The sequence below is a fragment of the Mesorhizobium sp. M1169 genome (assembly GCF_040318345.1).
Classification (GTDB): domain Bacteria; phylum Pseudomonadota; class Alphaproteobacteria; order Rhizobiales; family Rhizobiaceae; genus Mesorhizobium.
The window spans coordinates 112093-226861 of record NZ_JAMYME010000002.1 but is presented as its reverse complement, the minus strand read 5'-3'; the positions used below and the strand labels follow the sequence as shown (position 1 = coordinate 226861).

99 protein-coding genes, 1 tRNA gene and 1 pseudogene (2 of these 101 running past the window's edge) are annotated in these 114769 nt (G+C 63.0%); 52 read left to right on the top strand and 49 right to left on the bottom strand.

Features of this window, described 5'->3' with window-relative positions; genetic code table 11:
* Both NKH41_RS02895 and NKH41_RS02890 read right to left on the bottom strand, forming a co-directional pair.
* Positions 1-852 carry the 5' portion of an SGNH/GDSL hydrolase family protein gene (locus NKH41_RS02895; protein ID WP_352932051.1) on the bottom strand. The gene continues 396 nt to the left of window position 1, outside the view, so only the first 852 of its 1248 coding nucleotides appear in the window; its start codon is at positions 850-852; the stop codon falls past the left edge of the window.
* 26 nt (positions 853-878) lie between these two features.
* The gene (locus NKH41_RS02890) at positions 879-2105 is read right to left on the bottom strand and encodes a lytic murein transglycosylase (protein WP_352564889.1); all 1227 of its coding nucleotides are present in this window, start codon (positions 2103-2105) and stop codon (positions 879-881) included.
* Positions 2106-2312: 207 nt separating this feature from the next.
* Between NKH41_RS02890 and galU the strand changes: the two genes are divergently transcribed.
* The gene (gene galU / locus NKH41_RS02885) at positions 2313-3218 is read left to right on the top strand and encodes a UTP--glucose-1-phosphate uridylyltransferase GalU (RefSeq protein ID WP_352469528.1); all 906 of its coding nucleotides are present in this window, start codon (positions 2313-2315) and stop codon (positions 3216-3218) included.
* Between the two features lie 132 nt (positions 3219-3350).
* Here galU and NKH41_RS02880 read toward each other — a convergent pair whose 3' ends face one another.
* Entirely contained in the window at positions 3351-5090 is a 1740-nt protein-coding gene (locus NKH41_RS02880) for an outer membrane beta-barrel protein (protein WP_502895623.1), read from the bottom strand.
* A 177-nt stretch (positions 5091-5267) separates the two neighbouring features.
* On the opposite strand from NKH41_RS02880, the gene NKH41_RS02875 reads away from it, so the two are divergent.
* Complete coding sequence (locus tag NKH41_RS02875) at positions 5268-6269, top strand: KpsF/GutQ family sugar-phosphate isomerase (protein ID WP_352777220.1); 1002 nt, start codon at positions 5268-5270, stop codon at positions 6267-6269.
* Positions 6270-6276: 7 nt separating this feature from the next.
* Here the strand turns inward: NKH41_RS02875 and NKH41_RS02870 are convergent, their stop codons facing one another.
* The 13 genes from NKH41_RS02870 to NKH41_RS02810 form a co-directional block, all read right to left on the bottom strand.
* Positions 6277-6741, bottom strand: coding sequence for an NfeD family protein (locus tag NKH41_RS02870; protein WP_352454064.1), 465 nt, complete (start codon positions 6739-6741; stop codon positions 6277-6279).
* Positions 6742-6751: 10 nt separating this feature from the next.
* A complete protein-coding gene (locus tag NKH41_RS02865; RefSeq protein WP_352539357.1) occupies positions 6752-7702 on the bottom strand; it encodes an SPFH domain-containing protein in 951 nt (316 codons plus the stop codon).
* A gap of 131 nt (positions 7703-7833) precedes the next feature.
* The gene (hemH, locus tag NKH41_RS02860) at positions 7834-8898 is read right to left on the bottom strand and encodes a ferrochelatase (protein ID WP_352767130.1); all 1065 of its coding nucleotides are present in this window, start codon (positions 8896-8898) and stop codon (positions 7834-7836) included.
* 150 nt (positions 8899-9048) lie between these two features.
* Complete coding sequence (locus tag NKH41_RS02855; protein ID WP_352767132.1) at positions 9049-11076, bottom strand: 5'-nucleotidase C-terminal domain-containing protein; 2028 nt, start codon at positions 11074-11076, stop codon at positions 9049-9051.
* 190 nt (positions 11077-11266) lie between these two features.
* Positions 11267-11641, bottom strand: coding sequence for an outer membrane lipoprotein Omp10 (gene omp10 / locus NKH41_RS02850; RefSeq protein ID WP_023720183.1), 375 nt, complete (start codon positions 11639-11641; stop codon positions 11267-11269).
* A 187-nt stretch (positions 11642-11828) separates the two neighbouring features.
* Complete coding sequence (locus NKH41_RS02845; RefSeq protein WP_352742062.1) at positions 11829-13274, bottom strand: homospermidine synthase; 1446 nt, start codon at positions 13272-13274, stop codon at positions 11829-11831.
* Positions 13275-13396: 122 nt separating this feature from the next.
* A complete protein-coding gene (locus NKH41_RS02840) occupies positions 13397-14635 on the bottom strand; it encodes a hypothetical protein (protein WP_352767134.1) in 1239 nt (412 codons plus the stop codon).
* Positions 14619-15575 (bottom strand): heme-dependent oxidative N-demethylase family protein, encoded by a 957-nt coding sequence (locus tag NKH41_RS02835; RefSeq protein ID WP_352469535.1) that lies wholly within the window; start codon positions 15573-15575, stop codon positions 14619-14621. The genes NKH41_RS02840 and NKH41_RS02835 overlap by 17 nt, the downstream gene beginning before the upstream one ends.
* Entirely contained in the window at positions 15572-15859 is a 288-nt protein-coding gene (locus NKH41_RS02830; protein ID WP_352469536.1) for a YciI family protein, read from the bottom strand. Before NKH41_RS02830 ends, NKH41_RS02835 begins: the two co-directional genes overlap by 4 nt.
* Before the next feature lie 17 nt (positions 15860-15876).
* Positions 15877-16539, bottom strand: coding sequence for an aminotransferase class IV family protein (locus NKH41_RS02825; RefSeq protein ID WP_352469537.1), 663 nt, complete (start codon positions 16537-16539; stop codon positions 15877-15879).
* Positions 16488-17639, bottom strand: a complete 1152-nt coding sequence (locus tag NKH41_RS02820; RefSeq protein ID WP_352767136.1) for an aminodeoxychorismate synthase component I — start codon at positions 17637-17639, stop codon at positions 16488-16490. The genes NKH41_RS02825 and NKH41_RS02820 overlap by 52 nt, the downstream gene beginning before the upstream one ends.
* A 157-nt stretch (positions 17640-17796) precedes the next feature.
* Positions 17797-18585, bottom strand: a complete 789-nt coding sequence (locus NKH41_RS02815; RefSeq protein WP_352767138.1) for a helix-hairpin-helix domain-containing protein — start codon at positions 18583-18585, stop codon at positions 17797-17799.
* Positions 18586-18975: 390 nt separating this feature from the next.
* Positions 18976-20811, bottom strand: a complete 1836-nt coding sequence (locus NKH41_RS02810) for a M3 family oligoendopeptidase (protein ID WP_352682529.1) — start codon at positions 20809-20811, stop codon at positions 18976-18978.
* Between the two features lie 152 nt (positions 20812-20963).
* On the opposite strand from NKH41_RS02810, the gene NKH41_RS02805 reads away from it, so the two are divergent.
* From NKH41_RS02805 to NKH41_RS02795, 3 genes are all read left to right on the top strand, one after another.
* On the top strand, positions 20964-22541 hold the full coding sequence (locus tag NKH41_RS02805; RefSeq protein ID WP_352767139.1) for a sigma-54-dependent transcriptional regulator: 1578 nt from the start codon (positions 20964-20966) through the stop codon (positions 22539-22541).
* Positions 22542-22900: 359 nt separating this feature from the next.
* Positions 22901-24754: a peptidoglycan L,D-endopeptidase MepK gene (mepK, locus tag NKH41_RS02800; protein WP_352767141.1), complete on the top strand. Its 1854-nt coding sequence runs from the start codon at positions 22901-22903 to the stop codon at positions 24752-24754.
* Positions 24755-24835: 81 nt separating this feature from the next.
* Positions 24836-24909, top strand: a tRNA-Gln gene (locus NKH41_RS02795).
* 43 nt (positions 24910-24952) lie between these two features.
* Here NKH41_RS02795 and NKH41_RS02790 read toward each other — a convergent pair.
* Complete coding sequence (locus tag NKH41_RS02790; RefSeq protein WP_352767143.1) at positions 24953-25591, bottom strand: 2-dehydro-3-deoxy-phosphogluconate aldolase; 639 nt, start codon at positions 25589-25591, stop codon at positions 24953-24955.
* Between the two features lie 169 nt (positions 25592-25760).
* On the opposite strand from NKH41_RS02790, the gene trhO reads away from it, so the two are divergent.
* Positions 25761-26681 (top strand): oxygen-dependent tRNA uridine(34) hydroxylase TrhO, encoded by a 921-nt coding sequence (trhO, locus tag NKH41_RS02785; RefSeq protein ID WP_502895624.1) that lies wholly within the window; start codon positions 25761-25763, stop codon positions 26679-26681.
* A gap of 22 nt (positions 26682-26703) precedes the next feature.
* Here trhO and NKH41_RS02780 read toward each other — a convergent pair whose 3' ends face one another.
* The gene (locus NKH41_RS02780; protein WP_352767146.1) at positions 26704-27063 is read right to left on the bottom strand and encodes a YybH family protein; all 360 of its coding nucleotides are present in this window, start codon (positions 27061-27063) and stop codon (positions 26704-26706) included.
* Positions 27064-27245: 182 nt separating this feature from the next.
* Between NKH41_RS02780 and NKH41_RS02775 the strand changes: the two genes are divergently transcribed.
* Both NKH41_RS02775 and NKH41_RS02770 read left to right on the top strand, forming a co-directional pair.
* Positions 27246-27992 (top strand): tellurite resistance TerB family protein, encoded by a 747-nt coding sequence (locus NKH41_RS02775; protein ID WP_352767148.1) that lies wholly within the window; start codon positions 27246-27248, stop codon positions 27990-27992.
* Positions 27993-28213: 221 nt separating this feature from the next.
* Positions 28214-28969 carry an SDR family oxidoreductase gene (locus NKH41_RS02770; RefSeq protein WP_352478254.1) on the top strand — a complete coding sequence of 252 codons (756 nt, stop codon included), beginning with the start codon at positions 28214-28216 and terminating at the stop codon, positions 28967-28969.
* A gap of 23 nt (positions 28970-28992) precedes the next feature.
* On the opposite strand, the gene NKH41_RS02765 is transcribed toward NKH41_RS02770, so the two are convergent.
* Both NKH41_RS02765 and NKH41_RS02760 read right to left on the bottom strand, forming a co-directional pair.
* Complete coding sequence (locus NKH41_RS02765) at positions 28993-29373, bottom strand: YciI family protein (RefSeq protein ID WP_254816974.1); 381 nt, start codon at positions 29371-29373, stop codon at positions 28993-28995.
* A 22-nt stretch (positions 29374-29395) separates the two neighbouring features.
* The gene (locus NKH41_RS02760; RefSeq protein ID WP_352767149.1) at positions 29396-30580 is read right to left on the bottom strand and encodes a pyridoxal phosphate-dependent aminotransferase; all 1185 of its coding nucleotides are present in this window, start codon (positions 30578-30580) and stop codon (positions 29396-29398) included.
* Between the two features lie 83 nt (positions 30581-30663).
* Here NKH41_RS02760 and NKH41_RS02755 point away from each other — a divergent pair, with 83 nt between their 5' ends.
* From NKH41_RS02755 to denD, 4 genes are all read left to right on the top strand, one after another.
* Complete coding sequence (locus tag NKH41_RS02755) at positions 30664-31350, top strand: GNAT family N-acetyltransferase (RefSeq protein ID WP_352539340.1); 687 nt, start codon at positions 30664-30666, stop codon at positions 31348-31350.
* Between the two features lie 113 nt (positions 31351-31463).
* On the top strand, positions 31464-32447 hold the full coding sequence (locus NKH41_RS02750; RefSeq protein WP_352767151.1) for a cation diffusion facilitator family transporter: 984 nt from the start codon (positions 31464-31466) through the stop codon (positions 32445-32447).
* A 62-nt stretch (positions 32448-32509) separates the two neighbouring features.
* The gene (locus NKH41_RS02745; RefSeq protein ID WP_352539338.1) at positions 32510-32716 is read left to right on the top strand and encodes a hypothetical protein; all 207 of its coding nucleotides are present in this window, start codon (positions 32510-32512) and stop codon (positions 32714-32716) included.
* A gap of 1 nt (position 32717) precedes the next feature.
* Positions 32718-33695 carry a D-erythronate dehydrogenase gene (gene denD, locus NKH41_RS02740; RefSeq protein ID WP_352932041.1) on the top strand — a complete coding sequence of 326 codons (978 nt, stop codon included), beginning with the start codon at positions 32718-32720 and terminating at the stop codon, positions 33693-33695.
* Positions 33696-33720: 25 nt separating this feature from the next.
* Here the strand turns inward: denD and NKH41_RS02735 are convergent, their stop codons facing one another.
* From NKH41_RS02735 to NKH41_RS02720, 4 genes are all read right to left on the bottom strand, one after another.
* Entirely contained in the window at positions 33721-34866 is a 1146-nt protein-coding gene (locus tag NKH41_RS02735; protein WP_352767307.1) for a nickel/cobalt transporter, read from the bottom strand.
* Positions 34863-35531: a DUF1007 family protein gene (locus tag NKH41_RS02730; protein ID WP_352469555.1), complete on the bottom strand. Its 669-nt coding sequence runs from the start codon at positions 35529-35531 to the stop codon at positions 34863-34865. The genes NKH41_RS02735 and NKH41_RS02730 overlap by 4 nt, the downstream gene beginning before the upstream one ends.
* A gap of 86 nt (positions 35532-35617) precedes the next feature.
* Positions 35618-36517 carry a LysR family transcriptional regulator gene (locus NKH41_RS02725; RefSeq protein ID WP_352469556.1) on the bottom strand — a complete coding sequence of 300 codons (900 nt, stop codon included), beginning with the start codon at positions 36515-36517 and terminating at the stop codon, positions 35618-35620.
* Between the two features lies 1 nt (position 36518).
* Positions 36519-37718 carry an amidase gene (locus NKH41_RS02720; RefSeq protein WP_352767153.1) on the bottom strand — a complete coding sequence of 400 codons (1200 nt, stop codon included), beginning with the start codon at positions 37716-37718 and terminating at the stop codon, positions 36519-36521.
* Between the two features lie 563 nt (positions 37719-38281).
* On the opposite strand from NKH41_RS02720, the gene odc2 reads away from it, so the two are divergent.
* Together odc2 and NKH41_RS02710 are read left to right on the top strand one after the other, a co-directional pair.
* Complete coding sequence (odc2, locus tag NKH41_RS02715; protein ID WP_352767156.1) at positions 38282-39415, top strand: ornithine/lysine decarboxylase; 1134 nt, start codon at positions 38282-38284, stop codon at positions 39413-39415.
* A 208-nt stretch (positions 39416-39623) separates the two neighbouring features.
* On the top strand, positions 39624-40226 hold the full coding sequence (locus NKH41_RS02710) for a GNAT family N-acetyltransferase (protein WP_352767309.1): 603 nt from the start codon (positions 39624-39626) through the stop codon (positions 40224-40226).
* Between the two features lie 208 nt (positions 40227-40434).
* On the opposite strand, the gene NKH41_RS02705 is transcribed toward NKH41_RS02710, so the two are convergent.
* Positions 40435-40719, bottom strand: a complete 285-nt coding sequence (locus tag NKH41_RS02705; RefSeq protein ID WP_352448193.1) for an SCP2 sterol-binding domain-containing protein — start codon at positions 40717-40719, stop codon at positions 40435-40437.
* Between the two features lie 200 nt (positions 40720-40919).
* Between NKH41_RS02705 and NKH41_RS02700 the strand changes: the two are divergent.
* A pseudogene (locus tag NKH41_RS02700) lies at positions 40920-41117 on the top strand (chloride channel protein); the annotation flags it as partial.
* Between the two features lie 57 nt (positions 41118-41174).
* Here NKH41_RS02700 and NKH41_RS02695 read toward each other — a convergent pair.
* Positions 41175-41981: a nucleoside recognition domain-containing protein gene (locus tag NKH41_RS02695; protein ID WP_502906013.1), complete on the bottom strand. Its 807-nt coding sequence runs from the start codon at positions 41979-41981 to the stop codon at positions 41175-41177.
* 322 nt (positions 41982-42303) lie between these two features.
* Here NKH41_RS02695 and NKH41_RS02690 point away from each other — a divergent pair, with 322 nt between their 5' ends.
* Entirely contained in the window at positions 42304-42756 is a 453-nt protein-coding gene (locus NKH41_RS02690; RefSeq protein WP_352682548.1) for an Lrp/AsnC family transcriptional regulator, read from the top strand.
* Positions 42757-42841: 85 nt separating this feature from the next.
* Here the strand turns inward: NKH41_RS02690 and NKH41_RS02685 are convergent, their stop codons facing one another.
* The 6 genes from NKH41_RS02685 to NKH41_RS02660 all read right to left on the bottom strand — a co-directional run bounded on the left by NKH41_RS02685 (position 42842) and on the right by NKH41_RS02660 (position 49740).
* On the bottom strand, positions 42842-43087 hold the full coding sequence (locus tag NKH41_RS02685) for a MoaD/ThiS family protein (protein ID WP_023675441.1): 246 nt from the start codon (positions 43085-43087) through the stop codon (positions 42842-42844).
* Positions 43087-45351: a xanthine dehydrogenase family protein molybdopterin-binding subunit gene (locus NKH41_RS02680; protein ID WP_352767312.1), complete on the bottom strand. Its 2265-nt coding sequence runs from the start codon at positions 45349-45351 to the stop codon at positions 43087-43089. Before NKH41_RS02680 ends, NKH41_RS02685 begins: the two co-directional genes overlap by 1 nt.
* A gap of 2 nt (positions 45352-45353) precedes the next feature.
* Complete coding sequence (locus tag NKH41_RS02675; protein WP_352539334.1) at positions 45354-45830, bottom strand: (2Fe-2S)-binding protein; 477 nt, start codon at positions 45828-45830, stop codon at positions 45354-45356.
* Entirely contained in the window at positions 45830-46690 is an 861-nt protein-coding gene (locus tag NKH41_RS02670; protein ID WP_352742808.1) for an FAD binding domain-containing protein, read from the bottom strand. Before NKH41_RS02670 ends, NKH41_RS02675 begins: the two co-directional genes overlap by 1 nt.
* A 137-nt stretch (positions 46691-46827) precedes the next feature.
* The gene (locus NKH41_RS02665) at positions 46828-48471 is read right to left on the bottom strand and encodes an MFS transporter (protein ID WP_352469562.1); all 1644 of its coding nucleotides are present in this window, start codon (positions 48469-48471) and stop codon (positions 46828-46830) included.
* Positions 48472-48708: 237 nt separating this feature from the next.
* Positions 48709-49740, bottom strand: a complete 1032-nt coding sequence (locus tag NKH41_RS02660) for a histone deacetylase family protein (RefSeq protein WP_352539331.1) — start codon at positions 49738-49740, stop codon at positions 48709-48711.
* A 141-nt stretch (positions 49741-49881) separates the two neighbouring features.
* Here NKH41_RS02660 and NKH41_RS02655 point away from each other — a divergent pair, with 141 nt between their 5' ends.
* The 15 genes from NKH41_RS02655 to amaB all read left to right on the top strand — a co-directional run bounded on the left by NKH41_RS02655 (position 49882) and on the right by amaB (position 72551).
* Positions 49882-51549, top strand: a complete 1668-nt coding sequence (locus NKH41_RS02655; protein ID WP_352767159.1) for an amidohydrolase — start codon at positions 49882-49884, stop codon at positions 51547-51549.
* A gap of 139 nt (positions 51550-51688) precedes the next feature.
* The gene (locus NKH41_RS02650; protein WP_352767160.1) at positions 51689-52783 is read left to right on the top strand and encodes an ABC transporter ATP-binding protein; all 1095 of its coding nucleotides are present in this window, start codon (positions 51689-51691) and stop codon (positions 52781-52783) included.
* Entirely contained in the window at positions 52783-53703 is a 921-nt protein-coding gene (locus tag NKH41_RS02645; RefSeq protein ID WP_352767162.1) for an ABC transporter permease, read from the top strand. Before NKH41_RS02650 ends, NKH41_RS02645 begins: the two co-directional genes overlap by 1 nt.
* Complete coding sequence (locus NKH41_RS02640; protein WP_352469567.1) at positions 53696-54496, top strand: ABC transporter permease; 801 nt, start codon at positions 53696-53698, stop codon at positions 54494-54496. The genes NKH41_RS02645 and NKH41_RS02640 overlap by 8 nt, the downstream gene beginning before the upstream one ends.
* Before the next feature lie 23 nt (positions 54497-54519).
* Positions 54520-55554: an ABC transporter substrate-binding protein gene (locus tag NKH41_RS02635; protein WP_352539328.1), complete on the top strand. Its 1035-nt coding sequence runs from the start codon at positions 54520-54522 to the stop codon at positions 55552-55554.
* Between the two features lie 149 nt (positions 55555-55703).
* Entirely contained in the window at positions 55704-56885 is a 1182-nt protein-coding gene (locus NKH41_RS02630) for a serine hydrolase domain-containing protein (protein WP_352767164.1), read from the top strand.
* 119 nt (positions 56886-57004) lie between these two features.
* Positions 57005-59317, top strand: coding sequence for a Tex family protein (locus tag NKH41_RS02625; protein ID WP_352777051.1), 2313 nt, complete (start codon positions 57005-57007; stop codon positions 59315-59317).
* 236 nt (positions 59318-59553) lie between these two features.
* The gene (locus NKH41_RS02620) at positions 59554-60759 is read left to right on the top strand and encodes an acyl-CoA dehydrogenase (protein WP_352767165.1); all 1206 of its coding nucleotides are present in this window, start codon (positions 59554-59556) and stop codon (positions 60757-60759) included.
* 443 nt (positions 60760-61202) lie between these two features.
* Positions 61203-64574, top strand: a complete 3372-nt coding sequence (locus NKH41_RS02615; protein ID WP_352932035.1) for a transglutaminase family protein — start codon at positions 61203-61205, stop codon at positions 64572-64574.
* A 6-nt stretch (positions 64575-64580) separates the two neighbouring features.
* Entirely contained in the window at positions 64581-66992 is a 2412-nt protein-coding gene (locus NKH41_RS02610) for a circularly permuted type 2 ATP-grasp protein (RefSeq protein WP_352767167.1), read from the top strand.
* 7 nt (positions 66993-66999) lie between these two features.
* Positions 67000-67884 carry a transglutaminase family protein gene (locus tag NKH41_RS02605; RefSeq protein WP_352448166.1) on the top strand — a complete coding sequence of 295 codons (885 nt, stop codon included), beginning with the start codon at positions 67000-67002 and terminating at the stop codon, positions 67882-67884.
* 118 nt (positions 67885-68002) lie between these two features.
* Positions 68003-69121 (top strand): DNA topoisomerase IB, encoded by a 1119-nt coding sequence (locus NKH41_RS02600; RefSeq protein ID WP_352767169.1) that lies wholly within the window; start codon positions 68003-68005, stop codon positions 69119-69121.
* 86 nt (positions 69122-69207) lie between these two features.
* Positions 69208-69582 (top strand): YciI family protein, encoded by a 375-nt coding sequence (locus tag NKH41_RS02595; RefSeq protein ID WP_254817007.1) that lies wholly within the window; start codon positions 69208-69210, stop codon positions 69580-69582.
* On the top strand, positions 69579-70853 hold the full coding sequence (locus NKH41_RS02590) for an RNA polymerase sigma factor (RefSeq protein WP_352448164.1): 1275 nt from the start codon (positions 69579-69581) through the stop codon (positions 70851-70853). The genes NKH41_RS02595 and NKH41_RS02590 overlap by 4 nt, the downstream gene beginning before the upstream one ends.
* 183 nt (positions 70854-71036) lie before the next feature.
* Positions 71037-72551 (top strand): L-piperidine-6-carboxylate dehydrogenase, encoded by a 1515-nt coding sequence (amaB, locus tag NKH41_RS02585; protein WP_352568310.1) that lies wholly within the window; start codon positions 71037-71039, stop codon positions 72549-72551.
* A gap of 59 nt (positions 72552-72610) precedes the next feature.
* On the opposite strand, the gene NKH41_RS02580 is transcribed toward amaB, so the two are convergent.
* Positions 72611-73483 (bottom strand): hypothetical protein, encoded by an 873-nt coding sequence (locus tag NKH41_RS02580; protein WP_352767314.1) that lies wholly within the window; start codon positions 73481-73483, stop codon positions 72611-72613.
* A 718-nt stretch (positions 73484-74201) separates the two neighbouring features.
* Between NKH41_RS02580 and NKH41_RS02575 the strand changes: the two genes are divergently transcribed.
* A complete protein-coding gene (locus NKH41_RS02575) occupies positions 74202-75014 on the top strand; it encodes a nucleotidyltransferase family protein (RefSeq protein WP_352539322.1) in 813 nt (270 codons plus the stop codon).
* Positions 75007-75759, top strand: coding sequence for a metallophosphoesterase family protein (locus NKH41_RS02570; RefSeq protein WP_352469581.1), 753 nt, complete (start codon positions 75007-75009; stop codon positions 75757-75759). The genes NKH41_RS02575 and NKH41_RS02570 overlap by 8 nt, the downstream gene beginning before the upstream one ends.
* A gap of 320 nt (positions 75760-76079) precedes the next feature.
* On the opposite strand, the gene NKH41_RS02565 is transcribed toward NKH41_RS02570, so the two are convergent.
* Both NKH41_RS02565 and NKH41_RS02560 read right to left on the bottom strand, forming a co-directional pair.
* Positions 76080-77693 (bottom strand): DHA2 family efflux MFS transporter permease subunit, encoded by a 1614-nt coding sequence (locus NKH41_RS02565; RefSeq protein ID WP_352767171.1) that lies wholly within the window; start codon positions 77691-77693, stop codon positions 76080-76082.
* Complete coding sequence (locus tag NKH41_RS02560; protein ID WP_352767173.1) at positions 77690-78823, bottom strand: HlyD family secretion protein; 1134 nt, start codon at positions 78821-78823, stop codon at positions 77690-77692. The genes NKH41_RS02565 and NKH41_RS02560 overlap by 4 nt, the downstream gene beginning before the upstream one ends.
* A 310-nt stretch (positions 78824-79133) precedes the next feature.
* On the opposite strand from NKH41_RS02560, the gene NKH41_RS02555 reads away from it, so the two are divergent.
* Positions 79134-79565 (top strand): hypothetical protein, encoded by a 432-nt coding sequence (locus NKH41_RS02555; RefSeq protein WP_023675469.1) that lies wholly within the window; start codon positions 79134-79136, stop codon positions 79563-79565.
* 286 nt (positions 79566-79851) lie between these two features.
* On the opposite strand, the gene NKH41_RS02550 is transcribed toward NKH41_RS02555, so the two are convergent.
* The 3 genes from NKH41_RS02550 to NKH41_RS02540 all read right to left on the bottom strand — a co-directional run bounded on the left by NKH41_RS02550 (position 79852) and on the right by NKH41_RS02540 (position 82356).
* Complete coding sequence (locus NKH41_RS02550; RefSeq protein ID WP_352501918.1) at positions 79852-81042, bottom strand: NADH-quinone oxidoreductase subunit D; 1191 nt, start codon at positions 81040-81042, stop codon at positions 79852-79854.
* A 66-nt stretch (positions 81043-81108) separates the two neighbouring features.
* Complete coding sequence (locus tag NKH41_RS02545) at positions 81109-81534, bottom strand: hypothetical protein (protein WP_023675471.1); 426 nt, start codon at positions 81532-81534, stop codon at positions 81109-81111.
* A 147-nt stretch (positions 81535-81681) separates the two neighbouring features.
* Positions 81682-82356: a DUF2161 domain-containing phosphodiesterase gene (locus NKH41_RS02540; RefSeq protein WP_352448155.1), complete on the bottom strand. Its 675-nt coding sequence runs from the start codon at positions 82354-82356 to the stop codon at positions 81682-81684.
* 341 nt (positions 82357-82697) lie between these two features.
* On the opposite strand from NKH41_RS02540, the gene NKH41_RS02535 reads away from it, so the two are divergent.
* The 7 genes from NKH41_RS02535 to apnL all read left to right on the top strand — a co-directional run bounded on the left by NKH41_RS02535 (position 82698) and on the right by apnL (position 91043).
* Positions 82698-83525, top strand: a complete 828-nt coding sequence (locus NKH41_RS02535) for a phosphogluconate dehydrogenase C-terminal domain-containing protein (RefSeq protein ID WP_352448154.1) — start codon at positions 82698-82700, stop codon at positions 83523-83525.
* A gap of 268 nt (positions 83526-83793) precedes the next feature.
* Positions 83794-84735: a D-ribose ABC transporter substrate-binding protein gene (locus NKH41_RS02530; protein WP_023675475.1), complete on the top strand. Its 942-nt coding sequence runs from the start codon at positions 83794-83796 to the stop codon at positions 84733-84735.
* 112 nt (positions 84736-84847) lie between these two features.
* On the top strand, positions 84848-85501 hold the full coding sequence (locus tag NKH41_RS02525; RefSeq protein ID WP_352448153.1) for a DUF2291 family protein: 654 nt from the start codon (positions 84848-84850) through the stop codon (positions 85499-85501).
* Positions 85498-87042 (top strand): sugar ABC transporter ATP-binding protein, encoded by a 1545-nt coding sequence (locus tag NKH41_RS02520; RefSeq protein ID WP_352777041.1) that lies wholly within the window; start codon positions 85498-85500, stop codon positions 87040-87042. The genes NKH41_RS02525 and NKH41_RS02520 overlap by 4 nt, the downstream gene beginning before the upstream one ends.
* Positions 87039-88103 carry an ABC transporter permease gene (locus NKH41_RS02515; RefSeq protein WP_352767177.1) on the top strand — a complete coding sequence of 355 codons (1065 nt, stop codon included), beginning with the start codon at positions 87039-87041 and terminating at the stop codon, positions 88101-88103. Before NKH41_RS02520 ends, NKH41_RS02515 begins: the two co-directional genes overlap by 4 nt.
* A 1-nt stretch (position 88104) precedes the next feature.
* A complete protein-coding gene (locus tag NKH41_RS02510; RefSeq protein WP_352767178.1) occupies positions 88105-89139 on the top strand; it encodes a Gfo/Idh/MocA family protein in 1035 nt (344 codons plus the stop codon).
* Positions 89136-91043: a D-apionate lactonase gene (gene apnL, locus NKH41_RS02505; protein WP_352767180.1), complete on the top strand. Its 1908-nt coding sequence runs from the start codon at positions 89136-89138 to the stop codon at positions 91041-91043. The genes NKH41_RS02510 and apnL overlap by 4 nt, the downstream gene beginning before the upstream one ends.
* A 76-nt stretch (positions 91044-91119) precedes the next feature.
* Here apnL and NKH41_RS02500 read toward each other — a convergent pair whose 3' ends face one another.
* Entirely contained in the window at positions 91120-92088 is a 969-nt protein-coding gene (locus NKH41_RS02500) for a GlxA family transcriptional regulator (RefSeq protein WP_352767182.1), read from the bottom strand.
* Between the two features lie 304 nt (positions 92089-92392).
* A complete protein-coding gene (locus NKH41_RS02495; protein WP_292663135.1) occupies positions 92393-93106 on the bottom strand; it encodes a transcriptional regulator NanR in 714 nt (237 codons plus the stop codon).
* Positions 93107-93287: 181 nt separating this feature from the next.
* On the opposite strand from NKH41_RS02495, the gene oiaX reads away from it, so the two are divergent.
* Together oiaX and NKH41_RS02485 are read left to right on the top strand one after the other, a co-directional pair.
* The gene (oiaX, locus tag NKH41_RS02490) at positions 93288-94550 is read left to right on the top strand and encodes a 3-oxo-isoapionate-4-phosphate decarboxylase OiaX (RefSeq protein ID WP_352767184.1); all 1263 of its coding nucleotides are present in this window, start codon (positions 93288-93290) and stop codon (positions 94548-94550) included.
* Between the two features lie 4 nt (positions 94551-94554).
* The gene (locus NKH41_RS02485; protein WP_352767186.1) at positions 94555-95889 is read left to right on the top strand and encodes a four-carbon acid sugar kinase family protein; all 1335 of its coding nucleotides are present in this window, start codon (positions 94555-94557) and stop codon (positions 95887-95889) included.
* 109 nt (positions 95890-95998) lie between these two features.
* On the opposite strand, the gene NKH41_RS02480 is transcribed toward NKH41_RS02485, so the two are convergent.
* Complete coding sequence (locus tag NKH41_RS02480; protein WP_352682601.1) at positions 95999-96496, bottom strand: hypothetical protein; 498 nt, start codon at positions 96494-96496, stop codon at positions 95999-96001.
* A gap of 278 nt (positions 96497-96774) precedes the next feature.
* Here NKH41_RS02480 and NKH41_RS02475 point away from each other — a divergent pair, with 278 nt between their 5' ends.
* The 3 genes from NKH41_RS02475 to NKH41_RS02465 all read left to right on the top strand — a co-directional run bounded on the left by NKH41_RS02475 (position 96775) and on the right by NKH41_RS02465 (position 100554).
* Positions 96775-98292 (top strand): S10 family peptidase, encoded by a 1518-nt coding sequence (locus NKH41_RS02475; protein WP_352469598.1) that lies wholly within the window; start codon positions 96775-96777, stop codon positions 98290-98292.
* Positions 98293-98440: 148 nt separating this feature from the next.
* On the top strand, positions 98441-99883 hold the full coding sequence (locus NKH41_RS02470; protein WP_352932027.1) for a sensor histidine kinase: 1443 nt from the start codon (positions 98441-98443) through the stop codon (positions 99881-99883).
* The gene (locus tag NKH41_RS02465) at positions 99880-100554 is read left to right on the top strand and encodes a LuxR C-terminal-related transcriptional regulator (protein WP_352448141.1); all 675 of its coding nucleotides are present in this window, start codon (positions 99880-99882) and stop codon (positions 100552-100554) included. The genes NKH41_RS02470 and NKH41_RS02465 overlap by 4 nt, the downstream gene beginning before the upstream one ends.
* A gap of 39 nt (positions 100555-100593) precedes the next feature.
* Here the strand turns inward: NKH41_RS02465 and NKH41_RS02460 are convergent, their stop codons facing one another.
* On the bottom strand, positions 100594-101052 hold the full coding sequence (locus tag NKH41_RS02460; RefSeq protein WP_352767188.1) for a hypothetical protein: 459 nt from the start codon (positions 101050-101052) through the stop codon (positions 100594-100596).
* Positions 101053-101946: 894 nt separating this feature from the next.
* Between NKH41_RS02460 and NKH41_RS02455 the strand changes: the two genes are divergently transcribed.
* The 5 genes from NKH41_RS02455 (at position 101947) to NKH41_RS02435 (ending at position 107384) form a co-directional block, all read left to right on the top strand.
* Complete coding sequence (locus NKH41_RS02455; protein ID WP_352767190.1) at positions 101947-102951, top strand: LacI family DNA-binding transcriptional regulator; 1005 nt, start codon at positions 101947-101949, stop codon at positions 102949-102951.
* A 73-nt stretch (positions 102952-103024) separates the two neighbouring features.
* Complete coding sequence (locus NKH41_RS02450) at positions 103025-104380, top strand: ABC transporter substrate-binding protein (RefSeq protein ID WP_023675491.1); 1356 nt, start codon at positions 103025-103027, stop codon at positions 104378-104380.
* A gap of 12 nt (positions 104381-104392) precedes the next feature.
* A complete protein-coding gene (locus NKH41_RS02445; protein WP_352767192.1) occupies positions 104393-105328 on the top strand; it encodes a carbohydrate ABC transporter permease in 936 nt (311 codons plus the stop codon).
* Positions 105321-106163 carry a carbohydrate ABC transporter permease gene (locus NKH41_RS02440; RefSeq protein ID WP_352767194.1) on the top strand — a complete coding sequence of 281 codons (843 nt, stop codon included), beginning with the start codon at positions 105321-105323 and terminating at the stop codon, positions 106161-106163. The genes NKH41_RS02445 and NKH41_RS02440 overlap by 8 nt, the downstream gene beginning before the upstream one ends.
* Before the next feature lie 24 nt (positions 106164-106187).
* Positions 106188-107384 carry a glycoside hydrolase family 172 protein gene (locus NKH41_RS02435; RefSeq protein WP_352767196.1) on the top strand — a complete coding sequence of 399 codons (1197 nt, stop codon included), beginning with the start codon at positions 106188-106190 and terminating at the stop codon, positions 107382-107384.
* Between the two features lie 76 nt (positions 107385-107460).
* Here NKH41_RS02435 and NKH41_RS02430 read toward each other — a convergent pair whose 3' ends face one another.
* Positions 107461-107832: a VOC family protein gene (locus NKH41_RS02430; RefSeq protein ID WP_352615424.1), complete on the bottom strand. Its 372-nt coding sequence runs from the start codon at positions 107830-107832 to the stop codon at positions 107461-107463.
* 745 nt (positions 107833-108577) lie between these two features.
* Between NKH41_RS02430 and NKH41_RS02425 the strand changes: the two genes are divergently transcribed.
* The gene (locus NKH41_RS02425; RefSeq protein WP_352448133.1) at positions 108578-109018 is read left to right on the top strand and encodes a DUF2267 domain-containing protein; all 441 of its coding nucleotides are present in this window, start codon (positions 108578-108580) and stop codon (positions 109016-109018) included.
* 12 nt (positions 109019-109030) lie between these two features.
* Here the strand turns inward: NKH41_RS02425 and NKH41_RS02420 are convergent, their stop codons facing one another.
* From NKH41_RS02420 to NKH41_RS02395, 6 genes are all read right to left on the bottom strand, one after another.
* A complete protein-coding gene (locus tag NKH41_RS02420) occupies positions 109031-110026 on the bottom strand; it encodes a LacI family DNA-binding transcriptional regulator (protein ID WP_352767199.1) in 996 nt (331 codons plus the stop codon).
* 68 nt (positions 110027-110094) lie between these two features.
* Positions 110095-111429, bottom strand: a complete 1335-nt coding sequence (locus tag NKH41_RS02415) for a sulfatase family protein (RefSeq protein WP_352767201.1) — start codon at positions 111427-111429, stop codon at positions 110095-110097.
* A 22-nt stretch (positions 111430-111451) separates the two neighbouring features.
* On the bottom strand, positions 111452-112267 hold the full coding sequence (locus NKH41_RS02410) for a carbohydrate ABC transporter permease (protein WP_352539303.1): 816 nt from the start codon (positions 112265-112267) through the stop codon (positions 111452-111454).
* 7 nt (positions 112268-112274) lie between these two features.
* Positions 112275-113228, bottom strand: coding sequence for a carbohydrate ABC transporter permease (locus tag NKH41_RS02405; protein WP_023675501.1), 954 nt, complete (start codon positions 113226-113228; stop codon positions 112275-112277).
* A gap of 4 nt (positions 113229-113232) precedes the next feature.
* Positions 113233-114480: an ABC transporter substrate-binding protein gene (locus NKH41_RS02400; RefSeq protein WP_352767203.1), complete on the bottom strand. Its 1248-nt coding sequence runs from the start codon at positions 114478-114480 to the stop codon at positions 113233-113235.
* A gap of 198 nt (positions 114481-114678) precedes the next feature.
* On the bottom strand, positions 114679-114769 hold the end of the coding sequence (locus NKH41_RS02395; RefSeq protein ID WP_352767204.1) for an SDR family NAD(P)-dependent oxidoreductase. Its footprint extends 722 nt past the window's final position; only the last 91 of its 813 coding nucleotides appear in the window; its start codon lies beyond the right edge, outside the window — the gene reads right to left on this strand; it ends in the stop codon at positions 114679-114681.

Genomic DNA, 114769 nt, shown 5'->3' with positions numbered 1-114769 from the left:
GTCGTCGGAGCGCAGGCGCACCGATTGGCCGTTGATGTCCGGTCCGCTGGTGATGAAGGCGCCGTTCTCGTCGACGAACCCGTCCCAGACGTCGACGAATTCGCCGCCGTGGCTTTCGGCGGACGAGCGGAAGATGTCGTTGAAGGCCAGCATGTCGGAGGTCATTTTCGAGACCCGGAAGGCCGGCATGCCGACCCACAGATACGGCACCTTGGTTGCGGCGATGGCCTTGCCGAACGCATCGGTCCGGCGCTCGTATTCCTTGGTCCAGTTTTCGGATCGCGGCTGCTCGCGTACATCGCCGACGCGCATCTGCTGCCGGTCGTTGGATCCGAGCATGACGACGACGGCTGCCGGTTTTTCGGCAGCGATCAGCGACTTGACCTGTTCTGGCCAGTTGTAGACATCGTCACGCACGAAGCCGGACGATCCGTTGGCACGGACGACGATCCTGACGCCAGTGTTTTCGGCAAAGGCGGCGTCGAGCCCCTCAGCCAGCCCAGACGCCATGAAATCGCCGACCACCAGAACGACGCGTGCATCCGGCGCCTTCTCGACTACTGGGGTTGTCGGCTCGGCCGGCGGCGGCCGGCTAACTGACCGGGGCTTTCTCAGCTTGGGCCTGGGCTTTGTTCTCTGGAATTCTCTCTGGAATTCGGGCGGCGGCTGCTCAAACCGCTCGCTTCTGCGCGGAAACAACAGGTCGCGCAGCGACCAGCCACGACTTTCCGGCTCCTGCGCCATGGCCGCGGTATGAAAGGCACTGGCGCCGCCGACCGCCAGAACGGCGATCGCCAGAACGAGGATCGGCACGCGACGAACGATTAACCGGATGCGCGCAGCCGAAACCAATCACCCTCTCCATCCCGCAACCGGCTCTAGTTCTGCCTGAGCCATTTGAGCACTTCCTTGCTCGGATACCCGTCCTGGGTCAAGCCAGCCTTTGCTTGGAAGGCCATGATGGCGGTTTTCGATCCGTCACCGATCTTGCCGTCGAACTTGCCGTCGTAATAGCCGTGCTCGGAAAGTCGCTTCTGAAGCTCCTGCCTTTCCTCGAAGGAGAGCTTGGTAAACGGTCGCTTCCAGTCCTGCACAAGCCCGCCATAGCCGGCAATTTCGTCGGCAAGAAGGCCCACGGCGAGCGCATATTTGTCGGCATTGTTGTAACGCTTGATGACCGAGAAATTCTTGATCATCAGGAAAGCCGGCCCGCCGCTGCCGCCGGGCAGCTTCAACGTCGCTTTGTCCGCACCGTTCTTGAACGGCTTGCCGTTGGCACGGCTGACCCCCAGCGCCTGCCATTGCGACAGCGACTTCGAGCCTCCGGGCAGCTTCTTGCCGTCCGGAAGGCTGACCTCATAACCCCAGGTCTTGCCTGCCTGCCAGCCGTTCTTCCTCAGCAAATTGGCGGCTGTCGCCAGTGCGTCGGGAATCGAATTCCAGATGTCGCGCTTGCCGTTGCCGTCCATATCGACCGCATAGGACTGGTAGCTGGTGGGGATGAACTGGGTATGGCCCATCGCGCCGGCCCATGAGCCGCTGAGATGGCTTTCGTCGATGTCGCCGGTCTGCAGGATCTTCAGCGCCGCGATCAGCTGGGTGCGGGCAAATTTCGCTCGCTTCGGATCGGCATAACCAAGCGTCGCCAGCGAGCGCACGACATTGCGCATGATATCATCGCGCTTGAGGGTTTCGCCGTAGTTCGATTCCATAGACCAGATGGCCAGCAGGATGTAGCGGTCGACGCCGTATCTTGCCTCGATCCTGTCCAGCCAAGGCTTCCATTTCCTTGCCATCTGCTGGCCGACGGCGACCGACTGGTCATGGACGCGGTTGTCGAAATAATCCCAGGCGGGTGCGGTGAATTCGGGTTGAGTACGGGCCTTTTCCAGTACCACCGGGTCAGCATCGTTGATGCCCTTGAATGCCTGGTCGTAGACGGAGCCGGAAACGCCGCTCGCCACGGCGGTAGCACGGAAGCTGGCGACCCATTGGCGGAAGCCGGCATCGGCAAAAGCCGGCCCGCTGGGCATGAGCAAAGCAAGCGAGAGGCTGGCGGCCGTCAGGACGCTGGTGAAGCGCCTTGCGGCGTTGCGAACGGACATCTTTTCCTCCTTCTTCATCTCAGGAAGACTATTCATCGCCGAACCCGGTTAGCATTTGGTTTACCATAGGTGCCGTGCGGGGTGAAAAGATGCGTCAATGCTTTACCAGCTGAGATTTAGGACCCGCCGTTCAGTAATCCTCGATTTCGGCATGAAAATGTCTCGAATCGGGATTGCCGAACAGGCATGCAAATGGATAATTGGCACATGAAGAGAGTTCGCAAGGCAGTGTTCCCGGTTGCCGGTCTCGGCACGCGCTTTCTCCCTGCTACCAAGGCCATTCCCAAGGAAATGCTGACGGTCGTCGACAGGCCGGTCATCCAGTATGTGGTCGATGAGGCGCGCGATGCCGGGATCGAGCATTTCATCTTCGTGACCGGCCGCAACAAGGCGGTCATCGAGGATCACTTCGATGTCCAGTTCGAGCTCTACGACACGCTTGCGCAGCGCGGCAAGGACGACCAGCTCGCCCGCCTGCAGCGGCTGCAACCGGCGCCGGGGCAGACCAGCTTCACCCGCCAGCAGGTACCGCTCGGCCTTGGCCACGCCGTCTGGTGCGCGCGCGAGCTCGTCGGCGACGAGCCCTTTGCGCTGCTATTGCCCGACATGATCATGCAGTCGGAAAAAAGCTGCATGAAGGACATGGTCGAGCTTTACGCCGAGACCGGCAACAACATCGTCGCCGTGCAGGAATGCGATCCGGCCGAGGCGCACAAATACGGCATTGTCGGCCGCGGCGAGGACGCGCATCACGGTTTCCGCATCACCGGCATGGTGGAAAAGCCGAAGACCGGCACGGAGCCGTCGAACCTCTACATCAACGGGCGCTATATCCTGCAGCCGGAGATATTCAAGATACTCGAAGGTCAGGAAAAAGGCGCCGGCAACGAGATCCAGCTCACCGATGCAATGCTGAAGCTGCAGAAGCAACAGCCCTTCTACGGCTACCACTACCGCGGGCGGACGTTCGACTGCGGCTCGCCCGAAGGCTTCGTCGAGGCCAACGTTGCCTTCGCACTGTGGCGCAGAGACATGAATGCGAGCATGGCCGGTGTCATTCGCACGCTTCTCGACGAACTCGCGCCGTCAGAACGCCGCGGCATAGCCTTGTAGTTTCAACACCGGTTGCCGCGCTGATCGGCTAAAGCGCGCCGCGTTCGACCGGCCTCATGCGACGCGCTTTAGGTTCTTGTTTTAGGCAAGTCGTTATCGCAAAACCGCTGCACACTTTTGCGCGACATGCATTTAGCGCTGCAACTTCAAGCCGACGAAGATACTGTTGGCCGTGTAGTCGCGCCCAATCAGGTTGCTGGTCAGTTTTTCAGTCCTGGCGCGGGTGGTGAGCCCGGTGTAGCGGTTCAGCCACCACGTCAGCCCAGCCTCGGCGCTCAGCGTCAAATCATGATCGTCGGAGCCGGTATAGTCGCGCCATTCGAGGCCGAGAGCGGCATTTCCGGTCAGGTTGGCGCGGATCTGCCGCTCGCCGGTGAGGCTGCCGGAATAGAGCATGTCGCCGCTTTCGCCCGCATTCGTCGTGTTCTCGGCGGTCGTCTGTGCGGTGAGCCCGATCGTGGTGCCGCGTTCCGGCGACCATTTGAGATCGGCATTGACCGTCGCGCCCGAAATAGCCGGCAGGGCATCGTCGTCGATAGCTTCGCGCAGCCAGCCGACCGAGAACTCGCCGGTAAGCTTCTCGCGGAGATCGAGCTCGACGCCGGCCCGTGCGCCAAGCCTGGTCGAGGAGCGCTGGAAGCCGTTTGGATCGACGCGCAAATCATAAGCGCGCCGGCCGATCTCGATTTCGGTGAACGGGGTGATGGCAGGCGAGATCTCGTAACCGGTACGCAAAATGGCCGTGTAGAGCGTCGAGTCGCGGCCCTTCTGCGACAGCGATCCGCCCGACGAAAGCTTGGCGTCGCCAAAGATGTCGTGCTCGATCGCGCCGGTCAGCGCGAAGCGCATCTTGCCGGCATCCTTCTCGACGGCGAGACTGCCGTTCATGGTCTGGCGCACCGGCTGGCCAACGGCGCCGACGACCGCGTCCGGCGCCGAGGCCGATTCGGGCACGGCCTCATAGCCCAGCTTGGCGATGGCGCGCAGATCATCGTCGAGATCGATGTTGAGTGTGCCGTCGACGCGGCCTTGCGCCTCGTGAATGTCATAGCCGGACAAGGTTTCGCGGAAGATGCCATAGCCCTCAACCGTCGCCGAATTCTCCCTCCAGTCGGAGACGGCGTTGAAGCGCAGTGTCGTTTCCGACAGCAAGGCCGGCTTGCCGAGGCTGCTCGAATCGGCGTTTGTCGAAGACGTCAGGCCTTGCTCGAGCGTCGGCCGGATTACGAAAGAGCCGAGCTTGATGCCGGTGGCGGCGAACGGGTCGTCCTCGTTCTTTTTGTTCTGGCCTTCGATGGCTTCGGTGCGCTCGGCACCGGGGTCGAGCCTGAGCCTCTCGGCGGAATCGATGGTGACGGCACGGCGGTTGACCGTATCCTGCTCGTCTATAGCGGCGGTATCGGTGTCATCGGTCGCCGCCGCGGCTGCAGTCGCGGCTCTCTTGCGCTTCTGGCTGTCAGCGGTCTCGTCTTCGGCGTTGGCCGCATTGGCGGCGCGTGGCGTCGCGCTTGGCCGCCGTCGGGGTGGCGGAGCAGGGTTGTCGGGAAATGGGTCGCCGCTGGCCGCTGGTTGATCGAAAGTGCCGCCGGTTGTGGCCGCCTCGCCCGTGCCGTCGTCAGGCAACGCCCCTTGGCTGGCCGGGCGATAGGTAGGCAGCGGCGTATTGTCGTTGGCGGTTGCAGCAGCCTGCGCGGCTTGGGTTCCGGCTATGCTCGATTGCCTGATCTTGTACTGCTGTTCGTCCAGGATTGTCGATTCCGAAACCTCGCCGCGCAGCTCGGTTTCCTGGGCGCAAAGCAGTGCCGGCCGCGACAACGCAAAGACACTGGTTGCCAGCAGCAAAGCGCAGACCGCCTTGCCCTTTCGTCCCATTTTGTTTTGAGGCTGAAACCCGGACATCGGCACCACTGCTTGCGCGGCGCACGCGCGCCATACTTACGAAACCGTAAATGGGGATGGTTAACGGAGCGTTGAGGCATGGCCCATCAGGAGGTTCGGCACGGCAATTCCGTTGGACAGGCGCGCGCCGAAGCGCTAATCGCATCGTCCATGAACGTGAAATCCCCAGACAGGAAGCGGCATGACGGGCAGGCCGCGATTGCCTCGGCGCTGAGAACCGTGGCGACGGAGCAGGCCGGCGTCGCGGCACTGGCAGACGCTCTCGAAAACGGGCTGGCCGAGCCGTTCGCACGAGCCGTCGGCATGGTGTCGCAGATCGATGGCCGCGTCATCGTCACCGGGGTTGGCAAAAGCGGCCATATCGGCTCGAAGATCGCCGCAACGCTCGCCTCGACCGGCACGCCGGCCTTTTTCGTCCACCCTGCCGAAGCCAATCACGGCGACCTTGGCATGATCGCCAGAAACGACGCCATAATCGCGCTTTCGTGGTCGGGCGAAAGCCTTGAGCTCAAGGGCATCATCGCCTATTCGAGGCGCTTCTCGATCCCGCTGGTCGCGGTCACCGCGGGTGAAAAATCGGCTCTGGCGCGCGCGGCCGACGTTGTGCTTCTGCTGCCGCGAGCACCGGAAGCCTGCCCGCACGGGCTTGCGCCGACGACCTCGACACTATTGCAAATGGTGATGGGCGATGCGCTGGCCATCGCGCTGCTCGAGGCACGCGGCTTCACCCCGGACCATTTCCGCACGTTCCATCCCGGCGGCCAGCTCGGAGCCAACCTGACGCAGATCCGCGAGATCATGCATGTCGGCGACAGGCTGCCGCTGGTGTCGTCAGGTACCGGCATGCGCGAGGCAATCCTCGAATTGTCGCGCAAGGGGTTTGGCTGCGTGGCCGTGACTGCCGCGGACGGCAAGCTGATCGGCATCATCACCGATGGCGACATCAGGCGCCATATCGGCAGCGATCTCCTGGCAATGAGCGTCGATCAGGTGATGACCAGAGAGCCGAAAATGGCTTCGCCCGACACGCTTGTTGCGACGGCGCTGCAGACAATCAACGACTCGGCTATCACCAGCCTGATGGTGGTCGAAGGCAGGCGGCCGATCGGGCTCGTCCATCTGCACGACCTGCTGCGCATCGGTGCTGCCTAGCGGGCTTCTAGACCGCCTCGACCGTCAGTTCCAGGTCGGTATCAGCGGCGCCCGTCACGCGCACTTGCGTGCCGGCCGGCAGGTCAGGGCCGGAGACGCGCCACAACGTGTCGCCCAGCTTTATGCGGCCGCGCCCGTCCTTGATCGGCTCGGCAAGGGTCGCCGTCCGGCCGACCATCTGTGCGCCGCGACGGTTGAGCAGGGGCTGGTCGGTTTCATCATGGCGCCCGCCCACCAGCCGCTTGCCGACATAGGCCGAGACCAGCGACAGAGCGAGGAAGGCGAGGACCTGGACTTGCCAGGTCCAGAAACCGGCATCCCAGATGAGCAGTGAGACGACGCCGATCAACAGCGCGGCAATGCCGATCCACAGCATGAAAATGCCCGGCGCGATGACCTCCATTACCAGCAGGACGAAGCCGAGGACCATCCAGCTCCACGGGCCGAGTTCGGAAACAATGCGGTCGAGCATGGCTGTGGCCTCAGGTTTCGCTCGGACGAACGACCGGCGGGCGGGCGGCCTGTCGTGCGGCACCGGCGGTGCCTTCGCTTCGGAAAACTTCCTTGGCGATTTCGCCAATACCGCCGAGCGTGCCGATCAGCGATGAGGCCTCCATCGGCATCAGCACGAGCTTGCTGTTTGTCGCTGAGCCGATCCTGGTCAGCGCTTCGGTGTATTTCAGCGCGACGAAGTAGTTGAGCGCCTGCACGTCGCCTTTGGAAATCGCCTCCGACACCACCTGCGTGGCGCGTGCTTCAGCCTCGGCCGAGCGCTCGCGCGCCTCGGCATCGCGGAAGGCGGCTTCCTTGCGCCCTTCGGCCTCCAGGATCTGCGATTGCTTGAGGCCTTCGGCGGCGAGGATCTGCGCGCGCTTATTGCGCTCGGCCATCATCTGTCGGCCCATCGATTCGACGAGATTGGCCGGCGGGTTGATGTCCTTGATCTCGACACGAGTGATCTTGATGCCCCAGGGATGCGCCGCCTCGTCAACGACGCGCAGCAGGCGCTCGTTGATGGCGTCGCGGTTCGACAAAAGTTCGTCGAGGTCCATCGAGCCCATCACGGTGCGGATGTTGGTCATCGTGAGATTGAGAATCGCATTCTGCAGGCCGGAGACCTGGTAGGCGGCCTGCGCCGCGTTGAGCACCTGATAGAAGGCGATGCCATCGACGGCAACGGTGGCATTGTCGCGGGTGATGATCTCCTGCGTCGGAACGTCGAGCACCTGCTCCATCATGTTCATCTTGGCGCCGACACGGTCGACGAAAGGCACGATCAGGTTGAGGCCTGGGTTCAATGTCTTGGTGTAACGGCCAAAACGTTCGACGGTATAATTATAGCCTTGCGGAATTGTTCGGATGCCCTTGATAAGCACCAGCACGACAAGGGCGACAAGAACAAGAAGCGCGATATCAAAACCACTGAAACCCATTTGGCTCTCCCCTCAAAGGCCGGCCATGTTGGATATTCCACGCGACCGATTCCCATCAAACACTTAAGTGTGTTTCAGCAATGTTACAATCAGGTGATCACGGATTGCGGGTGCATAGACGGGTGATCTGTTCAGGCCCAGCCGGACAGCTCGCGCCGCACCATCGCCTCGATTACCGCCATGCCCTCGGCGCTGTCGTTGAGGCAAGGGATGTGTGCGAACTTTTCGCCGCCGGCATGATGGAAGGTCTCGGACGCTTCCCTGCCGATCTCGTCCAGCGTCTCGATGCAGTCGACGGAAAATCCTGGATTGACGATGGCGACCGATTTCACGCCTTCGCGCCCTAGTCTTTCGACCGTCTTGTCGGTGTAGGGCTGCAGCCACTCCTGCGCGCCGAAGCGCGACTGGAAGGTGGTAATCAGCTTGTTTTCATCCCAGCCGAGCTTTTCGCGCAGCAGTCGGGTCGTCTCGAGGCAATGGGCCTGGTAGGGGTCGCCCTTGTCGGAATAGGGTTTCGGAATGCCGTGATAGGAAGCGATGACAATTTCCGGTTCGAAGTCGAGGCTAGCCAGATGCTTTTCAATCGAACGGGCGAGCGCCTCGATATAGGCCGGCTCGTTGTAATAGGGTGGCACGCTGCGAATGGCCGGGGCGCGGCGCATCTTCATCAGCGCGCGAAACAGCTGGTCGTTGGCAGTCGCAGTCGTCGTCGCCGAATATTGCGGATAGAGCGGGAAAGACAGGATGCGGTCGCAGCCTTGCTCGACCAGTCTCTCGGCCACGCTCTCGGTCGAAGGGTTGCCGTAGCGCATCGCCCAGTCGACGACGACATTGGGTAGCTCGCCGAGCGCGAGCCCGAGCTTCTCGGCCTGGGCGCGGGTGTAGGTTCGCAGCGGCGACTCGTTGCGCTCCCGGTTCCATATCCTGGCATAGTTGGCCCCTGATTTCTTCGGCCGGGTGGTGAGGACCACGCCGTAGAGGATCGGATACCAGATCGCCTTGTTGAGCTCGATGACGCGCGGATCGGACAGGAACTCCCGGAGGTAGCGCCACATCGGCTTGAACCCGGTGCCGTCCGGGGTGCCGAGATTGATCAGCATGACACCGACCTTGCCGGTCCTGACCAGAGGGCGCCCTGCCGACGGCGAGGCGGCAGTCTGCTCGGCTTTGATTTCAGCAGGGTTGGCAAGCGTCATGAGGTTCTCCAACACCGCGAACCAACGGTGCCGCGGCGAAAGTAGCGATGCCGCGCCGGTTTTCAAATGCTGCGTCTGGCCGCACCTTATCCCAGAAATGCAACACCCGCCCGGTCTGCCGGGCGGGTGCATTGCGTTCCTGCGGCCGGATTACTTCGAGGCCGCCGGGATCGTCAAGGTTGCGCCGACCGGAAGGCGGCGTGGCTCGTAGGCATTGTTGGCATCGGAGATTATTTTCCATTTGGTGCCGTCGCCATAAGCCTTCACCGCGAGATCCCAATAGGTATCGCCGGCGACGATTACATGGCTGCTTTCGGCCGGTGCCGGCTCAGCCGGAGCAGGGGTCACCGGAGCCGGTGTGGCCGGAGCCGCAGGTGCCGCCGGCTGGGCCGGCTCGGCGGGTGCGGGTGCCGGCGCTGTTTCAGCCGGGACGGCCGGCGGCGTCTTGGAAATGTCGCCGGAGCCGGCCGGCATTTCGGGCATTGCCGGCTCAACTGGCTTTGCCGGCGCAGCCTCAGCAGGTTTTGGCGGTTCGGCAGGGTTGGCAGGTTCTGCGGCCGGGGCCACGGTCGCGGCGATCTCGGTGATGCGGCCGTCGAGCTTCGGCGTATAGGGCCGGTGCGCGCCTAGGTAGTCGGCGACGACCTGTTCCAGCCCCGGGCCGTAATCATAGGCGTTCTTGGCCTTCTCGGCGAACACCTTGTAGCCGTCGCCGCCCTGGCGGACATAGTTGTTGGTGGCGACCAGGTAATCCTTGTCCGGCTTAATCGGCGTCCAGGCGCCGCCTTCCATGACCTCGACCGATTTGACGCGTCCGTTAGGCGGCGCCGATTTGTCGAACGCATATTTCAGGCCGGCAACCTGCGGGAAGCGCCCGGCGCCGTCCTCGACCTGGCTGAGGCCGCTTTCGAGGCCGGCAACCAAATCCTTGCCGGAGATCTGGAAGGTCGCCAGCGTGTTCTGAAACGGCAGGACGGTGAGAACCTCGCCCATGGTGACGGTGCCCTGGTCGATGGAGGCGCGCAAGCCGCCGCCATTCGAGATGACGATCTCGACACCTTGGCCCTTGACCCGGTCGAGGACGGCGTCGGAGACCAGATTGCCCATCTCGCATTCGCGGGCGCGGCAGTTTTCGCGACTGCCGTCGATCGCCTTGGTGGTCTCGGCGACTTCCTTGTTCTTCAAGGCCTCGATCGGCGCGCCGAGTTCCTTGATGCGGGCAAGCACGGCGGGGTCGGGCGTGATCGATTTGTCGAGATGGATGGGATCCCCGCTTGCCTCCTTGACGACGCCGTTGTCGTCGAACACGACCTTGAACTCGCCGAGATATTTCGAATAGGACGCCGCCTGCACGACCGGCACTTTGTAACCGTCCGGATTGTCGACCATCGTCGGATACGGGCCTTCCGCCTTGGGGTCGGTGTTGGACAGCAGCGAATGGCTGTGGCCGCCGACCACCACGTCGATGCCCGGGATCTTGGCGATCACGTCGCGCTCGCGCTTGTAGCCGATATGGGTGACCGCGATGATCTTGTTGACGCCCTCTCGCTTCAGTTTCTCGACCTCAGCGGTGATCGACTTGACGTCATCTTCAATGGCAATGTTCGGGCCAGGGGTGGCAAGCTCCGGCGTGTCGTTGGTGACCGCTCCGACGATCCCGATCTTCTGGCCGCCGACCTCGACCACGATCGACGGCTTGACGCGGTCGCCGAGCTTGGATTGCGCATTGGCCTTCACATTGGCGCCGAGCACCGGAAACTGGATCATGTCGAGAAACGGCGCCAGCGCCGACTCGCCATCGTCGAACTCATGGTTGCCGAGAGCCTCGGCATCGAATTTCATCTGGTTGAGGAATTCGCCTTCGGTCTTGCCTTTGTAGGTCGTGTAGAAGAGCGAGCCCTGGAAATTGTCGCCGGCGCTGAGCAGCAGCACGTTCTGGCCCTCCAGCTTCTTGCGCTCCTGCGCAATCGCGGTGACCAGGCGGGCGGCACCGCCGACGCATTCGCCCTTGGTCTCCTCCTCGGCCGAGCAGGTCGATTCGTACTTGTTGTTGCTCTCGATGCGGCTGTGCCAGTCGTTGATGTGCAGGATGTTGAGCGTGTAGTCGGCAAAGGATACCCCTGCCGACAGGCCAAGCGCCGATGCCGACAGCGCGGCGATGGCAGCAATCTTCTTCATTCTCGTCTCCCGGATAACTTGACCAGAGGCGTTTAACGCTCTTGTTTGACTGGGATGTAACAGCCCTCTTGGGCTATGTTCACATCGCGTTTCAGTCGATGCAAGCGGAAATCGGCATCAGCTTTGCCGGCGCAAGAAGACGGCGGCTTGAAGCCGCCGCCCTTGTGCAAAGTAAATTCGGAATCGGATTTCAGGTGCGCCTGGTCAGCACAAAATTCTGCCCGCTCGCGCTGGTGCAATTGAGCTGGCTGGTGGAGACCATCAGGCAGTTGAAGCTGATCGGCGTCTGGCGGATCAGCGAAGTGCCATGAATCTCGACCGAGGTGCCGCCGGTCATGGTGTAGCTGCCATCGGCAAGCTTCTGGCCGGTGTCGGTTGCGACGGTCGCGAAGCTGCCGCCCTTGAAGGTGGACAAGCCCGTGCCCTGCGCGTCGATCCAGGAGCCTTCAACCCCCTTGGCCGTGATCACCGGCGGCTCGCCTGGGCCGGTTGTCGTGCAGGCCGCCAACGCGACCGTAGCGGCCGCGGCAATGCCAGCCGAAAGCAGTCTTTGCGCAATCGTCATCTTCAAGATCCTCTCCTCTCGCATCGGCCCGAAAATCGATCCGATTTTCGGAAAGCACGATGCGCACATTCAAAGTGCTAGAGCGTACTTTGTGCGTCCAAATGGACGCACGTGGCTCTAGGCCGCCCCTCTTCAATCGCCCGATTTCCGGGCGATTGCAAGCTGGCCGAGTGTCGAGGCAACGCTGCTATCGAACGAGGATGTTGCGGAATTGCCACGGGTCTTTGGTATCGAGATCCTCGGGAAACAGACCAGGCCGATTGTCGAGCGGTGTCCAGTCGGTATAATAGCTCCTGACCGGCCCGAGATAGGGGCCCTGCACGTCGAGGCAGCGCTTGTAATCCATCTCGTCGGCCTCGACGATGCCGGCCTCGGGATTTTCCAGCGCCCAGACCATGCCGGCCAGCACCGCCGACGTGACCTGCATGCCCGTAGCATTCTGATAGGGCGCCAGCTTGCGCGCCTCGGCCAGCGACAGCTGCGAGCCGTACCAGTAGGCGTTCTTGGCGTGGCCGTAGAGCAGCACGCCGAGTTCGTCGACGCCATCGACCAGTTCATTTTCGTCGAGCACGTGATGCACGGGCTGAGCCTTGCCGGCGACACCGAACATCTCGTGCAGCGACAGCACTGCGTCGTTGCAGGGATGATAGGCGTAATGGCAGGTCGGCCGGTATTGCACCTTGCCCTTCTTGCCGCGCAAGGTGAAAAAATCGGCGATCGAGATCGCTTCGTTGTGTGTCACCAGGAAACCGTATTGCGGGCCGGGCGTCGGACACCATGTGCGCACGCGTGTATTGGCGCCGGGCTGCTCCAGATAGATCGCGGCCTTCGAACCGTTCTTGTGGCTTTTGGCGTTCTTCGGCATCCACGCCTCATGCGTGCCCCAGCCGAGCTCGGCCGGCTGCAGCCCTTCCGAAATGAAGCCTTCGACCGACCAGGTGTTCCAGAACACGTTCATCGGCTTGGGCTTCTTGGTGCGCTGGGTGTCGCGCTCGGCGATATGGATGCCCTTGACGCCGGCCTTCTTCATCAGCCTGGCCCAGCCTTCGCGATCGTGCTGCGCGGGTTCCGAGAAGTCGAGGCCAAGATCTGTGGCGAGGTTGACCAGTGCCTGCTTGACGAACCACGAGACCATGCCGGGATTGGCGCCGCAGCACGAGATCGCCGTGGTACCGCCCGGGTTCTTCGCGATTTCAGTACGCACGGTCTCGCGCAGCGCATAGTTGGTGCGTGAGGCGTTGTCGGCCTTCTCGTCGAAATAAAAGCCGAGCCAGGGTTCGACCACCGTGTCGATATAGAGGACGCCAAGCTTGCGGCAGAGCTTCATCAGCTCAAGCGAGGAAGTGTCGACCGAAAGGTTGACGCAAAAGCCCTGGCCGCCGCCATTGGTCAAAAGTGGTGTCAGCAGCTTCTTGTAGTTGTTTTTGGTCACCGCATCCTGCATGAAAGTGATGCCGCGCTCGTCGAGCAATTTACGGTCGGTGTCGCGCGGGTCGATGACCGTCATGCGCGACTTGTCGAATTTGAAATGGCGCTCGATCAGCGGCAGCGTTCCCCGTCCGATCGAGCCGAAGCCGATCATCACTACAGGGCCGGTGATCTCACCGTAAACGGGCCAGTTTTCATTCGCCATTTATCGATTACTCCCTCAAAAAACGCTTCGGAACAGCGGCTTGGCCGCGGCGCGACAAACCATAGATCATTGTCACAATAAAGCGAAAAGCGGACGGCCGGCCTCACGCCGCGCCATCCCGGCTACGGCTCGACCAGTCTTGCGAATGCAGGCTTGAAGAGGTCACGTGCCTCGGAGACCGGCAGTTCCAGCAGATCGTCGGCGCAGGCCTGGATGGCATGCGGCAGGGTCTGGAGCCCGAAAACCAGAACCTGCTTGTCGCCCTCACGCCAGAGGCTGACCGCTAGATATTCGCCGATGAGATCGTCCATGCCGCATTCGGCTTCGTGATCGATATCGGTCTGATCGATCGGTTTCTTGCGCCGCTGGTTGACGAAGGAGGCCAGGGAAGGACCGGGCTTGCCATCCACCGTATCCGAGAAAATGTCCTGAGGGCCAAGCAGGACGCCGCGCCGCACATCCATGATGTAGGCGTCCGAATAGTTGGTCGGATGCGCTCCGCCGCAGAAGATGCTGCCGGACTCCCGCCAGCTCATCAGCCGCGGAGTCAGCGACGTCACTTCGAATGTGCTGTCCTCATAGCCGCCGAGCGTGCCGCCGTTCATACCGTCAATTGGCCCGCCTTCGTTGAAACCGGCATATTGCGCCGCCACGCAGCCCAGTGCGCCGATGTTTGCGCGCCAGTGCCTCTCTTGCAGCAGAGCATTCGCGGCCTCGATCGGAACGTCGCCGGACAGTTCGACAATGCGCGGCGTGGCAAACCTGGTGCGGGGGTCGACGACATAGCGGTAGGTTGCGTCCGGCCAACCAGTCGTCTTGCCGTTATCGAGCTGAGTGTCCATCCGCAGATAGTCATAAGGGGACGTTTCCATAGTGAGCGGCGTGTCATTGGCGAAGAACTTCATGAAGCTGAAATCGTAGAGATCGAGCGGGGTGCCGGGCTCGTTCCCGGTCACTTGCCGACTTGCGACCCGTTCCAATCTGAGCGGCAGCGCCTTCTTTCCGTTCCAGCTGCCTTCAAGGGTCTTGCCGTTACTGGATGAGGCCAGGCGCCACACGGCGGCAATCGGCGCGGCCTTTCCGTCATCGCAATTGTCGGCGCCGCATGCCTCCTCCTCGGCCAGTTCGAACTTGCTGCCCCTTTGAGACCGGGCCTGCAGCGGGATGTCAACGCCCTTCGAGCGGTAGAAATAGCGGCCGGCCAGCGGGCCGCCGGGCGCCGCGGGGTCGCCGGTGAATTCGACGACGATATCGGCCTTTCCAAGCTTGCCGGCATAAGTCACCGGCTCCGCCTCGGCTGCTGTCGACAGTACCAGGATCGCGGCCATGAACGTGACCGGCCTGCTAAGATGCTGGATCATTGTTCCCCCCAGCGATCATTTTCAGTGTTCCCACCAGCCGGTCACGGTCGGCGGTCATCCCCTTGTAGTCGAGTTGTGCCTCGTCCAGCGCCAGAAGTTGTTCGGCCAAGGACGCCGCGAGCGCCGCGCGGTCGGGGTGGCGTTCCAGCACGGCGAGCGGGTCGAGATGGATGCGGATGGTGAAGAGTACGTCGCCCGAAACGGGGAGCTTTCTCAGCGTCTGCCGCTCGACGCGGATAAAGGCATGGGCGTCGATGTCGCCATCCGGGAATCTCGACGGGCGACTGCTGGCGCGGTCGATGCGTTCGAGGTTGGAGAGCGGATGGTAGAGCGCGTCGCCCGCCTGGATCGACCAGTTGTAGCGCTCGACGGCTTGGCCCTGGAGGCCGTCGAACATGCGGTTGATGAGATCGGCCGGGCGTGTGCCCGGGCCGAAACCCGGTACCGGCGCGTGGATCTGCTGCAGCGGCTTGCCGAATTTTTCGATCAGCGACCATGACGACGGGAAGCAGAGCGAGCCGGCCGCCAGACGCCAGCCGCTCTCGTCGCGACGCATCAGGATCAAATCCTCCTGGACGAGCAACGAGGCCGCGACAAGCGGCGCATCGCTGAAAGAAGCTGAGGTGCCTGAGCCCTCGAGATTGTCGATGCCGCCGATCACCTCGATCGCATTGTCGGTACGCCTGTGGGTCTCAGGAAAGTTCGCCGCCAGATGCGCACCGAGCAGATCGAGCACTTCGCGCTGAGCGTCGCGCGTTGTTTGCTCCTCGACAAAAACCTTGCCGGGAATTTCCGCATAAAGCCGGCGTTTCTCGGCAAGATAGGGCAGCAGATATTCGTCGACCTCGATCCAGCTATCGAGATTGAGCGGCTTCAGCCCGATGGTGAACAGTTTCGACGAGCCGTCATAGGGTGTGTGGGTCGGCGGGCGGAAGCTCATGCCTCTTTGTAGGCTTCCAGTGCGGCGGCGGCCATTCTCGCCGTGAATTCGGTGATTTCGTAATCGGCGGCACCTGCCTTGGCGAAGGGATCGTCCGCCAGTCTGGCTTCGAGCACTTCGCGTGGACCACGCGCGATGATGATGCCGCCGGTCCTTGGCCGCTTTGGCCCGGAGGCGACAAAGATACCTTGCGCATAGCAGGCCTTCAGCCACTCGACATGCGCTTGCTGCAGGCGGTCGATCTCGGTCAGCGGCACCTTGTAGTTCAGCGAAACCACGAACATTGTTGTCTCCAGATGCTTCAGCCCAGCCGCGCCGGGATCAATCCGCGCAGCGAGTTGCCGACGAACAGCGCCTTGGCCGATTTCAGTTCGTTCCACGTGTAGACCGCTTCACCGGCGCGGCCTTGATCCAGCAGTTCGCCGCGCAGGACGCCAGGCAGCAGGCCGCAATCGAGCCGCGGCGTGGCCAGCACGCCGTCGCCGAAATCGGCAAAGACATTGGTGATCGTGCCCTCGCAGATTTCGCCGCGCTCATTGGCGAGCAGCACCTCGTCGGCGCGCCCGGCGAGATATTCGGCGCGCGCGCGCGTATAGGTTTGTCGGCGGCTGGTCTTGTGGCGCAGCAGCATATCGCTCGAATCAAGCCGCACGCGCGCCAGCTGCAGGGTCCAGACCTTGTCTGCGGCGAGCGGCTCGTAGGGCTGCACCGACACCGCCATTTCGCCCTTGCGCGACAGTACGAGGCGGGTGCGCAACGCGATCTGTTGGTGGCCGACCGCATTCATCAGCGCTTCGCCGACCCTTGTCGGATCGCAGGCGAAACCGAGTTCGCTTGCCGAGCCGTAAAGCCGCGCGAGATGGCGGTCGAAACGGAGGAAACCCGAGCCGGGTTCCCAGCGCATTGTTTCGATCAGTTCGAAATCGGCAGTGTTCCCGTCGCGAAACGGGCTTTCAGCAGACACTCCTGGTACTCCTCTTCGGCTGTCGAATCGAAGACGACGCCACCGCCGACATTGTAGACCGCCTCGCCATTGGCAAAGAGCGAGATGGTGCGGATCGCCACCGAAAAGCGCATCCGGCCGCCGGGCGCGATCCAGCCTATGGCGCCGCAATAGACATCGCGCGGGCCACTTTCCAGCTCGCGCAGGATCTCCATGGCGCGGATCTTCGGTGCGCCGGTAATCGAGCCGCAGGGGAACAGCGCGGCGAAAATCTGATGGATGGCGAGGCCGGGCAAGAGTTTCGCCCGCACGCGGCTCACCATCTGGTGGACCGTCGGGTAGCTCTCGATGCGGAAAAGCTCCGGCACATCGAGCGTGCCAACGTCGCTGATCAGTGAGATGTCGTTGCGCAGGAGATCGACGATCATCCGGTTCTCGGCCTGGTTCTTCTCGTCGTTGCGCAAGAACGCTTTCAGGCGATCGTCCTCGGCTTTTGTTGCGCCGCGCGGCGCGGTGCCCTTCATCGGATGCGTCTCGATCATGCCTTCCGCGTCCACCTCGAAGAACAGTTCGGGCGAACGCGACAAGACGATCGGATCGCCGAGCGCGACCAGCGCCCCATACTTCACCGGCTGGCGTTCGGTCAGCGCGTTGAAGGCGACCAGCGGGTCGCCCGACCACTGCGCATGGACCGGAAAGGTCAGATTGCCCTGGTAGCAGTCGCCCTTGCGGATGTGGTCATGCAGCCTGGCAAAGCGTTTGGCGTAGTCGTCCGAAGACCAGGCTGCCTTGGCGTCGAAGATTGGGCCGTTGCTGGCCGGCGGATCGCCTGGCGCGACCGTCTGCTCGACCGGCGCATCGAACACGCCGAGGCAAAAAAGCGGGGCGCGGCGGCCGGCCGGCAGCAGCGGAACGAGCTTGGGTTCGAGCAGGTAACCGGCCTCGTAGGAGAAATAACCGGCCAGCCATTTGCCGCCGTCATGTGCAGCCTGCGCGGCTTCCAGCGCCGGCAAAAAATCCGCCTCGCCATGCGCTGCGATTAACTCGGCCGGCCGGTCGAAAACGAGCTGCCGCGCGGTCTCGTCGTTCCTGAAAATTGCAAAGGGCAGGGGCAGGGACATAAGGCTCGGATGCTGCGGTCACCAGCGATCGATCTATATGGGGGCTCGACCGTGCGCAATCGAGGGAACGGCGTCTCAAGACGCAAAGGCGCGGCGGGCAAAAACAAAAGCGGCGCCCGAGAGCGCCGCCTTGTTCCCGATGCCGCCTTGCGATGGATCAGGTGTTGCTGGCTTCTCCCGCGGTCGGGAAGCGGCGCGCAAATTCCTTTTCGTCGCCGGCGGCAAGCAGTTTCGCCTGCTCGATCCAGCGTTCACGTTCGATGCGGCCGTCGAAATTCAACGTCGCCTCGATCCGCTTGACATCGTCGGGTGTCCAGGCGGCGATCTGGGCATAGGTCGTGACCCCAAGCCCCTTGAGCAGCCGCTCGTTAGTCGGGCCGATGCCGATCAGGCGACGCAGATCGTTGGCTTTGCCTGAGGCAGTGGCTGTTGCCTTGCCGGTCGCGGCTTTCTTTGCCGCCGGCGCAGCCTTGGTTGCCGCCGGCGCGGTCGTCGGCGCGGCGCTCGCTTTCGATGCAGGCGGTTTCGGCGTTGCCGTTTTCGCGGCACTTGCGCGTGGCGCGGTCGCGGCCTTCGCCGTTGCAGATTTCTTCGGCGCCGGTTTGGCCGGTGCGGATGTCGACATCAGGGTTGACGGCGCCTGCATCGCCGCCTTGGTCGCACCGGCCTTGGCGGCTGGCGCCTTAGCTGTTGCCGCCTTCGCGGTTGGCGCCTGGGTGGTTTTCGCCTCGCCCAGCCGGCGTTCGAGATCGGCGCGGGCGCGGCCGCATGCATCCAACTCACCGGTCAGACGGTCGCTATCGGCCCGCAATCTGTCGCGTTCGCTGCGCGTGCGGTCTAGATCGCCGCGCAAACTGTCGAGTTCGCCACGCAGGCGTCCCCAAATGAACCAGCCAACCAACACACCTACCAGGAACGCCAGGAGCATGTAGAAAAAAGTGCCCATTGTCTTTCTCTCTCCAGTCCGATCCGTCCGCCCTGGCCTGTAGAGCCATGACCTCGGCGAAGGACCATTCGATGGTGGTTCCGCAATTTGCAGAACAGCCGGCTTCGATCGAGCTGTCGGCGACCGGTTTGCCCCTGGCCAACAACCGTTGTCGCATCCGCCGACACGCCATGGCCGGTCGGGATTTTCCGACCGGATCCATTCGTGCCCGGCTGAGCTTGAGGGCGGACGCTATCATACAGCTTACGGGAATCTAACGGAAAACTTCCATGGAAAGTTATTTAAGACCAAATAACCAAGACAAGAATAGACCATCGCCAATATGCGTTGCTGCTAAACTGTTCTGGAAAACCCGGTCATCCGGTGTTGCGCATCGCCCAGTGTTGCGCATCACTTGTCCAGTGTTTCCAGCTCGTCGATCAGTCCGCTGATCACGCCAAGCCCGATCTGCCAGAAGGCAGGGTCGGCCGCGTCGAGGCCGAACGGCGCTAGAAGCTCGGAATGATGCTTGGTGCCGCCGGCGCGCAGCATGGCAAAATATTTCTCCTGAAAGCCGCGCTCGGCGTTCTGGTAGACCGCGTAGAGCGAGTTCACCAGGCAATCGCCGAATGCGTAGGCATAGACGTAGAAAGGCGAGTGGATGAAGTGCGGGATATAGGTCCAGAAAACCTCGTACCCTTCGCGCAGCTTGATCGCCGGCCCGAGGCTTTCCGCCTGCACTTCCAACCAGAACTGGCCGAGCTTGTCGGAGGTCAGTTCGCCGCTCCTGCGCTCGGCATGCACCTTACGCTCGAACTCGTAGAAGGCGATCTGGCGCACGACCGTGTTGATCATGTCCTCGACCTTCTGGGCGAGCATGGCCTTGCGTTCGCGCTTGTCGGTGGTCTGCTCGAGCAGCGAGCGGAAGGTCAGCATTTCGCCAAACACCGATGCGGTTTCGGCCAGCGTCAGCGGCGTCGATGCCATCAGGGCGCCCTGGCCGCCGGCCAGCACCTGGTGCACGCCGTGGCCGAGTTCGTGCGCCAGCGTCATCACATCGCGCGGCTTGCCCATGTAGTTGAGCAGCACATAGGGATGCGCCGAAGGCACGGTCGGATGGGCGAAGGCGCCAGGCGACTTGCCGGGTCTCACCGGTGCATCGATCCAGTTGCGGTCGAAGAAAGTTCTGGCGATCTCCGCCATGTCGGGCGAAAAGCGCTGGTAGGCGGAAAGCACGGTGTTCTTGGCCTCGTCCCAGCCGATGACCGCCTGTGGGGTCTCGGGCAATGGCGCATTGCGGTCCCAGTGGTTCATCACCTCCATGCCGAGCCAGCGCGCCTTCATCGCGTAATAGCGATGCGACAGGCGTGGATAGGCGTCGCGAACCGCGGCGGCGAGCGCATCCACCACGCTGCGTTCGACGCGGTTGGCGAGATGGCGGGAATCGGCAATGTCCTCGAAGCCGCGCCAGCGGTCGGAGATCTCCTTGTCCTTGGCCAGCGTGTTGGTGACCAGTGTAAAGACGCGCAGATTCTTGCGGAAGGTCGTGGCCAGCGCCTCGGACGCCCGGCGGCGCACCTCGCCGTCGGCGTCCTGCAGGCGATTGAGCGCCGGCTCAAGCGTCAGCTCCTCGCCGTCGACGTCGAAACGCAAATCGGTCATCGTCTCGTCGAACAGGCGGTTCCAGGCCCCGCGCCCGGTGATCGATTTTTCATGGAAGAGCTGCTCTATGCGGTCTTCGAGCTGATAGGGCTTATCCTTGCGCAGATCGAGCACCCAGGGCCGGTAATGGGCGAAGGCCGGATCGGCGGCGAGTGCGGTTTCGATCGCACCATCGTCGATGAGATTCAGCTCGAGCGCGAAAAACAGCAGGTGCGCGCTGGCATCGGTCATCTTTTCCTGGATGTCGCCATAGAGCTTGGCGCGCTGCGGATCCGACGTGTTGCCGGCATAGACAAGCCCGGCATAGGAGACGATGCGGCCGATCAGCTCCTCCAGCACTTCATAGACCTGAAGCGCCTCGCCAAGCCTGCCGGCGCCGCCACGCCCGGCCTCGGCGGCGAGCGTGCCTTTCCAACGGCTCTCGAAGGCGATGGCATCGGCGGCGGCCTTGGCGATGTCGCGCTTCAACTCGGGCGCCTCCATGCCCGAATAGAGATCGGCTAGATTCCATTCCGGCAGGTCGCCAAGCTCCGCCACGCCCTGACCGGGCGCCGCCGCCAGCTTTCGAGCAAAAACCATGCGCATTGCCGATCCTTCCAGACACAAAAATTCGAGGAAACGAGAAGCCGGTCAAATCCTAAGGAATTCATTCACCGGGTTTTTTGAAAGCTTATTTAGAACCCTGTGCCAAGATGATCCATAGGGCGCATTCTCGGGCGGGCACGGTCGGATCAGTCATGGCAGCTTCCATACTCATAGTCGATGACGATCCCGTGCAGCGCAGGCTGCTCGAGGCGGCGGTGACGAAATTCGGCCACACCGCGATCGTCGCCGATGGCGGCGAGGCCGGTCTCGATCTCGTCGACGGACCCAATGCGCGCGACGTGTCGGTGATCATCCTCGACCTGATGATGCCGGGCCTCGATGGCATCGGCGTGCTGAAGGCGATGCGCGAGCGCGGCATCCACATTCCCGTCATCGTGCAGACCGCGCAGGGCGGCATCGAAACCGTCGTTTCGGCAATGCGTCACGGCGCCTTCGATTTCGTCGTCAAGCCGGCCTCTCCCGACAGGCTGCAGGCGTCGATCGGCAACGCCCTCAAGGTCGAAGCGCTCGAAGGCGAAGTGAAGCGCTCGTCACGGCAGCGCGGCGGCCATCTGACGTTCAAGGACATGATCACCCACAGTCCGGCGATGGATCGGGTGATCCGGCTCGGCCGCAAGGCGGCGGCGTCCAACATTCCGATCCTGATCGAAGGTGAATCCGGCGTCGGCAAGGAACTGGTGGCGCGCGCCGTCCAGGGCAGCGGCGACCGCCGCTCGAAACCCTTCGTCACCGTCAATTGCGGCGCCATCCCAGACAATCTGGTCGAATCGATCCTGTTCGGGCACGAGAAGGGCTCGTTCACCGGCGCCACCGAAAAACATACCGGCAAGTTCGTCGAAGCGCACACCGGCACGCTGTTCCTTGACGAAATCGGCGACCTGCCGCTCGACGTGCAGGTCAAGCTGTTGCGCGCCGTACAGGACGGCGAGGTCGATCCGGTTGGCGGCCGCTTGACCGTCAGGGTCGACATCAGGCTGATCTCGGCAACCCATCGCAACCTGCTGCAGCAGGTCAAGGACGGCAAGTTCCGCGAGGACCTGTTCTACCGGCTGAACGTCTATCCGATCTTCGTGCCGCCATTGCGCGACCGTCGCGACGACATCCCCTATCTGGTCGAGCACTTCATGGAGAAGGTGGCGCCCGCCGATCCGCGCCACCGCCTGCGAGGCATCTCGGCTGCGGCGCTTGCCATGCTGCAGGCCTATGACTGGCCGGGCAACATAAGGCAGCTCGAAAACGCCGTCTTCCGGGCCTCGGTGCTCGCCGACGGCGACATGCTGACCGAAGAAGAATTCCCGCAGATCCGGGCGCAAGTCGAGGGCACGGTCAATCTCGATTCGGGTATCGCCTTGCCAGCTCCAGGGTGCCCAGCTTCAGGGGGGCCAACTCCAGGGTGGCCAGCTTCCGGAGTGGGTTCGGGCAGCCAGCCGCGCGACAACATATCGGCCGCTGGCGGCATCGCAGCCGCCGACGCCGATGCACCGGCCAGGCCTCGTTTCGGCACGCTGCGGGCGCTCGACGAGCGCGGCAATGTGCGTGCGCTGGCCGACGTCGAACTCGAAATGATCAAGCTCGCCATCGATCACTATAACGGCCAGATGAGCGAAGTCGCCCGCCGCCTCGGCATCGGCCGGTCGACGCTCTACCGCAAGCTCAAGGAATACGGCATCGACCCGGAAACCGGCCGCGTCGAACGGCTCGCTTCCTGAGTCACAGGGCCAAGCCGGTTCTCATCCGGACATCATTCCACGCAACTGCGCCTCGAAATGATGTGTTCGCCACAGTGTTCACGTATTAAGGCGGACGGTAACAGATCGTGTTTCGAGCTGGCGCCAAAACATGATCTAAACCAGCGGTTTACCAAGATATCCTGCGCAATATTTTTGGCGGGATATCGCCACCGTGTTACCGCATTTCGGCTTCAATAAGCGATGATTAACCATTAGGATCGATATTCGGATGCACACACCACGCATCCGTTTGGTCAAATCCGGGGACAAAACGGCAGCCTGCAAGGCCTTTTGATTTGAACAGAATCGAACGACACGAAAACGGGCGGCATTATCACATGAGCGTCTGGCCGAGATGGCTGGCAGCGGTGATTGTTGCCGTCGGGTTCCTTGCAGCGGCGGCAACCGGCGCCAGCGCCGAGACACGTTCGCTGAAGCTCTATCATCTCCACACGCATGAAAAGGCGGAGATCGTCTACAAGCGCAACGGCCGCTACGACCAGGCGGGCTTGCGAAAGATCAACATCATCCTGCGCGACTGGCGTCGCAACGAGCCGACCAAGATGGATCCGCGCCTGCTGGACCTGGTCTGGGAGGCCTATCGGGAGAGCGGCGCCACCGACTACATACAGGTCGTCTGCGGCTATCGTTCGCCGGCCACGAATTCGATGCTGCGCAGCCGCAGCAGGGGCGTCGCCGAAAAAAGCCAGCACATGCTCGGCAGGGCGATGGATTTCTATATTCCCGGCGTGCCGCTGAAGAAGCTGCGCGACGTCGGCCTCAGGATGCAGGGCGGCGGCGTCGGCTACTATCCCAGCTCCGGCTCGCCCTTCGTGCATATGGATGTCGGCAATGTACGCCACTGGCCCGGCATCAGCCGCCAGGAACTGGCGCGCGTGTTCCCCAACGGCAAGACGCTGCATGTGCCGAGCGACGGCAAGCCGCTGCCTGGTTATCAACAGGCGCTCGCCTCCTACAAGGCCCGCAAGGGCGCCGGCGCACCGGCCATCGAACTCGCCAGCGCAAGCGGCGGCGGCAAAAAATCCCGCGGGTTCCTGGCAGCCTTGTTCGGCGGTGGCGACGACGAGGCGGACGACAGCGCCGACGTGGCGATGGCCGAGCCGGCGCCAAAGCCCCGTAACGTGAAGCCGGCGCCGTCCGCCAAGAGCAGCAACCTGCCTGGCATTGCCATCGTCGCGCCTCAGGATGCCAAGCGCGCCGAGATTCCGGAAGTCGCCGATGCTCCGGCGCCTGCGCCTGAACCGGAGAACGACACGCCGGAGACGATCATCGCGGCATTGCCTGCCCGCAGCATCCCGCTGCCGGATTTTGCTCCGCGCCCGAAGACGGACGTCGGCGGCCAGCCGCCTGAGAACGTTCCGTTCGGCGTGGCGGATGCGGCTGGATCGACTGAACAGGCGGTGGCGACCGCGCAAGCGCCGGCAAGCGCGGCGCCGGCAAATGTTCCGTTCGGCATAGCAGACCCGTCTGCTGCGGCCGGCCCGGTGCAGGTCGCGGCAAACAACGTTCCCGTGCCGAGCTGGCGGCCCGATCATTCGCTGCCGGCCGATCTTTCGCCTGCTAGTCTTGCGCCGCAGGACAAGCAAGTGTTGCTGGCGCTGGCGAGTGCGGCCGAGCGGAGCAACACCGCCACCGACGCATTCTCGGTGTTGCCGTCGGCGCGGCCCGACAGTTCCCAGCCCGACGAGGTCAAGGCCGTTCTGGAAAGGGTCAGCGCGACCGACGAATACAAGGTCGCGTCGCTTTCCGAGCAAGCATCGGTGTTCGAGGAACCGGCGAGCGACGACGGGGCATCGAGCGACGGGGCATCGCCGCGCGAGGCCATCGTTGCCCGCCCGGCCGGCTCCGATCCGGCCGCCGTCATCGGTGCAGGCGTGAAGACCACACGCAAGGAACCCAGGGCCACCGCCCGCGACCTGAAGCCCGGCCCCAAGCCGGTGGTGGTCGCCGCCGCGCCGCAGGCCGCTCGGTGGGCGCTGCACAGCGGTGAGTATGTCGCAACTGTTTCAGATGCGACAACGGCGCCGCGCTACGCCTACGACTTCGTCCGTACGGCACCGAGCGAGGTCTATACGATAGGCTTCCAGCCGGGCAACGAGATGGCCGATGCAAACCGGTTCACCGGCAAAGCCGTCAAGTTCATGTCGGTTGCCCGCTTCAAGACCGAGTAGGCCGCGCTGGGCACCTCGCGCGGCCTCCACCGCCGGCACTGGCTTCCTTCATCCAGGGATGCTAACCACTGGTCGGCATTCTCCCGCTTCGTCTAATGGTAGGACAGCGCCCTTTGAAGGCGTGAATCGTGGTTCGAGCCCATGAGCGGGAACCAGCCCGGCGAACCAGATCGGCGGCGGCTTTTGATGCAGAAGATGCTAGCGCCCGAGCTTGCTTGCCGCGCGCGCCAAGGCTTCGATCTCGTCCCATTTGCCGGCCTTGACCAGATCGTCCGGCGCCACCCAGGAACCGCCGACGCAGATGACGTTGGGCAGGCTGAGGTAGTCGGCGGCATTCTTGCCGGTGATACCGCCGGTCGGGCAGAATTTCACGTCGGCAAGCGGCGCGGCGAAAGCCTTGAGCGAAGCGATGCCGCCCGACTGTTCGGCCGGGAAGAATTTCAGAAAGCGCAGGCCGGCTTCGCGGGCGGCCATGACCTCTCCCGGCGTGATGGCGCCGGGCAGCAACGGCACGTCGCTGTCCTTGGCTGCCGCGAGAAGCTCGCGGGTGATGCCGGGGCTGACGATGAACTTCGAGCCGGCGGCCGCCGCCTCGCCGAACTGCCGGGCGTCCAGGATGGTGCCGGCGCCGACGACGGCGTCTTCAACCTCGCCCGCCACCCGGCGGATCGCCTCCAGCGCGTCGGCGGTGCGCAGCGTGATCTCGATCGCCGGCAGGCCGCCGCGGGCCAGCGCCCGGGCCAGCGGCACCGCGTCGGCGGGATTGGCGATCTTCAGCACCGGTATGACCGGCTGGCCGTTGAGGAGCGACAGGAGCTTTTCGGTCGTGCTGGGCATTCGTCGTCTCTCCTCTGTTGATCAAGTCGACCGGTTAGCAGAAGGCGGTTTTTCTGTCCACGAAACGCGGCGTGTCGCGATGTCACGCGTGGTGTTCGAAACCTTCCGCGGTCAGACCGCTCCCGGCTCTGCCTTGATCCGGCTGTCGTGAGCGTCTAGTGGCTTGGTGATGACACTTCCCAGCCAAGCCTTCCGCGTTGCCGCGCTTTACCGCTTCGCCCGGCTCGACACCTTCGAGGCGCTGCGCGCGCCGCTCGCCGCCTTCTGCTGCGCACGCGGCATCAAAGGCACGCTGCTGTTGGCGCGTGAGGGCATCAACGGCACGGTCGCCGGCAGTGAACCGGCAATCGCGGCGCTCATCGATCATCTCGAATCCATCGACGGTCTCGCCGGCCTCGAGATCAAATACAGCAGCGCCGCAACGATGCCGTTCCATCGCATGAAGGTGCGGTTGAAGCGCGAGATCGTCACCATGGGCGTGGAGAATATCGATCCGGCGGCAGGTGCAGGCACCTATGTCGCGCCGGCCGACTGGAATGCACTGATCTCGGATACGGGCACCATCGTCATCGACACGCGCAACGCCTACGAGGTGTCGCTCGGCACCTTCAAGGGCGCTGTCGATCCCGCCACCAACAGCTTCCGCGAATTCCCGGCCTGGGTCGAGCAGCATCGGCACGAGCTAGACGGGCGCAAGGTCGCCATGTTCTGCACCGGCGGCATACGCTGCGAGAAGGCGACGGCCTATGTGAAGTCGCTCGGTTTGGAGGATGTGTTCCACCTCAAGGGCGGCATTCTGAAATATCTCGAGGACGTGCCCGCCGAACAGAGCCTCTGGCAAGGCGAATGCTTCGTCTTCGACGAGCGCGTTTCGGTATCGCACGGGCTGGTCGAAGGGGAGGCCGAACTCTGCCGCGCCTGCCGGCATCCGCTGGCTGCAGAAGACCGGCTGTCGCCGAGATATGCTACCGGCGTTTCATGCCCGCATTGCTTCGATGCCCGCTCGGACGAAGATCGCGCCCGCTACGCCGAGCGCCAGCACCAGGTCGAGCTGGCGCAAGCACGCGGCGACCGCCACATCGGAAGTTAGCTTCACGTTAAGCAACTTTACGTTAAGCAACAGCAAAGCGATCGATGACCCACAGCCATGTCCCGTCGCTCTGCCGGCGCGCGACCTCGGTGGTGATGGTGCCGTCGGGAAGCCGGGTCGAGGTCAGCGCCAGGTCGCCATCGACGACAGCCGGGCGCTGATCTCCGGACTGAAATTTTCGGCCGGTTGCGGTGATCTCCGCGAACAGCGCCCGGATGGCTTCGCGGCCGAACGTCAGGTGTCCGCCACCGCTGTCGATGACTGCATGTGGCTCGAAAAGCGCGGCCATGCCGTCAATGTCTCCGACCCATTGCCGCGAAATCAGCAGGCGCTCCAGCTCCTGGGGATCGCGTGCCGGCTGGCGGTCTGTCTCATCGGTCATGCCAGGCTCCTCTCAAGCATATAATTTCCGCGTGAAATCCAAGCAGATGTCGGTGCGAGGTCATGCGTGGCAGCGGGCAAAAGGACGCGCCGCGTCATTGTAATGTCAAACTGCGGGACCTAGGTCTTCGACGTGCAAACCCTGCCCGCGCACCTTCGGCCGGGCCAATTCTGGAGGCATAGATGTTCGATCCCAAGAAGCTCCTCGACGATCTGCTCGGCTCGCAAGTCCCCGGCACCGGATCAACCGTCCGCGACAAGGCCGGGCAGGCGGTGCAGATGGCCAAGGACAATCCGCTTGCAGCCGGTGCGCTGGCCGCGGTGCTGCTCGGAACCGGCCCAGGCCGCCAGGTCACCGGTGCGGCGGTGAAGCTTGGTGGGTTGGCTGCGATCGGCGGCCTCGCCTACAAGGCCTACCAGAACTACAAGAACGGCAACGCGCCGGCCGAGACGCAAGCTGCAGGCGAACCGGAATTGCTGCCGCCGCCGGCCGATACCGCCTTCCATCCGTCGCAAGCGCCGCAGGGCGAAGACGAATTCACGCTGACGCTGGTCAGGGCGATGATCTCGGCGGCGAAGGCCGACGGTCACGTCGATGACGAAGAGCGGCAGAAGATCGCCGGCAAGCTCAGCCTCGCCGGCGTCGGCGCCGAAGCGGAGAAATTCCTGATGTCGGAACTGGAGGCGCCGCTCGATCTGGATGTGCTGATCGCCGGGGCCAAGACCGATGCGCAAAAGCTGGAACTCTACACCGCCTCGCGTCTTGCCATCGATCCGGACACGCGGGCCGAACGCGGCTATCTCGACCTGCTTGCCGGCCGTCTCGGCCTGCCGGATGCGCTGGTCGACCATGTCGAGGCGACGGTGACGGCGGCGAAGGTGCCGGCAGGGGGCAGCACGGCCAAGCCGGTCGCAGGCTCGCGCTGGTAGCTCGAAGAGGAAGCCTCGGAGCTCGGCGCCGTTGGCGTTAGCTTCTCGTTAATCCGGTGAGCGCATGATTTCAGTCAGTCGGATCGGCTTTCCTCCTCCCATGCCGGGTTCGGATCAGGGGCGGTCGCCAACGGCCGCCCTTTTTGTGAGCACAGGCTTTGGGCCGGCTTGCCATGGTTCCCGTCATTTGCGATGCCTCATCTCTTTCAGGGAGTACAGCCATGACCGACTATAAAACCGCCATCGTCACCGGCGCCGGCACGGGCATCGGCAAAAGCGTCGCCACGGCGCTGCTCAAGGCCGGCTGGAATACGGTCTTCTGCGGTCGCCGCAAGCCGGTGCTGGAGGATGCGATCGCCGCGGCCGGGCCGACGCAGGCCAAGGCATTGGCCTTCGCCTGCGACATCAGCAAGGCCGATCAGGTCGACGATCTGTTCGAGACGGTGGCGGCGGCTTTCGGGCGCGTCGACCTGCTCTTCAACAATGCCGGCACGAGCTACAAATCGACATTGATCGACGACATCCCGGTCGAAGTGTGGAACGACATCGTCGGGGTCAATCTCACCGGCTCGTTCCTGTGTGCTCGCGCCGCGTTCGGCGCCATGCGCAGGCAGCAGCCGATGGGCGGCCGCATCATCAACAACGGCTCGGTATCGGCCTATGCGCCACGGCCGGGCTCGGTGCCCTATACGGCGACCAAGCACGCCATCACCGGGCTGACCAAGACGCTGGCGCTGGACGGCAGGCCCTTCGACATTGCTTGCGGCCAGATCGACATCGGCAACGCGCTGACCGACATGGCGCAGGCGATGACGGTCGGCGTGCCGCAAGCCAACGGCACCATTGCCGCCGAAGCAGTGATGGATGTCGAGCGCGTCGCCGATGCCGTCCTCCATATGGCCAGCCTGCCGCTCGACGCCAACGTGCTGTTCATGACCGTGATGGCGACGAAGATGCCATTTGTCGGGCGAGGCTAAATTAATCTCAACCCGGTCCTAAATCAGGGCCGGGTGACCGGAAGCGGCACGCCGGGAAGATAGAGCGAAATCGGGCGGATTTCGTAGACGGCGGTCGGATTGACGCGGCGAAGGTCGCGCGCAATGTCGATGGCGGCGTCACGGTTGGCGCAGTCGACGACATAGAGCCCCAGCAATTGTTCCTTGGTCTCGGCAAAGGGGCCGTCGATAACCATTCCGGTGCCTGGCCCGCGCAAGGTGCAGGCGTCTTGTGTCGCGCCGAGCCGGGCCGCCGGCCCAAGAGTGCCTTGCCGGTAGAGCCGATCGTTGATCTGGAGAAGATCGGTCATCAGCGCCGCATCCTGCTCAGGCGTCAGTGCCGTAATCGCTTCTTCCTCGTGATAGGCAAGAATGGCATAGAACATCTGGCTTCTCCTTTCGTCGTCCTCACTTCGCCAGGAACGCCTCGATCCGCTCCAGCGCGCGCAGGATGTTCTCCTCGGAATTGGCGTAGGACAGCCTGACATAGCCTTCGCCGAGAATGCCGAAATCGGGGCCGCCGATCAGCGCCACGCCGGCATCCTCGAGCAGCGCCGAGGCGAGCTTCTTGGCCTTCCAGCCGGTCTTGGAAACATTGGGGAAGGCATAGAAGGCGCCTTTCGGCGTAATGCAGGAAACGCCGGGCAAGGCATTCAACCCTTCGACCACCACCTTCCTGCGGCGGTCGAAGGCGCGCATCATCTTGTCGACATCGTCCTGCGGGCCGTCGATGGCGGCAATGCCGGCATACTGGCTCGGCGCGTTGACGCAGGACCAGCAATTGACCGCCAGCTTGCGCACCTTGTCGTAGAGATGCGCGCCCTTGTCGCCGTTCGGCCAGATCGACCAGCCCATGCGCCAGCCGGTCATCGCCCAGGTCTTCGACCAGCCGTTGAGCACGATCAGCCGGTCACGGATTTCGGGGAAGGCGAGCAGCGAACAATGCGTCTCGCCGTCATAGGTCATCACGTCGTAGATCTCGTCGGAGAGGATGGCGACGTCCGGGTGCGCTTGCAGCCCCTTGACCAGCTTTTCAATCTCGGCGCGCGGCGTGACGCCGCCGGTCGGGTTGGCGGGCGAGTTGAGGATCAGAAGCCTGGTCTTCGGCGTGATCAGCGCCAGTGTCTCCGCGGCCGAAAAGGCAAAGCCGTTCTCCTCGCGCATCGGCACCGGGATGGGGGCAGCACCGGTGAACTCGATCATCGAGCGGTAGATCGGAAAGCCGGGATCGGGATAGAGGATTTCGGCGCCCGGCTCGCCGAACATCAGGATCGCCGCGAACATGGTCGGCTTGCCGCCGGGCAGGATCATCACCGCTTCGGGCGAGACTTCGACGCCGGTGGTGGCCAGCGTGCGGCGTACCACCGCTTCGCGCGTCGCCAGCAGGCCGTTGGCCGGCGTATAGCCGTGATGGCCATCGCGCAGCGCCTTGATCGCGGCCTCGACGATGTGCTGCGGCGTCTTGAAGTCGGGCTGGCCGATGCCGAGATTGACAATATCGCGGCCCTGGTGGGCAAGTGCCGTGGCACGCGCCAGCACCGCGAACGCATTTTCCTCGCCGAGGCGGTCGAAGGCCGAAATCGTGTGGAGCATTTTTCCCGTCCGTGTGGTTCTTTCAGCGAGCGTGCGTTTTTGTGAGCGTCCGCCCGCAAAAGTCAAACGGATTGGAGTTTTCGGTGTCGGAAAATCTCAAGAATTGGCAACCGCGCCCGCGGCCCGAACGCAAGGTGCTGGAGGGGCGAACTGTCAGGCTGGAGCCGCTCAACGCCGAAAAACACGGTGACGGCCTGTTTGAGGCCTCGTCGGTGGCCGATGCCGGCGGCCGCTTCGCCTGGCTGCCAGACTACCCGCCGGAGAGCCGTGCCGCCTTCCAGCCGTGGCTGGACAAGGCAGAAGCCAGCGAGGACCCGCTGTTCTTCACAGTCATCGACAAGGCCAGCGGCAAGGTCGCCGGGCGCCAGACGCTGATGCGCATCGACGCCGCCTACGGCGTCATCGAGATCGGCAACATCTATTGGGGCCCGTTGATCTCGCGAAAGCCGGCGGCGACGGAAGCGCAGTTCCTGTTCATGAAGTATGTCTTCGACGAGCTTGGCTACCGCCGCTACGAATGGAAATGCAACAATCGCAACGAGCCGTCGAAGCGCGCGGCGGAACGTTTCGGCTTCAAGTTCGAGGGCATTTTCCGTCAGCATCTTGTGGTCAAGGGCGAAAACCGCGATACCGCGTGGTATTCGATCATCGACAGGGAATGGCCTGATCTGCGCAGAGCCTATGAAGCGTGGCTCGATCCGGCCAATTTCGACAGCGATGGCCAGCAGAAGCGGCGGCTCGAGGATTTTCGCGCCGAGTTCGGCGCCTGACCATGCTCCCGAAAAGTGGTATCCGGTTTTCGGATAGGATTATGGTCAAACGAGAAGACAGAGCCTCCATCCCGAGTCTGCCGGGATAGATCAGGCTCTAGCAGGGGCTATAGATGGCGCATACCCACGACCACGCTGCGCAGGGCCACGACCACAGCCATGGCGCAGGTCATGTGCACGGCTCGACCGACAAGAAGCGCGTGCTGATCGCTGCCTGCCTGACCGCCGGCTTCATGGTCGCGGAGACGCTGGGCGCCATCTTCACCGGTTCACTGGCGCTGCTGGCGGATGCCGGCCATATGCTTGCCGATTGCGTCGCGCTCGGCCTTGCCTGGTATGCCTTTCACCTTGCGAGCCGGCCGGCGACCGTGCGCCTCACCTACGGCTTCGGCCGGGTCAAGACGCTGGTCGCCTACACCAACGGCATCGCCATCTTCGCAATCGCGCTGTGGATCGTCTACGAGGCTTGGGGCCGCTTGCAAGCGCCGGCTCCGGTGCTCGGCGGGCCGATGCTGGTCGTCGCGATCGCCGGCCTGCTGGTCAATCTCGGCTCGTTCTACGTGCTGCACGGCGGCGACCACGGCAGCCTGAATATGCGCGGCGCCATCCTGCACGTGCTCGGCGACCTGCTCGGCTCGGCAGCGGCGATCGTCGCGGCGCTGGTGATCCTGGCGACGGGCTGGACGCCCATCGATCCGATCCTGTCGATCCTGGTCTCGCTGCTGATCCTGTCCACGGCCTGGTCGCTGATGCGCGAGGCAGCCCACGTCCTGCTCGAAGGCGTGCCGGCAAGCCTCGACCGCGACCTGATCGCCAGGGACATCGAAGGCTCGATCAAGGGCGTGCGCGAGGTGCATCACATGCATGTCTGGTCGCTCGACGGCTCCAGCAACATGGCGACGTTGCATGCCTGCCTCAATGACGGCGTCGACGCGCATATGGCGGTAAGCGCGATCAAGAAGCGGCTTGCGGCGGAACATGGCATAGCCCATGCCACGGTCGAACCGGAATTCGGCCGATGTGCCGACAGCCATGAGCATGATGACGAGCACGATCACGCGCATGATGCGGCACCGCACCGCGGCCATTATCACTGACTTCGGGAGTTCTGGGCATTGGCAACGATCGACATGAACTCTCGCCACCCTGGCGCCGCGTGATGGACCGCGACACCCGCAATGCGGCGATCGGCGCCGCTTGGGTTTTGCTGCTGTTCGGCATCGCAGCCTATTATCTTCCAACAGTGATGCTGGCGGTCGGCAGGGTCTCGACGGTGCTTGCCGGTGTCGTCGCGGCGATCTTCATGGTGGCAATCTTCGTCGTGTTCTGGCTGCGTAGCCGCAGCCAGCGCAAAAAGGGAAAGTGACATGCGCATTCTGATTACCGGCGCGGCAGGCATGGTCGGCCGCAAACTCATCGCCAGGTTGGCCAAGGACGGGACGGTCGGCGGCCGCAAGATCGCCGCGCTCGACCTTCACGATATCGTGCCGCCGCAAGCGCCGGTGCTCGAAGGTGTCAGCATTACCCTCCACACCGGCGACCTTGCCGCACCGGGAGCGACCGCAAATCTGGTCGCGCCGCGCCCCGACGTGATCTTCCATCTCGCCGGCGTGGTGTCGGGTGAGGCGGAGGCCAATTTCGATCTCGGCTATCGCGTCAATCTCGACGGCACCAGGGCGCTGTTCGATGCCATCCGCTTGGCCGCCTATACGCCACGCGTCGTCTTCACCTCGTCGATCGCCGTGTTCGGCGCACCGTTTCCCGACATCATTCCGGACGAGTTCCACCCGACGCCGCTGACCTCCTACGGCACGCAGAAGCTGATCGGCGAGGCGCTGCTTGCCGACTATACGCGCCGCGGTTTCTTCGACGGCATCGGCATCAGGCTGCCGACCATCTGCGTCAGGCCGGGAAAGCCGAACAAGGCGGCCTCAGGGTTCTTCTCCGGTATCATCCGCGAGCCGCTGAGCGGCCATGAAGCGATCCTGCCGGTGCCGCGCTCAGTCGTCCACACACACGCCAGCCCGCGTTCGGCGGTGAATTTCCTGATCCATGCGGCTCAGATCGACGGCAGTGCCGTCGGCCCGCGCCGCAACCTGGCGATGCCGGGCGTCGCCGTCAGCGTCGGCGAACAGATCGAAGCGCTGGAACGTGTCGCCGGCGCCAAGGCGGTGAAACTGATCCGCGAGGAGCCCGACGAGACGATCTGGGCGATCGTCAAGGGCTGGCCGACGCGCTTCGAGGCGCGGCGCTCGAGGGAGCTTGGCTTTGCCGCCGAAACGAGCTTCGACGAGATCATCCGCGTCCATATCGAAGACGAGTTGGGGGGCAATATCCCTAGTTAAAGCGCCCCGATCGGACGCAACGAGGTCAGGCGCCAGTCAGGCTGGCCGAAAGCAGCAGCAGGCCGAACAGGAAGACGAAGGCGGCGCCGCCGATCTCGACGAAGGAATGGATGCGGTTGCCCATGCGGCCGTCGCCGGCGAAATACACCGCCCAGTTCTTGGCGGTCACCGCAAGCGTCGCCAGGGCCGAGACGGTGATTGCGGTGCCGAGCGCCATGGCCAGCACCGAAAGGATGCCGCCGAACCATAGCCCGTTCAGCAAGGCGAAGCTCAGCACGATCAGCGCGCCGGAACAGGGGCGGATACCGACGGCAGCGACCGCCGACCAGGCCGTGCGCCAATCGAAGCGATCACCGGAAAGCAGCGCCGGGTCGGGGGCATGCGAGTGTCCGCACGTCTCGCAGACCTCGCCCGCCGCATGGCTGTGGTGATCGTGCGCAGTATGGGCGTGGTCGTGGGCGCCGTGGTCATGCGCATGATCGTGGTGGTCATGCGCATCAAGCGCGTGGGAATGTGCCGCATGGGCATGCGCGGAATGTGAATGGCCGGCATGTGAATGGCCGGCATGGGCAGCCGAGAGGCTGTAGCCCGGATTTGCGCCGAACAGGCGAAGGATGGCCGGGCCGGCCTTGCGCCACAGCAGCCAGGCGCCGAACAGAGTGACGAAGACATAGCTCATGATTTCAAGGAACCATGCGGCGTCTGTCATCGAGACGGCAGTGCCGCGCAGCAAGAAATAGGCGACCAGCATCACCACGATCGCGGTCAGCGCCTGCAGCAGGGCCGAGACGAAGGACAGCATGATGCCGCGCCGGAGCGCCACTTCATTGGCCACCATGTAGGAAGAGATCACCGCCTTGCCGTGACCGGGGCCGGCGGCGTGGAAAATGCCATAGGCAAAGGACAGGCCGATGAGCAGCCACAACTTGCTGCCGTCCTGGCGCATCGCCTTCATCGCGCCGGCAAGCGCATGATAGAATTCCTGCTGGCGCAGATTGATCCACATCAGGATGTGGGCGAACGGGCCGGTGGCGGTTGGAGCCATGCCGTCATTGGTGCCGATGCCGAGTGAACTCTGGGCGTGGGCGGAGCCGAGAAAGTGCGTCATCACAAAGGCGGCGGCCAGAAGACCGAATGCCAAACGCAGGGACGGTTTGGTCACTGGATCTATCCTTCCGGCTGACAGGTCAGTTCAAGCTTGGTGGCAAAGATCTTGCTCATGTCGGTGCCTGTCGGATCGTTGAAGAAGGCCTCGGTCAGGGTCTTCTGGTTCTGGGCGATCGCCTCGTCCGGGTTCGGGCGGACAACCTTGCTGGTGCAGGTCGGCGGCAACCCATCGACCTGCAGATTGGCATCCTCGGTGAAATCGATCGCGGTGTAGAAGGTCGGGTCGTAGACGCCGATATCTATCTTGCCGCTCAGTTTGATCGGTACCTTCGGTTCAGATTCAAACAGGATGATCAACTGGTCATTGTCGAAATTGGCCATCAAATGCGGCGGCGGGGTCATTGCCACGTCCTTGCCGTCGACGGTGACGAGCTGGAAATAGTTGAATTCGGCAAGCGAGGCATGGACGGTGTCGGCGACATCCTTCAGCTCCTTGTCGTCGAGTTTCAGGTCGGAATTCTTGTCGAACTCCATCATCACCGTGCTCGAAAACAAATCGTCGAAGCGCCAGACATGACGCAATGCCTTCACAGTTTGGTGATCCGGGCCGAGGACCACTTCGAGGCGGGCTTCGGCGAAGACGTGGGGATGCACCTCAGCCGGTCCGACGGCGGCAAACGTCGCGGTCAAGGCCGAAGCCAGCATGATTGCTTGCCGTTTCAGGTGCATTCTCGGTCGCGATTCAATCGGCTTCGGTGAATTGCCGACAGTTACCAGAAAGCGGGCGAAAATGGGACCGCAACGCGGCTGAAAGCTCATGCGTTGTCCAGCGTCTTGAACCACTGCACCAGGAAGTCGACGAAAACGCGAACTTTTGCAGGCAGATAGCGCCGGTGCGGATAGACGGCAAAAATGCCGCCGCCGGGCAGAATGCGGTCATCCAGCGCAGTCAGCAGCTTGCCGCTTTCGATGTCGGGCGCGGCGATGAAATCCGGCAGGACGGAAAATCCCAATCCAGCCACGGCAGCGGCCCTTGCCGCCATCGGGCTGTTGACCTCGATCGGGCCGGAAACCGAAACGCTCACCGTATCGCCGCTGTCGCCTTTGAACGGCCAGTTGGTGAGCCAGCGCCCATTGGTGTCGATGATGCAAGGCACGCGGGCAAGGTCTTGCGGCCTGACCGGCATGCCGTGCCTGGCGATCAGTTCAGGAGACGCGCAAAGCCGTACCGAAAATGGCGCCAGGCGCCTGGCGATCAACGAGGAATTTTCCAGCCGCGAAATGCGCACCGCCAGATCGAAGCCCTCCTCGACCAGATCGACGAAACGGTCGTCGAGATGGATGTCGAGCACGATGTCGGGGTGCTGCTTGGCGAAGTCGATCAGCGACTGGCCGATCGGCGCGTCGGCAAAGGTGCGCGGCGCCGACAGCTTGATCCTGCCGCGCACGTCGCCGGAGGATTCGCGCACCGCATCGGCAAGGCTGTCGACCTCGCGCACGATCTCCGAGGCGCGCCGGTAATAGGTGTGGCCGGCCTCGGTCAGGGAAAACTGCCTGGTGGTGCGGTTGAGCAGCAGCGCGCCGAGCTCGTCCTCCAGCTCGCGCACATATTTCGACAATAGCGCCTTCGAGCGGCCGATCTTGCGCGCCGCCGCCGAAAATCCTTCGGCCTCGACCACGTCGATGAAGGCGCGCATGCGGGTCAGCGTATCCATGTCATGCGCCTCCTTGGTGGGCCGAAAGGATGCGGGCGGCCAGCGCAATCAACTGCCGGTCGCTGTTCTTCGGACCGAGCAGCGAAAGGCCGAACGGCGCCCCGCCGGTCTTGCCGAGCGGCAGCGTGATTTGCGGAAAGCCGGACAGGCCGGAAAGGCAGAGCAGTCTCAGCGCCCGCTCGCGATAGGTCTGCAAATCGTCGAATGACGCGGCCTTGAGCGGCGCGGCACCAGGAGCGGTCGGAAGCACAAGAACGCCGTCGTCGCCAAGCAGGCCGGCCAGTTCGAGGCGAAACGAAACGCGACGTTCCGTTTCACATTGCGCGGTTGCCGCGTCGATTGTCGCGCCGTGCTCGAAACGCTCCTTGACACCGGGTCCCAGCATGCGGTCGCCGCCGGCGATCCAGGCGCCGTGACTTTGCCAGGCTTCATAGCCTTGCAGCTTGCGGAAGCACCAATAGAGATCGTCGGTCGAATGCGACAGCGGGCCGACGCTGCGCGGTGCGCCCAGCACCGAAGCGACACTGCGGAGCATGGCGAGATATTCGTCGGCCTCGTGCGGGCCGAGCACGAGGCCGTCCAGCTCAGCGAGAGTGACGGGGCGTCTCAGGTCATGGGAATGCGGATCGTCGCCGAGCAGCACCGTGCCGACCTTTTCGTAGATGACGATGTCGCTTGCGAACCAACCGAACGTGTCCAGCGAAGGCGCCAGCGGCATGGCGCCGTCGAGCGGGATACGGCCATGCGTCGTCCTGAGGCCGATCAGGCCGCAGAAGCTTGCCGGCGCTCGGATCGAGCCGCCGGTGTCCGATCCGGTTGCAATGTCGGCCAGCCCGCCGGCGACTGCCGCGGCAGAACCGGAGGACGAGCCGCCGGTGACGCGGTCGGGTGCTGCCGGGTTGATGGGCGACGGGAAATGCGCGTTCAGCCCCAGCAGGGAAAACGCCAGTTCATCAGTCTGCGTCTTGCCGACGAAGCGGGCGCCCGAATCAAGCAGCGCCTGGACGGCCGGCGCGGTCGCCATGGCCGGTGAAGCGTCCCGGTATTTCTGCGGATTGCCGCAGCCGGTGCGGTAGCCGGCGACGTCGAAGATGTCCTTTACGGCAAGCCGCAAGCCGGCAAGCGGGCCGGATTTCGCATTGGCTACAGGGGTTTGATCAAGGTCGAGAAAAGCGTTCAGCGGGCCGCGAGTGCCTGTCATGCGTTCGATATCCGGATGTGCTTGCCGCAGCATTTTTCTTCTGGTTGCCGCAGCATTGTTCGATGCCACAAATTTTACAACCTGCCATACGATTTTTATTGATTGTGAAATCTTTCGATCTTATATCGCGCTTGCCCAAAGTCGCACGTGCCTGTGGGTGTCCGCCGATCCTCGAATGGTGAGGGTAATCGGTAAGGTAACTGGAGCCAACCCCTCCAGTCGGTTTAGCGGCCAACCGCCAACCGAGGACACCTTGAAGCAACGACGGTGCGGGCCTTTCTGGTGTTCTGCCGGTCGTCCAAAGACCGGGGTTACTGAAGAGGCACACCTTCATTGCCGGCAGTGCGGACGGGTCTCCCATCCAAGCCAAGGCAGACAAAGCGAACCGAGGCCGGGCAAGGCCAAGGTTCACCGCCGCGAGACGGCGCTTCATGGTTCCGGGGTCTCCACCGGCTGGTTCCATGGATTTGACGTCCCGCCTTTGTCCACCGCGTGTTCGCGAGGCCGAGAGCCCGCGTCCGCAAGCCTTTGTGCGCGCCGCAAGGCGCTGATGGAGAGACCCGATGGCTACCCAGCGCATCCTTGACTTTCTCGCCACCCGACGTCCGAACGGCCCGTGCCTCGTCGTCGACCTCGATGTCGTGCGCGACAATTTCCGTGCTTTCGAGAAGGCGCTTCCCGATTCCAAGATCTACTATGCGGTGAAAGCAAATCCGGCGCCGGAAATCCTGCGCCTGCTTGCTGCGATGGGCTCGTCCTTCGACACCGCTTCCGTTGCCGAAGTCGAGATGGCGATGGACGCCGGTGCGCCGGCGGACCGCATCTCCTTCGGCAACACCATCAAGAAGGAGCGCGACATCCAGCGCGCCTACCAGCTCGGCATCAAGCTGTTTGCGGTGGACTGCGTCGAGGAAGTCGAGAAGATCGCTCGCGTCGCTCCCGGCGCCCGCGTGTTCTGCCGCGTCCTGACCGACGGCGAGGGCGCCGAATGGCCGCTGTCGCGCAAGTTCGGCTGTGTGCCGGCAATGGCGGTCGACGTGCTGCGCCATGCCAGGGCGCTCGGCCTCGACGCCTATGGCGTGTCATTCCATGTCGGCTCGCAGCAGACCGACCTGACCGCCTGGGATCGCGCGCTGGCCGACGCGAAGAAGGTATTCGCGACGCTGGCCGACGAAGGCATCGTGCTGAAGATGGTCAATATGGGCGGCGGCTTCCCGACCCGCTATCTCAGGGATGTGCCGGTGGGGCAGGCCTATGGCCAGGCGATCTTCTCGGCGCTCAGGAAGCATTTCGGCAACGCGATCCCCGAGACGATCATCGAGCCGGGCCGCGGCATGGTCGGCAATGCCGGCGTCATCAAGTCGGAAGTCGTGCTGATCTCGAAGAAAGCCGACAACGACAATGTGCGCTGGGTGTTCCTCGACATCGGCAAGTTCGGCGGTCTCGCCGAGACCATGGACGAGGCGATCCGCTATCCGATCGTCACCGCGCATGACGGCAGCGAGACCGCGCCTTGCGTGCTCGCCGGCCCGACCTGCGATTCGGCCGACGTGATGTACGAAAAGACGCCGTACCCGCTGCCCTTGTCGCTGACCATCGGCGACGAGGTGCTGATCGAGGGCACCGGCGCCTACACGACGACCTATGCATCGGTCGCCTTCAACGGCTTCGAGCCTCTCCGATCCTACGTGATCTGAGGGCTCGCAAGAGTTGCTCAGATCATCCCCGGTGGGCGCCTGTCGCCCGCCCGGGCTCGCCTGTGGAACAATCCGCTTGTGCAGGATCGCGGAAATGGACATTGCAGATCTCATTGTTGAAGGCGTGGGGATCTCCCCCCTGGAGGGGGAGATGGCCGCGAAGCGGCCAGAGGGGGTCGGTTCGACTGGACTCGGCCTCCTGCCGCAGATGGAGGCCGGCGCTTCACGCGCGACAACCCCCTCTGTCGCCTTCGGCGACATCTCCCCCTCGAGGGGGGAGATTGCGGTCGTCGCCGAAACCGCCGCCGACGTTGGCGCTCGCGAGGCTTTGCTCGATCGCGCCATGGGGCCGAAGCGCCGGAAGAAGTCGTCGGAAAAGCTGCGGCGCGGCCGCCGGCCTTCGGAGGGCCTGGCCTTTGTCGCGCGCGACGCGTCGGGCACTGTTGCCGGCACGGTGCGGCTGTGGGACGTGGTGCTGGGCGAGGGCGGCAAGGCAGCGCTGCTGCTCGGCCCGCTTGCCGTCGACCCGGCGCTGAAAAATGCCGGCATCGGCTCGGCGCTGATGCGCCATGCGGTCACTGAGGCCGAGCGGCTTGGCCATGCGGCGATCCTGCTGGTCGGCGACGCGCCCTATTACAAGCGCTTCGGTTTTTCGGCCGCAAAGACCGGCTCGCTGGCCATGCCGGGGCCTTACGAGCGGCACCGCCTGCTGGCGCGGGAACTGGTTGTCGGCGCGCTCGACGGCGCGCAAGGCACGCTGAAGGCGGCCGGGCGCAAGCTGAAGGCACAGCGGCTGCCGCTCGCTGCCTAGAGGGGGCGTGATGCTCAGAGGACCGAGCCGGAGTGGGAGGGCGGTTTCGCCTCCATTGCCCGTTCCGGACGCCGGCGCTGCCCCTCACCTGCCTGCCGGCATCGACGTTGCGGCCAGCCCCTTCTCCCCGTCACTATACGGGGAGAAGTGCCCGGCAGGGCGATGAGGGGCGGCGCCGAGGTCGACCATTGGCGCTTTGCTTGGCCGATCAGCCGATCAGCTGGCTGAGCGCCATGGCGACGCTCATGTCGCCTTCGACCTTTATCTTGCCGGACATGAAGGCCATGGTCGGGTTGAGGTCGCCTGATATCAGCGAGTCCAGATCGTCGAGCGACAGCTTTATGGTGCAATCAGCCGGCGCATCGGTAGTCGAGACATCGGCGCCGTCGATGACGATGACGCCGTCGCTGCCGGTGTCGAATTTCACCGAGCGATCGAACCCGGCACTCGCCACGCGCGACCTGATGTTGTCGGCAATCTCCTGAACGCTCATGGCGGTTCTCCTCGTCTGCTTGCGTTTGTCGCGCGCCGGCGCTTCGACCTGGCCGAAGCCGCTTGCCTGGTTTTACAGCCACGGCCGCCGGCGCATATAGCTTCGGGTTGACGTTTACGTCAACGCAGTTCCCCGAGGTGAAGATGGGCTTTATCGCCGCAGCATCACGCGGGCATGGTTGCCGGTGCTGTCCTTCGCCAAAGGATGCGGTGCTGGTGCCGAGCATGAACGTGCAATCGGCGGCCGAGACCTTCCAGCGCGCCGGCGCCGAGGAATTGGCGGTGGTCGAGGATTTCACCGATCGCAAGGTGATCGGGCTGCTGACCGAAGGCCACCTGATGCGGCGCTATGCCGAGGAACTCGACAAGGCGCGGCGGGATCTGTCGGGCGAGGGGTAGCCGCGTCCTGTCCGGATAGCGATGCGACACACATGTCGGCTGCTGCGTAAGGTGGGCTCACGTCAACGGCCCGCTAATCGCCGGCTCCGAAATCCGATTGCGCGAACTGTCTTCTTCCTTGTGGAAGAGTGTCTTGAAGAAAAAAGCGTCGGGAACCGCCTTGATTACTTTTGCGATCACGGCGGTCGCGAGCACGGCAAACGCTAGGCGACCGAGAAGCACGCTCGTAACATCAGCGCCAAGCGTGACGACGACCAACGTATCCTCAATGAGGCTATGGGCAAAACCCATGAACACGCAGGCAAGGAATATCTGACGCGGCTCCGCGCTAGGCGTGCGCGCCTCGCGGATCAGCAGTCCTGCACCATAGGAAATCCCGAGAAACAGGCCGACAGCGGCGAAAGGTACCGTCTGCTTTTCGATGCCGGCGAGCCGAAAGAGCGGTGCAAGCCCTCTGTTCATCCAATCCAAAATGCCCGACATCTTTAGAAGCTCGATCACCCAGCTCAGCGCAAGCAGAACAACGAGCATGATGCCCAGGGTTTTGAGCGTACCCAGGAAAAAGCCGCCCCAGTCGGTGCTTTCATTCGTCGGCATCCACGCCGGCTTCACCGGTCCTGACAGCCATCCGGTCACGGCGAATATCTGATGCAGAAGGACAGCAAAGACCAAACCCCCGCCAATACGAAGCGCCGTGGTGACTAGGAAGCTCGGTCCGGCCCTCTGAATGATCCGTTGCTCGATCGGAATGGCATGTGCAAACAGCAAGAGAGCCGAAAGAACCGTCATGTCGGCAGTGCTGAGCGCCGAAACCGGAACCAAGGTGAATACGATCACAAGCGCGCCCCAGATCCCGACCAGCAATCCCGTCAGCCAGGCAAAGGCGAGTTCCGGTGGCAACCCCACCTGCAACATGAGCGGGGAGAAGAACGGAGAAATCGCCTGGATGACGCCAAGGTCCTGCAGCAGCCGTGTGGCAATCGCAACCGGAACGATCACGCGAACCAGTTCCCAATAGATTTCAAGCGTCTCCAATGTCTTGCGATAGAAGGCGGCGCAAATTGCCATCATGCTGCTCCATCATTCCTGGAGCCGTCTGAGTAGCGTGAGACGCTTCGCATTTGTGGTCAAAGTTTGCGATTCCGTGCAATAAAATTGCAACGCACCGACGCTGAGCGCGACCAACATGGACAAGATCGACAGAAGGCTTCTCAACCTGCTCCAGGATGATGCCTCACGAACTAACGCCAAACTGGCGGGGTTAATCGGGCTTTCCCCTTCGAGCTGCCTGCGCCGCATACGACGACTGAAGAAAAGCGGTGTCATTAGCCGCGTTGTCGCGCTTCTCGCACCGGCAAAGGCTGGCCGGGGCTTGAAGGCGATCGTCACCGTCGAACTGGAGCGTCATGGTGAGCAGTATATGCGGGACTTTCTCGAGTTGGCCGCCCAGGAACCGGCCGTCACTCAGGCCCACAGTGTAAGCGGCGAAACCGACGCCGTCCTCATGCTCCGCCTGACGGATATGGAAGAGTTCGATGCGCTGTGCGAGCGACTGTTCCGAGACCGAAGCAACGTCGCGCGGTACCACACGATGTTCGTGATCCGAACGGCCAAAGAAGTGACCGCAATTCCACTGTAGATGTTAGGTTGCGATAGACCTGCTGGGCCGCGAATTCATAAACGAGCATTGGCCGCACGGAGCGCGGCTTGAGCTCGAGCCCAAATCATCCCCCGGCAAGGCGCGGCAGCAGGAAAATCTCCGCCCCTTCCGGCAGTTCCTTCGACCAGGTGTCGCGATAGATCGTCCCGTCGATGGCGACGGCGATGCCGCGATCGATGTATGGCTCGAGGCCGGGATACTGTTCAGCCAGTTTCCTGAACAGCTCCCGAATATCCTTCGCCTCGATTTCGACCTTGCTCTTGCCTCCGGCGATCGCGCCGAGCGACCCCCAGAGCGTTACTTCGACCATCAGCCTCCCCGTTCCGCCTCGATCGCCGCCAGGATGCGCGGCGGCGACATCGGGATATGAGTCATGCGCACGCCCGCGGCGTTCGACACCGCATTGGCGATCGCCGCCAGCGGCGGCACGATCGAGGTCTCGCCGACGCCGCGCACCCCGTAGGGATGGTTTGGGTTGGGGATCTCGAGGATCTGCGTGTCGATCATCGGCAGGTCCGAGCAGACCGGGATGCGGTAATCCAGGAAACCAGGGTTCTGCAGCCGCCCGTCCTTGCCGTAGATATACTCCTCGTTGAGCGCCCAGCCGATGCCTTGCGCGGCACCACCCTGGTATTGCCCCTCGACATAGGTCGGATGCACCGCCTTGCCGGCGTCCTGAACGACGGTGTAGCGCAGCACCCTGGTGGAGCCGGTCTCGGGATCGACCTCGATATCGCAGATATGGGTAGCGAAGGAGACGCCGGCGCCGTCGGCGACGAGCTCACTGTGGCCTGCGATCGGTCCCCCCGTCTTCCCTGACGCGGCTGCGATCTCCTTCAGCGACAATGCTGCAAGGTTGCCGTATTTCTCGCCCTTGGCAATCGCGTGACCTTTTTCCCAGACCACGTCGTCGACGGGTATGTCCCACATCTGCGCGGCGCGTTCCCGCAACACCTTGATGGCGTTGCGGGCGGCCGAGATCGTCGCCATGGAGGAGGAGAAGGTGCCGCGGCTGCCGTCCGTCATGTCGTTGTAGCCGAGGCTGGAGGTATCGGCGACCACCGCCTTGACCTGCTCATAGGGGATGCCGAGCTCCTCCGCCGCGACCAGCGAAAGCGACGCGCGGGAACCACCCACATCGACCGTGCCGACGGCAAGCGAGACCGAGCCGTCCATGCCGATGTTGAGGTCGGTGCAGGTCTGGCCACCGAAATTGAACCAGAAGCCGCAGGCCATTCCGCGGCCCTGGTTCTTGCCGAGCGGCGCCTTCATGTGCGGATGGTTCTTCACCGCCTCCAGCGTCGGCCCGATGCCGATCGGGCCGTATACCGGTCCATAGGACGATCTGGTGCCTTCCTGCGCCGCGTTCCTGATCCGGAACTCGACGGGGTCCATGCCGATCTCCTTGGCCAGCTCGTCGACCGCACTTTCCACCGCAAACGCCGCCATCGGAGCCGACGGCGCGCGATAGGCCGCGGTCTTGGGCCGGTTGACCAGCACTTCGTAGCCGACCGTCCTGACGTTCTCGAGCTTGTAGCAGGCAAAGGCCGTCATGGCGCCGATCTCGGCCCACGTACCGGCATAGGGGCCGCAGCTATAGCGCAGCGTCGCCTCGGCCGCCGTGATCGTGCCGTCCTTGCGGGCGCCGATCCGAACGTCGATCGAGGTGGCGCTGGTCGGGCCGGAGGCGCGGAACACCTCGTCGCGCGTCATGACCAGCTTGACCGGCCGCCCGGCCTTGCGTGACAGCGCCAGTGCCACCGGCTCGGCCCAGACATGGGTCTTGCCGCCGAAACCGCCGCCGATCTCCGAGGAGGTGACGCGCAGCTTCGAGGCTTCCATGCCAAGCAGTTGGGCGCAATGTTGGCGGTAGACAAAATGGCCTTGCGTACAGACCCACAGGTCGGCGGTGCCGTCGGAGCTGACATTGGCCACGCAGGCATGCGGCTCGATATAACCCTGGTGCGTCTGCTCGGTCTTGAAGGAGCGCTCGACGACGAAGTCGGCCTGGCCGAAACCTACGTGGATGTCGCCATGGCCGTACTGGGTGCGCTTGGTGACATTGGAAGGCTTGACGGGCTTTTGCTCGAGGCCCTCGGTGAAGATGGCGTCGTTGACCAGAGGTGCGGAGTGCTTCATCGCCTCGTCGACGTCGGTGACATGCGGCAGCACCTCGTAGTCGACCTCGATCAGCTTCAGTGCCTGCCTCGCCGTGCGGGCATCGACCGCAGCCACCGCGGCCACGGCATGGCCGTCATAGAGCGCTTTCTTGCGCGCCATGCAGTTGTCGAGGATGTCGTACATGGCGGCATCGCCGTCGGTGAGGTCGGGCAGGTCGGCCGCGGTGATCACGGCCTTGACGCCGGCGAGCTTCTCCGCCTTCGACGTGTCGATCTTCCTGATCGTGGCATGCGCATGGGGGCTTCTGAGAACGCGCCCGACCAGTTGCCCGGCCATGTTGAAGTCGGCGCCATAGCGTGCGCGGCCCGTCACCTTGTCGACGCCGTCGGGACGGATGGGACGCGTGCCGACAGAGGTGAAATTGCGTCCGGAGTAACGCGGATCGAAATTCATCGTCATGCTCCCTTCATCACGCTGGCCGCGTCCTGAACGGCACGCACGATCTTGTCATAGCCGGTGCAGCGGCAGAGGTTCCCGGCGAGGCCGAAGCGGATCTCCTCCTCGGTCGGATCGGGGTTCTTGGCCAAAAGGTCCTTCGCCGCTATCAAAAAGCCCGGCGTGCAGACGCCGCATTGAAGTGCGGCGTGCTCCAGGAATTTCTGCTGCAGCGGATGCAGCCTGTCGCCGTGCGCCATGCCCTCGATGGTCTCGACGTGCCGGCCCTCGGCCTCCGCGCCGAGCACCAGGCACGAGCACACCAGCCGATCGTCGAGGATGATGCTGCAGGCCCCGCAGTCGCCGGTGCCGCAGCCTTCCTTGGCGCCCGTCAGCCCCAGGCGATCGCGCAGGACATCAAGCAGCGTCTCGTCCGGCTGGCAAAGGAACTCGACATTGTCGCCGTTGATTGTCGTTGATACTGCCACACCAGCCATCATTTGCCTCCTGCGCGTGCATAGGCGGTCGTGGCGGCCCGCTTGGCCAGCACACCCGCGACTTTCCGTCTGAATTCGATGGTGCCGCGCTTGTCGTCGATCGGCCGGCAGGCGCCCGAGCAGACCTTGGCGAGCCTCTCCAGCGTGGCTTCGTCCAGCTTGGAGCCGATGAGAACCTCGGCGGCCTCCTCGACCAGAATCACCGTCGGCGCCACGGCGCCCAACGCCAGACGGGCGGATTTGACGCGACCTTGCTCATCGAGCGTCAAGTTCACGCCGGCGCTTACCACCGCTATGTCCATCTCCGTGCGCGGAATGAAACGCAGATAGGCATCGCCCGAACGCGGCAGACGGCTGTCGAGCAGGATTGCCTCGATGATCTCGCCCTTGGCCAGCGACGTCTTGCCCGGCCCAGTCGGCACCGCTTGCACGGCAATCGTGCGCCTGGTTCCCGGGCCGACGACCACAGCCTTGGCGCCAGCGGCGACCAGCGCCGGCACGCTGTCGGCGGCCGGCGAGGCGTTGCACAGATTGCCGACGATGGTGCAGCGTCCCTGCACCTGCTTCGAGCCGATCAGCTTGGCCGCTTCGACGACGCCAGGCCATGCCTTCTGCAGGGCCGTGTTCTCGCCCAGCAATGCGCAGGAGACCGCCGCGCCGATGCTGAAGCCCTCGGCTGTTTCCCTGATCTCGCCAAGCCCGTCGATCGCCTTGATATCGACGATCAGGTCGGGTTCGATAAACCCGCCTTTCATTCGCACCAAGAGGTCGCTGCCTCCGGCGAGGATGGCGGCCGTGCCGGCTGATCCGGCCAACTGGCCAACGGCATCTTCCATTGAAAGCGGACGTATGTAGCGCATCGTCTCCCCTTAGTGGTCATAGTCACACCAACTGATATAACCGTCTCTCCACAATGGCCATCCTGTTCGTGCACTCGCGGATTGGGCCAGGCGCCGCAATCTCATTTTGCTCGTCCAACTGGACGCACCGCCAGCCACTAATGCTCGATCGGTCCCTTCGGCATCACCAGCGCAGTGCCGGCTGTCGTCGGGCGCTCGATCATGCGGCGGACGCGCGGTGGCTCGTTGCCGCTGTGCAGCGCCCTTATGCGCTCGCCGATGACGGCGTCGGCGTAGGTGGCGCGCCGATTGTGGCGGATATATTCGACCCAGGTCGGCGTGTGGTAGTGCTCGATCCATATCGAGGGATTTTCGAGATCGCGCGCCAAGGTCCAGTTGCGGGCGCCGTCACGGCGGCGGATGCGGCCGCGCTCGGCCATGGTGGCGAGGAATTCCGGTACGTCCTCGTTGCGGATGACATATTCGATCATGATGGCGATGGGACCGCTGCGCGGCTTGAGATCAAGCGCCAGATGCGGCTCCTGAAAACGGTTGAGCGGATCGAGGTTGAGCACGGCCTGCTGCGGCAGCGGCAGCAGCAGGCCGATGGCGCCTCCCGCCAGCATGGCGACGCTGGCCGCCATCAGGGCGACTTCGGCGCCATGCGCGTCGGCAACGACACCCCAGACCCAGCTGCCGAGCGCGATGCCGCCGAAGGTCGCGGTCTGGTAGACCGAAAGCACGCGGCCGACCACCCAGCGCGGCGTCGACATCTGCACGGTGACGTTGAAATGCGACAGCGCCGTCACCCAGCAGGCGCCGCCGAGCAGCAGGCCGAGCGACGTCTGCCAGGCATGATCGCTGACGGCGGCGTTGAAGGCGCAGACGGCGAAGCCGGCGAATGCCATGCGTACCATGGTCTCGCTGGACAGCAGCTGCCGCAGCCTGACGCTGGTCAGCGCGCCGCCGACGGCGCCGATGCCGAAAGCCCCTAACATGATGCCGTAGCTCAGCGCATCGCCCTTGACGACGTCACGCGCGACCAGCGGAAGCAGTGCCAGGACCGCGCCGGCGCTGAAGCCGAAAGCCGAGCTCCTGACCAGCACCTTGCCGATATTGGGCGACATGGCGACATAGCGCAGGCCGGCACCCATGGCGGCGCCCAGCGTCTCGCGCGGCAAGGTCGATGCCGGCAGTTCCGGCTTCCAGCGGGCCAGCACGACGATGAGGCCGACATAGCTCAGCGTGTTGACGGCGAAGGCCGCGGCAGCGCCTGCCGCGGCAACGATGATGCCGCCGATCGCCGGGCCGACGCTGCGCGTCAGGTTGAAGCCCATCGAGTTGAGCGCGATCGCCGCCGGCACCTTGGTGCGAGGCACCATGTCGCCGACCGAAGCCTGCCAGGACGGACTGTTGAGCGCGGTGCCGCTGTCGATCAGGAAGGTGAAGGCGAGCAGCGTCCACGGCGTCATCAGGTCGAGATAGGTGAAGACGGTCAGAAGAGCCGAGACGACGAGCATGAAGATCTGGGCGATCAGCATGACTTTGCGCCGGTTGAAGCTGTCGGCGATGGCGCCGGCCAGCAGCGCGAAGAGCATGATCGGCAAGGTGGTCGAGGCCTGGACCAATGCCACCTGGTAGGACGAGGTGGCGATCGTCGTCATCATCCAGGCGGCGCCAACGCCCTGGATGAGGCCACCGAAGTTGGAGACGAGGCTGGCGGACCACACCGCCCGGAAGATGCCGTGCCGGAACGGCGCCAGCGCCGAGGCGCTTTCGCTTTCCGGTGTGTCGTCGTTCATAAATGCTTTCCCGGGCTCAAATGCGTTTGTTCTTCCGATCAATAGGCCCCGCAAGCCGTGGGTTCAAAAAATAGAACATCATTTCGCAAAGGGCGAACGCATTCTGGAAAAACATCATGGTCCAACAACAGGATAGCGGGCGGGTCAGCGCGTGCCGCCGCAGGCTGAACGATCGGTCAGGCAGGCGGTACCGCTTGCCGAGCGCTGCCATCTGATTGGCAGGCACCGGCGGCACTTCTAGCGGTCCTCGAAGCCGGTCAGCACGCCGACGGCGTTGATGCCGATCTCCTCGACGGCGTAGCCGCCTTCCATGACGAACAGCGTCGGCAGGCCGAGCCTGGCGATGCGGCGGCCGATCCTGGGATAGTCGGGGGTCTTCAGCTTGAACTGGCTGATCGGGTCCTTCTCGAAGGTGTCGACACCGAGTGAAACCACGACAACATCAGGAGCATAAGCCGAAAGCCTCGTGCAAGCGTCCTCGAGTGAGGCGTTCCACACCTCCCAGCCGGTGCCGAAGGGCATCGGGTAATTGTCGTTGAAGCCTTCGCCGTCGCCCTCGCCGCGCTCGTCGGCATGGCCGAGGAAGAAGGGATATTCGGTCATCGGATCGCCATGCAGGTTCAGCACCTGAACGTCACCGCGGCGATAGAATATCTCCTGGGTGCCGTTGCCGTGGTGATAATCGACGTCGAGGATCGAAACGCGCCCGGCGCCATGGTCGCGGAACCATTGCGCGGCGACGGCGGCGTTGTTGATGAAGCAATAGCCGCCCATGAAGGCCGCCCCCGCATGGTGCCCTGGCGGGCGACACAGCGCGAAGGCGGAAGGCTCACCGGCCTTGACCAGCGCGGCGGCGGTCAACGCGACGTCATAGGACGACTTGATCGCATCCCATGTGCCTTTGACGAACGTCGCGCCACCGTCGAAGGAGTAGAAGCCGAGCAGCGCATCGATGCCTTTCGGGCGCACGTCGCCGCGCAGGCCGCGCGTCGGCCAGGTGAAGGGAATGGCCGAACCGCTGCGGCCCGATGCTTCCCAGAGCGGCCACACGGTCGGCAGGAAATCGATGTAGTCGCTGGCATGCACCTTCCTGGCGGCGGCGAGGTCGTGGCTTTCCGGCGGCAGGATCGGACCGAGCTTCTCGCTCTCCACCCGCGCCCTGATGAACTCGGCGCGCGACGGCTTTTCAAAGGCCGGCACGATGGCGCCGGCGATCAATTCGACATTGCCGGAATGGCCGGCATGGAAAGGCGAAAAAACAGTCTTCATGAAATTGTTCCGTGGTGAGACGCGGCGACCCTAACCGTCCTGCACTGCCTTTCACAAGGCGCTGGGCCAACCAGCCATGGCTTGCTGGCCCGGCAGCCGGTCGTCTAGCCTGCCGGCAGCGCAACCGACCTGCGGGTAATCATGAGTTCAAATGCCGACCTGATCGTCACCAATGCCCGTGTGCTGACGATGGACGAAGGCAATCCGACAGCCGAAGCGGTGGCGATAAAGGACGGCAACATCCTGGCGGTTGGCGATCGCCGGACGATCGAGGCGCTGAAAGGGCCGGCCACGAAGATCATCGATGCGCAAGGCGGTTCGGTGGTGCCGGGCTTCATCGAAGCACATATGCACCTTTTCGGCGGCGCCGCCGAACTGGACAATCTGCACCTTCAGGGCGTGCATGGCTTCGATGCGCTGAGCGACGCGATCCGCGCCTACGCTGCGGCACGGCCGAACGCCAAATTGCTGCTTGGGGCCGGCGTCGACTATACCATCCTTTCCAAGGAAGAGCCGGTCACCCGCCATCATCTCGACCGCATCATCGCCGACCGGCCGTTCGCCATGTCGGCTTCCGATCACCACACGATGTGGGCCAACACCAAGGCGCTGAAGCTGGCTGGCATCCTGCACGGCAAGCAACTCGGCCCCGGCAACGAGATCGTCATGGGTGCCGACGGCCTTGCGGCCGGCGAATTGCGTGAGGGCGAGGCGTTTGGGCCGATCCTCGAGCTTTCCGGGCAGAACCGCGTGCGGCTCGGCCTTGCGACAGGCGGCGAGCCCGAGCCGTACCCTTCCGCAGCCGAAGTCGCGGCCGATCGCGACCTGATGCATCGCGGTCTGGAATGGTGCGCCCGCCACGGCATCACCTCGATCCAGAACATGGACGGCAATCTCTACCAGCTCGAACTGCTTGCCGGTTTGGAGCAGGAAGGGCGGCTGCTCTGCCGCACCAAGATACCTTTTCATTTCAAGAACTTCATGACGCTCGACAAGCTGGAAAAGGCATCGAGCATGGCCAACTCCTATCGATCGGAATGGCTGTCGTCCGGCATGGTCAAGATGTTTTACGACGGCGTGCTGGAAGGCTGGACCGCGGTCATGGTCGACGACTATGCCGACCGGCCGGGCTGGCGCGGTGAGCCGCTGTTCACGCCAGAGCATTTCGCCGAGGTGGCAGTGGAGGCCGACCGGCGCGGCCTGCAGATCGCCGTGCATTCGATAGGCGACGGCGCTGTGCGCGCGGTCCTCGACGGTTACGAGGCGGCGCGGCGGAAGAACGGCAGGCGCGACAGCCGGCACCGGGTCGAGCACATCGAGGTCACCACTGCCGCCGACGTGCCGCGCTTTGCCGAACTCGGCGTCGTCGCCTCGATGCAGCCGCCGCACCCGCCCGGCGCCATGGACTTCCCGCTGGAGCCGACGCTCTCGCGCATTGGCCGCGAAAGATGGCCGCTCAGCTATGCCTGGCGGACGCTGAAGCAGGCGGGCGCGCATGTCGTTTTCGCTTCCGACTGGCCGGTGTCGCGGGTCGACCCGATCCTGGGCATTCAGGCGGCGGTGCTGCGCAAACCTTGGGCAGAGGGCGATCCCGACCAGAGCTTCTCGCTGCTGGAAGCGCTTGCGGGCTATACGGTCGAAGGGGCCTATGCCGAATACATGGAACACCGTAAGGGCCGGCTGAAACCAGGCTATCTGGCCGATCTGGTGGTGCTGTCGGCCGATATCGAGGCAACTGAACCGGCTTCCTTGCACAAGGTGCGTTCGGTCAGCACCATCTGCGGCGGCAAGATCACTTACCGGGGTTGATGATGGCGCTGACTATGGCATGGGGCTTGCGTTCTGAACCGAGATCCAGATGCATGGTTGCCAAGCCGACCGGCATATGCTGACAATCGAATGGGAACTGGATCCGCCATCAAGAGCGGACATGAAAATGGGGTAATGCGTGCCGGATCAACCGGGTAAGAGTGCAATCGAGGTCCGCAGCGTCCGCAAGGTGTTCGGTACCGGGGACGCACAAGTCGCCGCTCTCGACACGGTTTCGGTGTCGATCCGCGAGAACGAGTTCTTCACGCTGCTGGGGCCGTCGGGCTGCGGAAAGACGACGCTGCTCAGGCTGATCGCCGGCTTCGATTTTCCCAGCGAAGGCGAAATCCTGCTGCACGGCCACGACATCGCGCCGCTGCCGCCGTTCAAGCGGCCGGTCAACACCGTCTTCCAGTCCTATGCGCTGTTCCCGCACATGACAGTGGCCGAGAATATCGGCTTCGGCCTGGAGATGCTGGGCAAGCCGAAGACCGAAATCAAGGCGCGCGTCGCCGAGATGCTGAAGTTGGTCAAGATGGAGGCGCTGAGTGCCCGCCGCACCAGCCAGATCTCCGGCGGCCAGCAGCAGCGCGTCGCACTGGCCCGCGCGCTGGCGCCGCAGCCGAAAGTGCTGTTGCTCGACGAGCCGCTGTCGGCACTCGACTACAAGCTGCGCAAGGAAATGCAGATCGAACTGAAACGGCTGCAGCACCAGACCGGCATCACCTTCATCTTCGTCACCCATGACCAGGAAGAAGCGCTGACCATGTCCGACCGCATCGCCGTGATGTCGGCCGGCAAGATCCTGCAGGTCGGCACGCCCTGGGACATCTATGACAAGCCGGCCGAGCGCTTCGTCGCCGACTTCATCGGCGAAACCAATTTCCTGACCGCGGCCATCACCGGCATCGGCAACGGCAAGGCGCGCGCGACACTAAAATCCGGCGCGACGATCGACGCGACGGTGGCTGAGGGCTTCCAGCCGAAGGAGAATGCGACGCTGGTGGTCAGGCCGGAACACGCCAAGCTGACCGGCGGCAAGGGCGATCTTTCCGGAACCGTCGAAAACATCGTCTATTTCGGCACCGACACGCATATTCATGTCCAACTGGACAGCGGCGAAGCCTTCACCGTGCGCCAGCAGAACACGCGCAGCGCAGGCTGCGGTTTCGAGCGGGGCGACAAGGTCGGCGTCTCGATCGGCAACGACGCCGCGCAAGTGCTGAGGGATTGATGACGAGCGCGGAAGAAGTCGCCAAGGCGGCCGAACGGCGCGACATCCGCGACCGCTGGCTGCTGTCGGCGCCGGCCCTGCTGATCATCTTCCTTGCAGCAACCGGTCCCTTGCTGATCGTGCTGGTTTATTCGTTTTTGACGCCCGGCCCTTATGGCGACGTGAAGTGGCAATTCTCGCCCGAGGCCTGGACATCGGTGTTCATGGAACGCGACATCTTCGACGACACGCTTTCCATTGCTGCCGCCCATGTCACTATCTTCTGGCGCTCGATCAAGCTTGCCATCGTGACCACGATCGCTACTTTGGCGCTTGGTTTTCCTACTGCCTATTTCATGGCGACGCGCAGCGAGAAGACGCGCGATCTCTGGCTGTTCCTGATCACCATACCGTTCTGGACCAACTTGCTGATCCGCACCTTCGCCGTGCTGCAGATCATCCGCAACGAAGGGTTGATTAACACGGTGCTGCTCAAGCTCGGCATTATCTCGGCGCCGATCCAGATACTCTTCACCGACACGGCAATCCTGATCGGCATGGCCTATGTCTATCTGCCGCTGATGGTGCTGCCGATCTACGCCAGCATGGAAAAACTCGATTTCCGGCTGGTCGAAGCCGGCTACGATCTTTATGCGACACGCTTCCAGGTGCTCAGGCGTATCATTTTCCCGCTGGTCAAGCCGGGCGTCATCGCCGGCTCCATCCTGGTGTTCATTCCGGCGCTCGGCGCCTATGTCACACCGGTCCTATTGGGCGGCGGTAAGACCATGATGCTTTCCAACCTGATCGAGCTGCAGTTCGGGCAAGGCCGCAACTGGCCGCTCGGCTCGGCGCTGTCGATCGCCGTCATGGTCATCGTCATGGTGGCGCTGCTCGCCTATGTGCGCAACACCGGCCGGTCGGAGATGCGTCATGGCTAGCAGCTTCGCAATCAAGCATCAGCCGGGATTCACCGCGATCGCCGCGACCTGCTTCGTCGTGCTCTATCTGCCCATCGTCGTGCTGGTCGTCTATGCCTTCAACGCCGCGACCTCGACGTCGGAATGGGGCGGCTTCTCGCTCAAATGGTTCCAGTCGGCGTGGCAGAACACGCAAGTCATCGACGCCACCGTGCGCTCCTTCCAGATCGGCGCCATCGCGGCGATCCTGGCCACGATCTTCGCCACCATGGCGGCGCTCGCCACCACGCGCACGCCGCCCTATCCCGGCCTGACCTTCAAATATGCCGCCATCAACCAACCTCTGATGGTGCCGGAGATCGTCACCGGCGTGGCGCTGCTGATCTTTTTCTCGCGCATCAAGATATTCACCGGCTATTCCGGGCTCGGCTACCTGATCGCGGCGCATACGGCCTTTTGCATTCCGTTCGCCTACCTGCCGATCCGGGCGCGGCTGGAGAACATGGACCTGACGCTGGAACGGGCAGCCGCCGATCTCTATGCGACGCCGTGGAAGACGTTCCGCCGCATCACCCTGCCGCTGCTTTGGCCCGGCATCCTGGCCGGATTGATGCTGGCCTTCGTTATCTCGCTCGACGATGTCGTCATCACCGAGTTCGTGAAATCGGGCGGCCAGGACACGTTGCCGACCTACATGCTTGGCCAGATACGTCGAGGCATAACGCCGGAGATCAACGCGATATCGACCGTGTTCCTGCTCTTGTCGGTCGCCATCGTGACGTTGTTTTTCTTCATCAGCAGGAAACGGGACTGAAAATCGAAAATGGGAGCTAAAACATGAACTGGAAGACATCAGCGACCGCCGTCGGGTTGGCGCTGCTCGCCTCGACAAGCGGCGCTTTCGCGGACGGCGTTTTGAACATCTACAATTGGGGCAACTACACCAGCCCCGACGTGATCAAGAAGTTCGAGCAGAAATACAACATCAAGGTGACCATCACCGATTACGATTCGAACGATACGGCGCTGGCCAAGGTTCGCCAGGGCGGCACCGGCTTCGACATCGCGGTGCCTTCGCAAACCTTCGTGCCGATCTGGATCAAGGAAGGCCTCGTTCAGGAGACCGATCCCGGCAAGATGGAGAACTTCAAGAACGTGGCGCCGGAATGGGCCAATCCCGATTTCGATCCGGGCCGCAAATATTCCGTGCCATGGGCCTGGGGCACGGTGGGTATCGTGGTGAACACCGATGTCTACAAGGGGCCGTCGGACAGTTGGGGCATCATCTTCAACACACCCGACGAACTGAAGGGCAAGGTCAACGTCGTGCCGGAAATGAACGACGTCATGTTCGCGGCAACCAAATATGTCGGCGCTGCGCAATGCGCCAGCGACAAGGAAACGCTGAAGAAGGTGCGTGACACGCTGGTTGCTGCCAAGCCGAACTGGATCGCGATGGAATACAATACCATCGAGAAAATGGGCGCCGGCGATTTCAAGGCGACCAGCGACTGGAACGGCTCAGCCCTGCGCCAGCGGCTGGCGAACCCCAAGATCCACTATTTCTATCCCAAGGAAGGTTTTGGCCTCTGGAGCGACAACGTCATGGTCCTGAAGGAAGCCAAGAATGTCGAGAACGCCAAGCTGTTCCAGAACTTCATCATGGATCCGGAAAACGCCGCCGGCCTATCCGCCTTCCACCGCTACGCCAACGGCATTGCCGGTTCCGACAAGTACATGCCGGCCGATATGAAGGATGCGCCGGAAGTCATCATCCCGGAAGACGTCAAGGCGCATGGCGAGCTGCAAAAATTGTGTTCCGAGGACGTGCAGGCAATCTACAGCAAGATCTGGACCGAACTGCAGAAGTGACCGCATCGTGATGGACCCGGCGGCAGGCGCCCGCCGGGTCCATTTTGTCCGCATTTTTTAACGTCGCCTATCGGTGGCGACACTGAAAGCCGTGCACGCCATCGCCGCGGCGCTCGCCTAGAACGCCAAAGACCCGGAAGGAAGCGCCCATGGCCGGCAAGACCGCGTTCGAAACCAGATATGGCTTTGCCCGCAAGGAGGTGCTGCTCGGCAATTGGCGGGAAAGCCCGTTCAGCCGGTGGTCGTTCCAGAATGTCGGCGAGCTGGTGCCGAGCGCTGCCGTGGCGGCACAGCCGGGCAGCAGCGAGGCGCCGGCGCAGGATTTCGGCGGGCCACTTGGCGAAAAGGTCGCTCTTGCAGGCGGCGCGGAGACTGTCGCGGCGTTTCTCGCGCGCTCCGATACCGACGCGCTGACGATCATGAAACGCGGCAAATTCGTCGGCGACTGGTTCGCGCGGCATATGGAGTTTGGGGCGCGCCACATCGTCTTTTCGATCAGCAAGTCGCTGACCGCCATTGTTGCCGGCATATTGGAAGGCGAGGGGATTTTCGATCCGCAGGCACCGGTAAGCCGCTATCTGCCCGAAGCCGCCGGCTCGGCCTATGGCGATGCGCGTGTGCGGCACGTGCTCGACATGAGTGTCAGCCTCGATTTCGAAGAGGCCTATCTCGATCCGGAAAGCGCCTTCGCCCGCTACCGCCGCGCCATGCTGTGGAATCCAGGCGGGGGCATCGAGAGCCTGGCCACTTTCCTCACGACGCTGCAGGGCCTGGCCGAGCCGCATGGCCGGACGTTCCGCTACCGTTCGCCCAATTCCGACCTGCTTGGCATCCTGCTCGAACGTGCGTCGGGCCGGCGCTTCGACGATCTGATGCGCGAAAAATTATGGGAGCCGCTCGGCGCCGTCGGCGACGCCTCGGTGACAGTCGACGTGGAAGGCACGGCGCGCACTGCCGGCGGCATTTCGGTGACGCCGCGCGACCTTGCACGCGTCGGCGAGATGATGCGGCAAGGCGGCGTGGCCAATGGCCGCCGCGTCGTGCCGGAAGCCTGGATGCGCGACACGACCGAAACTGGCGGTGACGCCGAGGCCTGGCGGCGCGGCACGATGGCGTTCCTGTTTCCGCGTGGCCGTTATCGCAACAAATGGTACCAGACGGGCGCGGCAAGCGGCGCCTTCTGCGGCATCGGCATCCACGGCCAGTGGCTTTACGTCAATCCGAAGGCCGAAATTGTGATCGCAAAGATGTCGTCGCAGCCGGTACCGGTCGACGATCCGCTCGATCTGGATATGATTTCTTTCTTCGAGGCGCTGAGCCGGATGGTCTGATCCATCCAGGCAGCCCGACCTTTCCTGTGGACCTCTCGCCGGGTTGAAAATGGCGCAGTTGGCGCGGCAGTGCTCTGCGCCTATGGTCGCTGCTCGTTTCGACTAGCGACAGGTACGACATGGCAGCCGACATCAAGCGCATCGCAACCATCATAGCCGCCGAGATCGCCGCGCGGCCCGAACAGGCTGCGGCGGCGATCGGCTTGCTCGACGACGGCGCGACCGTGCCGTTCGTGGCGCGCTACCGCAAGGAGGTCACCGGCGGCCTCGACGACACGCAGCTGCGCGACCTCGCCGAGCGGCTGGCCTATCTGCGCGAACTCGACGCGCGCCGCGACACCATCCTTGGTTCGATCCGCGAGCAGGGCAAGCTGACCGAGGAGCTCGAAGCAAAGATCGCTGCAGCCGCTACCAAGGCCGAACTCGAAGACATCTACCTGCCTTACAAGCCGAAGCGCCGGACCAAGGCCGAGATCGCACGCGAGCGCGGGCTCGGGCCTCTGGCGGAAGCTATTCTCGCCGACCGTACGGCTGTACCCGCCGAGCTGGCGCTGGCCTACATCAGCGAGGACGTGGCCGACGCCAAGGCGGCGCTCGAGGGTGCGCGCGATATCCTGTCCGAACAGTTCGCCGAGAATGCCGATCTGGTCGGCAGATTGCGGACCTACATGAAGGAACGCGCCTTTCTGCGCTCGCGCGTCGTCGACGGCAAGCAGGAGGCCGGCGCGAAATTTTCCGACTATTTCGACCATGTCGAGCGCTGGGCCAACGTGCCGAGCCATCGCGCGCTGGCCATGTTGCGCGGCCGCAACGAGGAGGTTCTGTCACTCGACATCGAAGTCGATGCCGATGACGCCTCTCCGGTGAAACCGGTTGAGCGGATGATCGCCGACGCCTACGCCATCGGCCGCCAGTTGCCGGGAGACCGCTGGCTGATGGAGGTCGCCGGCTGGACCTGGCGCACAAAGCTGTCGCTGCACCTGACGCTCGATCTGATGCGCGATCTGCGCGAGCGGGCCGAAGAAGGAGCCATCCATGTCTTCGCCCGCAATCTCAAGGATTTGCTGCTTGCCGCCCCTGCCGGCTCACGGCCGACGATGGGGCTCGATCCGGGCATTCGCACCGGCGTCAAGGTGGCGGTGGTGGACGGCACCGGCAAGCTGCTGGCGACGACAACGGTCTATCCGTTCCCGCCGAAGAACGACGTGCGCGGCACGCAGGCCGAACTGGCCAAGCTCATCCGGCTGCACAAGGTCGAGCTGATCTCGATCGGCAACGGCACCGGCAGCCGCGAGACCGAAAGGCTGGTGGCCGACATGCTGGCTGACATGCCTGCCGGGTCCGGGCCGAAGCCGCTCAAGGTGATCGTCAGCGAGGCCGGCGCCTCGGTCTATTCCGCCTCGGCAACGGCGGCGGCGGAATTTCCCGGCCTCGACGTGTCGCTGCGCGGGGCAGTGTCCATCGCGCGGCGCCTGCAGGATCCGCTCGCCGAACTGGTCAAGATCGAGCCCAAGTCGATCGGCGTCGGCCAGTACCAGCACGACGTCGATCAGTACCGCCTCGGCCGCTCGCTGGAAGCCGTGGTCGAGGATGCGGTAAACGCCGTCGGCGTCGATCTCAACACGGCCTCAGCGCCGCTTCTGGCGCGGGTTTCGGGTCTCGGCGCATCGCTGGCCGAGGCGATCGTTGCGCATCGCGATGCCTCCGGCCCGTTCGCCAGCCGCCGCGAACTGTTGAAGGTCTCCCGCCTTGGACCCCGCGCGTTCGAGCAATGCGCCGGCTTCCTGCGCATTCCAAACGGCAGCGAACCCCTCGATGCCTCGGCCGTGCATCCGGAAGCCTATGGCGTTGCCAAGAAGATCGTCGCGGCCTGCGGGCGCGACGTCCGCTCGCTGATGGGCGACAGCGCCGCACTCAAGGCGCTCGATCCGCGCGTCTTCGTCGATGAGCGCTTCGGCCTGCCGACGGTGCGCGACATCCTGGCGGAGCTGGAAAAGCCCGGCCGCGATCCGCGCCCCGGCTTCAAGACCGCGACCTTTGCCGACGGCATCGACGACATCAAGGATCTGAAGCCCGGCATGCAGCTTGAAGGCACCGTCACCAATGTCGCGGCTTTCGGCGCCTTCGTCGATATCGGCGTGCACCAGGACGGATTGGTGCACGTCTCGCAACTGGCCGATCGGTTCATCAAGGACGCGCATGAGGTGGTCAAGGCCGGCGACGTGGTCAAGGTGCGTGTCGTCGACGTCGATATCAAGCGCAAGCGCATCGGCCTGTCGATGCGCAAGGATGGTGACGGTGGCGCACCGAAGCCGCGCGACAATGGCGGCAGGCCGGTGCCGCGCGCGCCCGCGCCCCAACGCCAGCCGGAGCGGCCGGTGCAGCAGGGCGCGTTCGGCGCCGCTTTGGCCGATGCGTTGAAGCGGAAATAATTTCGCGAGCCGGCTGTGGCAGGTCAGACGGCGGCGCTCGACATTGATGATCCATCACCAATGCTCATGGATCGGCGAAGCTATTTCGTTTGATTTTTTCAGGACGGGAGCCGATAAGCCGCGCGTTTCAAGATTTCTGTTTCGATGCATGTCGTTATCCCAAGCTGCGGAACACCCTCGGGTCAGGCCCGCGGCAAGCTTTGGGCGACATGGATGAGTTTGGGAGACCGAGAGCCATGGCCGCCGACAAGAACGCATTCGTCTGGGATGATCCTTTCCTGATCGAGGACCAGCTTTCGGAGGACGAGCGCATGGTGCGCGATGGCGCCGCGGCGTTTGCCGCCGACAAGCTCGCTCCTAAGATCGAGGAAGCCTATCTCGAGGAGAAGACCGACGCCGGGATCTTTCGCGAGATGGGCGAGGCCGGACTGCTCGGCATCACCATCCCCGAGGAATATGGCGGGCTCGGCGCCAACTACGTCACCTACGGGCTGGTCGCGCGGGAAGTGGAACGGATCGACTCGGGCTATCGCTCGATGATGAGCGTGCAGTCGTCGCTGGTGATGTATCCGATCCATGCCTATGGCTCGGAAGAGCAGCGCAGGAAATACCTGCCGAAGCTGGCGTCGGGCGAATGGATCGGCTGCTTCGGCCTGACCGAGCCGGATGCCGGCTCCGATCCGGGCGGCATGAAGACGCGGGCCGAGAAGACCGCGAGCGGCTACAGGATCTCCGGCTCGAAAATGTGGATTTCCAACGCGCCGATCGCCGACGTGTTCGTCGTCTGGGCAAAGTTGTCCGACGAAAGTGGGGGCGCGCATGACAACCAGATTCGCGGCTTTGTCCTGGAAAAGGGCATGAACGGGCTGTCGGCGCCGAAGATCGGTGGCAAGCTGTCGCTGCGAGCCTCGATCACCGGCGAAGTGGTGATGGAAGGCGTCGAGGTCGGCGACGACGCGTTGCTGCCCAACGTCTCGGGTCTCAAAGGGCCGTTCGGCTGCCTCAACCGGGCACGCTACGGAATTTCCTGGGGCGCCATGGGCGCGGCCGAGGATTGCTGGCACCGCGCCCGCCAGTATGGCCTCGACCGCAAGCAGTTCGGCAAGCCGCTGGCCGGTACGCAGCTTTTCCAGAAGAAGCTCGCCGACATGCAGACCGAGATCGCGCTCGGCCTGCAGGGCAGCCTGCGCGTCGGGCGGCTGATGGACGAAGGCAAGATGGCGCCGGAGATGATCTCGCTCGTCAAGCGCAACAATTGCGGCAAGGCGCTCGACATCGCCCGCCAGGCCCGCGACATGCATGGCGGCAACGGCATCCAGATCGGCTACCACGTCATGCGCCACGCCCAGAACCTGGAAACCGTCAACACCTACGAGGGCACGCATGACGTGCATGCGCTGATCCTCGGACGGGCGCAGACCGGGTTGCAGGCATTCTTTTAGGGTTCAGGCTCCGCTTCCAGGATGCCCGTGCCTGGTATCTCCCCTCGCAAAGCGGGAGATCGGCAACTTTCGTCGACCATGCCACATTTTGTTCTTGCTTTGTGCCGGCAGCTATGCTACTAATTTGGGTATGGTGCTAATTGGCTCCAAAGACCCGCCCGCCGAGGCGGGTTTTTCTTTTCCGCTCTTTTCGACGATGCATCGCGTGTGCTGCCGATCATCGATATCGGCGGGAAGCGCCCGGTGCTGACCCGCCGGACTTCGGCTCTGCAGCGTTGCAACGTCTTGCCGCCACACTGCGGAATCCCGGGGTCGGCGCTCCGTTTCGTGAGCTATGAAAGCTGCTTGATTTAGGTGCAGCGCAACATCTCTGCTTGGAGAATGGTCAGCATTCGTGTCAGGGTTCAGCGAACTCCTTTTGAAACGCCGACTTCAGGGGCACCATGGCAATTCTGGCAGCCGTCTATCACCTGACCCATTACAAATACGACCGGCCGGTCGTATTAGGCCCGCAAGTCATAAGGTTGCAGCCTGCGCCGCATTCCCGCACCAAGGTGCTCAGCCATTCGCTGAAGGTCGGGCCGGCAAATCACTTCGTCAATCTGCAGCAGGACCCCTACGGCAATTTCCTGGCCCGCTTCGTCTTTCCCGAGCCGGTGACGGAACTGAAGATCGAGGTCGATCTCGTTGCCGACATGACGGTCTACAATCCGTTCGATTTCTTCGTCGAACCGTTGGCCGAGACGTTTCCATTCGAATACCCCGAAGAGATCCGGGACGATCTGACCATCTACCGAACGCCGGAACCGGCGGGGCCGCTGTTGGAGGCATTCCTGAAAACCATCGCGCGCCACCCGACCAACACCGTCAATTTTGTCGTCGACCTCAATGCGCGGCTGCAGCGCGAGATCGCGTATATCGTGCGCATGGAAACCGGCGTCTTCTCGCCCGAGGAAACGCTGGCCGCCGGCAAGGGGTCGTGCCGGGATTCGAGCTGGCTCCTGGTGCAGATACTGAGGAACCTCGGCATCGCCGCGCGTTTCGTCTCCGGCTATCTGATCCAGCTGAAGCCCGACCTCGTCGCTCTTGACGGGCCGCCCGGCACGGCGACCGATTTCACTGACCTCCATGCCTGGTGCGAGGTGTATCTGCCGGGCGCCGGCTGGATCGGCTTCGACCCGACCTCCGGCCTGCTCACCGGCGAAAGCCATGTGCCGCTCGCGGCAACGCCGCATTTCCGCAATGCCGCGCCGATTTCCGGCATGGCGAGCTTCGCCAATGTCGAATTCGGCTTCGACATGCGGGTAGACCGCATCGCCGAGCATCCGCGCATTACCAAGCCGTTCTCCGACGAGAGCTGGCAGGCGCTGGACGCGCTGGGGGTCCAGGTCGATGCCGCGCTCCAGGCCGGCGATGTGCGGCTGACCATGGGCGGCGAGCCGACCTTCGTCTCGATCGACGATTTCGAGGCTGCAGAGTGGAACACCGCCGCCGTCGGGCCGACCAAGCGGGAAAAGGCCGATGCCCTGATCCGCCGGCTGCGCGAACGCTTCGCGCCGGGCGGCTTCCTGCATTACGGACAGGGCAAGTGGTACCCCGGAGAAAGCCTGCCGCGCTGGACGTTCTCGCTCTACTGGCGCGCCGACGGCGAGCCGGTGTGGAGCGATCCGTCGCTGATCGCACGGGAAAACAGCGAGGCGGATGTCGGACCGCAGCAGGCCGAAGGCCTGCTGACGGCGATTGCCGACGAACTCGGCATCGACAAGACGATGGTCAGCGAAGCCTATGAGGATCCGGCCGAGTGGCTGCTCAAGGAAGGCAAGCTGCCTGACAACGTCGATCCTTCCAATTCGAAGCTGGAGGATCCGGAGGAGCGCAGCCGCATGGCGCGGGTGTTCGAACGCGGGCTGACCAAGCCGTCGGGCTATGTGCTGCCCGTCCAGCGCTGGAACAGCCAGGCTTCCGGACCGCGCTGGCGCTCGGAGAAATGGAAGACGCGGCGCGGCAGGCTGTTCCTGGTGCCCGGCGATTCGCCGGTCGGCTACCGCCTGCCGCTCGGCACGCTGCCGTATGTGCCGCCGGCGCAGTTTCCCTATATCGTGCCGGTCGATCCATCGCTGCCGCGCGGCCCGCTGCCGGCGCGCGAGGCGATCTTGCCCGGTTCTGTTTCTTCGCCGGCTGCGGCCGAACTGGAAGGCGCCGACGAAATGGCGCGACGCCAGCAGGCCGTTTCCTTCACGGCCGCCACCGGCCAGCAGGACCTGGGCGAACAGGAGATCACGGAGATCGGCGGCGCCGGGCGCACGGCGCTTTCGGTCGAGCCGCGCGACGGACGGCTTTGCGTTTTCATGCCGCCGGTTGAAGCGCTGGAGGACTATCTCGAACTGGTCGCGGCGGCGGAGAACGCGGCAAGGGCGATCGGACTGCCTGTGCATATCGAGGGCTACGGCCCGCCGCACGATCCGCGCCTCAATGTCATCCGTGTTGCACCCGATCCCGGCGTCATCGAGGTCAACATCCACCCCGCCGCGAATTGGCAGGACTGCGTGGCGACGACCACGGCGATCTACGAGGAGGCGCGGCAGACGCGGCTTGGCGCCGACAAGTTCATGATCGACGGCCGCCATACCGGCACCGGCGGCGGCAACCACGTCGTCGTCGGCGGCGCAACGCCCAATGACAGTCCGTTCCTGCGCCGCCCCGACCTGTTGAAGAGCCTGGTGCTGCAATGGCAGCGGCATCCGTCGCTGTCCTATCTGTTCTCCGGCCTGTTCATCGGCCCGACCAGCCAGGCGCCGCGCTTCGACGAGGCGCGCCACGATTCGCTTTACGAACTCGAAATCGCGATGGCGCAGGTGCCGCATCCGGACAAGGGCGCGGCACCCCTGCCGTGGCTGGTCGACCGGCTGTTCCGCAATCTTCTGACCGACGTGACCGGCAATACCCATCGCTCGGAAATCTGCATCGACAAGCTGTTTTCGCCGGACGGGCCGACCGGCCGGCTCGGGCTGGTCGAATTCCGCGGCTTCGAGATGCCGCCCAACGCGCGCATGAGCCTGGCGCAGCAATTGCTGGTGCGCGCCATCATCGCCCGGGCCTGGAAGAACCCGCTCGACGGCCGCTTCGTGCGCTGGGGCACTTCGCTGCACGACCGTTTCATGCTGCCGCATTATGTCTGGGCGGATTTTCTCGATGTGCTGGACGACCTCAAGCTGAACGGCTTTGCATTCCGTCCGGAATGGTTCGATGCCCAGCTCGAATTCCGCTTCCCGTTCTGCGGCGACGTCCAGCATGCCGGCGTCAAGCTGGAGCTCAGGCAGGCGCTCGAGCCGTGGCACGTGATGGGCGAGCAAGGCGCGATCGGCGGCACCGTACGGTTTGTCGATTCCTCCGTCGAAAGGCTGCAGGTGAAGACCGAGGGGCTCAACCCGGAGCGTCACGCCGTCGTCTGCAACGGCCGCGTCGTGCCGATGAAGGTGACCGACAACCGCGAGATCGCGGTGGCCGGCGTGCGCTTCAAGGCCTGGCAGCCGGCGTCGGGCCTGCATCCGGCGCTGCCGGTCAACACTCCGCTGGTCTTCGACATCTATGATCGCTGGTCGGGCCGCGCGGTCGGCGGCTGCGTCTACCATGTCGCGCATCCCGGCGGGCGCAGCTATGACACCTTCCCGGTCAATGGCAACGAAGCGGAGGCGCGGCGGCTCGCTCGCTTCGAGCCGCGTGGCCATACGCCGTCCAGCTATGTGCTGTGCAACGAAGAAGCCTCTGAAGATTTCCCGATGACCCTTGACCTTCGGCGGCCGCAAAGACTCTGATCAGCCATGGCGAAGGGGAATCACAAAAGGCTGCGCAGCAAGCCGCAGACCCACAGTCTGCTGGAGCACTACCAGCCGATCGACGGCGTCGTCGACGAGATGGTCGATGCGTCGGGCAATCCGCGGCCGGCCTGGCGGCACTTCATCGAGGCGCTGGAGGACCTGGGGCCGGAAAAGCTTGCCCAGCGCTTCGCCCGCGCCGACCAGTACCTGCGCGACGCCGGCGTCTACTACCGCGTCTATGACAAGGCCGGCGCCAACGAGCGGGAATGGCCGCTGGCGCATGTGCCGCTGCTGATCGAGGAGCAGGAATGGGCTGACATCAGCGCCGGCCTGGTCCAGCGCGCCGATCTGTTCGAGGAGACCATCGCCGACATTTACGGGCCGAACCGGCTGGTCGAGAAAGGCATTCTGCCGGCCGGATTGATCGCGGCCAGCCCGGAATATTTGCGGCCGGTCGTCGGCACCAGGCCGGCCAGCGGCCATTTCCTGCATTTCTGCGCCTTCGAGCTCGGTCGTGGCCCGGACGGCCGCTGGTGGGTGCTTGGCGACCGCACACAGGCGCCGTCGGGCGCCGGCTTTGCGCTGGAAAACCGCGTCGCCACCACGAGGGCGCTGTCCGACATCTACGGCGAGATGCATGTGCACCGCCTGGCCGGCTTCTTCCGTCGCTTCCGCGACGCGCTGATCGGCATGGCCAGGCAAGCCGGCGGCCGTGTCGCCATACTGACGCCGGGACCGCTGAACGAAACCTATTACGAACATGCCTATATCGCCCGCTATCTCGGCATCATGCTGCTCGAGGGCGAGGACCTGACCGTCTCGGGCGGCAGGCTGATGGTGCGCACGGTTTCGGGGCTGATGCCGGTGAGCGTCTTGTGGCGGCGGCTCGACGCCGCCTTCGCCGATCCGCTTGAATTGCGGCCGGACTCGCAGATCGGCACGCCGGGGCTGGTCGAGGCGGTTCGGCAAGGGGCGGTTTCGGCCGTCAATGCACTGGGCTCCGGCCTGATGGAGACGCGCGCGCTGCTCGCCTTCCTGCCCAAGATTTCGCGCGCCCTGCGCAACGAGGAACTGCTGCTGCCGACGGTCGCGACATGGTGGTGCGGGCAGGAGACGGAGCGTGAACATGTGCTCGCCAACATCGATAGCATGGTGATCGGCCCGGCGCTGTCGACGCGGCTTGCCTTCGAGGACGACGGCTCGACCAAGCTCGGGTCAGCGCTGTCGGTCGAGGAACGGGCCGAGCTCGTCGCCAGGATCGAACGGGACGGCGGCGACTTCGTCGGCCAGGAAGCGGTGACGCTGTCGACCACGCCTGTCTATGTCGGCGGCTGGCTGGAGCCGCGGCCGGCAAGCCTGCGCGTCTATCTGGCGCGGACGCCGGAAGGCTGGACGGTGATGCCGGGCGGGTTTGCCCGTGTCGGCTTTTCGCTCGACCCGACGGCCATCGCCATGCAGCGCGGCGGCCAGGCGGCGGATGTCTGGGTGGTCAGCGACATGCCGGTCGAGCGCGCGACGCTGCTGCCGCAGGAGCACGACAGCTTCACCCGAACCCTGCCAGGCAGCCTGCCCAGCCGCGCGGCTGAGAACCTGACATGGCTCGGCCGCTATATCGAGCGTTCGGAAGACACGGTGCGCATCCTGCGCGCCTACCATGTGCGGCTGGCCGAGACATCCGATCCCGAGATGCCGCTGCTCGCCGATATCAGCGACTATCTCGCGCCGTTCGGCATCGACGTCGAGACGGCAATCCCATTGGGGCTCATCGGCACGCTGGACAGCGCCGTTTACAGCGCCGGGCAGATCCGCGACCGCTTCTCGCCCGATGGCTGGCTGGCATTGAAGGATCTGTCGAAGACCATCCATCAATTTGCCGCGACAGTGGCGCCGGGCGACGACGCGACAAGGGCAATGACGGTCATCCTGCGCAAGCTGGCCGGGTTTTCCGGCCTGCTGCACGAGAACATGTACCGCTTTGCCGGCTGGCGTTTCCTGGAAATCGGCCGCAGGCTCGAACGCGGCATCCAGATCGCCCGCACGCTCGCCCGGCTGACCGGAGCCCAGGCGCCGGAAGGTGCGCTCGACATGATGCTGGAGATCGGCGACAGCGTCATGACCCACCGTCGGCAATATCCGGTGCAGGCGGGGCGGCGCACGGTGGTCGACCTTTTGGCGCTCGATCCGCTCAACCCGCGCTCAATCCTTTTCCAGCTCGAACGGCTGAAGGCCGAAATCGCGCTGCTGCCCGCTGTCGGCGCTGAAGGCCATATGTCGCCGGCGGCCAAGGAAATCCTGCAGCTCAACACGTCGATCGCCATCAAGGAGCCCTCGGACATGACGGCCAAGGCCCTCGGCGATCTCGCCAATGAAATCGGCGGGCTCTACAACAGCCTCGCCAAAGCCTATTTCGGGTAGAGAGAGCATGCTCTACGACATCAGGCTTCACCTGCGTTACGACTATGATGCGGCGGCCGGCGGCGGCCGCCATCAGGTGCGCGTGCTGCCGCCGACCATCCCTGGCGTGCAGCGCGTCATTGCCGCTTCACTGTCTTTTGTGCCGGCCCCCAGCGAACGTTCCGACTTTTCCGACTTTTTCGGCAACAGTGTCACCTCGATCGCCTTTCGTGACGCGCATGATGCGCTCGACATCAGGATGAGCGCGCGCGTGTCGGTATCGCGGCCGGAACCCGGGCTCGACGTATCGCCGGACATACGCCGGCTGAGGGAAGAACTCGGCGCAGTGCACTCGCTGGCGCCGGCTTCGCCGCATCACTTTCTGGCCGCCAGCGATCATGCCGGCATCGACGCGGCAATCACTGCCTATGCGAAAGGCAGTGCCGGCAGTTCGACAGTCGGCACGGCCATGGCTCTGTGCAACCGCATTCACCGCGATTTCACCTATGACGGCGAGGCGACCACCGTGCAGACGCGGGCCAGCGACGCCTTTGGCCTGAAGCGCGGCGTCTGCCAGGATTTTTCCCACATCATGATCGCCGGCCTGCGCGGCCTCGGTATTCCCGCGGGCTATGTCAGCGGGTTCCTGCGCACCATCCCGCCGCGCGGGAAGCCGCGGCTCGAAGGCGCCGACGCCATGCACGCCTGGGTCAAGGTGTGGTGCGGGCGCGATGCCGGCTGGCAGGAATTCGATCCGACCAATGGCATGCGGGCAAGCAACGACCATATCACGGTCGGCTACGGCCGCGATTACTCCGATGTGGCGCCGATCGTCGGCGTGCTGAAAACCACCGGCGGGCAGGTCGGCGAGCAAGCGGTCGACGTCATTCCGGTCGTGCTCGAAAAGGCGTGACGACGCACGTCTTCGTTGCACGGCGACGTCGATAGGCTGTTCTGGAACCAAGAGATCAAGAGGCGTTGGAACCCGCAGCCGGCAAGCGGCTTATCTACGGAAATTCCGTGGAGAGGACATGCTGGACAAATCCGGGTCGTCGTCTGGCCAATCGGCTGTGAGGAAAGCTGCACCAAAAAACGCGGTGCCGCACAACGGAGCGCTGGAGAACGGCGCGCAAGCCTCGGCCGTTCGGGCCTCGCTCAACTATGTCACCGACACTGAACCCGGTATTCGCCGGCTGCGTTCGGGCAAGGGGTTCTCGTACAAAGGACCCGACGGGCGGATTGTCGACGGGGAGGCGCTGGCACGCATCAAGGCGCTCGCCATTCCACCGGCCTGGACGGATGTGTGGATCTCGCCGGATGCCGACGGTCACATCCAGGCGACCGGTCGGGACCAGCGCGGCCGCAAACAATACCGCTATCACCCGCACTGGGCGGAGGAGCGTGACGGCGTCAAATATTCGAGCCTGATCGCCTTCGCCGAAAGCCTGCCCGAACTGCGGCGGCAGATCGACGTCGATTTGCGCCGTCACGGCCTGCCGCTGGAACGCGTCGTTGCGGCTATCGTCTGGCTGCTCGACAACACGATGATCCGTGTCGGCAATGCCGCCTATGCCCGCGACAACAAGAGTTTTGGGCTGACCACGCTGCGTGACCGCCATGTCGACATCAAGGGCTCGAGCCTGCGTTTTGCCTTCATCGGTAAATCCGGCAAGGAATGGAGATTGAAGCTTGTCGATCGCCGGATTGCCAAGGTCGTGCGTGGAGCGCAGGACCTGCCGGGGCAGAAGTTGTTCCAGTATCTCGACGAGGACGGAAACAGGCGTCCGGTGCGCTCAGACGACGTCAACCGCTATATCAGGGAAAACGCCGGAGCGGAGTTCAGCTCCAAGCACTTCAGAACCTGGGGTGGCACCATCCATGCGGCGTCGCTGTTTGCGCAAACCGAACGTCCGGAAAGCCAGGCGCAGCAAAAGCGGGTGATGAACAATATCATCGACAAGGTTGCCGAGCGGCTCGGCAATACGCGCGCGGTTTGTCGCCAATGCTACATCCATCCGGAAGTGTTCCGCGCCTGGCCCGAAGGACGGCTGCTGGACGAAATGGCGGATGCCAACCAAGGCAAGCGCTCGATCGCCGGGCTCGACGACGAGGAGGCCTTGGTCTTGAGATGGCTGAAGGCGAGGGAATGACGCCAGACCGGGGGCGTATTTTTTTGTCGACGCCATGTCGGCATCGGTCCTAGTGTTTCGTCCTTTGACAGAGAAAAGGACGACCCATGCTCTACGCGATCCTCTGCTATGCCTCCGAAGACGTCGTCTGCTCCTGGAGCAAGGAGCAGGACGACGCCGTCATGGAAAAACTTCTGGGTGTGCAGGAAAAATATGCCCAGGCGGGCCGGCTTGGCCCGGTGGCGCGGCTCTTGCCGACGACCGCGGCGACGACGCTGAGGAAGGTCAAGGGCGAATCGATCGTCATCGACGGCCCGTTTGCCGAAACCAAGGAACAGTTCCTCGGCTTTTACACGCTCGAATGCGCCGACCTCGATGAGGCCGTCGACTTCGCGCGCGAGCTTTCCGAGGTCAACCCGAGCGGCGGCTCCTACGAAATCCGGCCGGTCTCGCTCTTCAATCCCGCCAAGGTTTCCGCATGACCGAACTCGCCTGGATCAGCACGGCAATCAGCACCGCTCGCCCGCAGGCGATGGGGGCATTGCTGCGCTACTTCCGCGACCTCGACGCGGCGGAGGAAGCATTCCAGGACGCCTGCCTGAGGGCACTGAACAACTGGCCGAAAAACGGTCCGCCGCGCGATCCGGCAGCCTGGCTGATCTTCGTCGGCCGCAACAGCGGCATCGATGCGGTGCGCAAGCGCGCCAAGCAGGCGCCGCTGCCGGAGGAGGACCAGATCTCCGATCTGGAGGATGCCGAGAGCGACGTCGCCGAGCGGCTGGACGGGGCGCATTACCGCGACGATATTTTGCGGCTGCTGTTTATCTGCTGCCATCCCGACCTGCCGGCCACACAGCAGATCGCGGTGGCGTTACGCATCGTCTCCGGCCTGACGGTCAAGCAGATCGCCCGCGCCTTCCTGGTCGGTGAAAGCGCCATGGAGCAGCGTATCACGCGCGCCAAGGCGCGTATCGCCGACGCCGGGGTGCCGTTCGAGACGCCGGGAGCGGTCGAGCGCTCCGAACGGCTCGCCGCCGTCGCCGCCATGGTCTACTTGATCTTCAACGAAGGCTATTCCAGCAACAGCGGCGAGGCTTCGGCGCGTGCGCCGCTTTGCGAAGAGGCGATCCGGCTGGCCCGGCTGCTGCTCAGGCTGTTCCAGACCGAGCCGGAGATCATGGGGCTGACGGCGCTGTTGCTGCTGCAGCATGCACGCTCGCCGGCTCGCTTCGACGAGAACGGCGAGATCGTGCTGCTCGAAGACCAGGACCGCAGCCTGTGGAGCCGCAAGATGATTGATGAAGGCCTGGCGCTGGTCGATAAGGCGTTGCGCCATCGCAAGCCCGGTCCCTACCAGGTGCAAGCGGCGATAGCCGCACTGCATGCGCGGGCGGAAAAGCCCGAGGATACGGACTGGAACGAGATCGACCTGCTCTACGGCCTGCTCGAGCAGATGCAGCCGTCGCCGGTGGTGACGCTCAACCGCGCCGTCGCGGTCTCCAAGGTGCGTGGACCGGAAGCCGCACTCGCCATGATCGAGCCGCTGGAGGGAAGGCTTTCCGGCTATTTCCATTTCTTCGGCCTCAAGGGCGGACTGCTGATGCAGCTTGGCCGCGGCGAGGAGGCGCGCGTCGCTTTCGACCGCGCCATCGCGCTTGCCAATACGGCCGCCGAGGCAGCGCATATCCGCATGCATATCGACCGGCTGATGAAAGAAAGCGCCGTGCGGGAAACCGCCAAGACGGCACACTGATTCGCTCCATCTGGCTGGTTCAACAGTCGGACGCCGGCTTGGACCATGCCGGGGTGGCGATTTCTCCCTGAAACGCGTAATGCCACGCCATGACAGCGCCTGGTGTGCCAACCGGCAGGGAGCGGGTATGGCGCAAGGCTCGGACCGACGCCATATGAGCGACGGGATCTGAAAGGGATGAAAATGACGATTGCGAAGGAAACGGCCGGGCTTCTGGCGAAACTGGGCGTTGCCGAGCGCGCGCTTACGGGCGGCGATCTTATCGTGCGCAGCCCGGTGACCGGCGAGCAGATCGCCGCGCTGAAGACCATCTCGCCGGCCGATGCGGCAACGACCATCGACAATGCCCACAAAGCTTTCCTGGCGTGGCGGCAGGTGCCAGCTCCCAAGCGTGGCGAACTGGTGCGGCTGCTCGGCGAGGAATTGCGCACACACAAGGCCGAGCTTGGCCGGTTGGTATCGATCGAAGTCGGCAAGATCCCATCCGAAGGTCTTGGCGAAGTGCAGGAGATGATCGACATCTGCGATTTCGCCGTCGGTCTTTCCCGGCAATTGTACGGCCTGACCATCGCCACCGAGCGTCCCGGCCATCGCATGATGGAGACCTGGCATCCGCTCGGCGTCGTAGGCGTCATCTCGGCCTTCAACTTTCCGGTCGCGGTGTGGTCGTGGAACGCAGCACTTGCGCTGGTCTGCGGCGACGCGGTGGTGTGGAAGCCGTCGGAGAAGACACCGCTGACGGCGCTCGCCTGTGAGGCGATTTTTGCACGCGCGGTAAAGCGTTTCGGTGCTGACGCGCCGCAGGGACTGGCGCCCGTGCTGATCGGCGATCGCGCCGTCGGCGAGATCCTGGTCGATCATCCCAGGGTGCCGCTGGTCTCGGCCACCGGCTCGACGCGCATGGGCAGGGATGTCGGCCCACGGCTGGCGAAGCGCTTTGCCCGTGCCGTGCTGGAGCTCGGCGGCAACAATGCCGGCATCGTCTGCCCGACGGCCGATCTGGACATGGCGCTCCGCGCTATCGCCTTCGGCGCCATGGGCACGGCCGGCCAGCGCTGCACGACGCTCAGGCGCCTGTTCGTGCATGAGAGCGTCTATGACCAGCTCGTTCCGCGCCTGAAGAAGGCTTATGAGAGCGTCTCGGTCGGCAATCCGCTGGAGACAAGCGCTCTGGTTGGCCCGCTGATCGACAAGGCTGCCTACGAGAATATGCAGAAGGCGCTGGAGGAGGCGGCTTCGCATGGCGGTAAGATAACCGGCGGAATGCGGGTCGAGAACGGTCACCCCGACGCCTACTATGTGCGTCCGGCGCTGGTCGAAATGCCGCGGCAGGTTTCGCCGGTGACGGAGGAAACCTTCGCGCCCATCCTCTATGTGATGAAATATTCGGACTTCGACACCGTGCTAGAAGAACACAATGCGGTGGGAGCGGGGCTGTCATCCTCGATCTTTACCCGCGACCTGCAGGAATCCGAGCGCTTTCTTAGCGTCGACGGATCGGACTGCGGTATCGCCAACGTCAATATAGGCACGTCAGGGGCCGAGATCGGCGGTGCCTTCGGTGGCGAGAAGGAAACCGGCGGCGGCCGCGAGAGCGGCTCCGATGCCTGGAAGGCCTATATGCGGCGCGCCACCAATACGGTGAATTATTCCAAGGCGCTGCCGCTTGCGCAGGGCGTGTCGTTCGACATCGATTGAAATGCCGGACCTCCGTCGCGGCGGCGCCAAGGCTGCCACGACGGCGGTCGGCTCGCGGTTCAGCTGGCTTGCGAAGTTACAACACAGTTATCGAAGGCTGCATCGATGATGGCGAGCTTGACCGCCTGGGCGGTCATGTATTCCTGATAGAACTCGCTCGACACCCACGTGACCGAGTGACCGCGCTGGCCCAACCAGCCGACGCTGCCGAGTTCTTCGGCATCGCCCAATTTGCGTGACAGGTGGGTCCGGGAAAGCTTGAGCCAGTTCGCGAAATCTCCGATTGAGACGACACCGGTCGGGATTCGGCCCAGGTCGGCATGATCGGGGTCGACGCCGGACATCAGCCAATCCATGACGATGCCGCCATTGTCGAGCCAGGTGAATAAGGAAAAGGTCTGTCTCGGCTCCCGCACGGCATGCGACGAAAGCAGGCCGTCGGCCACCAGCGGCTGCAGTTTGGCGAGCATGTCCGGTTGTGCGACGAATGCAGCCAGTCGAAATCCGCTGTCCAGGCTGTCCAGGCTGTCCAGCGTTCTGAGATGAGCCATGACCCAGCCGGCAACCGTCTCCAGAGTGCCCGCGGTCGGCTCAAAGGGGCGGATGCGCCCATATTTGATCGGCAGATGCCGGATGAAGCCGTAATGCAGCATCTCCTTCAGGAAGGCGTCGGCGGTGTTGCGGCTGGCCACCGAATGCCGGCAGATGTCGTCCATGAACCGTGCGGACGTAAGTCCCTTGCGATGATCGTCCGGCTCTCGATTGAAATACAAGGCAAGGCCGATATGGGCCATCAGCCAACGTTGTTGGGTGGCGAATACGGAGGCCAGCCGCGGGTTCGCTTCATAGGTCTGGAGAAGCGTCCGCGACTGAGCCTGGACATGGCGACGCAGCGCCGGATGGCGGGCAATGTCTTCAGAAACCAGCGCCATCCCCGCCGAGCCCAACCAAATTTGCAACTGGAAATGCGATCACAATTTCAGCCTTCGCGGGTCGTGTCCAGAGCCGGCGCATCAGGATACGAGCCGAATCCCGCCGGCTGGTGGCTGAATTCCGCCACTTGATCGCCGAAGCTGATCTCGCGAGGCGCTGATCTCGCTGCAGAAGGCTAGCCTGCTCGAACCTGCCAATGATGGCCTCGCCCCGTCCAGCCCGTGCTCCCGCCGATGGCGACGCGGAACCAACACAAGCTTTGCTCGTTGAAGAACGCTGATTTGGACTGAGACTGTGAGGAACTACAAAATGGAGAATGGCCTTTTCGCCACGCCGCCTGCAGCGTTCCGGAAAACAGAGTCGGTTTGGCTACGGGCGCTGAAAGGGCTGTTGCGCCGGGTGCGCAGCGCCTCCGACAGCTCCGGAACCATGTTGAAGCCAATCCTCTCCGGACCCGAAGATGATAGCGGGCCTACTCCGCCTCGACGCGCTTGAGGCTGATTGCACTGCGATCCAGACGCCAAAATAACCGGTCGCATGTCTTTTCATCACTGCCGCGACGGCGACAGCCATGACCGCTTCGAAGGCCTGCGACGGCGATGTGTTCGCCTGATGCAGCGGCGGGAGCGGCAGTGCCGCGTAACGGCGGGAACCATCGGGCGTGCTTGGCTATTAGATACAGGCGGCTGCTGGTCTGCCGGGCCAGGAGCCATAGCTATGATCATTAATCCCCCACCGGAAAGCGCCATCCCGGCATCCGTTCCGTCGGTCGATCCAAAAGCCGCCCCGACGCCTCGCAATGCCGAAGCGGAGGTCTTTTATATCGAGGCGATCCGCGAGCTTGTCACGACCGGCATCCCCTTTCTCGTCGCCGGCACCTATGCCGTAAGCGCCTATACCGGGATCACCCGCCTGACCAAGGATCTCGATATTTTCTGCAAGGCCGGCGACTGCCCGCGCATCCTCGCCCATTTCAAGCGGATCGGTTACGCCGTCGTGGTCGAGGACGACCGGTGGCTCGGCAAAGTGTTCAAGGGCACGCATTTTTTCGACGTCATTTTCGCCTCGATGAACGGCACAATGCCCGTCGACGACCTGTGGCTGGAGCACGCCCGTCAGGGCGAATTGCTGGGCAGCCAGGTGCGGATCATCGGCCCAACCGAGCTTATCTGGTCCAAAAGTTTCATCCAGGACCGCCGCCGCCACGATGGCGCCGACGTCGCGCACACCATCCTCAAGGCGCACGACCAGATCGATTGGCAAAGGCTGCTTTCCTACATGGAAGTCCATTGGGAAGTCTTGCTGATGCATCTCTTGAACTTCCGATGGATCTATCCGACGGAGCGAGACCGTGTGCCGGCGTGGCTGCTCGACGAATTGCTCGACCGGCTGGCCAAACAGCGCGAACTGCCGCCTTCCCGGATGCGGATCTGCCGCGGGCGCATGCTTTCACGAACCGACTATGAGATCGACGTCAAGGAATGGGGCTTTGCCGACGTCGGCGGTGAAGGAGAATATAGCGATGGCTGACGAACTCAAACCTGCTTCGGCAAAGGCGGAAAACGGCGGCACACTCAAGATCGCCGCCATCGGCGATCTGCATGTCGGCAAGGAGGACCAGGCGTCGTACCGCGATCTTTTCGGCGAGATGTCGCGCGAAGCCCAGGTTCTCGTGCTGACCGGCGACCTTACCAATCTCGGCAAGCCTCGGGAGGCCGAAATCCTTGCCGAGGAACTGCGTGCCTGCACGATCCCGGTCGTCGCCGTACTTGGCAACCACGACTATGAGTCAGGCGCCGTCGAGCAGGTCACCGACATTCTGCGCCAGGCGGGCGTTCATCTGCTCGATGGCGAGGCGACGGAGATTCACGAGGTCGGGTTCGTCGGGGTCAAGGGTTTCGTTGGCGGTTTTGGATCGCGCATGCTCGGCTCCTTCGGCGAACCGGCCATCAAGTCGATGGTGGCGGAAAGCGTGAACGAAGCGATGCGGCTTGAAAACGCGATGCGGCAGGTCCGCGCCAAACGCACGCTTGTCGTTCTGCACTACGCGCCTGTCGTCGAGACGGTCGAAGGCGAGCCGCTGGAGATCTTCCCATTTCTCGGTTCGTCACGCCTGGCCGAAACAATAGACCGGTTCCAGGTCAGCGCGGTGGTGCATGGTCATGCGCATCGCGGCGCCTACGAGGGCCGTACGCCGGGCGGGGCGTCGGTCTATAACGTTGCCATGCATGTCGCCAAGCCGACTGGCCGCCCCTACGCCATGCTCGAAATCTGACAGGCAGCGCCACTGGCGCAAGCAATCGCCCGTGCACGCTGCAGAACGATCATGGCAATTGCCGGTTAACAGCCATCCGCTTCGGTGGAATGTCGTTTTCATCCGGGTTGGGAACGGGATCCTCGTCGGGGAGCCTGTCGGGGTCCGGCTCACGCACGGGCTTGGGATCGGGGATGGGAGGCGGTGGCACCGGGGTCGGTGTTGGCTCGGGTGTGGGAATAGTGGCCATCGTAATCATCTCCTCTTGGCGCAGAACAACGCAACGGGTCGGCTGGTTCCCGGCTTGCCCGTTTTTGGAACTACACCGTCGCGCCTGCGGGTCAGCCCATCTCCGGATTCGGCTGGCTGCCGCCTGACTTGCTTGACCGCAGCAGCAGCGCCAGCGGAACGAGCAGGGCGGTTGCCACCGCGCAGTAGCGGAAGACATCGACATAGGCGAGCAGCGTGGCCTGGCGAGCGATCAACTGACCAAGCCAGGCGATCGCCTGCTGCTTCGCCTCGACCATTGGCGAACCCTGAGCGACGAAATGCTCGGTCGCCTGCCGAAGCGCCTGCTGATAGGCGGGCGACGACTGCACGGTGTGGCCGACCAGATTCGATTGATGGATCTGGGAGCTTTGCGCAATGACGGTGTTGGACAGCGAGACGCCGATGCTGCCGCCGATATTGCGTGCAACGTTGATCAGCGCAGATGCCTGGTTGGTCTTCTGCGGGGGCAGGCCGACATAGGCCGCGGTCGAGATGGGAATGAACAGGAACGGCAGCCCGACCATCAGGAAAACACGGGCAAAGGCAAAGAAGCGGAAGCTGGCGTCCGGAGTAAGCGAGGTCATATGCCAAAGGGCCACTGCGACCACCGACATGCCCATCATGATCAGATATTTGGGCTGCACGATGCTGCCTACAAATCCGGACACCGGCATCAAGATCAACATGGCGATGCCGCCCGGCATCATCGAAAGGCCCGAGAGCGTTGCGGTGTAGGCAAATGTCGTCTGCTGCAGCTGAGGCACGATCTGGGTGGTGCTGAACAGGATAGCACCGACCGCCATCATGACCAGGAACGCCGTGCCGAACTGGCGCGTGAATAATAGGCGCATGTCGACGACCGGATCGCTGCGACTGAGTTCCCATGGGATAAGCAGCAGGAACGCGATCGCGGAAATCACTGCGAAAGTGGTGATGAAATTCGAGGCGAACCAATCGTAGCGCTGGCCCCGGTCGAGAAAAATCTCCAGGCACCCCAATGCCGTCGCTACCAGGACGAACCCGATCCCGTCGATCTTCAGGCCGCCTTTCAGCCGTTCCTTGCGTTCGCGTTCGAGTACGTCCGGTTCGACCAACAGCCATTGCACCAGGGCCAGCGACAGGATGCCGAACGGCACGTTGATGAAGAAGATCCAGTGCCAGGAGAAATGGTCGGTCAGCCAGCCGCCGATCGTCGGCCCGACCGTCGGTGCCACGATGACGGCAATGCCGTAAAGCGCGAAGGCCTGCGAGCGCTTTTCTGGCGGAAAGGTATCGGCAAGGATCGATTGCTCGCTTGGCGCCATGCCGCCGCCGCCGAGTCCCTGAAGGACCCTGAACAGGATGAGCAGTTCCAGGTTGGGCGCCAGTCCGCACAGCAGCGACGCGACGGTAAAGGTCGCAACGCAGAGCATGTAGTAGCGCTTGCGGCCGATGACGCTTGCCAGCCAGCCGCTGACCGGGATGATCACCGAGTTGGCAACGAGATAGGTGGTAATCACCCAGGTGCTTTCGTCCATTCCGGCCGCCAGGCTGCCGGCGATGTTGCGCAGGGCGACATTGGCGATCGAGGTGTCGAGCACCAGCATGAAAGTGGCGATGGAGACGACGACGGCGATAAGCCAGGGATTGTGCGTCCCGGCGGCGGATCGGCTTTCACCCTGATTTCTGGCGGTTTCGCCGCTCATCGCACCTTGACCGTCGGCACCACCGACAGGCCTGGCCCGAGAAGCACATCCGGCGGCTTGTCGAAGACGATCTTGACCGGCACGCGCTGCACCACCTTGACGTAATTGCCGGTGGCATTTTCGGCCGGCAGGAGGCTGAAGGCGGTGCCGCTGCCGGCCTGAATACTGTCGACGCGACCATGGAAGGACTTGTCCGGGTAGGCGTCGATATCGATGTCGACCGGCTGTCCCTGCCGCATCAGATCGAGCTGCGTCTCCTTGAAATTGGCCTTCACCCAGACCTCGTCGGGAACGAACATCATCAATACCTGGCCAGGTTGGGCGTAGGTGCCGTTAGCCGCAGAAATGCTCGTTGCCCGCCCGGCTGCGGGTGCTGTGATAGTTGTGCGTGACAGCGTCGTGCGGGCTTGCTCCTGGCTGGCCTTGGCCTGCTCGAGCTGCGCCTCGGCACTCCTGGCCTGTGCCTGCAAGACCGAAACCTGGCTTTTTGCCGAGGCGACATTGGCCTCGGCGCTGTCCAGCGCAGCCTGGTCCTGACGCAACGTCGATGCCGCCTGCTGCGCCTGCTGCTGCGTTGCCGTGCCCCTGGCCAGGAGTTCGCGATTGCGTTGATCCTCGGCCTTGGCGAAATCCAGCGCTGCCTTGGCCTGTGCAACCTGCCTCTGGGCAGCGTTTACCTTTGCTTTTTGAGCCTCGATCTGCGCGGCGACATTGACGATTTCGGCCTCGGCCGCGGCGACGCCGGCGTCGGCCTGCTTCAGGTTTGCCTGATAGTCGCTGTCGTCGATACGCAGGAGGACATCGCCCGCCTGTACGTGCTGATTGTCGGTAACCGCCAGCTCGGTAATGCGGCCGGCTATTTGCGCACCGATCGTCACTATGCGCGCATCTATGAAGGCGTCGTCGGTCGATTCGTACTGGCGAGCGTTCAGCCACCAGATCGCGATGCCTGCCGCGACGAGCAACAGCGCAAGCGCGATGGCTGCGGCCGCATAGGGATGGCGCCTGGGAAAGCCGAGCAGACCGGCCTTTCGTTGCGAGGCATTCCCGTCGGGTTTTTCCTGCCGGGGCTCTGCCGATCGCTCACGAGATTCTCGAACCGGGGCCGGTTGCTCCCGGGTTTCATTCACAGGCTCGACGTCTTGCTCGACGCGTTGAGGCTTCGTGTCCAACGGAATTGCTTTCAAGATTGATATTGCAGCCGCCGAAGCGGACGCAAAGCCAAACGGCAAGCTTCCGCAAAAGTTCCTGTCCGGAAACGGGTTCGGTTAACGGGTCGACATCGAACACAGGCGGGGGCGCGTCGGAATTCGAGCGCCGCTTCACCGGGCAGGTGATCCGTACGCCTCATGTTGCGGCGGTCCGGCCTTGTCAGCGCTCCATGGCGCGATAATTGCTCATGTAGGCGTGGGCGAATTCACCTGTCGACAGGAGCCGACCATGAAACATCAAACACTCGACCAACTGCAGGCCGTCGCGGAAGTTGAGTCCTTCGCGGCGTATCCGGCGATGACTCGAACCCAGCGGATTGAACGTTGGGCGGAACTTCTCGAACAAAACCCGACGCGATGCCTTGGGGCGCTTCCAGGCACCGAATATATGAACAGGGAAGCGCGCGACAGATCGCGTGGCGCTGGGACGCCGCTCACTGTCGCCTTCGAGGATCCGGTTCTGCGTGCCATGGGCCTCAGCGATGATACCTATGGTGAGGCAAAGCGCTTCTTCGAACTGAGCGACCGGCAGTTGCACCAAATCGTCTGCCATTGCCATGTCGGCGCTACGATGCAAGCGAGATGGGCCGCTGCCAGGGTGCGCGGGATAGTTCGCGGCAACAGATTTGTTGCCTGGATGAAGGGCTTGATCGTGCATTGAGGCGGTACGAGGAACGGCGGAACACGCGTTCTTTCCGCGCCGTGGAGAGCGCTTCCGAACTTGGAAGGGCTCGTGCGCCGTCGGGCCGCGCAGATTGTGAAACTCCTTGACGCTTGGCTGCGCCTTGTCGCGGCCATGCGTCCGTCTTTGATGTGAGAATTTGAGCTGGCCCGCCACAGGTGAGAGCCTTCGTCTGACCGGCGGTCGAGCGCCGTCCAGGCCTGCCTGCGCGGCTACTAACGACGAATGATCCTGCGATCGGGGAAGATCCTGCGACCTGGCTAAACTAGCGATCGATTTCTCCGAACACGATGTCGAGCGAGCCGATGATCGCGGCAACATCGGCGATCATATGGCCTCGGGACAGGAAATCCATCGCTTGCAGGTGGGCGAAGGAAGGTGCGCGGATCTTGCATCGGTAGGGAACGTTGCCCCCGTCCGACACGAGGTAGACGCCGAATTCACCCTTCGGCGCCTCGACGGCGGCATAGACTTCACCGCTCGGCACGCGAATGCCTTCGGTATAAAGTTTGAAGTGGTGGATCGTCGCTTCCATCGAGCGCTTCATCGTGGCACGCGGCGGCGGCGTGATCTTGTGGCTCGGAATAGCGACCGGTCCCTGGCCTTCTGGTGAGCGCAACTTTTCCAGACATTGCCGCATGATCCGGACCGACTGGCGCATTTCCTCCATGCGGACGAGATAGCGGTCGTAGCAGTCGCCATGCTTGCCGACTGGGATATCGAAATCCATCTCCGAATAGCATTCGTATGGCTGCGCCTTGCGCAGGTCCCAGGACGCGCCCGATCCGCGCACCATCACGCCGGAAAAGCCCCAGGCCCAGGCATCATCGAGGCCGATCACCCCGACATCGACATTGCGCTGCTTGAAGATGCGGTTCTCGGTCAACAGCTCTTCGAGATTGTCGCAGACCTTGAGGAACGGATCACAGAACTTCCAGATGTCGTCTAGGAGTTCCGGCGGCAGATCCTGATGCACGCCGCCGACCCTGAAATAATTCGCGTGCATGCGGGCGCCGGACGCGCGCTCATAAAAGACCATCAGCTTCTCGCGCTCGGCGAAACCCCAGAGCGGCGGCGTCAGCGCGCCGATGTCCATGGCTTGCGTGGTGACGTTGAGGAGGTGCGATAACAGCCGGCCTATTTCGCAGAAAAGCACGCGGATGAGCTGTCCGCGTTTCGGAACCGATATTTCGAGGAGCTTCTCGGCGGCGAGACAGAATGCATGCTCCTGGTTCATCGGCGCGACGTAGTCGAGCCGGTCGAAATAGGGCAAGGCCTGCAGGTAGTTCTTGTACTCGATGAGCTTTTCGGTGCCGCGATGCAGCAGGCCGATATGGGGATCGGCGCGTTCCACGATCTCGCCGTCGAGTTCGAGCACCAGCCGCAGGACGCCGTGAGCGGAGGGATGTTGTGGCCCGAAATTGATGGTGAAGTTGCGAACTGCAGCCTCGGCCATGACAGTCCTCCGCGATCAAGCGGGCTTTGGTTCCGTGCCGGAGCCGGCTTGTCCGCTTTCAGCCGCTCACGTCGTCGTCTGGATGATCAGCGTCAGCGTGCCGTCGCCGTCGATATTGGCTGCGACGACCTGCGTGGAATTAAGCCCGTTCGCCGCCAGCGCCGATGCCGCCTGCGGCGATGCGTCGATCGAACTTTGCAGGATGCGCAAATCCTCGGCGCTGGTCTGGGTGACGACGGCCTCCGCCTGTGCCTTGATGTCAGGAGGCAGATCCTCCATCGCCACGATTGTCACTGCGGTGAAATTCTGGGCGGAGAAGGCTTGGTCAGGTGTAGTCTGGTCGGGAGTGGTCCCTTCGGGCGTGGCTTGCTCTGGCAGGGTTTGCGGGGCCGTCGGCGGGACAGGGGCAAGCTCTGGTCCCACGGATTGCGCATAGACCGGCGAGGCAAGGGCCAGTGCCGAAAGTGTGGCAATTGTCGTCGATAGGCGCATAGCCGTTCCTTCCGTTTGCTCAGCGGACGATCAATTCGGTGACGACAAAACCATCGTGTCGAAATATGGTTCCGTGACCGAGGTGATGTCTTGCCGAAAGCCGTGATTGGCGCGGAAAGCAGGGCGCGAAATCCGGCGTTGCCTGTCTCAGGCAGCGGTGTGGCTGCGATCGGGCTGCGGCCAGCGCTGCAACGCCTCACGGCCCTGAGCGGTCAGTTCATAGATCCCGCGATCGGTGCGCGCGAACCAGCGATACACATTGTGCAGCAGGATCTTAGGCGCGTTCGGCAGGTTGGGCTTCAAGTCACGCGGCCGCTTTGGGCCGTCGGCGAGGGCTGCGGCGCATGCCAGCGCCTGCTGGCGATAAGCGGTCATGATCGGCGCACGCGAGCCGCCGCCGGCGACAGGATCGCCCTGCCGACGCCGATGTTCATCGATCAGCTTCGAGCGGCGCCGGGGATCGCGACGCGGAGCCAATGCCGTCGGGCTGAGCAGCACCTGAACCTCGCCGTTCGGTCGCACGCCAAGCAGGCCAAAGCCGAGCCGACGGCAGAGATTGCGGTATCTCACATCGCTCTCACGGCCCTTGCCACGGGCCGACATGCATGCCGCTAGCCAGACCTCGTCGCTCGCCGCCATACGGTCGATGCCCTGGAGGATGAGCTCGAGATTGAACTTCAGCTTCAGCTCGCAGATGACGACGATCGGTGGAGAGTCGGCACTCAGCGCCAGCAGATCGCAGCCGCCGATCTCGCCCTTGACTATAAATCCCAGGCCTTCGAGGAAGGCCTTGACCGGGCTGTAGAGTGACGTTTCGAGCATGGGCCTTTGTCGGCTGCGAATCATCCCGCCGATCGGCGGTTCAGCGCGATGATCGCTCCTTGCCGTTGAACAGGAGGTAAACGACGGCCGAGCAAGTGGTCAGAGCCGTGCCATGGCCGCTTGCCAATTTGGTATGCTGGTATAATGTGTACCTAAGGTAGCATGCTCCGCGTAGCTGCGCTGTGCTGGACATCCGGGCGCCCGAGACATCGTCCATGGCATCGTCATTTGAGCGGCGGCTCCCCTGCGTTCTCTAATCCGCCAACCGGCGGCAATGTGCATACAAGTCAATGGGATGACGATCGGCAGGGCCGTCGTTGGAATTCAGGAGTAACGGACACATGACAACGATTGCGCTGTTTGGTGCGGGCGGCAAAATGGGTTACCGTCTGTCGACCAATTTTCGCGGATCTCCCTATACGATACGCCATGTCGAGGTCAGCGACGCCGGCCGCGAGCGGCTTAAGTCGGGCCTCGGCATCGATGCCGTCAGCGCCGATGTGGCGCTTGATGGCGCCGATGTGGTGATCCTGGCGGTGCCGGACACGCACATCGGCAAGGTCGCGGCGAGTATCGAGAGCAAGCTTGCATCAGGCACGATGATCGTCGTGCTCGACGCTGCGGCACCTTTCGCCGGGCATTTGCCGAAGCGGCCGGACCTGACCTATTTCGTCACCCACCCGTGCCATCCGCCGATCTTCAACGACGAGACCGACATGGCGGCCAAGAAGGATTATTTCGGCGGCGTCAAGGCCAAGCAGCACATGGTCAGCGCCTTGATGCAGGGACCGGAGGAAGATTTCGCCAAGGGTGAGGCGATCGCAAAAATCATCTGGGCGCCGGTCATGCGCTCCCATCGCGTCACTGTCGATCAGATGGCCCTGCTCGAGCCCGGCCTTTCGGAAACGGTATGCGCTTCGCTGCTCGTCATCATGAAAGAGGCGGTCGACGAGGTGGTGGCGCGCGGGGTCGACAAGCAGGCGGCGCTCGACTTCCTGCTTGGTCATATGAACGTGCTTGGCGCCGTCATCTTCGGCGAGACCAAAGGCGTGTTCTCCGACGCCTGCAACAAGGCGATAGAGTTCGGCAAGCCGGTGCTGATGCGCGATGACTGGAAGCGGGTGTTCGAGCCGGAGGAGATTGCCGCGAGCATTCAGCGCATCACTTGAGGGCAGCGACGCGTTCTCCCCGGAACATGTCACCTGAAATTGTCATTGACTCATTATACCAGTTGGCTTAGCTGTTCGATGGATCGGACAGTCAAGCTTCGCAGCAGGATCAGGCGCTGGATGAATGGAGGATAGGGGGGAGCGATCCGTCGAGGTGAAGCCGGCCAAGGGCTTGTGAATCTGACGCGACCCGCCGCCTACGGCCGGCTAACGAAATCGAATGCATATAGCCTTGGGACAAGGCACGGATTTTCAACGGGAGGAATACATGAAACTGACACGCAGAATGACGCTTGCGGCTTTTGCCGGCATGCTGGCGCTTGGCACCGCCGCACCCGCCTATGCGGCGGATTTGATCGCCATCATCACGCCCTCGCATGACAATCCGTTCTTCAAGGCGGAAGCTGTCGGCGCGGAGGCCAAGGCCAAGGAACTCGGTTACGAGGCGTTGGTGCTCGTCCATGACGACGACGCCAACAAGCAGTCCGAATTGATCGACACGGCGATCGGCCGCGGCGCCAAGGCGATCATCCTCGACAATGCCGGCGCCGACGCCACCGTCGCCGCGGTGCAGAAGGCCAAGGACGCGGGCGTTCCTTCCTTCCTGATCGATCGCGAGATCAATGCCACCGGCGTTGCCGTCGCGCAGATCGTCTCCAACAATTATCAGGGCGCCCAGCTCGGCGCACAGGAATTCGTCAAGCTGATGGGCGAGAAGGGTAATTTCGTCGAGCTCGTCGGCAAGGAATCCGACACCAATGCCGGCATCCGCTCCAAGGGTTACCACGACGTCATCGACGACTATCCGGACCTGAAGATGGTGGCGCAGCAGTCGGCCAATTGGAGCCAGACCGAGGCCTATTCAAAGATGGAATCGATCCTCCAGGCCAATCCCGATATCAAGGGCGTGATCTCCGGCAACGACACGATGGCGATGGGCGCTTACGCGGCACTTGCCGCTGCCGGCCGCAAAGACGTCATCGTCGTCGGCTTCGACGGGTCGAACGACGTGCGCGACTCGATCACCTCCGGCGGCATCAAGGCGACAGTCCTGCAGCCGGCCTTCGCGCAGGCGCAGATGGCGGTCGAGCAGGCCAACGACTTCATCAAAAACAAGAAGTCTCCCGCCGAAGAAAAGCAGCTGATGGACTGCGTCCTGGTCAATGGCGACAATGCCGCCAAGCTGGAGACATTCGCGCTCACCAACTGAGCCGGTGTAACATCAGCAGCAAGGGACGAGCCTCCGGTTCGTCCCTTGCTTCCATTTCGCCCTTTCTTCCATTTCTTTGGGTGCTCCTGACTGCCATGCCGAACGAGCCGACATGTTCAACAAGCTGACCCGGCCGATCCTTGTCGCGTCGTTCCTTGCAGCTATAGTCAGCCTGACCGCCTGCAAGATCCTGCCGACGCCGTCAGCGGAAAACGGCGGCACTGGCTCCGCATTCAATCCCGACAAGATGGTCGAGGACATCTGGGCGGCGAAAGTCATACCCTATCTGCAGCAGAAGGCCGGGCCGTTTGCCGAGGTTCACACCTTGGCCAAGACCGATCCCGCCGCTGCCGGCGCCAAATACGGCAACCCGAAGAAGCAGGCGAATTCGCCATGGACCTTCGCGGTTCGGCTCGAGGGCAAGGTCGTTGCAGCCAATACACAGTCACGCGCGGCGACGATGGACATCGATGCTGACGGCGACGGCAAGGCGGACGCGCGGGTGCAGATCGGACCCGCCATGCGCGGAACCGCGCTGCGCGACAGCCTCGACTTCATCCAGTTCAACGATTTCACCAACCAGATCGACTTCGCCCAGTTCGGCAAGGCTTTCAACGCCTATGCCGACAAGACCGTGCTTTCCAAGCTGCCGCGCGAGGCACTCGAGGGCCGCAGCGTCGAGGTACTTGGCGCCTATACGCCGGGCAGTGGCCAGGACCTGCCGCTGGTGACGCCGGCGGAGGCAAAGATCGGGCCGAAGCCATGACCGGCGATCAAGATGTCATCCTGAAGCTGGAGGACGTCTCGAAAGTCTATTCCGGCACCGTCGCGGTCAAGCGGGCGAATTTCGAGGTGCGCAAAGGCGCGGTCAACGTGCTGGTCGGCGAAAACGGAGCCGGCAAATCGACGCTGATGAAGATCATCGCCGGCGTCGAGCAACCGACGCTCGGGCGCATCCTTCTGGACGGCGAGGAGGTTTCATTCTCGTCTTCCGGTGATGCCGTGAGCCGCGGCATCGGCATGGTTTTCCAGGAGCTGAATCTGTTCGGCAATCTGACTGTCGCCGAAAATATTTTCGCCACCCGCGAGATCACCAACCGCTTCCGCAAGATCGACCGCAAGGAGCAGGAGCGCCGCGCGGCGGAGTTCCTTGAACGCCTGGAAGCCGGCATCCGGCCCGACATGCTGGTCGAGGATCTGCGCATCGGCCAGCAGCAGCTGGTCGAGATCGCCAAGGCGGTTTCGCTCGATGCGCGCATCCTGATCATGGATGAACCGACCTCGGCGCTCAGCGCGGCGGAAGTCGAGATACTGTTCAAGGTGATTGCCGACCTCAAGGCACGCGGCGTGGCAGTCGTCTACATCTCGCACCGGCTCGAGGAGCTGATCCGCATCGGCGACACCATCACGGTGCTGCGCGACGGCCGCATCACCGGCCAGGCGAAGATGAAAGACGTCGACACCCAGTGGATCGTGCGGCAGATGATCGGCTCGGACGCCAAGGACTTCGCCAAGGCCGACGGCCATGTGCCGGGCGAGGAAATATTCCGCGCCGAGGACATCTGCCTGCCGCGCGTCACCGGCGGGCTTGCGGTCGATCACGTCTCGCTGTCGCTGCGCGCCGGCGAAATTCTCGGCATCTATGGCCTGATGGGCGCCGGACGCAGCGAGCTGTTCGACTGCATCATGGGCCGCCACGGCCATTCGACGGGCACGATATTCATTGCCGGCAAAAAAGTGCACGAGCGCGACACGACGCGGCGCATCCGGCGCGGCCTGGCGCTGATTCCCGAAGACCGCCAGCGCGAAGGGCTGGTGTCGATCCTCTCCGTCGCCAGCAATCTGACGCTGGCCAGCCTGTCGCGGTTCGTGCGCCTGTTCCACATTCGTGGTGCCGCCGAACGACAGGCGGTGACCCAGACGGTGCGCGAACTGGCCATCAAGGTCGCCGATCCGGCGCAGGAAGTCTCGTCGCTGTCAGGCGGCAACCAGCAGAAGGTGGTGATCGGCAAGGCGCTGCTCACCGGCCCGAAGGTGCTGTTGATGGACGAGCCCAGCCGCGGCATCGACGTCGGCGCCAAGGCCGACGTGTTCCGCACCATGCGCAAGCTGTCGCGCGACGGCCTGGGGATTCTGTTTGCCACCTCCGATCTCGACGAAGTGATGGCGTTGTCCGACCGTATCGCAGTGATGAGCAATGGAAAATTGACCGGCATGTTCGATCGCGCAGAGGCGACGGAGGCCGCGCTCGTCGCTGCCTCGGCCTTCGGCCACGGACCGGTCCCGCACGGAGAGCAAGGCGCATGACTGACATCCCAGCCAAGGCGGCGGTCAACTCCATGTCGGGCGGCTCGGTCCTGTTGACGCTGATGAAGGCGAGGACGTTCATCGCGCTGATCGCCGTGCTGTTATTCTTCTCGATAGCCGCCCCCAATTTCCTATCGGCCGCCAATCTTATCCTGATGTCGAAGCACGTGGCGCTGAACGCATTCCTCGCAATGGGCATGACCTTCGTCATCATCACCGGCGGCATCGACCTGTCGGTCGGCTCAATCGTCGGCCTGTGCGGCATGGTGGCCGGCTACCTCGTGCTCAACGGCATCGACCTGCAGGTCGGCTACACCATCTATTTCAACGTCTTCGAGATCGCGCTAATCACGCTTGCCGTCGGCATATTGATCGGCGCCGTCAACGGCTTGCTGATCACCAGGCTTAATGTTGCGCCTTTCATTGCCACGCTCGGCGTGCTCTATGTCGCACGCGGCCTGGCGCTGCTGTCGTCGGACGGCCGTACTTTCCCCAATCTCGTCGGCAAGCCGGAGCTCGGCACCACCGGATTCGGCTTTCTCGGCGCCGGCCGGTTGCTCGGCCTGCCGGTCGCGCTCTGGATTCTGCTCGTTGTTGCGGTAGGGGCGGCCTATCTCGCCAAATACACCCCGCTCGGCCGCCACATCTTCGCCGTCGGCGGCAATGAGCGGGCGGCGCGGATTTCAGGCGTCCGCGTCAACATGGTGAAGATGTTCGTCTACATGTTCTCCGGCTTCTGCGCGGCGATCGTCGGGCTGATCATCTCGTCCGAACTGATGGCCTCGCATCCGGCGACCGGAGAGAGCTTCGAGCTCAACGCCATTGCCGCGGCAGTGCTCGGCGGCACCTCGATGTCGGGCGGACGCGGTACCATCGGCGGTACCATTGTCGGCGCCTTCGTAATCGGCATCCTTTCCGACGGGCTGGTGATGATGGGAGTGAGCTCGTTCTGGCAGATGGTGATCAAGGGCCTCGTCATCATCGTCGCCGTCGTCGTCGATCAGGCACAGCGCCGGCTGCAGAGCCGTGTCACGCTGATGCAGATGGCAAAGGCCGGCTGACATGGCGGAGCTGCGGGGAGCGCTGATCGGCTGCGGCTTCTTCGCCGTCAACCAAATGCATGCCTGGCGCGACATAGAGGGCGCCTCGATCGCCGCCATCTGCGACCGCAATCCGGACCGGTTGAGGGTCGTCGGTGACCAGTTCGGGGTCGCGCGGCGCTATACCGATGCGGCCGCGCTGTTTGCCGGCGAAAGGCTGGATTTCGTCGACATCGCCACCACCGCACCAAGCCACAGAATGCTCGTGGAGATGGCAGCGCAGCACGGCGTTCCGGCAATCTGCCAAAAACCGTTTGCGCCGACGCTTGCCGATGCCAAGGCGATGGTAAAGGCCTGTGCTGACGCCGGCGTGCCGCTGATGGTGCATGAGAATTTTCGCTGGCAGTCGCCGATCCAGGCGGTGCGTACCGTGCTCGACAGCGGCGAAATCGGCACCCCCTTTTTCGGACGGATCTCGTTCCGCTCTGCCTATGACGTGTTTTCCGGCCAGCCTTATCTGTCGACGGGAAAGCGCTTCATCATCGAGGATCTGGGTATCCACATCCTCGACATCGCCCGCTTCCTGCTGGGCGACGTCTCGACCGTCACTGCGCGAACGGCGCGCATCAATCCCGGCATTGCCGGCGAGGACGTTGCGACGATGCTGTTGGACCACACGAGCGGCGCCACTTCCGTGGTCGACTGCAGCTACGCGAGCAAGCTTGCTACCGAGCCGTTTCCGGAGACGCTGATCGAGATCGACGGCAGCGACGGCACGATCCGGCTGGCGCAGGGCTACCGGCTAACCGTCACCGGCAGGAGCGGGACAGCCGTGAGCAACGTCTCGCCACCGCTGCTGGCCTGGGCATCACGGCCGTGGCACAACATCCAGGAAAGCGTCGTCGCCATTCAAAAGCACTGGGTCGATTGCCTGACCAACGGAGCCGAGCCCGCGACCTCGGGCGCGGACAACCTCAAGACATTAGCGCTGGTCGAGGCAGCCTATGCCGGCGCCGCAAGCCGGGAGCCGGTGCAACTCGACGCCTTGCTGAAATGACAGCCGACGCCTTCCTCCTCTACGGTACACGTGCAGTTGAAGCCGAACCGGTCAGGCTGCGCGCCGGCGCGCTGACGGCGGACTTCGTCAACGGCAATCTGCGCACTATCCGACATGGCGGCACCGAGGTTCTGCGCGCCGTCGCCTTCATCGTCAGGGATCGCGACTGGGGCACCTACGAGCCGGCGCTCACCGATTTAATCATCGACCAGGGCGATGACGCTTTCTTCGTCAGCTATTCGGCAGGTTGTTTCGGACCAGAGGGAAGCCGGCTCGACTTCCGTGCGACCATCAAGGGCTCGGCCGATGGCCAGCTGATCTTCGACGTGAGCGCTCTTCCCGACAACGATTTCGAGACCAATCGCTGCGGCTTCTGCATCCTGCATCCAATTGCCCGGCTGGCCGGCAGCCCGGTCACGGTCGAGCATACCGATGGCAGCGTGGTCACGACGCGGCTTCCAGAGCTGATCGATGCCTGGCAGCCTTTCAAGGATCTGCGGGCGATCACCCATGAGATCCGGCCGGGCGTCACCGCCGAATGCCGGATGCAAGGCGACACGTTCGAGATGGAGGACCAGCGCAACTGGTCGGATGCCTCCTACAAGACCTATGTCCGGCCGCTCGCGCTGCCATGGCCCTATGTGCTGCCTGCCGGCAAGACCTTCCGCCAGACCACTAGTTTGCGGATAGAGGGTTGCGGGAAAGTGCCGGCTGCTGCGGCAATCGCGGAACCAATTCGCGTCACGCTCGGCCAAGCCGGACCGGCGCTGCCGGATGTTGGCGTGATCATCTACCCGGATGAGGTCGAGGCGGCGCTGGGCAAGTTGTCGGTGCTGTGCGAGCTTGGTCCGCAGCAATTGATGTTCCACTACGACCCGACGCGTGGCCATGGGCCCGACGCCTTGCGATCCTACGCCCGGCTCGCCGCCGCCTATCCGGTCCGGACAACGCTCGAATGTGTCATTGCCGGCGACGGCGATCTCGACGCCGAGCTTTCAGGCGTCGCCGACAGGGTGCGCCAGGCCGGGCTCAAGCTTTCGGCCATTGCCGTCTCGCCCTCGGTCGACCGGCAGTCGACGCCACCGGGCAGCGCGTGGCCGCACTGCCCGCCGCTCGAAGACGTCTACGCCGCGGCGCGGCGCTCCTTTCCCGACAGCCGCCTCGGCGGCGGCATGTTCAGCTATTTCACCGAACTCAATCGCAAGCGTGTGCCGGCCGACCCGCTCGATTTCGTCACGCATTGCACCTGCCCGATCGTGCACGCCTCCGACGATCTCAGCGTCATGCAATCGCTGGAGGCGTTGCCTTTCATCACGGCGTCAGTACGAACGATCTTCGGAACAATACCTTATCGGATCGGGCCGTCGACCATTGCCATGCGCCAGAACCCTTATGGCGGCGCGACCAAGGCTAATCCCGACGGTCAGCGCATTGCCATGGCCAACCGCGACCCTCGCCATGCCGGGCTGTTCGGGGCCGCATGGACGATCGGCTATGCCGCGCGCGTTGCGCCGGCCGGGCTCGAAATGCTGACGCTCTGCAGCTTCACCGGACCATTCGGCGTGCTGGCCTCGTCGGGCGAACCTGTCAAAGAAGGTACACCCCGGCCGATTTTCCACGCGGTGAAAGGACTTTGCGATCTGGCCGGCCATGCGCATGTGGCGGCGACAACGACCGATGAGACGCGGGTGCTGGCACTGGCCGGCCACTCCCAGACAGGCAAGATCATCGTCTGGCTGGCGAACCTTACTCCGGACGACCTTCCAGTCGATGTTTCCGGGCTCGGTTCCGATCAGGGTTTTCTGAATATCTGGGATGGACGAACGTCACGCCAGATTCAGCGCGACGCGTCGGGCCGAGACCGTCTTGTCATGACGCCCTACGCAATCGTCCGGATTGGCTGAAGTCACGCCGGGGTTCATGAATCGCCGCAGTTCCGCAGCGGTTGCCCGTAGCCGCAGCACTTCCGCTGCCGACTTGTCACCGGACTTGCTTTCGAAACTCGCCTGGTGCCATTCCAGTTGTCTTGGAAAAAAGACGGCTGAACGAAGCGACGTCCTGATATCCCACCCGATAGCAGATTTCTGAGACGCTCAGTTTCGTTTCCTCAAGCATGGACCTTGCCAACTCCAGCCGCCTTTCCTGGATCCATTTTCCCGGCGTTGTCTGGAGCTCGTCGAAAAACCTGCGAGACAGGGTTCGCGAAGACATTGCCAATTCGGTTGCAAGAAATTTCAAATCGATTTCTGACATCTTGTCTTTCGAGAGCTCGCGCAGCTTGTTCTCGAATGGGCTGGCCTCGTTCGAAATTTTGTCGAGAGGAAATTCGTAGGGACTCTGGAATTTGCGCGGCGGAGGAAGAACCAGAAGTTTTCGAATGATCCGTTCTTCCTTCTCGAAGCCCAGATCGATCAGCAAAGCCCTGGCGAGTTCGAGTCCGGAAAACCCGCCTCCACATGTGTAAAGGCGGTCCTGGCGAATGAGCAGGCGGGAAGCGTCCCATCGCACTTGCGGAAACCGGCGGCTTGCCTCGTTCTTCAGCCACCAGGATATCGTTGCGCGCTTGCCGTCCAACAATCCCGAAGTGGCGAGCAGATAACACGCGCCGCAATGTGCTGCGATGATTGCGTCCTGCTGCTGCGCGAGCGCGATCAGCGGTTTTGAATGCTCACTCTCCTCGTCGAGCGAGCGCAGAAGCTCCGGAATCTCGACACCCGGCATGGCAATGAGAATCAGGACATCCATTTTCCGGGATGGTTGAGCCTTTGTCGGGAAGGAAATTCCGGTGCTCGATGCCGACGGCGCGCTCCTTGAAACGAACTCACAGGAGAGAACCTGCGAACGGCAGACGTCATTCACAAGCTGAAACATTTCCACGAGCGTCGAGACGACGGCCGAATAGAAATTCGACGGCAGCCAGATCACAACGTGGAGGCCCCTGTCAGCCATTGCGGTACTCCAGTATCGTTCTCGGATGGCAAGCCTAGCATAGTCTTTGCAAGAATTGCCAATCCCAGAACAAGCGCGGCGCCTCCAGGAGGGCCTATGCGGGCTTGCTGACGAAAGCGGGCCGCGGAAATCCATGGCTGGGAAGATGCAAATGCTGAAATCGTTGAATGAAAACACGCGGCACATACATCGGATTCAGACGCAACAGAAAACTGCGTCGGTCCGGGCTCAGGCTGATCTGTGGTCAGTCAGTAGGCCGAGAGCAAGGTGCCGGCCGCTGCGGTCGGGACCTTGCTCTTGATTTTCAGCTGCCGGAGTTCATCACGTAAAGCGCACGCGAGCGTTCGAGGTGCTTGATCATCGCCTTCTCGGCGCCATCCGCATCCTTGGCCTCGATGCGTCCGATGATCTCTTCGTGCTCGGTCAGCGTGAACTTTTCCTTGCCGGTCCAGATCAGCATTTCGGTGTGGTATTCCTTTAGCCAGCCAAGCATTGCCTCGCTGACGGCGACATAGATCGGGTTGCCGGATATTGCCGCGATCTGGGTGTGGAATTTCATGTCGGCGGATATAAAGGCTTCCGAGTCGCCACGATGGCTGCGCTGCTCGGCAACCGTTGCGCGCAACCGCTGCACGTCCTCGGCGGTTGCCTTCTCTGCGGCTTCCCTGACCATGCCGCGCTCGAAGAAGATACGCGCGTTCTTGAGGTGCTCCAGCGTGTCCTTCGACGACGACAGGATGATCTTGGCGGCGCCGTCGACCTGTTTGATGATCGACTTGGCGGTCAGCTGCAGCACTTTCGCCCGCTCGCCATGCGAGATCGCGACGAGGCCCATATTGCTCAACGCCTGCATTGCCTCGCGGATCGCCGGCCTGCCGACCTCGAAGCGCTCCATCAATTCGCGCTCCGACGGCATGTCGTCACCCGGCAGCAATTCGCCGCTGGTGATCAGGCGCTTCAGTCTCAAGAATACTTCGTCGGAAAGCTTGCGCCGGACGATCGGCTCCGAACGGTTCATCGTCGCGAATCACTCCTTTGACCGGCCCCTATCTAGCATTTCCGCCGTGAATTCCGGAACGCCTGCTGCCGGCTCGCCCTTACCGCCAAGCCGGATAGGGCTTGCAAAGCTTATGTACTCATTATACCAGATTTCAAGGGCCAAGGAACCTTTTTCGAACCACCCGGCAGGCCGCGCGAATATGATTGTTCTCACCTATCGCATCGAAACGCCGGGCAATATCGAGGCGCTGGCGGCCAAGATCGCAAGCGACCAGTCGACCGGAACCTTCGTCGCGCTGGCCGGCGAGACCGAAGAGCTCAAGGCCAGGGTCGCAGCGCGAGTCCTGGCGATACGGCATCTGCCGGATGCGGATCGGCCGTCTCTTCCCGAAACCGGTCCCGAAGCGCGCAACGGCCCGGTCAAGCGCGCCGACGTCGACATCGCGTTTCCGCTGGACGCCATCGGTACCGACCTGTCGGCGTTGATGACCATCACCATCGGCGGCACCTTTTCGATCAAGGGCCTGTCCGGTATCCGGGTCGTCGACATGAGGCTACCAGAGGAGTACCGGCGCGCGCATCCGGGCCCGCAATTCGGCGTCACGGGCAGCCGCAGGCTGACCGGTGTCGCGGATCGTCCGATCATCGGGACCATCGTCAAGCCGGCGCTGGGGCTCCGCCCGCCCGAGACGGCCGCAATGGTGCAAGAGCTGATTGCGGCCGGCGTCGACTTCATCAAGGACGACGAGAAGCTGATGAGCCCGGCCTATTCGCCGCTGTCGGAGCGGGTGAGGGCAATCATGCCGCTGATCCTCGACCACGAGCAGAAGACCGGTAAGAAGGTCATGTATGCCTTCGGCATTTCACATGCCGATCCCGACGAGATGATGCGAAACCACGATCTGGTGGCAAAGGCCGGCGGCAATTGCGCGGTGGTCAATATCAATTCGATCGGTTTCGGCGGCATGGCTTACCTTCGAAAACGCTCCAGCCTTGTGCTCCATGCCCACCGCAATGGCTGGGACATTCTCACCCGTCATCCCGGCCTTGGCATGGATTTCAAGGTCTGGCAGCAGTTCTGGCGTCTGCTCGGCGTCGACCAGTTCCAGATCAACGGCATCGCCTCAAAATACTGGGAACCCGACTGGTCCTTCGTCGAATCCTTCAAGGCGGTGACCACGCCGATCTTTTCGTCAGCCGATTGCGCATTGCCGGTCGCCGGCTCCGGCCAGTGGGGCGGGCAGGCGCCTGAAACCTTCCAGCGAACCGGCCGGACGGTCGATCTTCTCTATCTCTGCGGTGGTGGCATCGTCAGCCACCCGGACGGGCCGGGCGCCGGCGTGCGCGCCGTGCAGCAGGCCTGGCAGGCGGCGGTCCAGGACATTCCGTTGGCGGATTATGCCTTGAGCCATGTCGAGCTGGCGCGGTCGATCGAGAAGTTCGGCGGGGGCGAGGCGGCCTGACGCCATGCAAAACCTGCTTCTGAGTTACTATGGCGATGACCTGACCGGCTCGACCGACGTTATGGAGGCGCTCGAGCTCGGCGGCGTGCCGACCGTCCTGTTCATGCGCCAGCCGGACGAGGCGCTGCTTTCGCAATTTGCGCATTGCCGCGCCCTTGGGCTGGCCGGCACCAGCCGCAGCGAGACGCCGCAGTGGATGGACACGCATCTGCGAGATGCCTTCGCCTGGCTGAAGACCGTCAACGCCGAGATCTGCCACTACAAGGTCTGCTCGACCTTCGATTCCAGCCCGGCAATCGGCAGCATCGGCCGGGCGATCGAAATCGGCCGCTCGGTTTTCCGGCAAGAGGGCGTGCCGCTGGTGGTCGGCGCGCCGCAGCTGAAGCGCTACACCGCCTTCGGTCATCTGTTCGCGGCCTATCGCGAAAAATATTTCCGCATCGACCGCCATCCCGTGATGAGCCGCCATCCGACCACGCCGATGGACGAATCCGACCTGCTGATCCATCTGTCGCGCCAGACCAGCCTCGCCTCGGGCCTGGTCGACCTGGCGACGCTGCAGTCTGCGTCGCGGTCGAAAGCATTCGACCGGCTTGTGGAGAATGGCTCAGGTATTGTGCTTGTCGATGTCGATAGCCTGGAAACCCAGGCACTTGCCGGCAAGGAGATTTGGCGCGCTCGCAAGCCGGGCGGTTATTTCGTCGTCGGCTCTTCAGGCATCGAATATGCCTTGCTGGTCGAATGGGCAGCGAACCGGATCGTGGATACCAAATCCGCCTTTTCGCCGCCGGGCGCTGCCGACAGGATCGCCGTGGTCTCGGGGAGCTGCTCGCCGACGACGGAACGACAGATCCGTTATGCTCTGGCCGACGGCTTCGACGGGATCGAGCTCGACCCAGTCGAACTGGTTTCTGAGGCTTCGAACGACGCGATTGCGCGCGCGGTGGCAACCGGCCGCTCCAGCCTACGGGCCGGGCGCAGCGTCATCCTCTACACCGCGCTCGGGCCTGCGGCCGACCGCGGTGCAGAAATCGATCTCCGGGAAGGCGCCCGCCATAAGCTCGGCCACGGCCTTGGCGAGGTTCTCCGCGAACTGACGCTTCAAGAGAAGCTACTGCGCGTGGTCATCGCCGGCGGCGACACGTCGAGCCATGCACTTGGCCAGATGGGCGTAGACGCGCTGACTGTGCGAATGCCGCTGCCGGCATCGCCGGGCTCGCCACTTTGTGTGGCGCATTCAAGCATTAAGGCGATCGATGGGCTGGAAATTGCCCTCAAGGGCGGGCAGGTCGGAACCGACCGCTATTTCTCCACTATTCGCGATGGGGTCGGCGGTTGATAGCGGGGAATGTCAGGTCAAATCGGTGATGCTCGATCGGGATCGAGGATACTAGCCGGCAAACCAGAAATCTCAGGCGTTCAGATCAGCGGCAATGCCACTCATCCCGCTATCTGCCCATTGTCCTGCCTGGATGATACTGACGGGCGTAGGCGACACAGGCGTCTACCGTGCTGACACAGAGCGCATCGCGGTTGTTCGGCAGGTTGTTGTCGCCGGCGTAGGCAACCTCGGCAACATGACCGTCAACCATTCGAATTTGCGTGTTGCAATAGCCGCCGGGGGCGACGTTGACGGAACCCCCCAGCGCCGGGACGGGGCCAATGGCCACGGTCGGAACGACAATGTTGAGATTGCCGCGTTGAACGACGCGCTGATAGGTCCAGATCTGGCCGGATTTGCCGACATCGGCAGTGGCGGTAGGAAAGCCGGCGCACATTCGAACGTCCGCCTCGCTAAGGCCGACCATCTCCCTGCGGGCTGCCGCCGCCGTGGCGTCTTCCTTCGCAGTGCTCGACGTGTCGTCGGGCATGACGCAGGAAGACAGGATGGTGGCGCTTGCCGATAGAAGGAGAAGGGCAAGCTTTCGGGTGTGGAAAGATGTCATACCAACTTCGGATTGCACGGGAGCCCCGAATGCCAACCTAGGAAGTGGGCCAATCGAGTCAACCGGCAGAAAATTCACGAAGTCGTTGGTCCGCCATTCCGCCGCACGCATCTGCTGGAAGAGGTTAGGCTGCCGCCGTGACCCTCGCGCCCTATCTTCCGCCTGGGCATCGGATTTCCAAATTCGACCCCTTCTTGTCAGATGTACTGGCGCACGGTGCTGTGACTTTGGTTCGGCCGACGGTGTGCTAGTTTCCAGCCAATTGCTCCGGAGACGTCATGCCTATCAAGCTGCAAGAAATCGCCCTCGCTCTTCTGCTGTTGGTTGCCGGAACTGGGTTCGGTCATGCGGAGACGGCCCAGCGGCCGCCGCCCACAGGCGGGGTTCTCTCGCTCCTGCCACCGCCGCAGACTTCCGATCATTCGATCGTCATTGCCGGACGCACGCTCGATTACGAGGCCAAGGCCGGCACGCTGTCATTGCCGTCCGGCAAAGGCGATATCACCGCCGAGATTTTCTATGTCGCCTATGCTCTGCACGCAGGGAAAGAAACGGGACCGGATCCGCGTCGCCCGATCACCTTCGTGTTCAATGGCGGTCCGGGAGCAGCTTCCGCCTATCTCCATCTCGGCGCGCTCGGTCCGCGGGTTCTGGCGACAGCGGCCGATGGAAGTTTCCTGCCGTCGCCGCAGAGGCTGTTCGATAACCCCGACACCTGGCTCGACATGACCGACCTGGTCTTTGTGGACCCTGTCGGAACCGGTTACAGCCGTGAAGCGCCCGGTACGGAAGCACACAGCTTCTGGGGCGTCAGCCAGGACGCCGCGTCGATAGGCGCGTTTATCCGGCTCTATCTGGCGCAGACGAACCGTACGGCATCGCCTGTCTTCCTGGCTGGCGAAAGCTATGGCGGCTTTCGAGCAGCATTGCTCGCCAGGAAGCTTCAGGAAGACATCGGCATCAGCCCGAGTGGCGTCGTGCTGATTTCGCCGGCGCTCGAATTCACGCTGGTGCGCCCGGACGAGTTCCAGCCGCTCCACTGGGCGCTGGAACTGCCGTCGCTGGCGGCAGTGCGCCTACACAGCGAAGGTGTTTCCGGCCCCGCCCTGCAGGAGCGGCTGGCGGAAGTCGAACGCTATGCGCTCGGCGATTATCTGGCCGCGCTGGCCGGTGGGCTGGAGCAGGGTGGACGTCTGGCGAGCCAGCGTGTCGCCGCAATCACCGGTCTGCCGCTCGATCTCGTCCAGCGGCACTTTGCACGCATTCCCATAGGGCTGTTCGCCAAGGAGTTTGCACGGGCAAAGGGCAATGTTCTCAGCGCCTATGACGGCAACATCGCGACTGCGGACGTGGCGCCAGAGAGCCTGGGAGTCGAGGGTCCCGATCCGGTGCTCGACCGAAGCGTGCCGGCGCTCACCTCCGCTTTCGTCGGCTATGTGCGTGATGAATTGAACTTCCGCACGGATATCAGCTATCGGCTTCTCAACCGTGAAGTCAGCGGCAATTGGGACTATGGGACGAGCGCGACGCGTCAGGGCTATGCGGGTGTCATGGACGACCTTCAACAAGCGCGCGTGCTAAACCCCAGCCTCGGCGTGCTGATCGTCAACGGCTACAGCGACCTGGTGACGCCGTACATGGGCTCGCGCTACCTGCTTGGTCAAATTCCTTCGCTTGCCGGCGCAAAGCCCATTCGCACCGAGGTGCTGGAGGGCGGGCACATGATGTATCTGAGGCCGGATGGACGGGCGGCACTGAAGCAGGCCGCGTCCGAGCTTTACCGAACGACGCAATGAGACGGTTTGGCCAAAAAAGCGCCGGATACGCTGTTCGCCCTCTCATCAGGCCCTAGTTCCATCCCGATTGATCGGTTACACACCTAGGATGGCGTCTTTCAGCGACGTTCGACAACGGATTAGCCGGCTCTCCAGAATCGCGCCACTGGTGCGGCGTGTTGCCGAGCGGGCCATTCGGAACACCAAGCCACACAGGCTGACAAGCCTTGTTGACCGTTGGAATGCGCTGTCGCTGGCAACGCAGTTCCTGCTCGCGGGCGGTCTATTTTCCCTGTCAGCCATGGTGGTGGTCGGGATTTCCGTCACGAATCATATAGAAACCGTGGTCACGCAGAATTCGGCTTCCGCAACGGCTCTTTACGTGGACAGCGTCATCGCGCCGCTGCTTCCGGATATGCGCAAGAGCGAAGTGCTCGACGAGAGCGTCGCCCACGCGCTCGATGAAACGCTGGGACAAGGGGCACTCGGCACAAGGCTCGAATCCTTCAAGCTCTGGCGTCGCGACGGAACCATCCTGTATTCGACCGACAAGACATTGATCGGCAAGCGCTTTGAACCCAGCGACAATCTCCGGGCGGCATTCGCAGGCCAAATGGTCTCGGAGTTCGACAAGCTGGACGATTCGGACAGCGAGGCCGAAAGGGCCAGCGGCTTGCATCTCCTCGAGATCTACAATCCGGTGCTGCAGCCATGGTCGGGGGAAGTGGTGGCCGTTTCAGAATTCTACGAGGTCGCCACTGATTTTGAAAGAAACCTGCATCAGGCACTCATTCGAACCTGGCTGGACGTTGCCGCCGTCACAGCGGCCTTCTTTCTCGGGCTGTCGGCAATCGTGTTCCGTGGCAGCCGCATGATCAGTTCGCAGAGCCGCTCGTTGAAGCAGCGCATTGCCGAGCTTTCCGATCTGCTTGCGCAAAACAGACTGTTGAGGCTGCGGGTGCAGCGTGCCTCGCAGCGTGCCACCGCACTTAACGAACGCTATCTCAGGCGCATCGGTGCGGACTTGCACGATGGCCCGGCGCAATTGGTTGCTCTCGCGGCGCTGGGGATCGACAGCCCCGTCATTGCCGATCCCGCTACGCCGCAATCGAAGCGTGCACAGGAATTGCTGGCCATCAAAGCACATCTGGACGATGCCATGCGCGAGATCAGGAGCATCAGCAAGGGCCTTGTCCTGCCGCATATCGAGCATGCCGAACTGGGTGAAATTCTCCAGCTTGCCGTACGGGCGCACGAAGAACGAACCGGCGTCAAAGTGACACTATCGATGACCGGCGGCCATGCGCCATTGTCGCCGGCGGCCAAGATCTGCATCTTCCGCTTCGTCCAGGAGGCGCTGAACAATGGATTCCGTCATGCCGGAGGTGAAGGTCAGTCGGTCGAGAAACATTTCGACGGCGAGCGCGTTTGTATCGAAGTGGCCGACGCCGGCGCCGGCTTTGACCCGCAAATCGTGCGTCCCGAGAGGCTGGGACTCGTAGGGCTGCGCGAGCGGGTGGAAAGCCTCGGGGGCCAGTTTACCGTAACTTCCTCACAGAGTGGCACAGTCGTAAGAATGGCCCTCAACATCGTTGAAATGGGGCAGACATGACAGTAGCCATCAAGCTCGCCATCGTCGACGACCACCCGCTGTTCAGGGAAGGCGTTGTGCGCACGCTCGATCAGATCGGCGGGTTCGAGATCGTCGGTGAAGGAAGCAGCAGAGACGATGCCCTGCGGATAATCGAAGACCAGCGGCCCGACATTCTGCTGATGGACATCTCGGTTCCTGGAGGTGGCCTTGGCGTGATCGGACCGGCCCTTGAGCGGCATCCGGCACTGAAAATTGTGATGCTGACCGTTTCGGAAGAAAACCAGCACGTGATGACCGCGTTGCAGAGCGGGGCAAGGGGCTATGTTCTGAAGGGGGTCGGGTCGAGGACGTTGGCTGCGATCCTGCGCACGGTAGCGTCGGGCGAACGATATGTCTGTCCACAATTGTCGGCGCGCCTGTTGGCCGATCTCTCGGCTCAATCAAAAGAGCCGGCGAAAGCTGACGGACTTGCCGACCTCACCAGCCGCGAAAGGGAGATCCTGACGCTGGTTGCCGCGGGACTGAGCAACAAGCGGATCGGGCTTCGGCTGAACCTCCATGAAAAGACGATAAAGCACCACATGACGCGAATCCTGGCCAAGCTCAACGTCAGCAACAGGACCGAAGCTGCCATGACCTTGCGCGACGCGACTGAGCGCCGCCATCCGCCTGTTCGCGATCATGCTTGAGCCGAAATTGCCGCACGGCGCGGCCATGTGAACTGGCCCTCAGTTGATCATTCCAAGCAACCTGTCCCGATCGGAACGCGTCGCCAGGCGCCGAATGATGATGCGGCCCTCGGCATCCCGCATTTCATATTGGTCGCTGTCGATGCGTTCGCTGAGTCCGTTCGAATGCACCACGCCAATGCTCGGGCCGCTCACCTCGACCCGGTCTCCTGTGGATGCGTTGACAAAGAGTTTTGGCTTGCTATCGGGGTTTACCGCAGGGGCGGGATCAGGGGGATTGTCGTCCTGCGACTTTGCTTTGCCCTTGCCGGCACCAGCATTCGAGTTCGAATTGCCGGAGTTTCCACCCGAATTGCCCGAATTGCCGTTCCCATTCCCGTTCCCGCCATTGCCGTTGCCGTTCCCGCCATCTTTGGCCCAGACAGCCTGCGGGCCGAGCGGCTGCGATGATCCATCGAACAAGACGCGATAGGGGCTTACGACGAGAATGAAGGTCAAGACGACTACAGAAATGCCGACACGACGTCCTCGTGAAGATCCGGTCCTTCGTTTCCGGGTCGTCATCAATGAACTTGTCAGTCGCATGTCGGAACTTCCCTTAATCATACGGCTCTGTCGTACTGCCTCCTGTTCGAAATTCGTGTGATGCTTAAAACAATGGTTTGCGTCCGGAACGTCAAGACCCACCAGTCCCACGATGGTAACTGGTGGGTCTCGCTAGCGCAGGAAGGGACTATTTACTGCGCAAGTCTTTTGCCTTCCTTTGGTTGCGTCTCTCCGCGGTAGCGCCGACTTCCACCGTCAGCCAACAATAAATCCAATGGCCGCGACCCCGAAACACAGGCCAAATAACGGAAAAAGCAGCCAACGTGCCTGGTGAATGCTCGGGTCCATGGCGGCCTCCTGTAACAGTCGGCATCGCAACGGGGCTCCTCGGAACTCAGTTCCTGAAACTCTCGCATTTCGGGCTTTTGCGATAGCAGCCTCGGACCAAAGTTTGGCTGTGCGGGTCCTTGGTCGATAGGCTTACAGACTGAAGTCCCTATGCCAGGAGCCCGCCCTGCATTCGGCGACCTTTGTGTCCAACTGGCAGCTGCGATCCACCGCCCCTTCGAATGCTTTGCGTTTCTGGCTCTATGGCAGCAACGCCGTTGGTCTACTGCCGCATCGTTGAAACGCCACCAATGCAGACCCATATGCGAATTGCGTCGGATGTCTCCTCCCATTGCGTCCGGCGCGTTCCCCTCTGGAGGTTATAGACCTTCACACTTGGCCGGGCTTAACAACCCGGCCTTTTCTTTTGGCATTTGTATAATCGCCTGATGGCCCTAATTTGCGAGACATCGGTAAAATCGATTTGCAAATGCATTCAAGTGCCCATAGCCTGTCACCATGAGCACGATTTCCAAAGTTGCCACGCGAGCGGGCGTGTCGCGCACGACCGTGTCGCATGTCATCAACCATGCGGACCGGGTATCGAAATCGCTGCGTGAGCGCGTACAAGCGGCGATCGACGAACTCGGCTACACCCCGAACCCGCAGGCGCAGAGCCTGCGCACCGGCCGTACCAACATTATCGCGATGCTGATCCCGGACATTCGCAACCCGTTCTATCCGGAGCTGGTGAAAACGGCGCAGTCGACGCTCGAAGTGGTCGGCCTCGACATGCTGATCTTCAACACCGACGTGCCGGGCGGACATTCACAGGATCACGGCCGCGAGTATTTGCGCCAGATCGGTCGCAAGCGGGTCGACGGCGTCATCGTTGCCGACTTCGCGCTGCACGGCATGCACAGCGAACTGCTCAGCCTCGATCTGCCCGCCGTCTTCATCGGCCATCTGCCGAACCATGCTGTCGACAGCGTCCAGCTGGACGATTTCGGCGGCGGCTATCTGATGGGCGAGTATCTGGCGAAGAGGGGCCATCGCCGCGTCGCCCATGTCACCGGGCCATCCTTTTTCAAGGAGGCGATGGCGCGCGCCGCCGGTTTCGAAAAAGGGCTCGCCGACAATGGCGTGCCAATCTCCGCCGATCTGCGGTTCGAGGGAAGCTATCTTGCCCCGTCAGGGCGGGAAGCGGTCACCTGGCTCAGGGAGAAGCACGGCGGAAACCTGCCGTCGGCGATGTTCTTCGCCAATTATCTGATGGCCTCCGGTGCGCTGACCGAATTCTACGACCATGGGATCAATATCCCTCAGGATATCGCCATCGCAGTCTTCGATGACCTGCCTCAACTGGAATATGTCAGGCCGAAGCTGACCTGTGTCGGCAACAGTCCGACAATGCTTGCCAAGCGCGCCACGGAAATGCTGCTCGAACGGCTGGGCGGCAAAGTCGAGGGCGCGCCGCGCACCGAAGTGATCCCATGCGTGTTGAGCCCATTCGACAGCGCGTGACGCCAGATGCCGGCAAAGGGAACGGAGGTCCCTTCGCCAACGTTCGACCGAACAACATCCAAGGGAGGAATTGATGACTGACAAAACGACCCGCGACCGGCCATTGGCCAGCCTGAATCGCCGTCGGCTGATCCAGGGCGGCGCCACTTTCGCTGCCGCCGGCCTCACAGGCTTCCCGTTCATCAACAGGATGGCCGTGCGCGCTCAGGAAGCGCCGCTGAAATTCTGGCAGTTCTATGCGCCTGGCGGAGACGTGAAGCCGCAGGTCCAGTGGTTCGAGAAGCTGGTGGCCGACTGGAACGACGGCCACGACCAGAAGGTCGAGCTCGAATATGTCGTCAACAGCGAATACATCTCCGGTTCCAAGCTGGCAACGGCCTTCGCGTCGGGCGAGGGTCCTGACATCTTCCTCATCAGCCCCGGCGATTTCCTGCGTTATTACAATGGCGGCGTGCTTGCCGACCTGACGCCGCATATCGAAGATGCCGCCAAAGCCGATTTCCCGGAAAGCGTCATCGCCAACCGCATGGTGGACGGCAAGATCTACGGTGTGCCGATGGAAGTCGAGCCGATGGCCTTCTACTATTCGGTCAAAGCGTTCGAGGATGCAAAGCTCAACGAGAACGACGTGCCGAAGACCTGGGACGAGCTGTTGGCGGTCGCCAAAAAGCTGACGACGCCCAGCCGCTACGGCGTGCTGTTCGAAACGACTCCCGGCTATTACCAGAACTTCACCTGGTATCCGTTCCTGTGGCAGGGCGGCGGCGAATTCCAGGGCAAGGACGGCAAGAGCGCCTTCGATTCGCCGGCCACCGTCCAGGCGCTGAAACTCTGGCAGGATGCCATCAATACCGGCGTGGCGCCGCGTCAAGTGGTCGGCGGTGGTTTCGACATAGTCGCCAATCTCGGGGCAGGGCTGTGCGCCATGCAGAACTGCGGCATCTGGGGCATTTCGGCGATGGACAACAACGCCAAGGATGTGCCCTACGGCATCTTCAAATTGCCGACGCCGGCCAATGGCAAATACGTCACTGTCGGCGGCGGCTGGGCCTTCGTCGCCAATGCCGGGGGCAAGAACCCAGATGCCTCCGCCCAGTTCTGCGCCTGGGCGCTGGCCTCGATGGACCAGGCCTCGATCGACCGTGTCGTCAACTGGTGCACGGTCGCCAAGAGCGACATGCCGCCGCGCAACAGCGCGCTGAAGGCCGGCGCCGATGTCTTCAGCACGGGCAAGTTCGGCACCTTCGCCAAGGAGATCCACCCGGGAACGCGTGCCGAGCCGCGGGTTCCGCCGGAGGCGTACAAGATCATCTCCGACGCCATCCAGTCGGCACAGCTTGGCGGGGTTGATGCCCAGCAGGCGGCGACGACGGCCAGTCAGCAACTCGATGCGTTCCTCGCTTCCTATTCCGGCGCGCCGATCCTTTAGGCCCTTTCCAGCATGGATCAGTTGAAACCGCCAGCCGCGGGCGCGAATTCCGCCCGCGGCCTCACCGCCAAGCAAAGGGAGCGCTGCGCCGCATGGCTGTTCGTCCTGCCCGATGCGGTTGGCCTGCTGGTGTTCGTCGGCGTGCCGATGCTGCTGTCGCTCGCCGTCGGGTTCTTCGAGGTCAACGGCTTCGGCGGCTACAGGTTCGTCGGGTTCGGCAATTACAGGCGCATGTGGGGCGACCCGCTGTTCTGGTCGTCCGTGAAGGTGACGGTAGCCTATGCCGTCATGCTGGTGCCGGCGCTCTACGTCGCCGGACTGGGACTGGCGCTTCTGGTGCAGAAGACCAACCGCTTCAACGCGGTCATGCGCTCGATGTTCTTTGCGCCGCAGATGGTCAGCCTGGTCGTGGTGGCGCTCGTGTGGCAGCTCATGCTGGTCGAAAAGGTCGGCATCGTCAGCCGGCTGGCGCCGCTCGTCGGTCTCGGCGGAATTTCGCTGCTCGGCGATCCAAATCTGGCGCTGTTCACGCTGGTGCTGGTCAGCGTCTGGTTCCTGATGGGTTTCTACATGCTGATCTTCCTCGGCGGGCTCCAGGACATCCCGGCAGAGTACTACGAAGCCGCAAAGATCGACGGTGCCGGGCCGGTGACAAGCTTCTGGTACATTACTTTGCCCTTGCTCAAGCCGACCAGCTTCTTCGTCCTCCTGGTCTCGCTCGTCGCGGCTGTCGCCGGCGGCCAGGTCTTCGACCTGATCTATGTGATGACCAAAGGCGGGCCGGTCAATTCGACCTCGGTGCTGATCATCTACATCTACAAGCAGGCGTTCCAGTTCGGCGCCTTCGGCTATGCATCGGCAATGGCATCGCTGCTGGTGCTGGCGCTGATGCTGGTCACGGTCTTCTTCTTCGTGCTGACGCGCGGCGGACGTTTCGAGCATGACTGACGGCCGAACTCATTCCGGCCGTTCGCAGATACGAGCGGCGAGGCTTGCCTGGATGCTGGCGACCGCAGCGCTTGGCCTGATGACGGTGTTCCCGCTTGTCTGGATGCTGGTCATCTCGCTCAAGCCGGCGAGCGACGTCTTTACGCCGAGCCTCATTCCGGAACGCCCGACGCTCGGCAATTTCCTTTATGTGCTGACCGAGGTGCCGTTCCTGCGCTATCTCTTCAATTCGTTCTTCGTGTCGGCGACGGTGACGGTCGCTGCGCTGTTCTTCCATTCGATGGCGGGCTATTCGCTCGCACGGCTGCGTTTTCCGGGCCGCGACACTCTGTTCCTCGCCATGTTCTCGACCTTCCTGGTGTCGCTTCCGGTCATCATCGTGCCGCTGTTCATCCTGACGCGGATGCTGCACATGCTGGACAGCTATGCTGGGCTGATCATTCCGGCGATCTTCAACGCGTTCGGCATCTTTCTGCTCAGGCAATATTACCTGTCGCTGCCCAGGGAACTGGAAGAAGCGGCGATCATGGACGGCGCCGGCTACTGGCGCATCTATTGGAGCATCATCCTGCCGCTCAGCCGGCCGATCCTGTCGGCGCTGGCGATCCTGTTCTTCCTCGCCAACTGGAACGCTTTCCTGTGGCCGCTGACGATCACCTCCGACCTCGATCTCTGGGTGGTGCAGGTTGCGATAGCAAATTTCAAGAGCCAGTACGCCGCCGCCTGGAATTATGTCATGGCCGCCTCGACCATCGTCGCCGTGCCGATGCTGGTTCTTTTCGTGATCTTCCAACGCCAGATCATGGAATCGATCAAGACAAGCGGCCTGAAATAACCGCTGAAGCAAGAGGAGAAACACATGGATAGTGCCGGCCTGTCGCCGCTTCGCGGGCTCGCCAAATTGCGCGACGCCAAAACCCGCCGGTTCTCAAGCTACGACCGCACCGGCGGCAATGACGACCGGCTGCACATCGAACCCGGCCAGACGGTGGTGATTGCCGAGCATGACGGTGCCGGCATCGTCACGCATATCTGGGCGACGCTCGCCTGCGAGAGCGAGGCGTTCCTGCGCAAGATCGTATTGCGCGCCTATTGGGATGGCGAGGAACATCCGAGCATCGAAACGCCGATCGGCGATTTCTTCGGCATGGGCCATGCCCGCACCCGCAATTTTGCCAGCCTGCCGCTGCAGGCAAGCCCCGAGGACGGCAAGGCCTTCAACTGCTATTTTCCGATGCCGTTTGCCAGCCACATGCGCTTCACCGTCACCAATGAGGCTGAGGACGACCTGCTTTTCTATTACTATGTCGATCTCGAACTGCATGAGGAACTCGAGGAAGGCCTGGGCCGCTTCCACGCCCAATACAGGCAGCAGCGACCTGACGGCATAGACGAGACGGGGCTGGCCAACGAGCAGGTCCTGTTTGGCGGGGAAAACACCGACGGGAACGGCAACTACACCATCCTGGAGGCGGAAGGTCATGGCCACTATGTCGGCGTGCTCTATTCCGTCTATTCGCGGCGGCGTTCCGCACTATGGGACTGGTATGGCGAGGGCGACGACATGATCTTCGTCGATGGCGAGCCGGGCATTTCCGTGCCGGATACAGTGCGCAAGCCCGATCCGCGCATCGGACCGAAGGCCGAACTGATCGACGATCGCGGCGAGACCGGCCCCGGCGCCAACGATGCCTGGCCGCCGACGCTGCACGGCACCGGCACGGAAGATTATTTCAATACGGCATGGTGCCCGACACAGGACTACAGCGCGCCCTATCACGGCATCATCGCCGCCGGCGGGCCGAACTGGACCGAGCCGGTTACGCTCTATCGCTGGCACATAGAGGACCCGGTCATCTTCCACAAACGCATCCGGGTGACCATCGAGCACGGACACGCCAATCGCCGCTCGGACGACATTTCGTCGGTCGCCTTCTGGTATCAGGCCGAACCGCACAAACCGTTCGAAGCGCTTGCCGATGTCGAGGACCGCATCCCCACCTATCGCGCGCCTTATCACAATTGGAATGACGCCTTCGACGAGAAGAGGCGTTAGGCCGGGATGCGTTCGAATTGAACCGTGCATCCCGCGCTATCTGTGTCGGGGCACGACCGTGCCGCAGCGCGCCGCCTCAGCTGCGAGGTGGAAGTTGCTGGACAGACCAGGTGTTGCCGTCGGGATCCTCAAAGAAGACAAATCTGCCCCAGGGAAAATCCTTGATATCGCTGACCTCGATGCCTTGAGCGGCCAGGTACCGGTGAGCCTCATCGATATCGGGCACGACCAGTTGCAGGCCCCTTATGGATCCCGGGGGGCTGTCAACGAGGCCCTTGCCCATGGCAATCGAACAGGCCGAACCGGGCGGCGTCAATTGCACGAAACGTATCTCGTCGCTTACGGTGTGGTCGTGATCGAGATGAAAGCCGACCTTCCCAACATAAAAGGCAATTGCTCTATCGACGTCCGATACGGGGACCGGGACCAGCTCCAGCTTCCAATCCATGACAGCCCTTTCGCAGCTTGATCGCCAAGTGGTGCCGAACACCGTTGGCGCCATCCCGCCAACTTCCCAATGCCATTGTCGGCGCGGGCCGCTCAGTCAGTCAAGAGATACCCGGGCTCGGGCAACGTGAGGACTGGTCTCATTGCTGAGACGGCGTTCGGAACCGATGAGCACAAGCTCAGTTAGGCGGAGGACAACCACCTTTCGGATCAGCAAGGCCGACTTTAATGATCGGAACGCAGGCGCCGAATACAACTGTGGGAAGGTTGAACGGGCGTGGTTGACGCGCGAAGGGATTGCTTGGAAGCGACGCTCGCCGAAGCCGGCGAGATCGTCGGACGACGAAGCCGAAGCGCAATTATGCCGTGAATGCCTACGATTCGGCCTGCCTTCTCCTTGCCGCGATCAAAGACGCCAGCACTGTATCCAAGGGACATCCGAGCCGGCGCGACGTTCTGGCGGCGGTGCACAATATCCGTTTCAAGGGAATCGCTTATCGCGAGCCCGTTCGGTGGGATGAAAAGGGTGACAATCTGGCCGCTGTGACTGCACTCAACGGGGTGAAAACGGCCGCTTCCGACAGATCGCCGAAATCCAGCAGATGCAGAGTGTCGAGCAGACCTGACGCCGACAGGCTCTCCGACCGAACCGGTTTCCGCCGCTTTGCCAGGACGATTTTCACAGGACCACGAAACAATAATCTCCGGTCGCCGTTTCGCCCGCAGAACCTTTCGAGGAGGCGACGATGAGCGCAACCGGCTTGGACGTTTTTGACAAAACGCTGCAAATAACAAACATCTGGCTTGACGAGATCATGGCGGATCTTGGTCCGGATCGACACGTGGCCTGGCATACATTGGGCGCCGTTCTGCGAACCCTTCGCGACAGGCTGCAGATCGGACTGGCGGCCAAATTGGGAGCGGAACTGCCGCTGCTCGTGCGCGGCGCCTACTATGATCGCTATCGGCCCGCCGACATGCCCGACAAGACACGCTCGCTCGAGAAGTTCCTGCAACACATCGCCGATGAATTGAAATCGACCCGTCCTGTCGATCCCGAGGATGCGGCACGCTCAGTGCTGCGTGTGCTTGCACGGCATATAGACCTTGGCCAGTCGGCAAAGGTGCGGGATGCGCTGCCAAAGGAAATCCAGGTCCTCTGGCCTGAAAGCGTGGGCGTCAAATAGCGGCGATCCTGCTCATGCGGACGCGCGACGGACCAACTGCCACGAAACGCTGAAAAGGGTAGGTATTGCGCCCGGTGTTGCCGAGATCAATGAGATCAGATGATCGGCAAGATGGTCGTAGTGGGCAGTTTCGGGGCCGATTGTCGTCAATGCCGGATGACTGAATTCGCCCTCGTCGATATTGCCGCAGCCGATGACTGCAATGTCGCCGGGCACGGAGAGGCCGGCCTCCTCGAATGCGTGCAGGGCGGTCACGGCGGCAAGATCGGATTCGACGAAAAGCGCGGTCGGCCGATCCTTGCGGGCGGCCAGCGCCGTAGCATTGGCAAACGCAGCCTTGCGCGCCTCTGCACCGCCGATCACCAGGTCGTCTCGCAGCGGAAGGCCGCGTGTTTGCAGGAAGCTGCGATAGGCGGCGAGACGGCTCCCGTCCACCGCTTGCTCATGCACCATATAGGCGATGCAGCGATGGCCGGCTCGGTAGAGGTAGTCGAGTGCCTCGAAGACGGCCCTGCCGGTATGCTGGCGCACAACCGAGAAGCCTGCCGGCTCGATGGTCGGATGGAAGATCACCGCTGGCCGGCCCGCGGCCGCCAGGCGCGCGGCCAAGAGCATCACCTCGGGCTCGGAGAGATGCTGCCAGTCGGCGATAATGCCGTCTGCCAGCCCGCTCTCGATTTCCCTCACGATCCGGTCGGTTCGTTCGCAGGTGTCTCCCGCGGTGATAATTGTCGAAAATCCCCTCAGCGCCGCTCCAGATTGGATATCCTGCGCGATCCGGTCGCTGAACGGCACGCCGAGACGAGGCAGTACAAGGCAGATTCGCTCGGCCTGCTGGCGGCGCAGCTGCCGCGCGGTGCGGTTTTGCACATAGTTGAGCTCAGCGACGGCCTCGAGGATGCGCTGCCGCGCCCCCTTGCCGACGAACTTCAGGCGCGTGCTGTCGCCGCTGAGCAGGTAGGACACGGCAGCGGTCGATACATTGGCGCGCCGGGCGACATCGGCCATGGTCGGCGCCTTTCTGCGATCGGGACTTCTCTCGTGCATTGTTGGATCCGCTGCGCGACGTGACATGATCAGCTGTCGCTCAGCCGGATTTCATTCCAGCTTCCATGCCCGGCGGCAAGGATCTCGGGCCTTGCCTCGCCGGCCTCCTCCATCAGGGCAACGATGCGGCCTCGCAGCCATGCACGCGTCGCTGCGTGATCGGGCGAAGCTATGAGATTGATTAGTTCGTTTGGATCGGCATCGAGGTCGTAGAGTCTCGCCTCGACATAGAAATCGCTGCCGGAATCCCGCCAGCCGTCTTTTCCCGGTGCCTCGACCTCATATTTCCACCGTCTGGTGCGCAAGGCGCGGCCGACATGGTGCTCGCTGATTTGAATGAATATCTCGTCGCGCGGCGGCCGTTCGCCCTGCAGTGCGTCGAGCAGCGAGACGCCCTGCATCGAATTGGGCACTTTCAGGCCGGCCGCGGCGAGCAGGGTCGGCGCGAGATCGACGAGGCTGACCAGGCCTTCATATGTGCCGATGCGCTGGAAGCCGGGGCCGTGGAATAGCGTCGGCACGCGGATCGACGCCTCATGACAGGAACGCTTGTATTCGTTGTTGCGAGTCTTGAAGTGACATCCGTGGTCGGAGGTGAAGAGGATGATCGTGTCGTCAAGCCGGCCAAGGCTGTAGAGCGCCTCGATCAGCCGTCCAAACGCCTCGTCGAGGCGTGCGACCATGCCCAGATAGCCGGGGAAATGTTCCGCTGTCGTGCCGCCAAGTGCGGCGAGATCGCCGGGAATGGCGAGCTTCTTGCGGATCCTGTCCTCGTATCCGAGCGGGGCAGGGTAGTTGTCCGTCTGGTTCTGGTGATGCGGCTCGAGGAAGGACAGGAATAGAAAGAACGGCTCGTCTTCCCTCGATGCGACATAGCGGATTGCAGCGTCGGTTAGGGCATCGACGCGGTATCCCGGCAGCTTCACCGCCTTGCCGCCATTGTCGTGGACGACGGTGTCGAAGGGGCCGGAAGTGAACTCCAGGATGTTGGAGGCCAGCCAGTAGCGATAGCCGCCGCGTTGTTCCTGGGTGACCGGCTCGGCGGACCCCAGGTGCCACTTGCCGATGTAGGCGGTGTCATAACCTGCCGCGGTGAAATGATGCGCGAGCGTGCGCTCGCTCTTCGGCAGTGGGATGTCGTTGCGGTAGCAGCCGGTGATGGTCGGGTACCGCCCCGTCTGGAATACGGAGCGGGCGGGTCCGCAAACGGGCTGGCAGGTAAACGAATTCGCCACGAACGTGCCGGTCCCGGCGAGGCGGTCGAAATTTGGCGTAAGCTCGAGCGGATTGCCATGGACGCCAACGGTGTCCCAACGCTGCTGGTCGGTGAAGAAGACGATTACGTTCGGTCGGCGGGACGTCATAGGGTGCAATGGCTCCGAATGGTCATTTCATGCCTGCCAGCATCACGCTGCGGACGAAGTAGCGCTGCGTGAAGAGGAACAGCAGCAGGCTCGGGATGAAGAGAATGATCCCGCCCGTCGCCGTCAGGTTCCACTGGGTGAAGAATTCCTGGTTGAAAAGCGTCAGTCCCGTCGTGATCGGCCGCATTTCGGTGGTGTTGACGGCGACCAGCGGCCAGAGGAATTCGTTCCACTGGAACACGAAGGTGAGGAGGGCCAGCGTCGCCAGTGCCGGACGGACCTGCGGCAGCACGATGCGCCAGTAAAGGCCGAGTTCCGAGCAGCCGTCCATCCGTGCAGCGTCAAGCAACTCGTCGGGAATCGGACGGATGAACTGCCGCATCAGGAAGATTCCATAGGCGCTCATGGCGAATGGAAGGATAAGGCCCTGATAGGTGTTGAGCCATCCCATCCGCGCGGTGAGCACATAGAGCGGGATCATGCGGATGAAGAATGGGATCATCAGCGTAGACAGCACCGCGACAAACATGACGCGCTTACCGGCGAATTCCATCTTCGCGAAGACGTAGCCGATCAACGGATCGAAGATCAGATGGAGGAAGGTAATCCCGCCGGCGATGATGAAGCTGTTGAGCGTGAAACGCGCGAACGGCGCCTTCTGCCAGATGTCGATGTAATTCGTGAATTGCCACGTCTCGGGGATCAGAATCGGAATGCCGCTGAAGACGTCGGCATCGCTCTGCAGCGACAGCGAAAGCATGTAGAGGAACGGAAAGATCGACAGCGCCACGCAGAAGAGCAGCAGTAGGTAGGACGGGAGCGTTTTTGCCAATGTCATGCCAACCTCAATAGGTGGTTTCGCGGTTGAGCAGGCGGAACTGAACGAAGGTGATGGCCAGGATCAGCAGGAACATCAGGAAAGACAGCGCCGAGGCGTAGCCGATGTTGAGCTCGAAGAAGGCTGCCTCGAACACGTGCAGGCTGAAGAACCGCGTCGCGTCGGCCGGTCCGCCCTTGGTTATCAGGTAGGCCGGCGCCAGCTCCTGCAGTTGGCTGATCGTGCTGACGACCGCGATGAACAGCGTGGTCGGCGTCAACAACGGCCAGGTCAGATAGCGGAATTGCTGCGTCGGCGTGGCGCCGTCGATGGATGCGGCATCATAGAAGTCGGACGGGATCGACTGCAACGCGGAGAGGTAGATCAGCATGGCATAGCCGACATCCTTCCAGACCGTGATGGCGATGAGGGTCGGCAACGCGGTCGAGGTGTCGCCGAGCCAATTCTGGGTCGGCAGCCCAAGCTCGGCGAGGAAGCTGTTCAAGATGCCAGTGTAGGGATCGAGAATTGCCTGCCACATCAACGCGACGATCACGAAGGAGGTGATGTAGGGAAAGAAGATGATTGCGCGGATCAGAGTGCGCCCCGGGATCGGCCGGTTGAGCACGACCGCCAGTCCGAGGCCAATGGCGATGCTGGCCGCAGTGACGCCTATCGCGAAGGCCAGCGTCACGAAGAGCGACTGCCGAACGCGCGCGTCGCCGAGCGCAGCAACGTAGTTGTCCAGTCCGGCGAATCGGCTCTCGCCGATCAGCGGCTGGCCGCTGTACAGGCTCGCCCAAAACTCCAGTCCTATCGGATAGAAGAAATAGACCGAGAAATAGAGGATTGCTGGCGACAGCAGCAGGTAAGCGAGAAGCGTTTGTCTGGTGCGCCGGCTGAAGCGGGCAGCTCGCCGGGTCGGCATCGCGCCGACGCGAATGTCCGTATCGGCCGTATCGGTGCTGCCGCTGATAAACATCGGCCTAGTTGTTGGCCAGGATGACGTTGGCCTCGGCCGCGAATTTCGGCATGATCTCGGCTGCTGGCTTCTGATTGTAGATGATATCCTCGAGCGCACTTTGCAGAAGCTTCTCGATTCGCGCGTGCTTGCCGGTGAGGCGCAGCTCGGCGGTGACGTCTTGCGCGTAAGGCAGGCATTTGCTGAAGCTGCCGATGACCGGATCGGCCTGAACCTCGGCGTTTTCGGCCCAGGATTTGCGCGGCATCGTCATGCCCGCTTCCTTGGTAGCCGCTAGTTCCGTGTCGAGCGCGACGAGCCGCTTCAACAACTCCCAGGCCTCCTTCGGGTGCTTGGCGTCCTTAGGGATCATCACGCTGACGCCGCCCGCGAACGTCGCCTGCACCTTGTGCTTGAGTGATGGCGCAACCGCCCAGTTGAGCTTCGGGTTGCCCGAGCGAATCGGCTTCACGTCCCACGGACCGGTTATGATCATTGCGACCCGGTTGGCCGTGAACAGCTTTTGCGGACCCTCATAGTCAGCACCCGCCGCCGGCTTGGTCGCTGCTTTTTCCTTGTGGATCAGGTCGGCGAGGAACTGGATCGCTTCGATCGCCTCAGGACTGTCGAGATTGACCTTGTTTGTCTTGGGATCGTAATAGCTTACGCCGTTCTGCAGCAGCCACGACGAATAATATCCGATGCTCGGGTTGGGAGCGAAGCCGAAGCGGGCGCCGGTCGTCGTCGCCTTGGCAACCTTCAGGAACTCCTCCCAGGTCGCAGGCGGCGCGTCGAAGCCCGCCTGCTTAAGCATATCGACGTTGTACACGAGGGTGGCGCAGGTGAGGTGGATCTGGACGCCATAGTACTGGTCGCCGAGTTTGTTGCGCTCGACGGAATAGGCTTGCCAGTCGTCGGGATAGCCGATCGCCTTGCCGTCTTGTTCGATGAAGTCGTTCAGCGGCCGCAGCAGATTCCGCTGGCCGAATTCCTGCACCCAGCCGCCGGGTTCGGCGACGAGATCGGGCGCGCTCTTCGCCGCAAAATCCGCCACCAGCTTGGTGCGCATATCCGGCCACTGGAATTTCTCCCACTGCACCGACCATCCGGGATGATCGGCCTCGAACTTTGCTATTGCATCGGCATAAGCTTGATAGGCGTGGCCGGCGTTCCAATAGAGCGTCAGGGTCTCGGCATGGGCTGCACTCGCGGTCGTCAGGGCCACGCCTAAAACCACACCGTGCAGGAACCCGACTGACTTGTAGCGGCGCATCTTGGTCTCCTCCAGGTTTGCCACCGCCTTCCTCACAATGGATGGCGACATATTATTCGATTAATATACCCGCTATACCGCAGTTTTTGTCAAGCTCCGACTGTAATGCAGTGCATAGTTCTGGCCGAACTCGGGCGGAGCTATCTACAGCGCGCGATGCCGAAGTTGCTGCCGGTACCCGGTCTGGACGATCGCGGCCTAACCTGGAAAGATCGTGAAACCGCCATCGACGCGGATTACCTGCCCGTTGATGAAGCGCGCGCGCGGACCGGCGAGGAAGGCAACCGCT

Bases quoted from the DNA above. Each gene is read 5' to 3' on its own strand.
- NKH41_RS02890 (WP_352564889.1), bottom strand. From the start codon at position 2,105: ATGTCCGTTCGCAACGCCGCAAGGCGCTTCACCAGCGTCCTGACGGCC.
- galU (WP_352469528.1), top strand. From the start codon at position 2,313: ATGAAGAGAGTTCGCAAGGCAGTGTTCCCGGTTGCCGGTCTCGGCACG.
- NKH41_RS02880 (WP_502895623.1), bottom strand. From the start codon at position 5,090: ATGGGACGAAAGGGCAAGGCGGTCTGCGCTTTGCTGCTGGCAACCAGT.
- NKH41_RS02875 (WP_352777220.1), top strand. From the start codon at position 5,268: ATGAACGTGAAATCCCCAGACAGGAAGCGGCATGACGGGCAGGCCGCG.
- NKH41_RS02870 (WP_352454064.1), bottom strand. From the start codon at position 6,741: ATGCTCGACCGCATTGTTTCCGAACTCGGCCCGTGGAGCTGGATGGTC.
- NKH41_RS02865 (WP_352539357.1), bottom strand. From the start codon at position 7,702: ATGGGTTTCAGTGGTTTTGATATCGCGCTTCTTGTTCTTGTCGCCCTT.
- hemH (WP_352767130.1), bottom strand. From the start codon at position 8,898: ATGACGCTTGCCAACCCTGCTGAAATCAAAGCCGAGCAGACTGCCGCC.
- NKH41_RS02855 (WP_352767132.1), bottom strand. From the start codon at position 11,076: ATGAAGAAGATTGCTGCCATCGCCGCGCTGTCGGCATCGGCGCTTGGC.
- omp10 (WP_023720183.1), bottom strand. From the start codon at position 11,641: ATGACGATTGCGCAAAGACTGCTTTCGGCTGGCATTGCCGCGGCCGCT.
- NKH41_RS02845 (WP_352742062.1), bottom strand. From the start codon at position 13,274: ATGGCGAATGAAAACTGGCCCGTTTACGGTGAGATCACCGGCCCTGTA.
- NKH41_RS02840 (WP_352767134.1), bottom strand. From the start codon at position 14,635: ATGATCCAGCATCTTAGCAGGCCGGTCACGTTCATGGCCGCGATCCTG.
- NKH41_RS02835 (WP_352469535.1), bottom strand. From the start codon at position 15,575: ATGAGCTTCCGCCCGCCGACCCACACACCCTATGACGGCTCGTCGAAA.
- NKH41_RS02830 (WP_352469536.1), bottom strand. From the start codon at position 15,859: ATGTTCGTGGTTTCGCTGAACTACAAGGTGCCGCTGACCGAGATCGAC.
- NKH41_RS02820 (WP_352767136.1), bottom strand. From the start codon at position 17,639: ATGTCCCTGCCCCTGCCCTTTGCAATTTTCAGGAACGACGAGACCGCG.
- NKH41_RS02815 (WP_352767138.1), bottom strand. From the start codon at position 18,585: ATGGGCACTTTTTTCTACATGCTCCTGGCGTTCCTGGTAGGTGTGTTG.
- NKH41_RS02810 (WP_352682529.1), bottom strand. From the start codon at position 20,811: ATGCGCATGGTTTTTGCTCGAAAGCTGGCGGCGGCGCCCGGTCAGGGC.
- NKH41_RS02805 (WP_352767139.1), top strand. From the start codon at position 20,964: ATGGCAGCTTCCATACTCATAGTCGATGACGATCCCGTGCAGCGCAGG.
- mepK (WP_352767141.1), top strand. From the start codon at position 22,901: ATGAGCGTCTGGCCGAGATGGCTGGCAGCGGTGATTGTTGCCGTCGGG.
- NKH41_RS02790 (WP_352767143.1), bottom strand. From the start codon at position 25,591: ATGCCCAGCACGACCGAAAAGCTCCTGTCGCTCCTCAACGGCCAGCCG.
- trhO (WP_502895624.1), top strand. From the start codon at position 25,761: ATGACACTTCCCAGCCAAGCCTTCCGCGTTGCCGCGCTTTACCGCTTC.
- NKH41_RS02780 (WP_352767146.1), bottom strand. From the start codon at position 27,063: ATGACCGATGAGACAGACCGCCAGCCGGCACGCGATCCCCAGGAGCTG.
- NKH41_RS02775 (WP_352767148.1), top strand. From the start codon at position 27,246: ATGTTCGATCCCAAGAAGCTCCTCGACGATCTGCTCGGCTCGCAAGTC.
- NKH41_RS02770 (WP_352478254.1), top strand. From the start codon at position 28,214: ATGACCGACTATAAAACCGCCATCGTCACCGGCGCCGGCACGGGCATC.
- NKH41_RS02765 (WP_254816974.1), bottom strand. From the start codon at position 29,373: ATGTTCTATGCCATTCTTGCCTATCACGAGGAAGAAGCGATTACGGCA.
- NKH41_RS02760 (WP_352767149.1), bottom strand. From the start codon at position 30,580: ATGCTCCACACGATTTCGGCCTTCGACCGCCTCGGCGAGGAAAATGCG.
- NKH41_RS02750 (WP_352767151.1), top strand. From the start codon at position 31,464: ATGGCGCATACCCACGACCACGCTGCGCAGGGCCACGACCACAGCCAT.
- NKH41_RS02745 (WP_352539338.1), top strand. From the start codon at position 32,510: ATGGACCGCGACACCCGCAATGCGGCGATCGGCGCCGCTTGGGTTTTG.
- denD (WP_352932041.1), top strand. From the start codon at position 32,718: ATGCGCATTCTGATTACCGGCGCGGCAGGCATGGTCGGCCGCAAACTC.
- NKH41_RS02730 (WP_352469555.1), bottom strand. From the start codon at position 35,531: ATGCACCTGAAACGGCAAGCAATCATGCTGGCTTCGGCCTTGACCGCG.
- NKH41_RS02725 (WP_352469556.1), bottom strand. From the start codon at position 36,517: ATGGATACGCTGACCCGCATGCGCGCCTTCATCGACGTGGTCGAGGCC.
- NKH41_RS02720 (WP_352767153.1), bottom strand. From the start codon at position 37,718: ATGACAGGCACTCGCGGCCCGCTGAACGCTTTTCTCGACCTTGATCAA.
- odc2 (WP_352767156.1), top strand. From the start codon at position 38,282: ATGGCTACCCAGCGCATCCTTGACTTTCTCGCCACCCGACGTCCGAAC.
- NKH41_RS02710 (WP_352767309.1), top strand. From the start codon at position 39,624: ATGGAGGCCGGCGCTTCACGCGCGACAACCCCCTCTGTCGCCTTCGGC.
- NKH41_RS02705 (WP_352448193.1), bottom strand. From the start codon at position 40,719: ATGAGCGTTCAGGAGATTGCCGACAACATCAGGTCGCGCGTGGCGAGT.
- NKH41_RS02690 (WP_352682548.1), top strand. From the start codon at position 42,304: ATGGACAAGATCGACAGAAGGCTTCTCAACCTGCTCCAGGATGATGCC.
- NKH41_RS02685 (WP_023675441.1), bottom strand. From the start codon at position 43,087: ATGGTCGAAGTAACGCTCTGGGGGTCGCTCGGCGCGATCGCCGGAGGC.
- NKH41_RS02680 (WP_352767312.1), bottom strand. From the start codon at position 45,351: ATGAATTTCGATCCGCGTTACTCCGGACGCAATTTCACCTCTGTCGGC.
- NKH41_RS02675 (WP_352539334.1), bottom strand. From the start codon at position 45,830: ATGGCTGGTGTGGCAGTATCAACGACAATCAACGGCGACAATGTCGAG.
- NKH41_RS02670 (WP_352742808.1), bottom strand. From the start codon at position 46,690: ATGCGCTACATACGTCCGCTTTCAATGGAAGATGCCGTTGGCCAGTTG.
- NKH41_RS02665 (WP_352469562.1), bottom strand. From the start codon at position 48,471: ATGAACGACGACACACCGGAAAGCGAAAGCGCCTCGGCGCTGGCGCCG.
- NKH41_RS02660 (WP_352539331.1), bottom strand. From the start codon at position 49,740: ATGAAGACTGTTTTTTCGCCTTTCCATGCCGGCCATTCCGGCAATGTC.
- NKH41_RS02655 (WP_352767159.1), top strand. From the start codon at position 49,882: ATGAGTTCAAATGCCGACCTGATCGTCACCAATGCCCGTGTGCTGACG.
- NKH41_RS02645 (WP_352767162.1), top strand. From the start codon at position 52,783: ATGACGAGCGCGGAAGAAGTCGCCAAGGCGGCCGAACGGCGCGACATC.
- NKH41_RS02640 (WP_352469567.1), top strand. From the start codon at position 53,696: ATGGCTAGCAGCTTCGCAATCAAGCATCAGCCGGGATTCACCGCGATC.
- NKH41_RS02635 (WP_352539328.1), top strand. From the start codon at position 54,520: ATGAACTGGAAGACATCAGCGACCGCCGTCGGGTTGGCGCTGCTCGCC.
- NKH41_RS02630 (WP_352767164.1), top strand. From the start codon at position 55,704: ATGGCCGGCAAGACCGCGTTCGAAACCAGATATGGCTTTGCCCGCAAG.
- NKH41_RS02625 (WP_352777051.1), top strand. From the start codon at position 57,005: ATGGCAGCCGACATCAAGCGCATCGCAACCATCATAGCCGCCGAGATC.
- NKH41_RS02620 (WP_352767165.1), top strand. From the start codon at position 59,554: ATGGCCGCCGACAAGAACGCATTCGTCTGGGATGATCCTTTCCTGATC.
- NKH41_RS02615 (WP_352932035.1), top strand. From the start codon at position 61,203: ATGGCAATTCTGGCAGCCGTCTATCACCTGACCCATTACAAATACGAC.
- NKH41_RS02610 (WP_352767167.1), top strand. From the start codon at position 64,581: ATGGCGAAGGGGAATCACAAAAGGCTGCGCAGCAAGCCGCAGACCCAC.
- NKH41_RS02605 (WP_352448166.1), top strand. From the start codon at position 67,000: ATGCTCTACGACATCAGGCTTCACCTGCGTTACGACTATGATGCGGCG.
- NKH41_RS02600 (WP_352767169.1), top strand. From the start codon at position 68,003: ATGCTGGACAAATCCGGGTCGTCGTCTGGCCAATCGGCTGTGAGGAAA.
- NKH41_RS02595 (WP_254817007.1), top strand. From the start codon at position 69,208: ATGCTCTACGCGATCCTCTGCTATGCCTCCGAAGACGTCGTCTGCTCC.
- NKH41_RS02590 (WP_352448164.1), top strand. From the start codon at position 69,579: ATGACCGAACTCGCCTGGATCAGCACGGCAATCAGCACCGCTCGCCCG.
- amaB (WP_352568310.1), top strand. From the start codon at position 71,037: ATGACGATTGCGAAGGAAACGGCCGGGCTTCTGGCGAAACTGGGCGTT.
- NKH41_RS02580 (WP_352767314.1), bottom strand. From the start codon at position 73,483: ATGGCGCTGGTTTCTGAAGACATTGCCCGCCATCCGGCGCTGCGTCGC.
- NKH41_RS02575 (WP_352539322.1), top strand. From the start codon at position 74,202: ATGATCATTAATCCCCCACCGGAAAGCGCCATCCCGGCATCCGTTCCG.
- NKH41_RS02570 (WP_352469581.1), top strand. From the start codon at position 75,007: ATGGCTGACGAACTCAAACCTGCTTCGGCAAAGGCGGAAAACGGCGGC.
- NKH41_RS02565 (WP_352767171.1), bottom strand. From the start codon at position 77,693: ATGAGCGGCGAAACCGCCAGAAATCAGGGTGAAAGCCGATCCGCCGCC.
- NKH41_RS02555 (WP_023675469.1), top strand. From the start codon at position 79,134: ATGAAACATCAAACACTCGACCAACTGCAGGCCGTCGCGGAAGTTGAG.
- NKH41_RS02550 (WP_352501918.1), bottom strand. From the start codon at position 81,042: ATGGCCGAGGCTGCAGTTCGCAACTTCACCATCAATTTCGGGCCACAA.
- NKH41_RS02545 (WP_023675471.1), bottom strand. From the start codon at position 81,534: ATGCGCCTATCGACGACAATTGCCACACTTTCGGCACTGGCCCTTGCC.
- NKH41_RS02540 (WP_352448155.1), bottom strand. From the start codon at position 82,356: ATGCTCGAAACGTCACTCTACAGCCCGGTCAAGGCCTTCCTCGAAGGC.
- NKH41_RS02535 (WP_352448154.1), top strand. From the start codon at position 82,698: ATGACAACGATTGCGCTGTTTGGTGCGGGCGGCAAAATGGGTTACCGT.
- NKH41_RS02530 (WP_023675475.1), top strand. From the start codon at position 83,794: ATGAAACTGACACGCAGAATGACGCTTGCGGCTTTTGCCGGCATGCTG.
- NKH41_RS02525 (WP_352448153.1), top strand. From the start codon at position 84,848: ATGTTCAACAAGCTGACCCGGCCGATCCTTGTCGCGTCGTTCCTTGCA.
- NKH41_RS02520 (WP_352777041.1), top strand. From the start codon at position 85,498: ATGACCGGCGATCAAGATGTCATCCTGAAGCTGGAGGACGTCTCGAAA.
- NKH41_RS02515 (WP_352767177.1), top strand. From the start codon at position 87,039: ATGACTGACATCCCAGCCAAGGCGGCGGTCAACTCCATGTCGGGCGGC.
- NKH41_RS02510 (WP_352767178.1), top strand. From the start codon at position 88,105: ATGGCGGAGCTGCGGGGAGCGCTGATCGGCTGCGGCTTCTTCGCCGTC.
- apnL (WP_352767180.1), top strand. From the start codon at position 89,136: ATGACAGCCGACGCCTTCCTCCTCTACGGTACACGTGCAGTTGAAGCC.
- NKH41_RS02500 (WP_352767182.1), bottom strand. From the start codon at position 92,088: ATGGCTGACAGGGGCCTCCACGTTGTGATCTGGCTGCCGTCGAATTTC.
- NKH41_RS02495 (WP_292663135.1), bottom strand. From the start codon at position 93,106: ATGAACCGTTCGGAGCCGATCGTCCGGCGCAAGCTTTCCGACGAAGTA.
- oiaX (WP_352767184.1), top strand. From the start codon at position 93,288: ATGATTGTTCTCACCTATCGCATCGAAACGCCGGGCAATATCGAGGCG.
- NKH41_RS02485 (WP_352767186.1), top strand. From the start codon at position 94,555: ATGCAAAACCTGCTTCTGAGTTACTATGGCGATGACCTGACCGGCTCG.
- NKH41_RS02480 (WP_352682601.1), bottom strand. From the start codon at position 96,496: ATGACATCTTTCCACACCCGAAAGCTTGCCCTTCTCCTTCTATCGGCA.
- NKH41_RS02475 (WP_352469598.1), top strand. From the start codon at position 96,775: ATGCCTATCAAGCTGCAAGAAATCGCCCTCGCTCTTCTGCTGTTGGTT.
- NKH41_RS02465 (WP_352448141.1), top strand. From the start codon at position 99,880: ATGACAGTAGCCATCAAGCTCGCCATCGTCGACGACCACCCGCTGTTC.
- NKH41_RS02455 (WP_352767190.1), top strand. From the start codon at position 101,947: ATGAGCACGATTTCCAAAGTTGCCACGCGAGCGGGCGTGTCGCGCACG.
- NKH41_RS02450 (WP_023675491.1), top strand. From the start codon at position 103,025: ATGACTGACAAAACGACCCGCGACCGGCCATTGGCCAGCCTGAATCGC.
- NKH41_RS02445 (WP_352767192.1), top strand. From the start codon at position 104,393: ATGGATCAGTTGAAACCGCCAGCCGCGGGCGCGAATTCCGCCCGCGGC.
- NKH41_RS02440 (WP_352767194.1), top strand. From the start codon at position 105,321: ATGACTGACGGCCGAACTCATTCCGGCCGTTCGCAGATACGAGCGGCG.
- NKH41_RS02435 (WP_352767196.1), top strand. From the start codon at position 106,188: ATGGATAGTGCCGGCCTGTCGCCGCTTCGCGGGCTCGCCAAATTGCGC.
- NKH41_RS02430 (WP_352615424.1), bottom strand. From the start codon at position 107,832: ATGGATTGGAAGCTGGAGCTGGTCCCGGTCCCCGTATCGGACGTCGAT.
- NKH41_RS02425 (WP_352448133.1), top strand. From the start codon at position 108,578: ATGAGCGCAACCGGCTTGGACGTTTTTGACAAAACGCTGCAAATAACA.
- NKH41_RS02420 (WP_352767199.1), bottom strand. From the start codon at position 110,026: ATGGCCGATGTCGCCCGGCGCGCCAATGTATCGACCGCTGCCGTGTCC.
- NKH41_RS02415 (WP_352767201.1), bottom strand. From the start codon at position 111,429: ATGACGTCCCGCCGACCGAACGTAATCGTCTTCTTCACCGACCAGCAG.
- NKH41_RS02410 (WP_352539303.1), bottom strand. From the start codon at position 112,267: ATGACATTGGCAAAAACGCTCCCGTCCTACCTACTGCTGCTCTTCTGC.
- NKH41_RS02405 (WP_023675501.1), bottom strand. From the start codon at position 113,228: ATGTTTATCAGCGGCAGCACCGATACGGCCGATACGGACATTCGCGTC.
- NKH41_RS02400 (WP_352767203.1), bottom strand. From the start codon at position 114,480: ATGCGCCGCTACAAGTCAGTCGGGTTCCTGCACGGTGTGGTTTTAGGC.